The organism is Faecalicatena contorta, from assembly GCF_001404335.1.
In the GTDB taxonomy this organism is placed as follows: domain Bacteria; phylum Bacillota; class Clostridia; order Lachnospirales; family Lachnospiraceae; genus Faecalicatena; species Faecalicatena contortus_B.
Genome location: NZ_CYZU01000016.1, coordinates 1 through 101,965, shown reverse-complemented (window position 1 = coordinate 101,965; position 101,965 = coordinate 1). Strand labels below are relative to the sequence as shown.

Sequence of the window (101,965 nt, the reverse complement as noted above, 5' to 3'; positions counted from 1 at the left end):
CCGCCTATCCGGCAGCGGCTGTTCTAGAAACACTTAGCAGCACGGGTGCATATCGCAACGGCATATACAGCCCCAGCACTTCCCCGGCCTCCCTGTCATGAAGCGTCCCCGTCCGTCGACAAGTCTAAAGCTAGCCGACTAAATCCCGAATTAGATGTTGGCTGTGGTATGAACAGTATTCATAAATCAAAATGAATTCCATCTTACGACAGTTACATCTGTGAATGCGCCGATTCATACCTTTGTCACTTTCTTGTCACTTTTCTTTTTTAATATGGTATCATCAAACATGAAAGGGGTTATTAACTTATGGAAATTTTACGCTGCAGCCATCTTACAAAAACATATGGCAGTGGTTCCAATACGGTAACAGCACTGGACGATGTCTCGCTATCTCTTGAACGGGGCAGCTTTACGGCTATTGTCGGTGCATCCGGTTCCGGTAAGTCCACTCTGCTGCATATGCTGGGAGGCGTAGACCGACCTACCAGCGGCAGCATTTTTATCGAGGACACAGACATTTCAACACTCAGCATGGAGCAGCTTGCGGTATTCCGGCGCAGAAAGGTAGGTCTGGTCTATCAGTTTTATAATCTGATCCCAACATTGAACGTAAGGAAAAACATTCTCCTGCCTGTTCTTTTGGATAATCAGAAACCGGATGAGGAGCGGTTTCGCCATCTGGTATCCACGCTGGGGCTTACAGACCGTCTCACACACCTTCCCAGTGAATTATCAGGAGGCCAGCAGCAGCGCACCGCTATCGCAAGAAGCCTCATCTACCAACCGGCGATCCTTCTTGCCGATGAACCAACGGGCAACCTGGACCGTAAAAATTCAGAAGAGACCATCGAACTTCTGAAGCTCTCCAACCGGCAGTACGGACAGTCTGTCCTCCTGATTACACACGATGAAAAGACCGCTCTGAAGGCAGACCGCGTGATTACCCTGGAAGACGGGAAAATTCTGCATGACGAGGTGGTGTCCTGATGAAAATTTTAAGGGAATATGTTTGGGACACGATACGAAGAAATAAACGAACCAGCATTGCCATCATGACCGCTTTATTTCTTATGACCACGATGATGTCCTGTTTCTGCGGTTTTGTTTACACAATGTGGACGGATGCCATTGTCCTCACAAAACTTGAGGACGGCGACTGGCACGGAGAATTGTTCGATACAACGTACGGAAAGGATCTGGAACACATTGAGAACTACGCCTCTGTCTCTGCCGTTCTGGTCAAAGGCCCGTGGGAAGCCGCAAAGCTGGAAGATGAGGGACGCAGGACATACCTCATTACCCGCGGCGCCAACCAGGAATACTGGGATTCTATGCCGGAAAAGGATACCCTGACCGAAGGGAGGCTCCCGCAAGCCGACAATGAGCTGGTACTTTCAAAACAGTATTTTGATGACCACCCCGGTGCAAAAGTGGGCGATACCCTCACGCTTCCGATCGGGCAGCGCATGTATCAGGGGAAGGTATGCATGGAAACAGACGGGTTCCACGAGGAAGAAACCTTCCGTCAAACAGGCACAAAGACATACAAAATTGTAGGAATTCTGGATGTCACCACGTCCTCCTCCGTACCGGCCTATACCGGAATGAGTTATCTGGATACAAAGACTGTGAACCCGGACGATGAGCTAACGGTCTATCTTCGTTTTGACCCCATGAGGAGTACTTATAAGGAGCTCCCGGAACTGGCACGCTCCTTAGGCTATCAGGCCGATGAATACGGATACTATACGCTCAGATATAATGCAGGCCTCCTCTCCAAATACGGGATACTCCCGCCGGATCAGATCGGAAACATCAGCAGCCTCACTGTTCTTGCCGTACCTGCCATGTTTCTGGTCATTGCGCTTCTGATGATCGCCGTATTTGTACTGGTCATCCACAATGCCTTTGCCTTGTCTGCCAGCGAAAAGCTGGTGCAGCTCGGAACCCTGGCCGGCATCGGCGCATCCCCGAAGCAGATCAAGGCGGCGGTGTCATCCGAGGCAATGATCCTGCTGATTGTGCCTCTTCCTGTCGGAATATTATGCGGCTGGCTGTTGGATACAGAGTTGTTCCGTCTGATTAATGCTGCAAATAATATCGGCAGGACCGCGCCGGATATTGTACTTACATTCGGAATTCCTGCCATACTGCCTGCAATTCTCCTGTCCGCTGCCACAGCTTGGCTCTCGGCGAGAATACCGGCCCGCAGAGTTGCAAAACTGATGCCTGTAGAGGCCCTGAGGCAGGTGGAGGTGCTGAAAGGGAGAAAGATCCGGCAGGGACGCATATCCAGCCATTTTGGAATCAGCGGTGAACTGGCTTCCAACGCCCTCACCGCCCGTAAGAAATCCTACCGGGCCGCGACAATTTCCCTTTGTCTATCTTTCCTTCTGCTCACAGGATTTTTATATATTATTACTGCTCAAAATGCATCGAAAGAGGTTTACAGGGCGCAAAATGAATCCCAGGGCCATGTCTTTTTCAGCATCAGCGATGGCCGCCGGCCCGAGCAGAAGGCGTTAGCTGAGGTTTTAAAAGTGCCCGGCGTCTCCAGGGGAGTAATCATGAATAAAATGCCCTGTGCCACCTGGATTACAGAAGATCAGACTTCAGATGATATCGAGACAAATCTGGGTGGATTCGATGAGATAGTATCCAAGAAAAAGTACTCGCCTATTGAAAGGGATGGAAAATACAGGATTTATTCTGTACTTATTGGCCTGGAGGAGGACAGTTTCAGAGAATACTGCAAAGAGATGGGGACAGATCCTGATTCCTACTATAAAGATCCTGCAAAGGCACTGATCTATAACCGGACCGAAGACCCCAATGTCAGTACTAAGAAACAGAAGGTCTACAGAGATATCCTAAAGCTTCAAAAAGGGCAGGCCCTCTCTTTTACGGAAAAGGCTTACGATGAGGACACGGGCGACTTCGAATTTAGGCTGACCATAGGGGATCTGGTGCAGGCACTTCCCGCCGATGGCATTGGCCTGCCATACTTTAGCGTAGTCTCAATCATGCCGATGGAACATGTGCTTGAAATCGCTGCATCCTGCAGTGAGAAACGGCGGTATACTGCATCCTCCGTCAACGGAATCCTTCTGACAGACGACGACGGCGGCATCTCTTATCCGCTGATTCAAAAAGTTTCCGGCCAGATCTCTACGATCCTTGGTAAATATTACGGCAGCGGTGACTACATGGTATCTGACCTGGCAGAAAAAGAAGAGAGCCAAAGACAATCCACCGGCGTTATGAGTATCATTGTGGCGTTCTTAACCGGGCTGCTGGCACTGATCGGCATCTCCAATGTATGGGCAAGTATTTCCGGCAACCTGCGCCAGAGAAGCCGGGAATTCGCCATGCTTAAGTCGGTCGGCCTCTCCCCCGCACAGCTCTGGCGCATGCTGTTCCTGGAGGGATTGGATCTGGGGCTGAAACCGCTGCTTTACAGCCTGCCGTTCCAGGCCGCGGTACTTGCGTGCTTCCTGTACCTCAATGAGGTAACCTTGATCGAATATCTGCCTTTTGCTCCATATGCAGCTGTCCTTGGCTACACCATACTTGTTCTCGCTTCCATTATCGGAGCTTACTATATGGGCGGACGCAGAATTGTACGCCAGAACATCATATCCGCAATTAAGGATGATACCATCTGATACAGAAACGGGCATGTCCCTGTGCAGAATTCTCTGCCCGGACCTGTCCGTTCTGCTTTTCTATAATGCCTTTTGCAAGCGCCAGCCCGATTCCGGCGCTGTCTTTAGCCGCATCCTCCCCTCTGTAAAACCGTTCGAACAGATGCGGAAGATCCTTATTAGAAAAGCCTTTTCCACCGTCCTCAATCAGCATTTCCGTATAAAGCGGATTTTCTTCACAGATTACACGAATCTTACTGTTTTCGGGCGTATGTTCCAGACAATTCTTCAAAATATTCAACAGAGCCTCCGCTGTCCACTGCATGTCCGCAGAGAGCCAGACTTCCGATTCCCCCTGCCCTTTTGTTACAATTTCCAGTTCGACATGCTTCTGCCCCAGCATTGCTCTGAGTGGTTCTGCTGCAAGTTCCGTCAGTTCCTTTGCTTCTACATCCTGCCTGTGAAATTCAAGCGTATGCGAATCCAGCTTTGTCAGGGTCAAAAGCCCGTCAACCAGGCCCTTCAGACGCTCCACCTGGCCCTCCAGACGGTACAGATACTCTTGGTCTTCTGCCTCCAGGGAAGGGCTTAAAAGCTCTGTCATCAGCGACATGGAAGTCAATGGCGTCTTCAGTTGATGCGCGATATCGGCTGTTCTCTCTGCCAAGATCTCGTGGTCCCTGATCGCCTCTTCTCTGGTACAGGCAAGCTTGGCAACGGTCTTGTAAATCTCATCCTCCAGATAGGAAAACATATCTTCCCGCCGGTTAAGTGCAGCTGCCTCGCCCCTCCCCGCCGCCTTCAGATATTCTGTCAGATCTTCAATCCTGCTCCTGAAGCGCATTTCCTTTCTCTCTGTAAAAAAGAACATGATTCCACCGGCTATTTCAAACAGGATAATTCCTGCTGCCAGGGCATATGGCAAATGATCCGGGAAACGAGTCAGCCTTCCATGTCCATATTTGCGCAGATAGGCCTCCGCATCTGCTGCATCCTGATCCGGTTTTTCCGCCCCGCCGCCAGATTCCGGCATGGCGCTCTCCCCCCGGCTGCTTCCCTGATCCGGACTATTTCCTCTATCTGCAGCAAATTTCAAACCCGCGGGAATAGATCTGCCTTCAAGCGCGGCTTCGGTCAGCCGAACCGTATAATCGTACTCACGGAAGCTAAAACAGACAGCAGTCACTACGCCAGCCAGTATCCCGGGAATCAGCCAGAATACGCAGGATAAAAGAAATGCCTTCACTCCACGCCCTTTCATATCTTTTCCTCCATCCGATAGCCAATCCCACGGATCGTCACGATATACTCCGTATCCATCAGTTTTTTCCGCAGACGCTTTACAGTCACTGTCAATGTATTATCATTGACAAAATTCCCCTCTGCGTCCCAGAGCTTATCCAGAATCAGGTTCCGGGGCAGAGTCCTCCCTTTATTCTCCATGAGAACCTCAAGCAGGCGGTATTCCAGTGCCGTTGCATCCACAGACTGCCCATCCAGCATCACCTGCATTTTCTCCCTGTCAAGCTGTATATTACCGCAGGAGAGAACATTCCCTCCATCGTCAGACGTACGGCGGAGTACCGCCGCAATTCTGGACTCCAGTACCGCTATATGAAATGGCTTGGTCACATAATCGTCTGCCCCCATATCCAGCCCCCTGGTAATGTCCTTCACATCGTCACAAACCGTCAGGAAGATAACCGGGGTATCCGCCCGTTCCTTCACCCATTTGCAGAAATCATAGCCACTGCCGTCCGGCAGATTCAAATCCAGGAGAATCAGCTGGAGTCCCTCCGAAAACAGATCCTTCGCCTGCCCTACAGAAGCACAGCTTGTACACATATACCCTTTTCTCTTTAATGCCGACTCGATCCCAAATGCAATTGTCTCGTCATCTTCCACCAGCAGTATCTTTGTCATATATCCTCCATCCGGTCAAATTGGCAATAATATTCACGCGCCGCTTCAGGGCTCAGGGAAAAACGTCTGATCAGTTTTTCTATGATTTGTTCCGCAGTCTTGTTCTCCTCCAGATTATCCAATATCATGGCCTTTGAAGTGTACCCTCTGTCAAGGACAAATTTAAGAAGAAGGGATAATATGTTCTGTATAGACATCGCTATATTTCTTCTTCCTTTTTGGGTTCTTGTATTATCCCTTTCAAAGGATAATTCCCAGTTGTTATATATTGATAATACTCATTCGGAGACAGCTTTGCTAACTGCCATTGGTATCGCTCGTTATTATAGTAATCCAGCCAATCATCAATCCTTGGTTTCACTTCATTAAAGAACTTACACTGGCTTATATCTATTTCATCCTTCATATGCCCGAAAAAGCTTTCCTGAGGTGCGTTATCCCAACAATTCCCCCGCCTGGACATGGACTGCCTTAAACCTTTATCCTTCACCAGCTGAATAAAACTGCAGCTTGTATAATGGCATCCCTGATCCGAGTGAATCATTGTATCAGTCTGCAAGGAAACCCCATGCTTTTCAACCATTTGATTTACCGTTAATAGTACAAAATCCACCTCTAACGATTCACTTAGTACATACGATAATATTTCCTTTGTAAATGCATCTAGAATCGTTGATAGGTAACAGAACATCCCATTATAAGGAATATATGTAATATCTGTTAATAAGACCATTCTAGGGCCATATGATGTGAATTCCCTTTTCAAAAGATTATCCGCAACATTATTTGTCTTTATTGCTCTTGCCATTTGCCTATAGGGATTTGCAGCCCTAATCTTACATACTAACCCATACTTTTTCATCAGGCGGCGGATCTTTTTAACATTCATTATCACAGGTGGATTTTGGTGAACCAGAGCCATATAAATGCCTTTTGCGCCTTTATCATATCCACGTTTTGTATACGCACTGAGGATCATTTCAAAATCTGCCTGGTCTTGTAATTCTTGCTTTTCTCTTTCACCTGCTGCTCCGACCCAGCGATAGTATCCTGATCTTGATACGCCTGCAATATCACAAAGCATTGTAACCGATAAGACATTATCTTTTTTGCTTATTAAATCATAGATAATCTCCAATTTGCAATCTGATCCACCCATAATCAGTCTTTCCGTTTCGTGTTGTCTGCTTTTATAATTTTTTTTAAGAACTCTACTTCCTGACGAAGATATAGGAGTTCATGCTGCATCTGTTCTATATTAGGCGATTCTGTTAAATCCGTTTTAACTTCCTTCATTGGAACTCTTTTTGTCCTGTTCGGGCCTTCGGAAAACCCATGACCAGAAAGTGCTGCTTTTTTTATATGCTGGACTAGGCTGTCGATTCTCTTTTGACCAAACATTTCTGGATTATATCCCATATCAGCAATAATTTTTTTGGGGGTATTTCCAGCCTGATAGCTAATCCAAAAATCCTCCTTAAATTTTGCAGTATGGCTCAGCTTAAACTTCGTTACTTTCAGTGTATATGGATTTTTTATTAATTCTTTCATTTCTTTTGGGGTGTATTCTCGCATATCATTCTCCTTTAGATGTGTTTATTATATATCAACATCTATCAGAGATAAAGAACCCCTTCTTTACACTGTCCACTTTTAAGGTTTTATGCCTTCTTTTTAGTGTCCATTTTTAGGGAACCCTTCTTCTTAATGTGTCCACATCTATGGGTACATTATAGTTCTAGCCCTTGTTCTAGCCCTTGTTCTAAGCCCTGCGCTATTCCCTCGTTTCTGGCTTCTTCCCGTTCATAATATCTTTCTTCCCAAGCCTGCACATATCTCACCCCCGCTTCCTCACTCGTTTTCACCTTACGTACCCGCTGATGTATGCGCTGAATCCGCTCGCTGTCCATATTTGCCGCCGTCTCATCGTTTGTATGTTCCAGATAATAAAGAAATTGTGCCAATTCCTCGGAAACTTCCTCTTTGTTCGTGCCGTGTGTATTTAAAAAAACCCTTACTGCTCCGTCTTCCAGGCAGCACTCCGGTACTTCCTCGCATCTGGATCTGAACGTATACATATATTTATCATAGCCAAATAAATCAAATGTCATAATCATGATGATGTATGCCATATTCAGATGGTTATAATCGGGAACCCCCGGTTCCAAAAGAGAGGTGTCTATTATAGCCTGGTAGTACCTGCTTCTTTTTGCCAGGTCTCCTCTCTTTTTCTGCTGCATTTCCGTATTGTAAATGATAGCGTCTTCATCCATAGAAAATACGTCCATCCGAATTGCGCGCAAAAGCGGCGATACCCGAAGTTCCTTTTCCGTCTCATTTTTATCCAGCAGCGGTACATTCCGCCCAAAGATAATACTTAATACGTCCTGATGCGCTCTTGGGTCTTCCATTACTTCATCAAACAAAAAGCGGTTTGTAAGGTTTAACTCTTTTAACGGTATAATTTTTCGCTTTGTGTCCATATAGTTCTCCTCTATTTTACCACATATTTTCTTCTGTTAAAAGTGAATGGCACACGAAAAAACAATCATAGGCATTCCTCCTTGCAATTATTAAATTCTTCAAACATTGAATCACCGGACGAAACTGCCCTTAGGATTGAAATTAGATATTTCAAGAATAATGAGTATAAAGAATGTTTGAAATGAATCCAGATTCATGGATTGGACTCATTCACATTAACATATAAAACCAAGGATTGTCAATGTATCTGTGCATCTATAACAGGATAACCGTATATAAGTTTATCCTGCCAAGATATTTGTTGAACTTCCTGTTACGAATCATGTATAATAGGTTCAGGCATTTATCCGAGGAGCATAACGACACTGCTCCTGCTGACCGGCATTTTACTTATTTAAATACCCTATTCAAAACTACAAAGGAGATTGGTTATATGAGAAGAAAGCCTGACCTTCACATTCGATTTTTTAATGATTTTACAGTATCCAGCCCCTATTATGAGTACGCTCCGAGCGCACACAACAGTACACAGCTGACATTGCTGATATCCTACCTGGTAGCCAATCAGGATACCAAAGTGCCAAAAGATGTACTGATGGCCATGCTGTGGCCCGATGAAAAGGATAAGTGTCCGGTCGGCGCCCTGCGCAATCTGGTATACAGAGCACGAAAAGAACTTGAACATCTTTATCCCGATAAGGATGTGGATTACATCAAGTTTACCCAGGATGCCTACTACTGGAATCCCGATCTTTACTGTAAGATCGACATCCATGACTTTGAGAATTACAACAACCTGGCCCGGCAGGAACCTGATCCGGAAAGGCAGTTCCGTTATTACTACCGGATGCACCGCCTGTATACAGGTGAATTCCTTTCCAACCACACCTCCATCGAATGGGTTCAGTACCGCATAACCTATTATAAAAATATGTATATTAACTGTACCATGAATATCTCTATACCAGGCACCGTTATGACGAGTTGATTGCTCTATGTGACCAATCTATTATTTTCTATCCCGACGAAGACCGTTTTTACCGTTATAAACTGCTTGCTTATCTGGGTATGAATACCATTAAGACAGCGCTGGAATACTACCACACTACCCTGGATTTCTTTTCTTCCAAATACGGTACTGATATCAGCGGATCTCTGAGGGATGTCCATCAGGAGATTCTCCTGCGCATGCCCAGCAAAGAACTTGATATCAACGAACTGGAAACAACACTTGGAAAAGATGATAAGAGCGGACAGACTTTTTACTGTAACTTTGATATCTTTAAGAACATCTATCATCTGCATTCCCGCTCCTCCCTGCGTATGCCGGGCCGGCATTATCTGATGCTGCTTACCCTGCATTCAAAAAAGGAAAAGATGCCGGATGCCGCAAAGGTGAAAGAAGTCATGGAAACCCTGTACTATATGCTTTCCACACATTTGCGTAAAAATGACGTTTTCACCAGAACATCGCTGACTCAGTACTCTGTGCTACTGAGCGTTACAGAAAAAATAGGCGTGGATACGGTAGCTGCCCGAATAAGCGAGGCGTTCCATGAGATGAATTCAAATTCGGAATTGTATCTGGAAGTCTCAAGCAAGGAAATCTAAAAACCGGAACCAAGCGGGCAAGCCCCGGAGAAATTTCCGATATCATATACCAGCACCGCAGCAGAAGAGGCAGACTGTACCGGGGATGCATACTTAATGCACGATCCCCGGTACAGCCCGCCTCTCCTACTGCGGTGCTGTTTTAATCTCTTTATTCTTATTGTATATTTCCAGAACTGTCACATTATGATAGCATACTGTGACTTTATTGAACCTGCTTTTATTGAAAGTACCTATTTACGTGAATCCGCCACGGCCCGGTACATAGCCAGTATGTTAACTCCCGGTACGTCGGGCATGATATTGTGTTCCTGATTAAAGACAAATCCGCCGCCCGGAGCAAAGATATCAATCATTCTTCTTGTATACTCATACACTTCTTCCGGTGTGGACCGGTTCAGGATGCTTCTCGTATTGCATCCCCCGCCCCAAAATGTGATATCCTTTCCGAACTCGCGTTTCAGTACCGCAGGATCCATCTGATAGGCCGTTGTCTGAACCGGGTTGATTACATCGTATCCTGCATCAATCAGATCCCCTATGATCGGATATATAGAACCGCAGGAGTGCAGAAATGTTTTCATGCTGCTGTGTTTGTGTACATATTCGTTTAACTGTCTGTGGTATGGTTTGAATAATTCCTGATATTTTTCCCTGGACATAAACATTCCCGTGTCCATTCCCAGATCATCACCAAAACGCAGGATATCTACGATATCCCCCACTGATTCACATACCTTTTCCAGTGTGGCAAGATGGCGGATCATCAGTTGTTCTACCAGTGATTCCACATTTTCAGGGTCTGCATATGTGTCCATCAGAAAATTGTCGATTCTCCTCAGGAAAGTCCCCCACTCAAACAGGTTACATCCGCAGGTGATCATCAGCGCTCGGTCTGTCTTTTCCCTGAGCGCCAGCGTGCGCTCTCTTAACTTCTGGTAAAAGTTCTCTTCACCTGCATGATCCCATGGACTGTGCACCAAAGCGCTCCAGAGTACTTTTCCCATCTGGTGGTCCAAGTCAGACCAATCATCCGGATAATCATCCATATATGGAAAATATGTCTGGTCAAAAAAAGTGGCTCCGACCGGCATTCTTGCGATTAATGTGCCCTCCTCATCATGGACTACATAGTCTCCGTTTTCCAGCTTTTTGGGCCGGAACCATTTTGGATACTGGCCCGTGGAGCCATCCGCAAGTGTCACATCATACCAGTCATCGTCATTCTCATTGAATACTCTTCCTATATCAATTACATCTACGCCGAATTGATCCATAAGCTCAATCTCCGGCTGTACAACCTGTTGTACTACATCATATATTCTTGTATGCCCGCCGGAGATTCCCATCTCCTTTTTCAGATTGTTATAAGCAATTGCAGATATACCTGAACTCGGCGTCCCGCCCAGATCCAGCGGCACATAATCAGGTTCTTCGTGGTTGATAGATGCTAAGACTCTTTCCCTTGACGTCATGCTGTTTATTCCTCCATTTCTAAACGGTTAGATTTTTCTATATGCGGTAAATGATTTGTTATTTTTGATTATAAACTAAAATACTGTAAATTCAATACCATTTTTTAAATTCTAATCTAAACGTTTAGATATTTTGATTTACTTAACCTGATGTGTTATGATGAAACAATAAAAACACGCTGTAATTTTTATTCATACTGGAGGTGATTATCATTGGCAACCTTAAAAGATGTTGCAAAAGACGCCGGAGTCTCGATTGCAACGGTTTCCTGCTGTCTGAGCGGCGCAAAAAATGTAAAACCGGAGACCCGTGCCAGGATCATGGATTCCATAGAAAAGCTAAAATATATTCCCAATGCGTCGGCGCGCAGCCTCAAAACTGCAGATTCAAAAAAGATCGGGATTGTTCTCACTGATATCGATGATTATTACCACGCCGAAATATTCAAAGGCATCTCATCTTATCTTCAGAATAAGGGGTTCAGCATGAATGTTGCTTTTTCCAACAACTCCCCTGATATCGAATGTGATAAAATAGATGATTTTGTAAGCGGCAATGTGTCCGGTCTGTTAATCATCACGTCTCAGCCCGGGAATACGGATTTTTTTACAACCAGGATCAAAAATTATAATATCCCCACCGTCTTTATCGAACGCAGGCCGGACAATATGAATGCTAGTTTTGTCGGTTTTGATAATGTGAAAACCGCCTACTATCTCACGGAAAACCTGCTCAGGAAAGGCTATCAGAACATTGCCCTGATTACCGGTTCGCAGCAGTTCTCTTCCGAGGCCGAGTCCATAGAAGGGTACCGGACTGCTCTGCAGGATTATGGTCGGCCCGTGAACCCCGATCTGATCCGTTCTGCCAATATGACCAAAGAAGATGGATTTAAGGCATTTCTCACCCTTCCCCTCCTGAACCAGGTAGACGCCGTGATCACTACATCGGAAAATGCAGCCCAGGGCGTGGCAGAAGCCTGCAAAATACACGGGAGCAACCCATCGGAAGATATACAGATCCTGACTTTTGGGGAAGAGTCCTGGAGCCGTGCCAGCCTGTCCGGAATCACCCATACCTCCCGTACCGCATTTACACTGGGCCAAAAAGCCGCCGGGCTGCTGATGAAAAATATAGAATCCCCTGTTCTGTTTGAGGAAAAGACCCTGCTTTTTACAGATGAAATTATACACACCAGGCTTTTCATTCCCGAAGCAAAAAAAAACAGTCCTACGGTCAAAAAGACAAACACTGCACAGGAACCGCTTCGTATCCTGATGGCTGACCTTGCAACCTCCCATGCCGCCAGACTGCTTTCCGAAAATTTCACCAGACAGACCGGTATTCCGGCAGAGATTGATTTCGCTGCACAAAACGAACTTCTGGATAAAATTGTGGAGGATATGGGCTGTTCACAATCCCGCTATGATATTTATATGTACGACATTCCCTGGCTGCAGTATCTGGTACAGAACGGAATGATTGCAGATATAACAGACTATATCCAAAGCGATCGCTTTCATCCGGAGGCCTTTTTTCCGGAGAATCTGGAAAACTGTATGTTTGATAAACATTATTATGGCATTCCCATCGTAGGAGGATCGCAAATTTTGTTTTACAGAAGGGATCTCTTTGAGAACCGGAACGTACAAAAAGAATTTAAGAAGATGTTCCAGATCCCGCTCTCACCGCCCCGTACATGGACAGAATTCAACGGAATCGCTTCCTTTTTTACAAGAGAATACAATCCAAACTCCCCAACCCTTTACGGAACTTCCATGGCTGGAATCGTGGACGAGGAACTGGCCCCCGAAATCCTGATCCGCCTCTGGTCCTACGGGGGAAAAATATGGGATAAATACAACCGGGTCTGTCTGAATACTCCGGAAAATAACCAGGCCTTCGGCAGTATCCTAAAAACCCTTGATTATATCGGGAGGCCTCCGTTTGACACTGCAATTGAACAGACTGTCGAGGATTTTTGTTCCGGAAAAACAGCGATGCTGATCACCTACTCAGAATATGCGGGCCAGATCTGCCAAAGCATCCACAACCATATCATAGGCCGTGTCGGATACGAACCCATCCCCGGAAAAACTCCTGCCAGCGTGGGATGGAACCTGGGGATGAATCCATGCACTGCCAGATCAGAAGAAGCATGTATGTATTTCCAGTGGCTCTCTCATAAAGATATCAGCATCTACATGACCATTCTGGACGGCCAGTCCCCTGCACGGGCGCCTTACTCCAGCCACGAACTGCTGAAGCTTTATCCCTGGATGGAACTGACCGAAGAAAGCTTCGAATACTGCCGGAAAAGAACCGGGCCTTACAGTAAAAATTCCCTGATCATCCCGCAGAGCCGGATTGAGGCTGCACTTTGCAGTGTGATGAAGAATATTGTAAACAATGGGATGTCCATCACAGAGGCTTTGAATAACGGGCAGGAAGAAATGCAGGCACTGTTTAAATCCTATGGGTATCCGAAACCGCTGCATTTGTTGGGGTAGGGGGGGACGCCTGCAGGTAGTTTCCCCCGCACATCTCCCTACAGGCTGCGTGCATCCAATCGGTAGAATAGATGCATCGGGAGAGCACTGATATTGGTGAAAGCGGATTGAGTCAGTTAATAAAAATATTTTTTTAGAAATAGAATTTAATTTTTATAAGTCTGGTATTACTTATAGTAACGGTTATATGTTACTCCTTGCGGTTGCGGTTTTTTCTGTGCAGCATTACTGATCCTGCGATGATCAGTATGAGAAGCACAGCTGCGGAACCTATTCCAACATACAATTTAAGCCTGGGCTGTTCGGCTTTTTCATCTTTTGCAGGCTCTGTCGGCGCTGGTTGAGTTTCCTGTTTATTTTCTATTTTACGGCTGTCGCTTGCTGCAGTATCTCCCATCAGTTTTTGATAGCCTTCCTCTGTCAGAGTAACCTCTGCGCTGCCCACTGCCTGGCCTTTATAGGTATAGATAATTTTTCCGTCCCGGATTCCATTTTCGGTTAATACGATGTTTTTCTCCAGACTGGAAAAGTTTACGCTCTGGGGTAGTACGACATAGGGGTTTTCTGTGTTAAAATTACTGATGTCTTCTGAGGTTTCCAGTGTCTCAACTGGAACTTTTTTGAAGTTCGAAAATACATAGTCCATCATGGCTCTTGTATCGGTATAGGCATCTACGCCGTAATCATAGAGTACTACGGCGGCCAGGTGCATGTCTCCGTTATCTGCCATTGTCACCAGGGTTGTCTTGGCCTGGTCCGTATAACCGGTTTTACCGCCGGTACAGTATTCGTAATAATAGTAATTTTCCGGCCACAGCATCTTGTGGTTCTGTTGAAATACGCGTTCTTCCTGTGTCAGGTTTGTGGGTCCGATTTTATATTCCAGTGTCCCCATGATGGTTCTGAATTCTGGCTGCTGGTACACGGCAGACGCGATAAGCGCCATGTCATGGGCCGTTGTGTAATGCTCATCATCGTGAAGCCCATTCGGATTCACCCAATGCGAATTGGTACATCCAAGCTCTTTTGCCCTGTCATTCATTTTCTGTATAAATGTATCATAGTTTCCACCCAGGCGCTGCTCTCCCACGCTTTCGGCAACCGCATGTGAAACTTCATTTGCAGAAGCCAGAAGCACTGCATGGAGCGAATCATCCAGGCTTAATTCCTCTCCCGCTTTCATCCCAATCTGTGCATCATCATACTGCAGAAAGGAGATACTGTCCTCTGTAAACTTTACCTTATCGGCCAGATCTGCATTCTCCAGTGCAACAAGCGTGGTCAGGAGTTTTGTGATACTCGCCGGGAAATGCTTTGCATCCATATTCTTTCCATACAGGATCGCACCGCTCTCCATATCCATTACAACTGCCGAATCGGCGTACACCTTCGGACCTTCTGGCCATGCCTCCAGGCCGTTTGTATCGATCTTTGCCTCATAGGATGACGCTTTTTCCTGCGCTTCCGCTTCGGCTGCAAGCTCCTCCTCCGTCTTCTCCTGTGTATCGCCATCTTCCGCCAGTACAACGGACGGGGAAAGTATCAAAATTGCTGCTAATAAAAAACAAAATAAAAACCGTTTTAACTTCATAATTCCCTCCAGATTTTTATTATCATATGCCGATCTTTCTAAACTCATTCTTATATAAAAAAATTATTACATGCATAATATGTGGAATTTTTTTTATCATAATTTTGCTGTTCTGGCTAATTATCCCATACTTTATTCTGCAGCTTTGCTGCAGACTCGCCCGCAGGGCATGAATTACGGGGTACCCTTTGAGTATACCTTATTCCGCAGTTTACTGCGGATCCGCCCGCAAGGCATGAGTTATGGTGTGCTTTTTGGTATATATTACATACTACTCCAAATAATAAGAGCTTGCAAGTAGTGAGCTTATGAAGACTGGAAATCAGATGTAAACGGATAGATCTCTTAATATTTTTTCATTATATCCAATTGATAATACAACACTGCGGTGCTGTATAGTGCAATCAGCACCAAAGAAAGTAAAATCCCCGCCACAATATCAGTAAACCAATGGACACCGGATATAAGCCGCCCGATTACAGTTACTATCATAATGAGAACCGATACAATATCCGATATCCAAAGCCAAGCCTTCCTTTCCTGCAGATAATAATGAAACTGCAGCATGGCTGTAGCCATAATACAGTTTACAAACATAACATGTGAGGAAGGAAACGATGCTTCTAAGCTTTCTGTAAGAATGATGGGCCTATAATTGACAACCACTACTTCAAAAAACACATAAACAGCAATAACCATCGCGTAAAATACACCCAACAATAATATTCTGTAATCGACTTTCTTAATGCTTTTCCGCTTTATAAGCTGGAACAGTCCCAGAACCGCAAACCCCAAAGCAATTACTATCGCGAAAACTCCAAGCCAGTCAGTAATATCGTACCATAATAGGTTTACACCGAAAAATTTAAACACACACTGGTTGACGGACGCGAGGCCAACTTTTGAGTGATCCGGACCGACGGGCTGAACATCCACGGTTTTGACCATAACAGTAAAAAGTATAAAGATGAAAAACAATCCCCCTGTTATGATAAGACACTTCTTTAATTTTTTTTGCATAATCAATCTTCCTTTCTTTTGCGGAAATAATCTATTTGCAAGCTGCATTTGGATTATCTGCCAGCAGTACCAAAAGGACAAGAAACCTGTCGTCACAATAGAAAAAGGCCCCGACACTCTTCGTGTCAAAGGGCCTTTTCTCAAGGATTTAATGCTGATCTGCCTGCATCTGCTTCCATAGTAAAAATACTTTCACTCCAAAAAATAAAAATAATAGAATAGTTGCATATGGCTCTCTTGCAGCTGCAAATAAACAGATAGCTGCCGCACCGGCTGCAATCGAAATTTTAGTAAAAAAACGGTACAATAACTCCTTCTCAATATAGGTGAATATAAGTCTGGCAATGCCAAGTCCGATCAAAAATGTAAAGACAGACCAATAAATAGTACGGTCTATATTGGGGGTATGGGTATTCGCCAGAAGATTCACGGAGTAAACATGGTTCCCTTCCGGCTTTCCATAAATCGGAAGTAATATAAATGCAACAGACAAAACATCAACGATCCCGCTGATAACCATGTAGATCTTTTTAAGATTGGAACGGTTCTCAGTTTCCGCCAGGGTAATCAATTCATCACTTGATAATAATTCATCAATAGTAACTGAAAAAAGTTTTGATATGCATTTTAAAGATTCGATGTTTGGATAGCCCCTGCCGCTTTCCCACTTTGATATAGCTGTCCGTGATACATACAGCTGCTCTGCAAGCTGTTCCTGCGTAAGATTGTGATTCTTTCTGAGCTGCTGCAGCTTTTCATTAAATTCCATTTGTATCCCCTGTTCGTTATTTGTCTTAGACTTCTATAGCAACAGATTCTTGGATAAACTCTCCACTGCTCTTTCATTTTTCTGAGGTTTCGATGTATACCTCCTGCAATTTATTGTATACATATTATAAAGTTTTATCAACACTCAAATCCAATGTACCGAAAATAGATAAGTCCATTATATTATAATAGCTCATATATTTAATCTCTATATCTGGCTGTCATACTGAATCAGGACAGAGGCATAAAAAACCTCTTTTCTCTGCTCAAACCGGACAGTCCCATTATAACGCGCTGCGATATCCTGTACAGACGCTGCTCCTATCCCCATACCGGGGCGCTTCGATGACAAGGGGAGGCCATCCATGAAGCGGACGGATGTCTTACAGGTGTTGTCGATTAGAATCAGCAGCTCCGAGTTACCATGGCGTTTGATGCGTACCTTGATAAACGGCTGTTCATCCTTCTGCTGCAGGCAGGCTTCCACCGCATTTTCCAGCAGATTCCCCAGTAACACGGTCATATCGGTCTCGGTAATGGAGGAGAGTTCGGGATAATCTGTTTTTACATCAAATTGTATTCCGTTGTCCCGTGACACCCCCGCATAATAACTGATGACAGCGTTCACCACGTCATTGCGGCAGTACAAATCAAGCACCTCATGGGGCAGTTCATTTTTATACAGTTCAATGTAATTATGCAATCCCTCTTTGTCATCTTTCTCTATGTAGGACTGTACGACAGCCAGGTGCTGTCGCAGATCGTGTCTTGCTTTCCTCATCTCATCCATATGCTGTGCCAGACTGTCAAACTGCTTTTTCTGAGCATTCATACTCTGATTGGCATAGTGCAATGCTTCCTCTAATTGTGTACGGGTTCTTGAAATCTCCAGTACTTTGAATGCCACAAAGGACACATAGCACGTACCAAACAGCATCAAATAGCGGGAAACCAAAAATTCCCATGTGGCATAGGCGTAGACATCATCGACAGCACAATACAGCATCCCGAATAAGGTTGAGAACAGCGGGATCTTCCACAGATACCGCCATAATGCATCATCCTGGATCTTCAGCGCTTCCGTAACAGTGTGCTGAAGATAGTGGAACAGAAACGGGCAGGTGATGAGGTATATTATAATACGGGCAATGTTGTAGACCAGATAGGGATGTTGGTCGGAAAAATTCCAGAAGAACCTGCTCTCAATGTAGTTCGCATTTCCAAAGACAAAGAAAGACCACGAAAGCAGAAGCAGATAGGTGAACATCAGTTTTGGGAAGCACTCCTTTATCAGAGAAAAAGACAATATGAGATTGATCAGCATGAACCCATAGCGCATGACTGTTGTCCACAGCATCGCCGTCTCATACCCACTGGAATTAATCAGGTAAAAAACCAGACTGTTGAGAGTCGCGACACCGGTAATCAGTACCATGATATAGCGAAACGGAATTCGCAGCCTGTCACGGAACATGTAATAGCGCGGCACGGCAAAGGGAATAAAATCCAGATATGGAAATAAGATCACCATCAGGGTATCTATCACAGCAGATCCTCCTCTCTTGCTTTTTGAAACAGATAGGTATGGTAGTTCATTTCGATTTTCTTTCTGTCCCGCTTGGAAAAGGGCAGCCTTTTGCCTGTCCTCAACAGGAAGTCCAGCTTATCCAGACGCTCCACATGATCAAGGTTTACGATGCATCCCTTATAACAGGTTTGAAACTGGGGATAGCAAAGCAGCATAGTTGTTAAGTTACTAAATGGAATCCGGTATCGCCTGATCCCCCGCTGCTCGGTATGTACCTGCACATAATGTCCGTCAACATCACACCAGAGAATCTCACGCAGAAGGATGCGATCTTCCTCCAAACAGATGAATCGTGCATTTCTTATCTTTGCAATTGAAAGCATTGACAACGTATGCTCAAAAGCAGCATAGCTGAACGGTTTCAGCAGATAACCGCCTGCCTTTACCAGATAACTGTCTATTGCATGGTCACGGCTGGTGGTGACGAATACAAGAGAGACAAGTCCATCGCTCTGCCTGATTTTCCATGCCGTATCAATGCCAGATAGCCCGTCCATATACTGGTCAATAAAAATAAGGTCGTAAGTGTCTTTTCTGAACGTAGAAAGAAATGCTTCCCCGCTGCTAAAATCCTCAATCGTAAGAATCTCATCCGCATAATGTTCCGCAAAAAAACGATGCAGGCTGTCTTGTATTTCATTCCTACATTCCGAAAGATCATCTATGACAGCGACTTTCATATCGAATCCTCGCTTCCTGTATTATCCACACGAAATAAATGTTTTATCTACTCTATTTTACATGATAAAGAACCTCCAAACAATGTAATTTCCTGCCAAAAAATGCAAATTTCAGCCATACCATTGTTTTTAAAATTTTTTTTGCTAAATTGGAGTAGAGAGGGTGTACATAGAAAGGAGTATGAGAGATGATAAAACAATTATGGAAGAAAACCTGTACCTGCCTGCTGATCTTAGGGCTGGTACTGACAATGGCACCAGTAAAGACATTAAAAGCGGAGGACCCGGTTATTACTGACCCAACTGAGGCAGAGCGCGTACTCAGAGAAACTCTCGCTGATGTAGTTGTGGACAATAGTGACACCGATGAAGGTTGGAGACAAAACATAGAAGAAATTCTAAGAAAAAAATTTGTAGTTACTGGTCAAATGAAGCTAACTAATGTGAATTTTCTTACCAGGAAAAAAGCAACAACTGATGCCCAGGGTTCTATGGATTTTACGGTTTACTTCAAGCTTTCTGATCCGTCATCACCCACGGGTATTTCTGGTGAGTATTCTTTTCCTTATACAATAGTGATACCTAAGCTGCTCAATGAAGGTGATGTCATAATTAATAATACTAATTTCCCAGATCCGAAGTTTCGGGAATATCTGGGGGGCTACACGATAGATACAAATGATGATGACATATTATCAGCTGCTGAAATTGATGCAATTGAAGAGGTGAATGTTGCTCGTCAAGAGATATCCGACTTGACAGGAATAGGCTACTTAAAGAACTTAAAGAAATTAGGCTGCTGGGGCACAAAGATAAAAGTTCTGGATGTCAGCGGCAACCCCAATCTGGCGGAGATACAGTGTCACGACAACAGTGATCTCGCCTCATTAATCGTGAAGGGGGCCGGAGCTTTAACATTTTTGAAATGCAATGATACCAATATCGCCAGCATCGATGTCAGCGAGAATCCAAATTTAGAAACATTGGTCTGCCAGAACAATAGCAGTCTGGGATCCTTGATTGTAAAGGGTGCTTCTTCATTAAAACAAATAGACTGCTCGAAAACAGGAATCAGCAGTTTAGATGTCAGCGAAAATCACAATCTGACTGAATTAAAGTGTATGGAGAGTGCAAATCTGGCCTCACTGACCGTAAACGGTGCAAGCGCTCTAAGCTATCTGGATTGCGGAGACACAAAAATTGGACGCCTGGATGTCAGCGGGAATAACAATCTGGTGAGTTTATATTGTGATAACGCTAATTTATCAGAATTGATCTTAGGTGATGCAAAAAATTCTTTAAGTGTCATCTATTGCGATAACAACAAAGATTTAACAGATCTGGATGTCAATGGCTCAACATATTTAAATACACTGGAATGCAGCAATACGGGATTCGCGGTCTTGATGTCAGCAACGTCGCAAATATGGACCTTTTGCGTTTCAGCCGATGCAATCTTGCATGGTTAAATATCGGCGAAAATAGAGCCTTCGACTCATATTCTACAAAGCCTGGCAATACGAATCTATCCCTGGATGTTACGGGTCCAAGCTTTGATATTACTAACGCATTTCCCGGAATTGATCCCGGCAAAGTTCATATAACAGACGGAGGCACCCTGAACGGAAGTGATGTCACAGGTTATAAAGACGGTGAACCATTAATCTATGAATATAACTGTGGTTCTTACTCTGATGGGACGGATGCGAAATTAAATGTAACCCTGACTCTTAATGTTCTTAAATCTGACAGTTATATTTATATTGATAATGATCTTAATAGGGACTATACCGGCAATCCTGTGAACCCAGAGATCCGTGTTGAAGGAAGCAAGGGGAAAGTGACTGCTTCTTATTTCAAATGGAATGGAGCTGACTGGGAACCCTGCTCCGACATACCAAAAGATGTTGGGAGATATGCAATTACGGTAACCGTAGAAGAAGACGATTATTTTAATCAGGCAGGTCTGGAGGCATCAGAATTTGTAATAACAAAGGCAGCTAATGAGTGGACAACACCGCTCTCCCTTGGTGACCGGACCTATAATGAAACAGCAGGTATCCCGGCCGCAGCAGCAAAGTTCGGAGATGTAACCTTTACTTACAGCAATGTACAGGATGGAGTATATACCAGCACAGCGCCTGTAAATGCAGGAACCTGGTATGTAAAAGCTATTGTAAAGGAAACAGAAAATTATACAGGTTTAGAAGATGTAAAAGAATTTCATATTTCACAGGCAGCTAATGAATGGCTGGAAGCCCCTGCCCTGATTGGCTGGACCGATGGAGAACCAGCAAATACGCCTTCTGCAAAAGCTAAGTATGGAAATACAGTCTTTTCCTACAGTAATGCTAAAGATGGTCTGTTCACTGATACAATGCCGGAAAATGCAGGTACCTGGTATATGAAAGCCAAGGTTGAAGCAACTGCAAATTACACCGGCCTGGACACCGTAGTGAAATTTACTATCGCCAAGAAGGAAGAGCAGAAGCCAGGAGACAAACCGACTGATAACCCAAATGACAAACCGACTGATAACCCAAATGACAAACCAAATGATAAACCAAATAACAAGCCAACTGATAAACCAAATGACAAACCAACAAATAAACCCGCCGACAAGACAAAAGCGAAATCCAGCACCCCTGTAACTGGCGACACATCAAATCCAGCACTCTTAATCAGCCTGCTGGCACTGTCCGGCGGTACCTTATGTGTATATGCCTTCAGGAAAAGAAAATCAAGTAACTAAGCACAAAAAATTACATTGTAAATAATTTGCAACAAAGGGCGGCAGATTGTACCTGTTAAGCTGTTAACAGACAATACTGTATAATCTGCCGCCCTTTCTTCCCTCCTCCAGTCATCGTTAGCCTGAGAACATCATTATCCAGTTCATAGCCCTGTTTCTGTTTTTTCTGAATTCTTCATAAATCCGGTCTTAAAATCATGTTATAATATCCTTAAAAATCTCAAGAGGTGAATATGAAAAATATATTAGTAGTTATAGGCAGCGGCAGAGCAAACGGAAATACTATGCATAATTTTCCCGTCCGGCCATTCTCCCGCGCCGCCGCCCTCCCCTCCGGGTGCACCCAGCCTGTCAGGGGCGGGACTTCTGCCGCGGGCGGGGAAACTTTCCTGTCCCTTTCTGCAGGCATAGAGTGCGCCGTAGTTTCACTAGATAAAAAACACATCGGATTGGAAGGCTAAAATCTGCTTCCGAAGCAGATTTTAAGCCGGCCTGAGCCGCGCAATTCATCAGAATTGCACGGTGAATGCCGGCGATGACTTCCAATCCGATGTGTTTTTTATCTAGTGAAACTTGGCAAACGGACCGCCCGCAGAAAGGGACAGGAAAGTTTCCCCGCCCGCGGCAGAAGTCCCGCCCCTGACAGGCGCCCCCCTACCTGCTATCCGCCACAGCCTTATACATAGCAAGCAGATTCTCCGCCGGTACATCCGGCATGATATTATGTTCCTGATTGAACACAAATCCGCCGCCCGGTCCGAAGATATCGATCATTTTTCTTGTATAGTCATATACTTCCTGTGGTGTAGACCTGTTTAATACGGATCTTGTATTGCATCCGCCGCCCCAGAAAGTAATATCATTTCCGAATTCTTTTTTCAAAGTCGCAGGGTCCATCTGGTACGCTGTTGTCTGTACCGGATTGAGTACATCATATCCCGCATCAATCAGGTCTCCAATGATTGGATATATGGAACCGCAGGAGTGTAAAAATGTCTTCATGTTACTGTTCTTGTGGACATAATCATTAAGCTGTGTGTGATAAGGCTTGAACAGCGTTCTGTATTTCTCCTGGGACATAAACATCCCTGTGTCCATTCCCAGATCGTCTCCAAATCTGAGTATATCCACAATGTCACCCACAGCGTCGCATACACAGCTTAAGGTCGCCAGGTGCCGTTCCATCAGCTGATCCACAAGTTCTTTTACATTTTCCGGGTCTGCATAGATATCCATCAGGAAATTATCCATTCTGCGCAGGAAAGTTCCCCACTCGAACAGATTGCAGCCGCAGGTAATCATCAGTGCCTTGTCCGTGCTGGCTCTCAACTCCAGGGTGCGCCTTCTCAGTTCACTGTAGAAGCCTCTCTCCCCTGCGTGATCCCACGGACTGTGCACGAGAGCGCTCCACAGGACTTTGCCCATCTGGTGGTCCAGGTCAGAATAATCCTCCGGGTAGTCGTCCACATACGGGAAATATGTCTGATCGAAGAAGGTTGCTCCAACAGGCATTCTTGCAATCTGGGTTCCTTCTTTGTCCACAACAATGTAGTTTCCATTCTCCTGGCGAATGGGCTGAAACCATACCGGATACTGACCGGTGGAGCCGTCTGCCAGAGTCACATCATACCAGTCGCTGTCTTTCTCATTGAATACTCTTCCAATGTCGATCACATCCACTCCGAATTCATCAATGATATTCTGCTCCGGTATGACTACCTGCTGTACTACGTCAAAGATGCGGGTATGCCCGTCTGTAATGCCCATGTGCTTCTTCAGGTTGTTATAAGCAATCGCCGAGATTCCTGAACTTGGCGTTGCCCCCAGATCCAGCGGCACATAATCCGGTTCTTTATGGTTAATTGCCGCCATCACACGCTCTCTTGAATTCATACCAAGACCTCCGTCCTTAATCTAAATGATAGACCTCTTCCATCTCAGCCCACCATTCGCCTTCTTTTCTTTCCTCAAGCGGCTGCTGGAAAGGCATAACCAGATCCCACCACTCCTGTGTCTTTGGGTCTGCCGCCATTTTGTCCATATCTGCTTTATAGTCATCTCCTGTATATTCATAATATGAGAACAGTAATTCCCCAAAATTGTAAATGGAATAATTAGAAATATTGCATTCCTTGATCATTGCATTAATTTCAGGCCATATATGTGCATGATGATATTTGTAATCATCCAGTTTTTCCTTTTTTACTCCTATGATAGATCCATATCTCTGCATTGCTGCACCTCCAATTGATAAACATAATACTGCGTCCTGCCCCACCCATAAGGGCTTATATTACGGGATACTTTCTAAGTATATTAGTTAATCTCTTAATAAACCTTCTGTGCTTCTTCAAACAGCGCATGAATATTTTCCGGCGGTACATCCGGCATAATTGCCTCGTGGCTTGGGGAAATAATCAATCCTGTCGGGAAAATTTCGCGCAGTTCTTTTACTTTATTACGTACATCTTCCGGGCTGCCATGTACGAGCAGATCCTGAGTATCCACGCCTCCGCAGAAAGCTACCTGATCGCCAAATTTTTCTTTCAGCCCTCTTGGCTCCATTCCTGCTGCCAGCGCCTGGATTGGATGAACAATATCCACGCCCGCCCCAATCAGATCCGGAATTACATCCACGATAGAACCGCAGGAATGATAGATTACCTTTACACCGTAGCTGTGTGCCTGCTCTACAAGACGTTTGCATCCCGGGATAATAAACTGGCGTACCATGTCCGGTGATAACATGAGGCCTCTCTGGCTGCCCATATCGTTTCCAATCAGGACTGCATCCAGTTTACCCTTTGTTGCTTCAAAAAAGATCTTATTTGCCTTCAGATAGAATTCCATGACCTTTTCATTGACTGCTTCATAAATTTCAGGATTTGCAATCATATTCATAAGTGCAGTCTCCATGCCAAAAGCGGCACAGGTATCCTGGAAATGAGCCGACCAGAGGATTCCCAGTCTCACTTTTCCTTCCGGAGCTGCCTCGACACGGCGTAAACACTCTTCGGGATCAATGTATTTTTCGGGATCCGGCCATTCAAAGAAGTCCAGATCTTCCAGCTCCTCGGCATCCTTAAAACATCCGTCTGCCGTCAGGGTCCGGTCCTCCGCATCTACATCGCCATCCATATACCAGTCAAATGCGGCATAGATCGCGCTTGCGGTCGGTGATTTGTACGGAACTTCCACTGCATAGAAATCATCTCCAACCGCCAGTTTTAACTCATGCATGTCTTTAACGCCATAATACTCAAATAATGCCGGCTGTGAAAATATATCCGGCATGCCAAGCCATGCAGCCGGGCGGTCTACCGGTTTTCTCTCAACTGTTGCCAAAAAACGTTCTTTACTGTTCATCTGCCTCTCCTCTTTCACAGGTCAGGCGGAGGTTGATATACCATCCTCCGCCCGACCGTTATCTGCTATTTCATATCTACTAACTCTTGCTTACCACTGGCATGGAAGGAAATCTTCTACATTGTCAGCACTGATGATATCTGTTCCGATGTAAGCAACTCTCGGAATTTCTTCGCCGTTGAAGTACTCGGACATTGTTCTTACTACAAGACCTGCATCTGCCTGGCAGGACTGGTAGCTTGCATACTTCAGCTGTCCGCTCTGGATCAGCTCTGCGCCCTGTTTGGAGATACCAGCTGCTACAATGATGATATCTTCACGTCCTGCTGCCTTACAAGCCTCTGTTGCACCGATTGCCTGGTCAGAATCGTCTGCAAGCACGATTGCGTTCAGGTCGTCGCCATATTTTGTAATCCAGTCAGATACTACCTGTTTTACAGCGGAAGCCTCAAATCCTGGTGACTGTACGTCAAGAGATTTGATGTCAGGATATTCTTCTGCTAATGTGGACATAGGTCCGAATGTACGTGCATAGTATGGTGATGTTCCTACATTGTGTGTGATGTAGCAAACTCCGCCTTTTCCGCCAAGCTCTTCACCAAGCTTGCTTGCCAGGTTTCTCATCTGATACCAGTCGTTCGGGCCTGTGTAAGCCAGAATATTGTTCATGGCATCTGCCTCTGGAAGTGTGTTGCTGCAGAATGCAGGGATGCCTGCTTTTGTAATCTTCTTGAACTGCTGTCCGGCGTGGTCAGCACTTACCGGGATTACTACGATTGCATCCGGGCTCTCATTGATTGCCTGGTCAACATATCCGTCCTGTGTAGACTGATCCCAGTTAGGATCGTATACATCACATGTCATGCCGACTGCTTCACAAGCTTCCTCAAAAGCTTCCTGATAGCAGGTTGTCCATGCATGAGCTCCGTGTACGATTACGATGACGTGTTTACCCTTCTGTCCGTCAGCCGGAGATTCCGGGAATTTTGCATCATTTGAATCATCCCAGTCAAGGTACTCATAGTAGTGCCATTTGTTTATGTCGCTGTCATCAAGTTTTTCCAGTTCTTCTGCATCGCCCTTTGCTTCCGGAACATCGAATGTGGTTCCCTCTTCCAGCAGTGGATGATTGTCTGTTGTTTTGAGCTCCTCAATTGCTTTTGCTAAAAGGTCTTTGGATTCTGCCAGGTTATCCCCGCCGCCGCTGGAATCCTCTGTTTTCGTGTCTGCTTTTGAATCAGATTCTTTGGAGTCACTTCCGCAACCTGTGAGGCTTACTGCACTTACCAGCATAAGCCCGCTGAGCAATACTGCTACATACTTTTTGAACATTTTTCTTCCTCCTTTTATTTTCCTTGGGTTTCTTATTAAAAACATGTCCCGCATGCTTCTAATCTGAGTTAAGCTGAACCTGCGATTATTCTGATAGAAAGATCTTGCCTATGAAGCCTTGCCCAGCTCCTTCATGGCCTCTTTATGCAGGTTCGGCCTTGTACCTACTGTCTTGTTTCTGTTATACAGTGCGATAGTCTCATATACAATACATCCGATCAGGATCGCTGCAATGACAAGCACCTGTATCTCTGTTTTCTTGAAAATAGCTTTCAGAAGTGCAATGGCTACCAGGGATACCCAGGTCCACACAACGCTTCCTTTTCCTCCGTTGATAGCAGTACCGCCGATAATGGTTGCCGTCAGCGCGATCATCAGGGGGCTGATTCCCTTCTCACCCATTGTAATACCTGCTGTTCCTGAGTAGATACCATTTAACGCTCCACCCAGTGCACAAGCTGCAGAAGAAATTACAAATGCAAGTGTTGTTACACGGTCACTCTTAATACCTGCCAGCCATGCTGTCTCCAGGTTACCGCCGATCATATATACATTCCGCCCGAATCTTGTGTAGCGCAGAACAATCATAACAATAAAGACAACGATTGTTGTGATCAGAAAATATGTTGAAAACGGCAGGAACGGAACCAGGTTTTCATTCAGGACATCGCTGAATGCATAATCTTTTCCGATACTCAGTTCTTCACCGCCTGTGTAAATGTACATGGATCCCTTCAATACAAACTGCATACCCAGTGTTGCGATAAAGGAGTGGATCTTCAGCTTCGTAACAAGGAAACCGTTAATGCATCCCACTAAGACTCCGACCAGTGTTGCAATCAGGATGCAGACAACCCACGGAAGACCAGGTTTGTCGTGCAGTCCCAGACAAAGCAGCGCTGCAAATGTGGACATATACATGATCGTCAGATCCATATGTCCTGCAATCATACATGTTGTAAATCCTAAGCCCAGCCAGATAACAAGGCTTCCGTTTCCTGTAGCGGCACTAATGTTGTACATGGTATAGAAGTTATCTACAAAAAGACCAATAATCAATATCAGAGCCAGGAAAAGATAAGATCTGTTTGCATTAATAAAATTTGCATTAAGTTTAAATTTCTTATTTTTCATTATGCTCTACCCAACTTTCTGTTAGAATAAGTATTCAGCCATACGATAAACAGGAATACAAGACCCTGTACCAGATATTTCTCATAGGTTCCAAGACCGATCCATGAAAGGATGTTGTTAAGGATACCGTAGGCGATTACACCTCCAAATGTTCCAACTACTGAACCTTTACCTCCGTTTAAGAGGCATCCGCCCAACAGTACGGCTGTCAGACAGGAGAAGTCATATCCTGTACCGTTTTCGTAGGATGCTGTCTTACGCAGTGCTGCGAAGAAGATACCTCCGATGGATGCACAGACACCGTTGATGATATAAGCGGTAATCAGTGTTTTTGCACAATTGATACCTGAGAATTTTGCTACTTCATAGTTCGTACCGATGATTTTCAGTTTCTGGCCAAATTTTGTCTTGGCGTGAATAAACCATGCGATGATCATGATTACGATCATAACGATCGCCATCAGGGAAATGTACTTTCCGATATAAGTTCTGGCAATAGAGAAGAATGTATTTGCAGCGTTCTGTGCAAATTCCGTATCCTTTGCCACTTTATCTGCATAGAGCTGTTTTCCTTCCCATACAACACGTACGATACCGGACAACAGAAGGTTGAAGCCCCATGTCCAGATGATTGGGTTGGCTCTGAGCTTACCGATCATGAAACCATTGATAAAACCGATGATCACACCGGATAATATACCGATCAGCATCGCAACCGGGAAACCGAAGTTAATGGTCTGCACCGTCATCATACCGCCCACAGCCATGGTAAGCGGAATGGACATATCGGTCATATTGCCGGAATATGTAATGAAAATAAGTCCCGCACTGACCATACCGATCAGCGCAACCGCCTCCAGAATGGACTGGATATTGCTGGCGGCGAAGAATGTACCCTTTGATACAATCATACCTATAATAATCAACGCAACTACAACAACGTAAATACCTAGCTTATTGAATATAAGACTGAACTTGTTGATTTCTTCTTTTCGTGTATCTACTTTTGGCGCGCTTGGATTTGGATTTTTATTTATTTGTTCTGACATGATACGTACTCACCCTCCCCATTAGCTGCAATCAACAGTGAATTCTCATTGATACCTTCTTTTGGAATCTCGCCGATAATATGGCCTTCTCTCAGGATTACCGCGCGGTCGCAAAGTCCTACAACCTCCGGCAAGTCACTGGAAAGCAGGATACAGGCATTGCCCTGTGAAACAAATCGCTTAACCGCATCATGGATAACCTGTTTTGCATTGACATCAACGCCTCGGGTAGGTTCATCCAGGATCAGGATGTCAACATCTGCCGCCAGCCATTTTGCCATCAGGACTTTCTGCTGGTTACCGCCGGAGAAGCTGTTTACCTGTCTGTCTCTGTCTGCCGGATAAACGCTCATCTCGTTAATCTTTTCGTCTATAAGGCCGTACTGTTTCTTGCCGTCATAGATAATGCCGGGGCCGCATCTGTCAATAATACATGACGTAACATTGTCTGCAACCGTCTGAGGAAGTGCAAGGCCTACGACCTTTCTGTCCTCTGTCAGGTAACCGATTCCACCCTTAATGGCTTCTCCAAGATCTTTGAAATGAACCTCTTTTCCATGGATGTATTCTTTTCCGCAGTCAACCTTGTCAACGCCTGTCAGTCCTCTTGCAATCTCGGTACGTCCTGAACCTGCAAGTCCGCAAATAGCAAGAACCTCCCCTTTGTGGAGATCGAAGTTCACATGATGGTAAAATCCCCATCTTGTAAAATCTTCGACTTTCAGTACCACTTCATCGGTAACCATGCTCTTATGGTCCGCATAGAAGCTCTTTACAGGCTCACCGACCATGCACTCTACCAGCTGTTCCGTATTGGTCTCGGAGATCGGGAAAGAATCAACCAGCTTACCATCTCTCATAACCGTAACCATGTCTGCAATCTCAAAGATTTCACTTAAGTGATGAGAAATATATACGATTGCCAGTCCCTGTTTCTGAAGATTTCTTACAATCTCAAACAGCTTATTTACTTCTTCGCTTGACAGCGCGGAAGTCGGCTCGTCCATAACCAGGATCTTCGGTTCGGAACCGAGCACCTTTGCAATCTCAACCAGCTGTGCATCACACTGGCTGATCTCGGATACATCCAGCGTCGGATCCAGATCATCCAGACCTACCCGGCTTAGCAGTTTCTTCGCTTCCTCGATTGCTTTCTTCTTGTCAATGAACAGTGCGTTCTTTTTGGGAAGGCGCCCAACAAGAAGGTTCTCATAAATAGAAATCCTCCGTGCCAGTGATAACTCCTGGTACACCATTCCTATCCCGTACTCTTTTGCAAGATTCGGTGTGTGGAGATTTCGCTTCTCCCCATTGATGTAGATCTCTCCGGTATAATCATTGAAAAGACCCGCAAGCATTTTCATCAAAGTGGATTTACCCGCTCCGTTTTCCCCCATGAGGGCATGAACTTCCCCCGCTCTCACCCGGAAATCGACCTTATCAACAGCCAATGTACCGGGAAATCTCTTGGATACGCTGCGCATATCCAGTGCATACGCTTCATTTTTTGATGCGTTACCCATGCTGATTAACTCCTTTCGTGTTGCTATTTATTGATTTCACCGCCGGCAAACCCTAAAACGTAGCTGTGACGCTTTACTTTGGCAGTATCCAGCAGATTCTGATACCATTCTTCATAAGCATCTGTGCGCATATCTTCCTCCGCTTTTACCTGCCACGCCTCAGCACCCGAGCCGGCGTAATAAACCACATGAAAACCGCCTTCCGTGTATATGACACTGCAGTCTCCAGGCTTACGCCCATCGTCAAACACCCATTTATCAATTGCATCATCCAGATTATCTCTGGTCAGATTTTCAAAATTTCCGTCTGCCTCAGATAAAGATTCATTTTCTGAAGCAAGCGCCCCGAAGCTTTCCTCTGTTTTGTTTCCTTTTTCCCATGTCTCCAGCAGCTCTTCCGCTTTTGCACAGGAATCTTCATATAACTGGTTCACTTTATCATCATAATCTTCTGAACTGCCATCCTCCAATGCTGCATCCACCGGAAAACAGATGTCTATAATATCAGCCGTCGGATAGCTGCTCTCGTTCCTGCTGTGGAACACCATCACATAGTATCCGGAACCATCATCAATCACATTTGCATCGCCGTCTTTTCGTTCTGGTGAAAAAAGCCATTCCCCATAGGAAAAGTTGGGATCATAGTAGGCATCGTCAAAAGCATAATAGGTTCCATAGTCTTCAAACTCACTGCTGGCTTCCTTCAGATCCCCACCCTTTTCTACTTTGTCGAAGATCTTCTGTGCTATGGAAAAAGCATTCTGCTTTTCTTCCTCTGTCGGCTCTGTATCAATATCACTGGCCTTCACATAAAACCTTTCATAATTGACAAAAGTATATTCCGGAAGGTGTTCCTCATAATACGCTTTTATCTCATCTTCGCTGAAACGAAAGTCAGCCTTGATCTGGTCACTGTATTCAGCCGCTAGATGGGAATAGGTAAGATGCTTCCCGTAGAGCTTTTCTGACATTTTGCTGCCGTATATATTTTCCAAATACTTGTCTGTACTGATTCCGGCATCATCAGCTCTGCTTTTTATGTCTTCCAGTGCAGTATCGATCTCTTCCTGCGCCTCACTGCTCAGTTCAAATCCTTCTTTCTCTGCCAGAGCAGCCGTCCTTAGAACGCTGGACATAGACTCCACGGTCTGATCCTCAAAATATTCGAACCAGGACTGATCATCGTCATAGGGCTGGTCTTTCAGAGATGTGCTGTCATCAAACATATACTCTCTGAACTCACTGTGTTCATCCAGATAAGAATTATAATAAGCATAGTAGTAATAGTTGAATTCACTCAGCTTATACCCTTTCCCGTCTATCGTGACCGCAGGAAGGATTCTGACCGGAGCACCGCTCTGAAAAAATAAAGCTGCAAGGATTCCGATAACGATCAGCACTCCCAGTACTACTGCAAAGATTGTGATCTGCCTGTTCTGGCGCTGCTTTTTTGCCTGCTGTTCCTGTTTCTTTGTGCCCCCGCTGTTGTTGATTTTTCTGCTCATAGCCACCTCTTATCAGCACAAAGGCCTCTTTATCTGTTATCCAAGGATCTCTTTTACTTTTTCTGCAAAGGCTTTCCCCAGTTTTTCGTGGTATTCCGCTTCCATATGTACCCCGTCCCTGACGGATGCCTTACCGTATTTGGACGCGTCTATAAAGTGCACTCCGTTTTCTTTTGCAAATGCCTCATATGCTTCTGCAAACTTTTCTGAACGCTCAACTGCGCCGTCTCCGAACATATCGAAGAATAGTGGAACATCCTTGTAAGACGGATCAATCAGGAGCGGAGATGCTAAAAGTACTTCCGGTCTGTTTCCTGCCATCGGCACCGTCTTCACCGCATTCAGATAGCGTCCGAAACCGAATGCTATCGTGTAAGGGTCCGCTCCGAATCTGGCCTTCAGATCGTTCGTCCCAAGCATCAGAATAATCAGGTCAAGAGGAGACTGTGAATCCAGGCAGGTCTCAAAATAAGTGATGCCGGAAAGTCTGTTTTCAACCGGATCATCGTGAACGGTGGTCCTTCCGTTATATCCTTCTTCAATCACCTGATACTCATTTCCCAGTTCAGCCGCCAGAATCCCTGTCCACCTGACATCGTCCGGGTGTCTGGTCCCTTCAGCCGGAACGGCTCCCCAGGTGTTGGAATCCCCGAAACAAAGTATTCTCTTTTTCATACTGCTGTTTCCTCCTTAATTACTTCAAGTATGCCCCGGCGGAGAGCCGCACGTCATGCTCGGCATGCACAATACCTAAGCTCGCCTCTCCCTCCGCCAGAGGCTTATTTACTAGTTAAATAAATTTCTTTCTTGCTTCATATAAAGCTATGATATTTTCCACAGGAACGTCGCCCTCAAAATCCTGGCTCGGCCCCAGAATATATCCTCCATCCACATTCATCGTCCTGATGATGTATTCCGTCTCCGCCCTGACCTCCTCCGGTGACCCGAAAGGCAGCAGGTTCTGTGTGTCCACACCGCCCTGAAAGCAGAGCTTGTGTCCGTATTCCCGCTTTAATGAATCGACTTCCATTCCCTTAACCTTCTGAATTGGCTCCAGTCCGTCAACCCCGCATGCAATCAGGTTCGGAATGATCTTCCTGACCGCCCCGCAGGAATGCTGCAAGTAAAAACAGTTATATTTATGTGCCAGCTGAACCAGCTTTTTCGTATTCTCCGCAAAGTATTCATCCCACATCTTTGGGCTGAACAGCAGACTGATCTGCGTCCCATAATCATCACAGGGCCGGATCAGGTCAATCGCCCCATCCCCTGCTTCCAGCATCCTCTCATACATCTCCATGTAAAACTGGCTGTAACGGTTCAGCATTGCCTTTACCATCCCCGGATCCTCCGCCATCAGCATATAGAAAGATTCCGCGGGATACAGATCCAGAAATACCTGATAAGGCCCAGGCCATCCGATCCGGATTGCTTTATCCTGATGCCGGCCGCAGAAACGCTTCACAGCCTCATAGTCAAAGTGATCGGGATTGGGCCAGTTTCTGAAGGCCATGAGGTCTTCCATTGTCTCAACATGTTCAAGAGGCCTTTTGATGGTATGGCTGTTATACTCCACACCGTTCCATTTTTCCACATACTGCTGTCCAAAAGGATGTGTATGCACTACCTCGCCTTTTGCGTTAACAAAATCCGGTATCTTAGGCCCGATATATGGTGGAAAATCCATTACCCTTGTGTCAATCTCCAGGATATCCATAACCTCATCTGCCGTCTCAACCTGAAAGTAATGCTGCATCTTCTCCCATGCAGTCTCAACAGCCTGCATCGTTGCAGGGACACGGTCCGGAGTCTTGTGCTCAAAAGCTGCCCTCACACGCTCCTTACTATTCAATTGATATCCCTCCCTCAGAGTTCCTCTTCTTGTTAAGCTCATTATAATTCTGAGGGAGTTTAAAATCAATTTAAATTTAATTTTAAATTTAAACGTTTAAATCATTTTGCATAGTCCCCTGCAACACGCATCGCAATCTTCTCCCATTTAAACAGCCGCTGTGGATCATGTCTTACGGTTGAGATATCTTTGAAGATAAGTTCCACATGGCACTGCCCCTCTGTCAGCTCCATAAACTCTCTGATTTCTTTCTCAGCCTGGGCCTCATCAAACATATTGCCCGCAACGATGGCCGGGTTCGGCTTTCTGCTCATGACATAGTCCGTCCCAACCTCACGAATGATCTTTTCACTGTTACACCAGGGTGATACGGATATCTTACGCAGATTGGGTATTTTTCTAAGCATGGAAACCTTCAGGTCCAGCGGTTCACAGCATCCGTAATAGGTAAGGCCAAACCGCCTGAGCCACTTCAAATCATGTTCAACTGCGAATTCCCAGTGCATCTCAGGAGATACGGTTGAGAATATCTGTGCATTGGAACATCCCCACATGTTCTTTGCAAGTATGTGTTCCGGATTAAAATCCTCACCGGGAAGCTCGGTTGTATACCCGTAACCGCCTGAACCTACCCGGGTGTTATTGCAGTCCAGTGATAACAGGTTCTGCTCTTCAAACTGATCCAGCTCCACCATCCATGCCTGTACCATTTTTTCATAGATGTCATGTACCATATCCGGCCTCATGACCAGATCCATAATCGCTTCCTGCACGCCCCACCAACGGATCAGGTAATCCCACGGCGTATACCATATGTGGGTCTGCCCCACCTTTTTGACAGGGATTATTCCCGCAAATACATCCTGCATTGCATCATAGGAATACTGCGTAGCCCTTTCATAATGGGTGATCACCGGCATCTTGATCTTTTCAATGTCTTCCGGCTCCTGGATCTGAATCTTAAAATGCCTGGAATAGATCTCATTTTCCTGATCCGTATACGCGGCATCCACGTCTTCCACAATACCAAAATCCGTGGAGTGGATCGCCAGCGGACATTCGATATAGGGGTTCACCACCATATCTCCGGGGAAATGGTTCCACTGGAAAATTGTCTTTTTCAGCGTGTCCTCCAGATTTCTCGCCCATGGATGTGTGCACTTCAGGGTCAGCTCATCGTTTACATTCATCTCATGCCATGGAATCTCATTGATCCATACCATTGGTTTTACCGATTTTTTGTCATTCAAAAGCGTCCAGTTTCTGGCATTCTCTTCATTTCTTTTATCGCCTGAGATCTCCGCAATCCTCTCTCCCAGTGTTTTTAAGATATCTTTGTCCTTCTGTGTAAGTATAATTTCTTTCTCCTCCGGAATCACCGGTTTGTGTGACGGATCATGCAGCATACTTTTTTTCCTCCTTTACTATATACCTGCAGGCTCCCAAAGAACCGGGACCTGCAGATTCTTCCAGATTTTTACTCTCTTTTTTCCATCCTAACACTCCATGAAAAAAGCCACAACGCTCTGTTGTGGCTTTATGGTTGCTCAATGTGACATTTTTTGTATTCACCGGGAGTGACTTCCATATATTTTTTAAATGCTCTGGAAAATGTCTTGGAATCACTGTATCCGCAGAGGGCAGCAGCCTCACTCACTGTCCTGCCCCCAAGCAGAGCCTGGGCTCCCACACTCATTTTCCTGGTATAGATAAACTGGCTCGGGCACATGCCGAATATCTCTTTAAACCGCCTTGTAAAATAAGACCGTTCCATACCCGCACACTCTGCCAGCTCCTGCACCCCCGGATTCTCAGCAATGTGCTCATCAATATACTTCAGCACACGCTTCATGCGCCGGCTGCTCGTGCGGTAGATTGGCAGCCTCTCATTGATCCGCTTCAAAAAGATATCGAACAGCCTGGACACGTCCTGAAAACAGGCGGGATCACGCTGCAGGAGCCGAATGCTGTGAAGCAGATAATACAATTCTTCATCCGAACGAATTTCAATGCAGGTAAAATTCATAGCCAGGGAGATATCCATCTCCACATGAAACCAGAGTACTTCCAGCGGGTCGTCCAGGTCATGCCGCAGAGAATAGGGCTGCATCACGGGTAGTACATAAAAACACCCCTTTTCCAGCTGCACCTCCTTTTCCCCCTGCCGGAACCAGGCCTTTCCCCCGCAGACATAATACATGCGGTAAAATGCGGCGCATTCATCCGTCATGCCCCAGTCCGGAGGGCACAACGTATACTCATTTTGTATAATCTTAAACTCGAAATGCACGGTGCGCCTCCTTTGTAACAGGTTAGTCCATACCTGCCTGAACCGTTAACTTCATTTTTAAAACGTTTAACTTTATCTTAAATTCCGTTTGACTTTTTTATTTACTTATGACAATATTATTATAAAATTTGGAGAAAAGCAAGGAGGGATTCTTATGGCAACATTAAAAGATGTTGCGGAAAAAGCGGGCGTTTCGATTGCGACCGTCTCAAACTGTATTAATAATACGAAAACCGTAAAACCCGCTACCCGGGCAAAGATCATGCAGATCATTGAAGAATTAAACTATATTCCCAATGCATCCGCTAAGAGCCTCAAATCTGAGGCATCCAGAGAGATCGGAGTTGTATTCCCTGATATTGATGACTCCTGCCATGCCGATATTCTGAAGGGAATCATCTCCAGCGCAGAGAACATGGATTATACGTTAAATATATCCTTTTCTTATCACACGCCAAAACTGGAGCGCAAGATCATAGACCAGCTCATCGGCAGAAATGTAGCCGGTATCATTCTTATTACATGCCAGCCCCAGAATGCAGACTATTTTCAGAACAGCATTGTCAGGCACAACATTCCAACCGTATTTATCGATCATTTTCCCGATAATATAGACGCAAACTTTCTGGCATTTGACAATTACAATTCCTGTTACTATCTTACGAAAAAGCTGATTGAAAACGGATATCACAATATTGACCTCATGATCGGACACAGTGATTACTTTTCTGAACGTGAATGTGTCCGGGGATTTACCGATGCCCACGATGACCTGGAACTGGAATTTGACGCCGATCAGATCATTGAGACGCGCTTTACAAAAGAATCCTCTTTCCGAAAGGCCATGTTTAATATCGTAGAAAAACCGCCTCAGGCGATTATCACTTCGTCGCATCCACTGGCTAAAGGGGTGATTGAGGCCTTTAATCTCTGTTCAATCAAAATACCAAAAGATACCTGTATCATCACTCTTGGAGAAGAATCCTGGAATGAGAGCAACTACCTGCCGAACCTGCTGCACACGTCCCGTACCGCTTACACGCTTGGCATCCGCAGCATTCAGGTTCTCATGAAGAATCTTCAGGAGTCGGCATTTTTTGAAAAGGAGTTCATGCTCTTCAAAGACAATGTGATAGGAAGCCATATCAAGATTCCCAAGGCTCCCATTCCCTACCACATCCCAAAGGCTCCCAAGAGGACACTGCGCATTATTGCCACCTCCATGCCAACTATCCTCTCATTATATGCAGTATCAAAAGAGTTTGAGAGGCAGCATGAGGTTAAGATAGAATTTGATTTTGTAAGCTACAGAGAACTGATCGAAACGATCGTTGCAGACAGTGCCAGGGAAAAAAGCAGATATGATGTATATATGTATGATATCTCATGGCTTACATATCTGGTAAATTTAAATGTACTCACAGACATAACCGAACTGATTACATCCAACGAGGTATTTTCTAGGCATCTTGTTCCAAAGAACCTGTCCAATGCATGCTATAAGGGACGGTATTACGGATTCCCTATCGTGGGCGGATCCCATATCCTGTTTTACAGAAAGGATTTATTTGAACAGCCGTCCATCCAGAACCAGTTTGAAACAAGGTACAATATGCCGCTGCGTCCTCCCAAAACCTGGAAAGAATTCAACGGCATTGCACAGTTTTTTACGAAAGAATTTAACCCCTATTCGCCGACTTTATACGGAACATCCGTCATCGGCAGCGTCAATGAAGAATTTGCCCTGGAGCTGCAGATACGTCTCTGGAGCTTCGGGGGCGGCCTGTATGACAGCGCCGGCCGCCTGAAACTGGATACGCCTCAGAATGTCAAGGCACTGCAGAGTCTTCTGGATACCGCCCGCTTTACGGAACACGGCATTTCGAACACCTCCATCAATTCCAGTTTCCAGGATTTTGGAAGCGGACGTACCGCCATGCTTCTTTCCTTTACAGAATACGGAACGCTGATTAACGACTGCCTGCACGGGGATATTATAACGAAAATCGATTACAGCATGCTCCCCGGTCAGACTCCGGCTAATGTAGGGTGGCATATGGGCATCAGCAAGACGACCCGCCATACAGAACTAATAGCAAACTACTTTAAGTGGATATCTCAGAAGAAAACAAGCTACTATATGACGACCTTAAACGGGCAGTCCACCGTACTTTACCCCTATGAGAACCAGGAGATTTTAAGGCTTTATCCCTGGATGAGACTGAACACAAAGTGCATCGAGAAATCCCGGAACCGGGTCTATCCGTTCCAGGCTCCCGACAGGATCGTTCCTCCGTATGAGATAGAGACGATCCTTCAGGACGTATGTATCCAGGCTTATCAAAAAGAACTTTCCCCGCAGGATGCCCTGCGAAAAGGGGAGAGCAGAATCCGGAAGCTGTTTCAGTAGAAGTGCCTCTTAAGCGTCCGGTACAGGAGCTCCGGTTCGATGGGCTTCGCAATATGGGCGTCCATCCCCGCTTCCTGGGATTTTGCAACATCCTCCTGGAACGCATTCGCAGTCATGGCTATAATCGGAACCTTGCCTGCCTGCGGATGTGTGCTGGACCGGATCGCCCGGGCCGCCTCATATCCGTCCATCAGCGGCATCTGAATGTCCATCAGAACGGCATCGTAATACCCCTCCGTTGATTCAGCAAAAGCCTCCAGAGCCTGGGCTCCGTCTGCGGTTGTCTCCACATGGATGCCCGTCATCTGCAGAATCTCCACGGCAATCTCCTGATTCAGCGCGTTGTCCTCGGCAAGTAGCACCCTGCGTCCACTGAAATCAAAGTCCTGCGCTGGATTATCTGCCGGCGCTTTTTCTTTGCCTTTTCCGGTAATGTCCAGCAATGTGTTGTAAAGAGACGACGCAAACAGCGGCTTCGCAAGAAACTTGTTCACACCTGCTTCCCGTGCTTCCTCCTCTATCTCTCCATAATCATATGCGGTGATAATAATAATCAGTGTATGATAGCCCACAATAGACCTGATTTTTCTGGCAACTTCCACGCCGCTGATCTCCGGCATCCTTAGATCAATAAAACAAATGTCATAATCCTCTCCGGCTTCGTGTGACTGCCGAATTTCCTCCACGATTTCCATGCTGTCCGTCACCCATTTTGCGTCAATTCCGAATTTCTGCAAAAGCAGTGATGCATACTGGCAGACATCCTGATCGTGATCGCCAATGAGCACTTTCAGCGTATCCAGCTCCGGATATTTCTCATAAGAACTGTCTGAATCTGCCAGGTCAAAGGGCAGCTCCACCGTGAATGTGGTTCCCGCATTTACCTTGCTTTTTACCGCAATCGTTCCCCCCAGAATTGTAACCAGGTTCTTTGTAATGGGCATTCCCAGTCCGGTTCCCTGCATATGGGAATATCCCTGCCTGCGTTCCTGTTCGAAAGGCTCGTACAGATGTTGTAGAAATCCTTCACTCATACCGGTTCCCGTATCGGATACGGTAAACCTCAGCCTGATCCGTCCCTTCTGTGAAAACAACTGCCTGACATCCAGCCTGACATGACCTCCCTCAGGCGTAAACTTTAGCGCATTTGATAAAAGATTGAGCAAAATCTGATTTACACGCATAGAATCTCCGATCAGCTCCTCATCCATCACTCCCTGTATGGATTCATCGAATTCAAGGCCCCTGTCGACCGCCTGCGGATGAATGATCGCAGTCACTGACTCCAGGAGACGCCCGAGATCAAACTTTTCATGGGAGACCGAAAGCCTTCCGTCTTCAATTTTAGACATATCCAGTATGTCATTGATCAGGGAAAGCAGATGCTTTGAGGAAAAACTGATTTTAGCAAGGCAGTCTTGTATTCTTTCTCTCTCTTCTATATGCGCCGCTGCAATTGTTGTCATCCCGATAATTGCATTCATCGGAGTCCTGATCTCATGAGACATTCTGGAGAGAAAATCTGATTTTGCCCGGTTTGCGTTTTCAGCAGAGCACAGAGCATCACTGAGCTGCTGAGCCTGGGCTTTCAGTTCTTTCTGCATCTCACGCAGCTCTTTTACGTCCGTGACATCAATGTAAATAAGCAGATATACGGGAAAGCCGCCAATCCAGTCCACACAATCCCCATTAATCTGCATCCAGGCAGTCTGGCCGTCCTTATTCAGCATCTTTGCCAGAAAATGTACATGTTCTCCTTTTTTTATACGGCTCATCTGGGACAAAATTACATCTCTGTTCATATCCAGATTCATCCTAAGAGTCTGTTCTGACATATCCCCGAATTCTCCGATCCCGAAAAATTCCTGGAATTTATCATTCGCCTCTAACAATTTCACATCCCGCTCTGTTTTCACCAAAAACTTTGCAGCAAATCCCGGGATGTTATGATATGTAATAGACTGTGTCTTTTCCATTTCAATCAGATCGTTGATGTCGGTGATGACCGTATAGGCAATCGGAATACCGTCAAGCACTTCCTCTGTAAAGCTGCCGTTCATCCTCACCCACTTATGCCCGCCGCCTTTTACCGGCATACGGGTAATAATACTGTACCCTTCTTTCCCTGCCTCTGCCGCCTCCATTACCGCCCCGCGGATCTTATTCAGTTCATCCTCATAATGATGGCTCGTATAATAGATATCCGGTCTGTTCCGGAACCTTGCCTGATACTCTTCTTTAGAATAACCGATCAGGTCATAATAAAAATCATTGGACCATACCATAGTATAATATTCATCCAGCAGGTGTTTGCTGACACTCACCTGCAGCGAACTCATAAGCATGATGTATTCTGCCTCTGACTTATTCTCTTTCAGGGGATTTTCCATTTCCGGCAGATATTCTTCCTCCCTTTCATTTCCATCTTCCATTTCATTACCTCCCTTCATCTATTCACTCAGAATTCCTTCTTTTTTGCCCGCGCTTATCCTGCTCTGATTTGTAAGGTGTAATATCGTGGCAGGCCAGCAGGCATGCCTCATCACTGCCCCATTTAATCATACAAGCATCCGCTATGGACCAGACATCCAGCACCGGGTTGTACACCTCCATTGTTTTGCTTCTTATACTCTTTATTCCTCTGACAGGGCATAGCTCACAGGGGCTTTCTCTATGAAAAAAAGCTTTATGGCAGCACATACCTGTCCGTGCATCAGGTACCGTATCCCTTGTTTTTGCATTAATGTAAAGAAGGCGGTAACTGTCAGGATCAATGACATAGATCCATGAATTCTGGTTGTCCAGTATCATATCCAAATTCTCGGCTGCCTCCAGAGCACGGTCCTGTGCCCTCTTCTTCAGCAGAAACGTGGATAAAAATTCTGCAATAAATTTAAGCGCATCAATCTGGTTTCTCGTCCACAGCCTCATGGCCAGGCAGTCGTCAAAGCCTACAAAACCTGCAAATCTGCCCTCGTCGCTCACCGCACACTGCAGCATGGACCGTATGTTTCTTTTATATAAAAACGGATGTTTTTTCTTTGAAAAGTCAGAAATATCCTGACAGTAAAAAATTCCATTCTCGTCAAAATTATTCTGATATTCACAGCCAAGATGCTTATATTCAATATTACGCAGCCCGCCGATCTCAGGTTCGATTCCTTCATTGCACCATTCGAAGGTATTCGTGCATCTCGTGCCGTCCACAGAATTTTCAAATATATAAACACGGCTGACATTATAGCGCATCCCGACCATCTCCAGAATCGACCTCACAGCCTCTTCAATATCTCCTGATTCATATAATTTCTGGAATGACTCAGGAACAATACTGTCTACACTGACCTCTTCTTCCCCATACGAATCGATCCGGGTGCCTGCCGCCGTACTCTGTTCTGTATTTAGTACGAATGATTTCTGCATCACTGCTGCATCATAAAATGCATAACCGTTCTTGCCGCTCTGCTTAGCATGGTACAGCGCCCTGTCACACTTCTGGAAGAGATTCTGAAAGTCCAGTCCATCCTCTGGAAATAATGCAATACCAATACTGCATGTCAGACTCAGGTCAGAGAGTTTATCATGATAGATACTTTTCAATACCCGGATAATCTTCTCCGCCTTTTTATGCAGGAATTCTCCTTTTGTATTGTATTCCAGAAAAACCAGGAATTCGTCCCCTCCAAAACGGGCAATGATATCTCCTCCCCTGAAAATATCCTTGATCTTAGCGGCTGCTTCTGCGAGAACAGCGTCTCCAAACATATGCCCCATAGAATCATTCACCTGTTTAAAATTATCCAGATCAATAATCATAAGTGCAAACTTCGTTCTTTTTACAGACGATCCCCCTCCTGCAAGACCGCAGTCCGAAGAATTCGTCTGGGTATAACCTGCTTCCTCTGCCCACTCCAGGCGGCGTCTGATCTTCCCAACCGCCGTATCTTTATTGAATACTTTTGTCAGCGAATCCATCTGCACTTTCGCAGACAGCTCTTTTATCTGGCGCTTCTCACCGTCTATATCTATAATGACACCGATCACCCTGACAGGCTTTTTCTCCTCATTAAACTGGGTAGTCACGCGTATCCTGCACCAGAGGTACTTTCCCTGTGCATTGGCAATTCTCACTTCAGTTTCACCATACGGAATTCCAGCAGAAGCGCTTTTCATCAGCTCAAGAAGTGCAGGCAGGTCTTCCGGAAAGATATGGGAAGCTTTCTGGATTTCAGCGAAGATATTTTTTGACAGAGGCTTATAACCGAACTTTTTCTCCCAATTTGAGGAATAACTAATTGTATGCTTTTCGAGATCCCCCTCAAAGGTGATATCATTCGTCTGATTCATAATAATGCGGTAACGCTCCATTGAAAGAGCCATCTGCTCCTGAACTTTTTTAATCCCACTGATATCCGTAAGGATACAATTCACATATTCTATCCCGTCCGCACCCACAATCAGCCGGCATTTTTCCAGAACCCACAGCGCAGCGCCTTCCCTTGTCAAAATCCGATACTCCAGCGTCTGTGCTCTCCCCTCAGACAACTGTTCCCTGTAATGCCTATGTACTGCAGGCTGGTCTTTTGGATGGATCATCTCAATATACCGGTCATGAAACTTCTCTTTAATTTCTTTTCTGGTGTAACCAAATAACGAAATAATCCCGTGATTCAGGTATGTAATCGTAAACCATTGGTCATTCATACACTGCAGAATACCAGCGGGAAGGTTCTCCGTCATAAGATCGTGTCCGGATTGCCCCTCCACCTTTTCATCTATTTCTTCCGGATCTTCCCTTTCCCATATAATCAGTACTTTATGTTGTTTGGGACTCTCGATATTCACTCGCAGGGAAGTTGCTTTATACCAGATATATTCTCCGGATTCACGGTGCAGAACCCGATAGCTGCGGGTTCGTTTGATCAGCCCGTGCTTAAAAAAGTTCTCCATATATTCACCCAGGATTCCTTCAACAAGAGGACGGTCATCCGGGTATATTGCATGATCTATAAAATTACTCAGCGATTCTTCAAAGGTACTGCCGGATCTAAGATCCTGAAAGTCCTCGTTTTGCTGATAAACCAGATGATAGACCCCGCTGTCCATATCAAGTTCAACCACTGTCGAATCCAGGTGTCTGAGCAAGGCAAAATATTTCATCTGCTCCAATTTTGGTGCATTTTCCTGATCTGTATGCAGTACAGGATCCAGGGTGTCCTGGTATTTAAATGCAGTGCCCGGAAGATTACCGTCCGCATATTCACGGGTCAGCCGGAAGAACTTAATCCGCACATTCTTGAGGCATTCCAGCAGCTTTGGAGAGAACATTCCGCACTCCCCATTGAGTATCATATTCAACGCCTGCTCCGGCTGAATGGCTTTTTTATATACCCGGTCTGTAGTCAAAGCATCATAAGCATCGGCGATCACCACTGCCTGCGCATAAACCGGGGTATTGTCGCCGATCAGCCCATCGGGATATCCTTTTCCGTCCCAGCGTTCATGGTGATAGCGGCAGATATTATATGCATACTTCAGATACTCCTCATCCCCCATTCTGCCCAGACTTGAAAGAATCTCACACCCCTTAACCGTATGCTTCTTCATGATTTCAAACTCTTCGTCTGTAAGACGGCCCGGTTTATTCAAAATGGTGTCAGCAATTGCTATTTTACCAATATCATGGAGCGCCGCCGCTTCTGCAATGACCTGAATTGCCCTTTCGTTCAGCTCGTATTCCGGGCAGGAATACATGACATCTTCCAGAAGCACCCCTGTAAACTTGCGGATTCGCAAAACATGCTGCCCAGTCTCCGCGCTTCTGTGCTCAATTATGGAAGAAAGGGTGTCCATGATTACATCCCTCGATGCCCTCACTTTCATTGTCTGTTCTTGCAGCATTTCTTCCAGATGCATCTTATGACGGTTCAGTTCTACTGCATTACGTACCCTTCTTCTGACAACATGGGATTCAAATGGCTTAATAATAATATCAGACGCTCCCATATCAAAGGCACGTACTTCGTTTTCCATAGAATCCTCGGAAGTTATAATAATAACAGGAATATTAGTCATAAGACCATTCTGTCCCATTTCCTGCATAACCTGAAATCCATCTTTTACAGGCATGACCACATCCAGCAGGACAGCAGCCAGAGATTCCCTGTACTGTTTTATCAGCATCAGAGCCTGTTCTCCATTTTCCGCTTCCAGCAGATTATATTCCTGCTCGAACAGTACATGGAGAATCGCACGGTTCACTTCCATATCATCTACTATTAAAATGGTGTCCCGGTTCATTCTCATTCCCCCCTGGCGTCTCCTGCCACATTATTTACCAATGTATCTATGAACTTCCTTCTCTCTTCTTTTTTGTATATATCCACGCCGCTGTATAGCTTAAAAGTACTGGCAGATATAATCGCCACCTGCAGAGGCTGTATAATCTGAAGAGCTATAATGCGGAGTTCCAGCTCATTCTTTCTATTCTGAAACAGCTCTTTTAACATGGGAATCATATACAGTTCCACCTGCATGCTGCCTCGCTGGACTTCCATAGTCAGCATGAATTTCGCCAGTTTTTCATATGCTTCAGACAGTTCGAAGATCGTATCCAGCATATTTTTAATTCTTTCTGCCGGATCCATTGACTGCATTTCTGCTCGGTTCAAAATCTGTGCTACGGCATCATCAACCCTTTTTTCGATAGCGGCTGCAAGAAGATTGTCCTTGCTTCCAAAATAATAGTTTATTAGTCCTGTTCCTACTCCTGCCAGCTTCGCAATGCCACGGACAGTGATTTTGTTTACGTCTGTTTTTTCTTTTATCATTATGCCTGCGGCTTCAATGATTTTATCTTTTGTATCCTGGCTGCAGTTCATAATATTTGTTTACCTCCATAAATCCACTGTATACTTTTGTTTATATATTTTTTTTGATCATTTTACTATAGAATATTGAACTTGATTTGAACACGTTCAATATAGTAAAAAGTATAGTCTTTCACTATCCTTTTGTCAAACTTTTAGCCGGAAAACTTTTGGATAACGTTGAATTAGCGGGCGAAACTGCCCTCAGGATTGAAATTAGATATTTCATAATGATAGCTATAAAGAATATTTGAAATGAATCCAATTCATTTTATTGGATTTATTAACATATATTATATAAAACTGCCGGTTGTCAATGTATTTTGAGCGGCTTACGCGCTTTATCTGCGGGATCGGATAGGAACGCTCCATGAAGGATATCCTAAAATCCCAGGAATAACATATCCCTCATGGAGCTGTTGCCTCCTTTCTGCTGTAACTGCGCGGGCCCCCTCAGGGGAGCAACTATATCTCAATACGGGAGAAATAGTACTGATAAGCCAGATATTCCCCCATTTCCACCGGCAATGGTATCCCCGCTTCCATCAATGCACTTCCGCTGTATACTTTACCTCCCGCCTCTTCTTTATACAGCGCATTTTCATCCAGGCCGCAAAGCTGTACATATTTGACCGTCATATTCCCGTGTTTTTCCAGCATTACAACGTTAAGCAGAGCTTCCTTCCCATCCTCAGAGACAACTTCCCAAGCCCCCGCCTCATCTACGAACGGATTCGTGAGCCGGTAATACCTTCCTTTCTGAATCAATTCAGCATATTTGTGATATTGATTTATCTGCTCTCTGACTTCCTGCTTTTCTTCCTCCGTCAGTTTTCCCAGATTCAACTCATAACCAAAAGTCCCCGTCATAGCCGTAACCGCTCTGGTTTTCATAGATACGTTTCTGCCTGTCTGATGATTTGGCACGGCGGATACATGAGATCCCACTGCCGATACCGGATAACCGAATGATGTCCCATACTGAATCCGTACTCTGTCCACCGCATCGGTGTTATCACTGCACCAGATCTGGGGCGTATAGTATAACATTCCGGCATCAAACCTGCCTCCGCCTCCGCTGCACCCCTCTATTAATATCTCCGGATACCGGATGGCCAGCCTTTCCAGGAAATCGTATAAGCCAAGCACGTAATTATACAGCACCATTCCCTGGTCTTGTGCCGCTGCAGAATAAATATCCGCTAGGCTTCGGTTCATATCCCATTTTATATATTCTATATTCCCCTGGTCCAGCACGCTGCAGATCTGCCCATAGACTGCGTCTACCACCTCTTTGCGTGAAAAATCAAGTACAAGCTGGTTTCTGGAACGGTTCGGCTTCCTTCCCGGAATACAGAATGCCCAGTCCGGATGCTCCCTGTAGAGGCCGCTGTCCTCACTGACCATTTCCGGCTCAATCCATATACCAAACTTCAGCCCCAGCGCGTTTACCTTCTGTATTAGTTCCCCCAGCGTACACCCAAGCTTTTTCTCATTAACCTGCCAGTCTCCCAGGCTGCTGTTGTCGTCATTTCTGTTTCCAAACCAGCCGTCGTCCATCACAAGCAGCTCAATTCCCACATCGGCTGCCTGTGCAGCCAGTTCACAGATCGTATCCCCTGTAAAATCAAAATATGCCGCTTCCCAGCTGTTTAACAACACGGGCCTCACTGCATCTTTGTATGTTCCCCGGCAGACGTGTTCCCGGATGCAGGTGTGCAGATTCTGTGACAAATGGTTCAGACCGGTACTGCTATAGGACATGATCACTTCCGGGGCATAGAATTCCTTTCCCGTTTCCAGCGGGTAAGAGAATTGTTCTTCAGCAAGCCCCAGAAGTACACGGGTCTGATTAAACTGATCCCGCTCTGCTTCTCCCTGGAATCCTCCGCTGTATACAAAAGACATAGCATAACAGCCGCCATGGTGTTCTGTTGTATCTTTTCCCGCCAGTATCATCATCGGATTATACTGATGGCTGGAGCTTCCCCTTCTGCTGCCAATCAACTGGCTTCCATGTACAACCGGGCTCCTCTGCCAGTTTCGCTCCATGGCATACCGTCCGTAAAAGGTAAGGAGATCATAGTCTCCCGATACAAAATCCAGGCAGGCGGTCTGCACTTTTTCCAGGTATATTTTATTCCCCTCATTCTTTATAACTGCGCTTCTGGTGATAATATCCTGCTCCGGCAGTACTCCGTACAGCAATGTTACCTGCACCCCGGCCGCATGATCTTTTAATACAATTTCCAGAGTCTGGGCCTCATCCTCACCGGCATAAACCGCAGGAAGCCCTCTCAGCTTATATTTTCCCTTCAAAATCCGGTGCTCTTCATAGCGGAGATCGCAGCTGTATGTCCCGTTTCCATTTTTGACAACCAGTGCAGGAGCCCGGAAATCCCCATTTCCCAGGCACGGAAATTCCTGGGGCAGCACATCCAGGGAATAGGTCCTGTCACTGCCTGCATCGTACGGGTTTCCGGAAAATCCCCTGTCGTAATGGGTCAAAAGGTAATCCATACATCCACAAACCCGTTTTCCATAGTAGAGATGAAGAAGGAAACCGAACCTGTCAACCTGCATCTGATAGGTGGTCTTACTCGTATTCAATGTAAAAGTCTTTGTGTCATTCTCAAAAATAATTCCCATATCATTTCTCCTATTTGTAACAGTTCAGACAAGTCTGAACTGTTATCTTTATTTTACAGCCCCATTCACAACTCCATTCAGGATCTGCTTTTGACAGATGATGTAGAATATCAGAATCGGTAGCAGTGCCAGCAGATAAGAAGCAAAAGCCAGATTATAATTAGTTCCGAACTGTGTCTGAAAATTCAGTTGTGCCAGCGGCAGTGTATTTTGATTTGTCCCTGACATAATCACAAGCGGTGTCATAACATCATTCCATGTTCCCAGAGCTGTAAGTACCGCAACGGTAGCATGCATCGGCTTCATAATCGGAAAAATAATACGCCAATAGGTTCTCCAGGTGCTCGCACCGTCAACACATGCCGCCTCTTCCAGCGCTACCGGTATATTTTTAAGATATCCGGTATACAGCAGCAGATTCATCGGCATATAGAATACAACATAGAGTACAATCACCCCAAAACGGTTGGCAATCCCCAACTGCGCAGTCTGTTTTACCAGAGGCATCATTAGAATGGCAAACGGCACAAACATACCGCTTATAATATATAAATAGGCAAATTTATAGAATTTACTGTGTGCCTTATTGCGCCCGATTGCATAACCAAGCAGGGAATGGATCACAATGGACAGTACAACTGTGACAAGCGTTATCATAATACTGTTCCCCAAAGAATGCCAGAAATCTGTGACACGCATTGCCTCGGCAAAGTTCTGCAGGCTCCAGGATTTCGGAAGCGAAAGAATCCCTGCCACGCTGTTGGTCATTTCTGAGGGCTGCTTAAATGCAATAACAATCGTAAGATACAACGGAAAGGCGACTGTTATAAGTCCTATCATCAGAAGAAGGGTAATCGGCCAGTTTGTTCTCTCTTTTATTTTTACCTTCGCATTCGCCTGCATCATAACTGTTCCTCCTTCTTACCTAAAAAGTTCATCTGGATTACCGAAATTGCTACGATCACAATAAAGAATACAAATGCATTAGCGCTCTGGAACCCGAACTGTCCGCCATCCATACCATTATTGTAAATCAGATAGGAAATAGACTCCGTGCTCTGTGCCGGCCCACCCTTTGTCAAAGCCATGATCTGGTCAAATACCATGAGAAAATCCTTCATACAGAGCACCATGTTAATGGTAAAAAACGGAAGGATCAGCGGGAATGTAAGGCTCTTAAACTTATGGAAGCCCGTCGCACCATCAATTGCCCCCGCCTCGTATACATCTTCCGGAACGGTCTGCAGTCCGGAAATATAAATGATTGTATTCATTGCGACCGCCTGCCATGCACAGACAATCACGATCGCGGCCCATGCCCATTTTGTGCTCGAAAGCATACTGGAACCACTTCCTCCCACAGCCTTTGTAATCACCGGCAGAATATAAGTAAAAAAATAATTAAAAATGTACCCCACAACCAGTGCTCCCAGAATCTTTGGTATAAAATACATCCCGCGCAGTACGCTTTTCCCTTTAATCTTGCTGTTCAGCCCCAATGCCAGAAGAAGGCTGATTATATTAACCACGATTGTTGTTACAATTGCCAGCTTAAAGGTAAAGAGGTAAGACCCACCAACCCTGCTGTCCTGAAACAAATCAATATAATTCCGAAGGCCGACCCAGTCAAACGAACCATACCCCCTGTAATTCGTAAAGCTGTAGAAAATCCCTATGATCAGGGGCAGTGTGTTAAAACAGAAAAACAATGCCATAATCGGTACCGTGATCAACAGAAATGCCTGCTTTTTACTATTTATTTTCTTCATTTTCCCTCTCCTTGCTGATTGGAGGCACCATTTGCCGCCTCATACTCCTCTACCTTACGTATTATGTCTCTGTTATAACGCATCCAGTCCTTATCGAACTTTTTCAGGAAAGCATCCACATCCTGATGAATAAGAAGAGTCTGTATCTGCGCATCGACCGACATCTCACTTGGATAATAATGATCCTGGAAATCTGCCATTCTCTCCTCACCGATAAACTGCTTCATCCCATCCAGCATCGGAGCCAGTTCGAAATCACCGGTTTTACAAGGAACCGCATTCTGGCTCTCCAGATACAGCTCTACATTCTCATCTTCCAGCAGGAAGCTCAGCACCTCATACGCAGCCTCTTTATTCTCGCAGGTTTCCATGACGCAGAACTGAAGGTCCACCCCGGAGTTCAGCATATTCTCATCAGCATTACTGCTGCCCGGCATAACAAAGGAGTCAATATCCAGATCCGGATTCACTGACTGGATCTGGGGGACTGCATAGCTTCCGATCGTATACATTGCAGATTCGCCGTTTGCAAATGCCGTACATGCATCATTGTATCCGTATGCAAAGGGGTCTTCAGGCCCATACTTCAGAAGTTCCAGCATCTTCTCCGACACTTCCCTGTACTCATTCTCAAATGTTGTCTCGCCCCGGTTTACTTTACGGCAGACATCGGCAGGGGCCAGATCTACTGCCAGCGCATTCCAGGGCGCCAGGCAGGTCCATGTATCTTTAAAGCCGAAGTATAAGGGCTGGATACCCGCCGCCTCGATCTCCTCACATAGCGCGGTAAATTCCTCCCATGTCTCTGGTATCTCCCAGCCATGCTCCCGGAACATTTCCCGGTTATACAGTACTCCAGCCGCATTTGCCATATACGGAACTCCATAGTTACCGTCTTGTGGTATAAACTCCAGAGACTTTAAGATGTTCAGATAAGCAGGCTTAATATCCTCGATACCCGGAAAATCGGAAACATCCGCCAGCATATCCGCGTCCAGAAAGTTAGAATAATTGATGTCCCCGCCAATCCCAATGATGTCCGGATTGTCCTCCCTGACAAATCTGGTTTTTAGTATAGTCATTGCTTCATTTGGCGATTCAATCTTCAGTTTTATATCATCATGCGTCTCATTGAACCGCTTCTCCAGTTCATCGAAAACATCCAGTCCTTCTTTCTTGTACTGAACCAGTTCTATGATTGTTTTCCCATCGTCATTTTCTTTTGCCTGGCACCCCCAAAGCCCTGGAACCGCCAGGACTGCGCATATTATAAGCAAGCCGGATATCTTTTTGTTTTTTCCTTTCATCCTCACAACCACTCCTTTCCCATAACCTTTTCCCTGTTTCTAACTATATTATAACATTGCATATTGCGTCTATAAATAGCTGCGTTTTTTCGGTTTTATACCTTTATGCTATATTTCTACGGATTATTTGAAGTCACCCGGCATTTTGGTATATAATAAGATTCATAAAAGAATCCAGCCGGTGTATAAAACAGAGAGGAGAATTGATTGATGAGCGATATGTTATTTTCCGTATTTCCCAACGAAAATTTTGTAGACCTTAGCCTTTATCAGTTCGGCTGGGACCAGTGTGAACCGGCCCATTCTTATGGTCCCGCTGCCCGCAACCATTTTCTGTTCCACTATGTCATATCCGGAACCGGTGTCCTGATGGCCGACGACGCAAAGGGCTGGACAAGGACTTATCAGATAAAGAGCGGACAGGGCTTCATGATCTTTCCCCAGCAGATCAATACCTATATCTCTGATCAGGAACATCCTTGGGAATATGTATGGGTTGAATTTGACGGGCTTCGTGTAAAAGAAGCCATTGAGATCGCGGGCCTCAGCCGGGATCACCCGGTCTACCACGCCCACTCCAAAGACCTGCGTATGGAAATGATGAATGAGATGCTGTATATTGCACAGCACGGTGATATGACGCCGTTTCATCTGATCGGGCATCTCTACCTGTTTCTGGATTACCTGACCCGTTCTGCGGCATCCATGCACATGCAGAAGGGCGGACGGCTGCGTGACTTTTATATCAGGGAGGCATTTGCTTTCATCGAACAGAATTTCCAGAATGATATATCTGTGGAAGATATTTCCGCTACCTGCGGGCTGAACAGAAGTTATTTTGGAAAAATATTTAAGGACACGGTGGGAAAATCCCCCCAGGAGTTTCTGCTGAATTACCGCATGACAAAGGCTGCTGAGCTTTTGAAGCTTACTGCATTATCCATCGGCGATATCAGTAATGCGGTAGGATATGCAAACCAGCTTCACTTTTCCAGGGCTTTTAAGAATGTTTATGGGATATCTCCCCGGGAATGGAGAAACCAAAATCGGATCATGAAATGATCATCATCCATCTAAAGATGTCAGTGCCTGAAAAAAGCCACCGAAAACAACGTATGACGCATGTTTTCAGTGGCTTTTTAACTGATGTCTGCTCCTTTTGCCCTATTAGCGTGTATATTGCCCGTTACTCTACAATCACATTGTATGGCACTTCCTTGTCTCCGAGTGTGAACAAGATACGATAGGTGCCTGCCGCAGACGAATCTGCAACGGTTACGTCAATCGTCTTAGTTCCTGTCCCTGCAGTCACTGTATTTCCGGTCACGCCCCATTCGGCAGCAGCATCGATATAAGCTTCCCCAGACTTTTTTTGTACCCCTACTTTAATCGCTGACTCATTCATACCATTCAGATAATCCGCTTTGAATTGCAGTTTATCTCCGGCTTTTACCACTCTTGTTCCATCGCCTAGAAGTGCAATGGAAAGTGCCGTTTCAGGGTTAGCTGTTACAGTAATCGGAGTCAGACTTCCCCCAACACTCTCCCATGACGCGCCTGCACTGACACCTCCAGGCATGATTGCAGCCTTTAACCCTATTTGTCCGGGCTTCAGCCCTGTTGTATCCATTGTACTCATGGTAAATACTCTGCTGCCTGATTCTGGCATAGGAAGATACGTCTTTCCTCCTCTGGGATATAATGAAAACATTTCACCGCCTTCTTCATACTGTATCACAGTTCCCATCGGAAATTCTGTTCCGCCCTCCGGCGCAAGCACAGCCCACACGCTGCCATTAAACCTGGTATCTCCGCTTGCTGATGCAGATAAAGTGAATTGATATTCCCCTCTGGATAAACCGGATGTTGGTGCATTTGCTATCGTCACCACAGGTATGCTGTTATTTACGGTAAAATAATCATCCTGGGAATCGGCGCTTTTATCTTCTCTTAAGCGCAGGCCATAATTTCCCGGGGACAGCCCTGATGTACCAGTACTGAAATCAACAATAATGTCCCATACCGCACCAGCGGCAGTAGTGCCTGTAAATGCTGTGTCATCCCACATACTTTTAAAGTCGGACAAACGAATTCGACCCTGCGCTTCACTTCCCGATACCGTATAAATGTAAAACTCTGCACTTGTTATAAGCGTTAGGCTGGTGCCGGGCGGAAATATTTTCGTATCTCCGTTTTCTATATTTCTGAGTTCCAGCCAAAGATCATTTATTTGTACCTGAGTTCCCAATGTAAACTGGGTTGTCACTGCGCTTTTAGAAGAAATAGATGGGGAATTTTCTTCCTTCACGATCTGATTATAATGCCGACCTGCCGATAATTGAACTTTTGATACAACAGACGGTTTCCAATAAATATGGAGAGTAATCTTGGTTACCTGCCCTGCTTGATCCGCAAATTCTAATAATACGGTATCCGGGCTTTCCTGATCTGTAAATCCTGGTGCATTTTTCAAATTAAACTCTATTATAGCTTCATAGCGGCTATCGGTAGTTCCAATATTCACCTGGCCTGACGTAAATGATTTTAAATCATACGGCTTAGTAACCGCCGCCTCTGTCCATCCTGACGACTGTACCTGCTGCATGCTTATGCCAAACTGTTGCCCGGTTATCGTTGGGGCGTCATAACTTATAAATCTCTCTGAATTTCCGCTGGTAACCTTTTGTAAATGCAAAGTCCGGCTTACCCCTGACGGAATTGTCAGCTTTCCGGTATAACTGCCGCTCTGCGTTGCATACAGATCTATAGTCTGGTCAGATAGGGCTGCTGCCTTTGTAATGATTTCTACCTTCATGTTTATCGTTGTTATTTTTCCACTGCTATCTTTCCCTTGTATCTGAATCACTACTGCCCCCAGCTTTTTACTGACGGTTATTCCCTTGTTGCTATAAGTCAGATAAAACTTAATCTGAGGCATAATATTTTCTTGTGTTTCTGCTGTGCTCGTCTTTATGATTGTATTCTTATCATCCGCTATAATTGATTTTGCAGAAACCACTTTTCCTTTTTTACCGGTATCCGAAGAAAATCCCTCCCCAGCTTTCATAAAAAGACCAAAATGCGACAGGGGATTATTTTCAATAAGATTCCTCTCTTGTTCCTGCGTAATACTTTCTCCTGACTCCTGATTGGTCTGCGACGTGAACCATTCATCGTCTTTCCCCATACCGCTCTTAGCTGCTTCAACCAGTGTCATACCACTGGCATCCACCAGGCTTACCTGCTCAATCGTATAGACAGTCGGTTCGGATGCATGAGGAAGCTCAATCGTTCCCTCTGCCACAGAATATGTTCCGTCAATATAACCGCTATCCCCCGCTTTGAGTTCCTGTGCCGTCAGGACGGTCTCTCGTTCCGACACAGCTCCCGCATCTTTTTTCATTTGCCAATAGCGATATGTTGATCCTACATTGTAATAAGGGATTTCTTCATCCGTCTTCCGGGGATCTACAAATCCTCCATCATTTTTATTTTTTTCTTCTGTCTTAGTACGGGCGTATGCAAAAACCTCTGCCGTCTCTCCTGCCTCCATATAAGCATAGCCAGAAACCTCTCCATATTCTAAACTTTTATCTGTGTTTTCAACAGCCACACGGAATACCGTCCCACTGTCAAAACACACTTTATTCGATGTCATACCATCTTTATTTCCAACTTTATCCAGCCCAACTATGCCGTCCTCTTTATCACGGCTGCTGAATCTTCCAAGTCCGATTGCTTCTGAGTCTAAGATTACTGTACTGCCACCCTTGAGCACCAGGCCTTTTCCAAGAGTTCCTACATCCGGATTCGAATGATCCCCAATACGGTTCAGAGAATATAATGCCGTCGTGTTGTTGTTTGCTATATCGGACTTGCCTTTCAAACGTACATGGGACTCAATTAACAGGACTCTGTCCGCACGCTGTATGGCTTCTAAGGTACGTGTGGTATTAGTTTTATCCGCACTTTCATCCAATACACCATAATGATCCAGGGTAACAAGGCGGGTAGAACCCGCATCACAGGATGCCCCGCTTCCAAATACGCCGCCTGAAATCGTCAGATCTGGCTCCTCTGTACTTCCTGTCCCTGTATTATACCCAGTTCCGTCTATATACACATGGGATGTTCCTGTTATAGTGATCGCATTATAATCCGCCCCGCCTCCAAAATCGCCGCCTGCATAGACAGATCCTTCCACCAGCAGTTTAGACGAGGTTAACTGCGGTTTCTCAACGGCATGGTTATTATAATATGTACATTTATCCGGGGCATGTATGCCGATATGTACATGGGTAGACCCATAAACCGTTCCTAGATACCCTCCCCCAAACACATTTTTTGTAACAGTCCCTCCTGTTAAATTGACAAAGATCATATCCTTAGTTGAACCAGATTCTACTACACCGTCATCACTTTTTTCGCTTCCGCCATAAAGGTTTTTTTTCACCCAGCCGCCTGTCATATTAACGGTGGCTCCTCCAAGTACAAGGCTGCTGCCCGGACTGCCAAGTGAACCTCCATAAACAGAGTTTTCTATTGTACCATTTGTTATGGTTACATTCGTCTTTCCTTCCACAACCGCATTCTTACTACCGCCGTAGACATTGCCGCTGACTATTCCGCCGCTTATTGTAACATCTGTATTTCCGTTTACTTTTCCATTCTCTCCGCCGCCAAAAACAGAACCTTTCACTTCACCGCCGGCAATCGCGATTTTTACTGTTGAACCAGTATCTACGCGTGCACACTCTTCATATCCGGACTGGGCAATTCCTTTCCCTCCACCATATATGCTGCCATTAATCGTTCCTCCATTGACAGTTATTTCTGCCGTGCCCTTCAAATAGGCATTGCTTTTTAACCCGTCTCCATCATACCCCGTAATTGTTCCACTGTCACCCGAACCGCTGGCATAAATATTTTCCTCTACTATAGCGCTGCCCCCGACGGTTATACTTGCCGATCCTGTTAAACTGCCAAATTTTTCGGGAGTAGTCTCTTCAGCAAAGGTATAGTTTGTACTTTCATCTTTATACAGAGATACACCATTTTCATTTCCTTTACCGGCTGCATAGATATTTCCGATAGTGCCTCCCTGTGCGGAAATCCTTACGGAGGACATTGTGTCCCCTTCACTCTTAACAAAAGCAGCCGACCCTGCGCCATAGATATTTGTTACTTTTCCTCCTGTCACCTTTATGTCCAGGTTTCCCAAATACGTAGGAATACTTGCATTCCTCCCCGTTCCTGCACCATAGATATCCCCTACAGTTCCTCCGGAAACTTCTATCTTAGTAGTTCCGCTATATGGAGATTTTACCGCAGTGAATCCTTGGTTTCCACCAATAACTGTAGTCACCATTCCACCTTCAATATTAATATTTACATTGGCATTCTCAATGCCTCCTGATGCACTGCCTGCAACAATGGTGGATACAATGGCATTACCGCCTACGGTTATATTAGCTTCCTGGTTATTAACATTCAAAACATTAGTGTTAAAAGACCTGATATACCCTACAATTCTGGCAATTCCACCGCTCTCAACTTCAATTTTCCCAACCTTAACATTTTGGGTAGATATAGGTGTTCTATAAGACCCGTAAAGATATGTCCCCTTGGAAGTTACATCTTTACCAAAAATGATATCATGTCCGGATCCATATATATGCTGCAGGGTTGCAAGTGTGAGGGATTCCAGCTTGAGATTTCCAGATAAATCTATAGCTTTTTCTATATTATCCTTATCTTCGCCACTACCTTTTAGTCTTATTTGCTGAGTACTCCCGCAAATAGTAACATTCACTGGAGTTCCACCTAGTATCCCACCGCTTTTTTCAGTTGAATCATCAGCTTGATCCATATCGTAATCTGCCTGAAGTATAATTTTATTTGTCTCAACTGTCCCGTTTAGGTTCTTCTCCATCAGGTATTTTGCTGCTTTGGTCAATGATTTAAATGGCAGGCTTTCCGTACCATCCTTGTTATCATCTCCACTTTCCTGATTCACATATACACAATATACCTCTTCTGCTGCAACAGCTGCTTTGGAATACAACGCCGCCGGCTCTGGCGTTTCTGTAAGAAGGGATTCCTTCTCCTCCGGGTCTTTCTGTTCCTCATTTTCAGCTGTATCTGAAACCCTATATCCAGCTGCCCGTGCACTCTCTGCAAATGTCGTGTTTTCATTCCTGCATATTACATATCCATCCTGCCCCGTTACGAAAAGGGTTTCCGGATGATCAATCTCCTGCTGCATTATAACTTTGGTTCGGATATTATCCGCAGGCTGTCCGCTCAGTACGGCATCCTTTTGCCGGAGAACCGGCTCCTGAGAGACAGCTTCCTGGGAGGCGGATTCCTGAGAGGCTGTTTCCTGAGTAACTTCTTCTCCTGCATCCTCCTTCGGTAATGACTGTTCGTCTGAAATTGTATAATTTGCTGTTTCGCCGGATAATTTTTCTCCCTCTGAGTCCTCTGGTGAAGATTCCTTGTATTCCTCTGCATTATCTTCCGGCAATATCAAATCTCCAGCAGATCCGTCGTCCACATCTTCCGGCGGCACCACCTCTTCGGAAGGTACCGTTACTTCCGTCTCGCTGTTGTTTCCCTCCAAGGCAGTGTCACTTCCATTTTCAGGAAGATCCGGTTCAAGTTCTCCATCAGACTGAACGGGGTCTTCTATTTCTGCGCTTTCGAATTCATTCTTTATTCCTGTAAATTTAGGGGCGGACTCTAACTGCTCTCCGGCAAATGCATAATCTCCAAAGCCTGTAATACTGCCGGGCAATGTCAGTTCGCCGCCAAGTTCCCCCAGTCCATAGAATAGATACGCTCCAATATATGTTACACCATTCTCAATAACTAAAGTATGTACCTCACCTGCATAAGGCAAAAATGGCGCAGTTTCAGTGCTATAGTCATCTGTCCTTCCTTCTCCTGAAAGGGTAAGGACTCCCTCTTGAAGTACAGCGGATACCCCGCCCCCCACGTCGATTGGAGACGGACTGTCTTGTGCTGCATAGACCGGTATGAAGTTAAGGCCCGTGGAGTTTAGCAGCAGGCATAGAATAAGCACAATGGTCAAAAATGAATGCCTGTGTCCTCCCGGATTAATTTGTTTTCTATGATTCTTCATCCTCATGACACTCCCTCCATCAAGCAGGCCAAAATCCCCCTCTTTGTTTATTGTGCTTCCCCCGCTGTTAAATCAATTTTGTCAGCCTCTTCAAAGTCTTTTTCTGGTCTGGATAGATTCTTTTCCACCTCTTTTTTCAGTAATACCAATGTATATACCCCCGATTCTTTTGGGCTGAACTTGAAACTTCCATCTTGCTCCTTGGTGATCATCGTATTCGCAGCGTCTGGTATCACACCTGACGGTACAATAAGAGTAATCCCATCCGATGGCGTTTCCACACATGTAATCGTTAGAACAGCTGCCCGGTTATTTTCCGCATCCTCAATAGAATATTGATTGCCAGGTTCCAACACAAATTCAGCCTTTAGAGTCTTCTTATATGGTGTACTGGAAGATGCAGTTACCGTCACTTTAGATGAGCCCGGATCAGGGGTGATCGTGACCTTTTCCTCGTCCTTACTACTTCCGTTCAGTATCAGGTTTTCTGCACTAGTTAGTGTTCCCCCTTCAACATTGATATCAAAAGTAATAGCTTTCTGTGTGATCCGCTTCGAATCAGCAGAATTAGAGAATGTAATATCAAAGCTGCCGGCCTTAGGATCTATATGATAAACCTTATTTTCTGATACTTCTTTCAGGAAATCACTGGTAAAGTAAAACGCTTCAGCCTCCGCAGCCCCGCTGTGGTTTTCCTGAAGCACATACCGTGCAAATGTAATCCCAGCGGTAATGACAAGTATGAAAGCTGTCACGATAAAAAGCGCCGGAAATCGGTAATTTTTATCATTAAGATCTATATTCATCTTTTTCATTCCTGCGCCTCCTTATTCTGAAATCTATTTATTTTGTGTCTGTTTTGAATCAACTGTCAGAGTCACCTTATCGATCTCATCGGCATAACTGGCATCGGTTGAATTTGTTGGCCACTTAACAGTTAATGTATATTCATGTACTGTATTTTCGCTATGGGGCATCTGTCCACCGCTCCAGGCTCTTGAGTTTCCGTCACTTTTTGGAATGGTACTGGTTGTTACATACGTCCCCGCTCCAGTGGAATTCTTTTGGGCCAGCTCATATACAAGCGGCAAATTTCCCGTTGTATTAATGATGATGGAATAATCCTGCGTAACTTCACTGGTTCTGCCATCCTTTACATTAGAAACAGATATGTCTATATTACGGCTGTCTCCTGGCGTCATCCTTTGTAATATGCTGCTCAGATCGGCCTTACTGTCCAGTGCAACCCTGGCGACGCTTGCTGTCCCTGTACCCGTTACAGAAGATCGGTAACGGGCATAAGTGATTCCAAGTACAAGCGTACAAGCCATCGTAAAACAGAGCAGATAACTGGCTGCCCGGCGTTTATTCTGATTACGATCCATCTGCTCCTCCTCTCTATGCGGGTATCAATCCTCGGTATTGTATAAACTGTATTATTCATCTTTCTTATTCCTCAGATGAGGCACCCATATGATTACAAGTATGCCTGCTGTCATAAGCAGCATTCCGGGGGGCGTTTTCAAAAACAGCACCACATTCCCCAGGTGCGGGAGAACCAGGATTAACTTTCCCAAAACATTCTCATATGGCACCATTTCCTGATCCGCAGTATTATTTGCATCTCCGCGGGTTTGGAATTGTCCATCCTTTTTCTCTATAATCCGATGAGTAATCAGGCTCCCATCCTGCTGGAATAATACGATATCTCCAACCTGATATGAGGGAGCTTTCCGGTAAATGTTCAGATCACCGGAGGAAAATACCGGCTCCATGCTGCCCGAACCTGCTGCTGCCAGCCGGAATCCAAGTATTTGCGGCGTCTGTTCTCCTGATACATGCTGTATAGCCGCCCAATACATTATTAATACCAATACAAGCCCCCACAGGATCAAAATGATCCCCTTTACCGTTTTTACTGCACGATTCATTGCTGTACTGCCCTAATGTGCAGGTTCACTGTGTAGGAATGGTTCTTAATCTCTCCGATCATGGTATCTGCCGCATCCTGTTCATCGCTTGTATGATAGGGCCACCGCCATTTAATCTGGTAAATCTCCTCTCCCCTCTTTTTCAGGGTTATCTTATCTGTATAGACTTCTTCCTTGCCTGCTGCCGCCTGCCAGGATGTGAGAAGATTCCCCCTGGAATCTGCAATTGCAAATTCCAAAGGCAGATGCAGATCCTTCTCGCTGACAGCAAGGTCAATGGAAACAGAAAAATGATTGTCGTTATTTATACGAAACAGATAGTACCCTTCCGCTCCTGGTGAAAGCAGCGTCACATCATCCTGCCCCGCCGTCCGGTTATAGAATAGATCAATCTCCGTTGCTTGTTCCCACGCAGTCATCAGCTGCTCGCTTGTTCCCCCGGCAAATTTTACTCCATTGTCCGGCTCATCCGGTTTCGGAGTATCTGGCCCCGGGACATCCGGGTCTGGGACATCTGGCCCCGGAACATCTGGATCTGGAATATCCGGGTCCGGGGTGTACGTTCCCGGATCGTCGTTACCCGGCATATTTGGTTCCGGCGTACCGGTTCCCGGTGTATCAGAGCCTGTTGTGCCTGAACCTGCCGTATCATTCGATGGAGGGTTCGCCCCTATGGTACTGCCAACGGAATTATTTCCGCCTTGATTGTTGACATTTGTCCCCTGATTCTCTCGGGATGGCGGCTCCTTATTGGCGCCTATCAGTTTCTCAGTATCTTTCCCTATAGGTACCTGCAATACTTTATTAGCATCGCTTAAAATTTGATATCCGCCCTCCCCCGGCTCCTGTTTGTTTCCATCCGGGGTCATAGAGGTACCTCCTGTATATATCACAGTGTCATTATGAATCACAGTCCCGTCCGGCCGCACCTGTGTTCCGTCCGGAGCCTGGATGGTTCCATCCTCCATATTCGTCAGACTGCCGGATGGTATTATGACCTTATGGTTTGCCTTATCCCCGCTTCCGCAGATAATCGTTCCGTCTGTTGTAATCACATTCCCCACCGGAGTTACTACCACGCCAGATCTGATATCTGCCTTTCCCGTCGGGGATACTACAATTCCATCCTCTGTCAGATAAGTCACTTTATCCGGATTGATATATAGCCTGCCGTCTTCTTTCAGAATCATGACCTGTATCTCGAGATACTTAATATCAACGGCAACCTCCACCTGATATGTGTCATCCTTAAGAAGGCTTATCCTTGCCCCCTCCTCAATCTCCTCCTTACTGATATTGACTTCTCTCTCGGCAAGTACATTCCCTTTACTGTCAATAATACTAAGCGTATGGGAGCCGCCCTCTGTATTCTCAAACACAAACGCACCAAAATCATCCGTTATCGTCTTCCTTGGCTCACTATGAATCTGAACCGTTCCTTTCGCATAGGGAGAACCGTCGCTGTAGAATATCTTGCCCCCCAGATGGATCTTAGCTCCCGGCTGGGTAACATGGATGGTATCAATTGCTTTTCCTGTCATATTATCTGAGAAACGGCTTCCCTTGCCCAAAATGTATCCTGCAAAACCGGTTGTTATAATCATGAAAATGAAAAGTATAAATAAAAGAATCCGCCATTTGCGGCCTTTTTTTTCTTCCGGATCCGGAGTACTGGTATTTAATTGTGTGTATAAATCACTCATGTTCAGACGCTCCTTTCCGGTATAGACGAAATGTTTGCTTTGTAAATTGTAGAAACACTTTCCAGCCTACGGCAAAGGGAACATTAACGGTGTTAAAATTCCCTTTGCCGAGGGCTGGAAGCCCTCGGTTTAAATATCCACTGGCACAGGTGGTAGGGGATATTGTTATGGGGTTGATGGAGATTCAATTTTTTGTTCAGCCTTTAAAGTTATTGTAATAGTTCCTTTATCCGCAGGTTCCGTACTGCCTTTTGCTGTGTCCTGATTATCATTCTCAGTAACCCATTTCCAATATATTGTTTTTGTAAGTTTAGTGGCATCGCCTGTTGCCTCTTTCGTCATCTCTTTACTTTCGCTTAGCTTATTTTCCACCCAGTTAACTTCCGTTGTTAAATTTTCATCAGTATAAAACTTAATTGGCACAGTCCCTATAGCAGACTTGTCAATAGTATAAGATAAAGTTGCTGCGACTTCGCTTCCAGCAGCATCAATTTCAATCGGAATTGAACCTGTCGAACCAGGAGCAATCTTTTTGTCGACAACATTACTCTTGTTTATCCCAGTATCGGTCAAGTCAAACGTAAATGTTTCACTCGTTTGATTTGTACCATTAGCCTTGAGCACAACGGCCCACTTAGCAACTGTAGCAGTTCCTGTACCTACAGTCGAACTAGTATACTTGGCCAATGTTCCGCCTGTAAGACATGTGGTGATTAATGTGAGTGCCAGAGCCAAAGCGCCCAGGCGCCCAAAGTTAAATCTTTTTTTCATCTTGTTTCCTCCTTATCCATAATGATTAGGGAATTCCGCGCAGTCTCCTGCCTCCCCTGACTGACTGCAACGATAATTCCCTTTATCGCCTGCAGCGTTTTGCTGAGACCCTCAGCTATATGTAATCACCTGACAGGACTCCTGTGCCCTGTGTGCTGACCTATATCAAACAGCCAGCATACTAGTCCCCCAGTGAAATACATCTTACTTACTTCTGCGCTTTTCGCAGCTCTTCCAATTCCTTCTCAAGACGCCCTCTTTCTTCTCGTTCCTCTTTGTCTATTTTTCTTCTATATATGATATCCCACAGAATCAAAAGGACTATAGGGCATACAATAAAAAGGATCATTCCTGTAGTCGACTGCATAAACATGACCGCATCGCCTGCCCCTGAGATTTTTCTGCCCTTATAAATGCCCTGTATCTGACTTTGTTCTACCTGCTTCTGGTCGTCTGTATTATTGGCATCCCCTCGTGTAGTATAACGAACAGCTCCGTTTTCTTCGGTCACTGCTTCAATCCGATGAGTCACTGCAGCTCCGTCTTCCATATAGCATATAATATCGCCTTCTTTTAATTGTTCTACATCTCCGTCTTGTATAAATATCAGGTCACCGGACATGAATTCCGGTTCCATCGAACCAGAAAGTACAATTACCGGACGCATTCCAAACACTCCCGGTATATTTTCCGGGTGAATATATGTGTTAACAATTAAAATTATATTGATGATAATAATCGGAATTAAAATAATGCATAATATAATGCCTATAATAGTACCAACCAGTCCTCTTTTTTTCTTTTGCCGTTCCATAATTATGTAAGTCCTCTCTTTATAGATTTACTAAAATAACAAAGTGGGCAAGCCCACTTGAACTCCCCAACCCCTCAATTATCAGATCCTTTTAAGGTAAAAAAACGGTACCCCTATGAAGGATACCGTAAATTAAAACTATTTAAAAATGAATAACGACTCCCTCTTTCATATTATACAATAGGCACCGTTACTCAACCGTTACTCTAAGTTATAGATATTTCATAAAAAACAATTTTTTTTCATCCCGCCAAATTCTTTTCGAATCACACCAGAATTTTTCAGCAAATCTGGCTAATTATATCAGCTTGCATTTACTCAACTACCCGGTTGCTTTCTCTCGTCATAAAAGCATTGGCATCCTCTGCCCATAAATAAGTTCCCATAAAAGTCCCCTGGAATAAATCTCTTTTTCCTTTCAGGTATTCATAATATTCACAGGTAAAATGTAGAGATTTAATCCTGGCCCTGCCGTATCCTGTTTCAAGTATGAATTGTATCCCATATCTCTCAAGCACATTCTTCAACCTGTGCATAAGTGTCCGATAATATTGTTTCCCGCTTTTTTCTGTCTGTTTTTCTAATACAGAAAATACAATCTGGTCTATAGTACACCAGTTTCCCTGTTGGTACACAAGAAATGCTAATAACTCTTTTACTTTCGCATAAGTGAATTCCACAATCTCTCCGTCTACAAAAACATCAAAGGATGGGAAGCATTTCATTACAATCTGTTTTTTGGAGACATTTTTTCTTTCTTCTATCTCTTTAAACAGTTTATAATATCTTGCCCTCCCGACCGTACGCACCAAATCCTCTATTTTGACTGGCTTCAGAATATAGTCCACCGCATTCGTTTTCCATGCGTCATAGGAATAATCACGCCTCCACGTTACAAAAGCAATGGCGGGCGGCGGATTCATTTCTTCTAGCTGACGCGCCACTATAATCCCCTGGTCACTGTACATCGATATTGCTATAAAGACTAAATCCACTCTCTGCTCTTTTATGTAGGCAATCCCATCCAAAACATCCAGAAACCCTCTTTGATACTTTACTCCATCCATCTGCGTTATTAAGTCTCCGATCTGTTTGAGCGATATGGGATCATTATCAATCGCAACAATTCTTAGATCTTCTGCGTAACCCGCCGCATGTTCAGCACCTTTTATAATTCCTGAATGATCAATTTGCACACATATCCCCCCTCACGACTTTATCTGTTTACATACAAGTTACGAAAGGTACACCTTTAGTTACTTATAAAAAAACACACTTTTTAGGCTATCCCAACGGACGGCCTTTTTTTAATTGGGTATTTTTTCCAAATTAATGTTGTAACTAAAGGTGTACCTTTTTTTACAACGCATTTTTTTTAATAAATCATACTATACTTTTTACTAATAAGCAAGGAAGTATCACTATTTGATGCATATGTTATTTATTAATTTATATTTATAGTTAACAACTGTTTTTCGTCCATCTGAGGAATGTTGTGGCAGATACCCCTAAATTTCCCGCAGCCTGACGACAGGTTATCTCCCCATGTATATAACGCTCTTTCAAACTATAAAATTCTTCCGGAATCTTAATCTGCGGCCTTCCCATATGTACGCCCCGGGCTTTAGCCGCTGCAATTCCTTCCCTCTGCCGTTTTCTTATATTTTCCCGCTCTGTCTGTGCCACATAACTCAATAGCTGCAGAACTATATCTGAAATAAGCGTCCCTGTCAGGTCATTTTCGTGCCTGGTATCCAGTAGAGGCATATCCATTACCACGATTCCTACATGCATCTTTTTTGTGATAATCCGCCATTGCTCAAGTATCTCATCATAATTCCTTCCGAGTCTGTCTATGCTCTTGACAACAAGAGTATCTCCCGTCCTAAGTTTACGAATAAGACGTTTATATTGAGGGCGGTTAAAATCCTTGCCCGATTGTTTATCCATATAGATTTTTGAATCCGGGATACCAAACTCATTCATAGCAATTACCTGGCGCTGCTCATTCTGATCTTTAGACGATACCCGGATATATCCATAAGTCTGCGCTGACATATTGTTTCCTCCTGTGAAAATTATACATGATCACATCCCCAGCGCCAAGCATTTCCATCCTTTTCCGGTCAGCTCTGCCATATTCTTGCTACTTTGCACGGCTCAAAGGCCGTGAATCGTAACATATTCTTTTCTCTCGTCTGTCATAAACAATTTTCTTTTTATTTACCCTCAATTTTATTTTTTCGGGTCAGAAACCGCCTCCAATATTTCAAGTTGGCATAAGAAGATACCCGCTTCATGTAGACTACATCATAGGCGCCGCCTACAACTCCCACAATTGGGATTCCCTGCAGAAACTTCATATACAGTAGTTCTTTTGATAATAATCCTGCAGTCTCTTCAATTTCCATTTCCCTGCTGTAATCTTCCGGCAGCTGCTCTTTTTCAATATATGCATTCACCCTGCAGTCCAGTTCGTGCATCATCTCACCATAAGAAACGGCTCCCTGAATCAGCAGCAGTATAAAATATCGTTCCTCTTCAGAGTCATAATCGTAACCGTAACTGATTGCAGTCTCGTAAATGTTCTTTAATATCAGGCCCGTAAAGAGAGGAATGTCAGGCAGGCCGATTCCCAAAGCTCCAAGTCCTATCCCGGAAACCCCGGAGATCACTAAATTCTTCGCCCCCACAAAGTCCGCTTTTCTGGAAAAAGCACGCAGGGAACTGCGGTTCTGCCGTACTTCATCCGCATATTGATTGACTTTGTAGGCCTTTTCTAAATCCTCTTTTTTATATGTCTTTTCAATCGCTGCCGTTCCTTTTTCAAAAATCAGCATAAATGCTTTGGCAAAAGCTATATCCAGAGTGTGCTGCAATTTTTCTGGAACTTTCTCCGCCAGTTTTTGATTCAGAAGAGTATCTTTCTTTTCCTGACGTCCTTTTAAAAAAACTGATTCTTTCCGCTCCAGTTTGTCCCATTCTTTTTCAAAAGGACTTTTTTTCTGAAATATCCCCATAACCGGCTTTCCTCCCTAAAAGATAAATTTCTTAGCCCCCACGTATCTTCTTCTGGAACCGTACCTTATTTACTCTTCCCGTATAAAAGACAGGCTGTCTTCCTCGGTTAACAGCAATAAACAGACAGGATGACTGAATAAGTCTTAATACTCCTTTTATAGTAGCCGCTTGTATTTTTCTTTTTTTCCGTCTACTGCAATCATTTCAACTGGAGTACAAATTGTACCCCAGTTGCTGTTAAGCTCTAGATCACGACTTCTCATTTTTTTGATATATTGTTTCGGGCCAATGCTGTCCGTAAGTATAGCGACCACATCCACCAGAAAGGAGTTGTACCTAAGTCAATATTATTTGATTCATCATCATTCTTCCGTTTCCAGTTCTAACCGCTGCAATATATCTTTGATAATCCCCGCATCTTGAATGAGGTTAATACCAAAACATTTTTTGCCTGCATCCTTTAAGGATGCTCCCACATGGTAAGCGGTTTCCCTGTCAAGAATTAAGAAACGGTCATGGAATACCTTTGTATATTTCACTTCTAAAGTCGGGTACTGTGCATTAAAATTTTTTTTATCCATTTTTGTAAGTTTTGTTCGTTTCTGCGTATAGATTGTTACGGCAACATTTTTATTTTTCTTAGAGAGTAAATTCAATGTGCCTACATCCACATATCCGTCGATCAGCGTAATTTGCTTTTCTGCCTTTTGTATCAGGCTGACAATTAAGCTGAACGCATCATAAATCTGCCCGTCAAAGAATATCTTTTGACTGGCTTCTTCATATTCGGATATGTACTCAAATATCTGCTCTAATTTTTCATCGGTCTGCTTCTGGTATTCCAACTGCTTTAACTCTACATTGCTGATACGCTCAAAGAGCAAGGCATTGTTAGCAATAAAACGACGCATCTCTACAAAAGCCCTCATAATACCGATACTTACATTTACGGCAACTTCACTATGAAGTACACTGGCAAGCATGGATATTCCCTGTTCGTTAAAGACATAAGGTAAAGTTCTTCGTCCACCATATCCACTTTCTCTCATGCTTGAAATACCAGATTGACATTTCAAATTTTCATATTCCTCCACGGTAAGCTGAAATCTAAAATCTTCTGGAAATCTCTTTATATTTCTTTTTACAGCTCTGTTCAACGCTCCTGTTTCAACCTGATAAAGTATGGCTAAATCACTGTCTACCATGACCTGTTTATCACGAATTACATATATCAATTTTTCAATACCAGGCTGCACAATTTCTACCATAGGTACTTCTACCTCATTTTGTGACAAAACTTCTTTTTTCTCTTGTGTTGCCATTATATCCTCCTAAACTTGAAATGCCAAATTGGCATTTCAAGTTCTATGTATAATCTGCTTTAAGGTAACAGCCTGTGACCTTAAACGCTTTTCTCAACAAATCCATTATACCATGCAGCAGACTTTTCACCACACAAATCCATAAAGAAGAGGGGCAATCTTTTCTACTTCTCCTGTACAGACTTCATGTCTCCACCATTTGATTTCAGCTTATAAGTGATACTGGAATGGCGGAAACTGTGAAACACAACAAGCGGTAAATAATTATCAATCAGTTTTTTAGCACCCAATTGATATTCTGCCCTTCTATCGGTCTGCCGCAGGAAGAAGTAAATTCCAGATTGTAGTCTATAGATTTCTCTCCGAACGGCTCCTTGAGGTTTTCGATTTTTCTCAAACAGTTTCTGAAGCATCTCGGCAACCGTTTTGGGAAGGATTGATTAGCAAAAGGCGCTCCTGCTAATCGCACATTATGATAAGTTCAATTTTTCTTATAAAATAAGGAACGCCGAAAACCTTGTTTTTACAGGGCTTTCGGCGGGGTTGTTGGCGTTCCTGAGCGGATTCGAACCGCTGGCCTTCCGCTTAGGAGGCGGACGCTCTATCCTGCTGAGCTACAGAAACATTTCATAATCTATATTTAATTCAAGTTATTGTCCTTTACTAATTAGCAGCATTGTATCATATTTCCCCCAATAGGCATATGGAAATACATATACTACTACTTTGCAATTCTGTTATGAATTTATCCACAATATAAAATAAGTGTCAAAACACAATTTATAATATAACATAAATTTAAAAAATACTCAACTTATTTTCCAAATATTTTTATATTTTTTCTATCCTTCATCCGGGGTAGTATCGGTCGCATACTTAGAAATTGATATATCCCTGTAACCAGATTGTACCCTTAAACCTCCTGCCGATTTCGGGTTCTCCCATAACCTCATTTACGGGTACGCATACATCAAACTGCATCTCATTTACATCCAGCTTCATCTGATACAAAGGTTCTTTAGTCAGCGTGTTCTCTCTCTTTCTAACTGCAAGTATCTCCCCCATAATAGAGTACAAATCACATTCCACACCGTATGGCATAAAGTATGTATCTACTATCGTAAATATATCTTCATTTATCAGCCTGCGGGATACTTTGGAATATGTATCGATATCATCCAGAGTAAGGGTTTCTATTGCCGTCTGGTCGCCGCTTCTAGCTGCATTAAGCAGAAGCTTTCTGTTATCCGATGCCTCTTTTTCATTTTTCAGCTGATCTTCACTCTTTCTTACCGGAAATAGAATCTTTCCTGAAAGTGCCAGCCCTGAAAAAGTAACTGAGACTGCCAGCTCGGTTGCAATGCCAAGCTGGCGCTCCCTCATATACTCGATTCCATTCTGCAGATGGAAGATAAGGCTGATACCGACTTTCGGATCCTCACATATTCCCACATACTCTTCCTTCTCGATTCTTTTTTCTACAATAACATCAGCGTATGTGGTTACACCGCTCCCCTCAAAATATGGAAAATAATAATCTGCATCGAAATTTTCAAATTCATCCAGTTCACCGCACAAAGTTATCCCCACATTTTGTCCGTATTCCTTCTGAAATTCACAGTAATCTGCCCAATTCTGATAAGATACGATTGTCTGATGTGTAAAAGTAGTTTCTACCTGATTCAACAGTTCTTTTATATCTTTCTTTGTCTTCAGGTTGTTAAATCCAATTGCTTTCAGATATTGATGCATAATATTCTCCAAATTATAGTACTATATTATCTTAATACTATTTTCTAATATATATTCATGAATCCGTTAATTTTTCGGAGTTATCACTGCATTCCCTCCCATATATGGGCGGAGCGCCTCCGGTATTTTTACGGAGCCGTCTGCCTGGAGGTTATTTTCCAGAAATGCAATCAGCATTCTTGGCGGAGCTGCTACCGTATTATTCAGTGTATGTGCAAAGTATTTTGTCTTATCACCCTTTACACGTATTCCCAGCCTTCTTGCCTGTGCATCGCCCAAATTAGAGCAGCTTCCTACTTCAAAATATTTTTTCTGCCGCGGGGACCATGCTTCTACATCCACGGATTTCACTTTTAAGTCAGCAAGGTCTCCTGAGCAGCACTCCAGTGTACGCACCGGCACATCCAGAGATCGGAATAAATCTACCGTATTCTTCCATAGCTTATCATACCATTCCATACTGTCTTCCGGTTTGCATACAACAATCATTTCCTGTTTTTCAAATTGATGTATACGATATACACCGCGCTCTTCAATTCCGTGCGCCCCTTTTTCTTTTCTGAAACATGGGGAGTAACTTGTCAGTGTCTGCGGAAGCTCTGCTTCCTGCAGCTGTGTGTCGATGAATTTTCCGATCATGGAGTGCTCGCTTGTCCCAATCAGATAGAGGTCTTCGCCCTCGATCTTGTACATCATGGCATCCATCTCTGCAAAGCTCATAACGCCTGTCACGACATTGCTGCGAATCATAAAAGGAGGCACACAGTAGGTGAATCCCCTGTCGATCATAAAGTCTCTTGCATAGGAAATCACGGAAGAATGAAGACGTGCTATGTCTCCCATCAGATAATAAAATCCATTCCCGGCAACACGCCTTGCGCTGTCCAGGTCTATGCCGTTAAAACGTTCCATAATTTCTGTATGGTAAGGTATTTCGAAGTCCGGCACAAATGGCTCTCCGTATCTCTCAACCTCTACATTCTCACTGTCGTCTTTTCCAATTGGTACGGATGGATCAATTATGTTTGGAATAATCATCATGATCTTCCTGATATTTTCTTCTACTTCTTTTTCTTCTGCAGAGAGTGCTTCCATTCTGTCTGCATTTTCTGCTACTTTCTGTTTAAGGACTGCTGCTTCCTCTTTCTTTCCCTGTGCCATCAGAGCACCGATCTCTTTTGAAATTTTATTCTTTTCGGCTCTTAATGCCTCCACTTCCTGCTTAATATCCCGGTTTTTTTGATCCAGTTCTAAAACTTCATCAACCAAAGGCAATTTTTCATCCTGGAATTTATTCTTAATATTTTGTTTTACAGCTTCAGGGTTACTTCTCACAAATTTAATATCTAACATGGTATCTTCTCCTCTTTTCCTCTCTATCTTTTATTCAAATCATATGCTTCCTGGAATATAGCTCTTTCCAGTGACTCTGATTCTTCCTCTGCCAGCTCAATATAGCTCTGCCCTTTTACAACTTCTTTAATATAAGTATAACAGCCTTCCCTGCTGTGCATTGCATTTAATATCCATCCATTATCATTTTCATCCAGCATAGTCAGCGCAAAACTTAGATTCCCCCCCATTTCATGGAAAGCATCGTATTTTACAATGCCAATTTTCTGATAATGTAGCTTCATTTTTTTATAAATATCCTGTATATCTATTTGATTTTTTTTAGCGATTTCTGCAATTTCATCAAGCTCCGAAAATCTTGTAAGCATACTCTCTTCTAGATTCTTTCCATCTTTTCCCTTCATAAACGAAGAATAACTGGTTTTTAGCCTATTGTACTTCATATTTACACTTATTAACATTACAAATAACAGAACCTGGATTAAAAACAAAAGTATAATCAAATACACAGGATCTAGTCCAATATTACTTAAAATAGTATTTTCCATACCCACTTCCTCCTTATTAAATTATGTATCCCCTTTTACCGCCAAATTTACCAATCTATTGCCATCACTGTTTATTATGCTGACATTTCCCCATATTATGATAAGCGGCACAATAGTGTGTATTTTAATTTATTACAACTTATTCGTTTCTTATAGACATAATTAAATCGAATATACGTTCGAGTTCATCTTCTGAATAATACTCGATCTCAATCTTTCCTTTTCCATTTGCTTTTGGACTCACATTTACCTTTGTACCAATAATATTTTTCATCTTTTCTTCCAGATTATCATAGATAAATGTGTGTTCAACCTTTTCAATTTTTTGCTCTTTTTTTGGATTTTTTAAGGCCTTAACCAGTTTTTCGGTCTCCCGGACACTTAATTTCTCGTCGAATATCTTATTTGCAAGCATATACTGCTGTTCTTCATCGTCTATAGCAAGCAGAGCCCTGGCATGTCCTGTAGTAATCATGTCATCTACAATCATTCTCTGTACTTTTTCACTTAGTTTTAAAAGACGCATAGAGTTTGTTACCGCTGTTCGGCTCTTTGATACCCTTTCTGCAACTTCATCCTGTTTCAGGCTGAATTCTTCCAGCAGACGTTTATAGGCCATGGCCTCCTCAATAGGATTCAGGTTTTCTCTCTGAATATTCTCAATCAAAGATATTTCAACGATTTCCTGGTCAGTATAATTTTTTATAATCACAGGTATTTCCTTTAAGCCCGCAAGTTTTGCTGCCCGCCATCTTCTCTCACCTGCAATAATTTCATAATAATCCTTTTTTTTCTGTACAACCAAAGGCTGTAAAATGCCGAATTGCTTTATAGAGTCCGCAAGTTCAAGAAGAGCATCTTCATCAAAATCTTTTCGAGGCTGCTCCCTGTTTGGTTCTACTTGATTGATTTTCACCAACATTTCGCCAGATTCATTTACTACTCCCTGCTTTTCTGGCTGTGTTACGTTTTCTTGCTTTACAGGCTTTTTTACGGTCTTATCACTTCTATCGGGAATCAGACTGTCCAAACCTTTTCCGAGTCCATTTCTTTTTACTGCCATTCTTATTCCTCTCCTTTATTAATCACTTCTTCTGCTAACATCATATAACTCTCTGCTCCTGCAGACTTTGGATCATATAAATTAATAGGCATCCCGTAGCTGGGTGCTTCTGCCAAACGGATATTCCTCGGTATTATAGTCTTGTATATATTCTGATCTAAGTTATCTTTCACATTCTCGACTACCTGTAAAGAAAGATTAGTTCTGGCATCATACATAGTAAATACAACACCTTCTATTTCCAGTGATGGATTCAGCCTTTCCTGTACCAGTTCAATCGTATGTACCAATTGGCTCAACCCTTCCAGTGCATAATATTCACACTGAATAGGTACAAGTACAGAATCAGCCGTTGTCATAGCATTAATTGTAAGCATGCTCAATGCAGGCGGACAATCAATAATCACAAAATCATAATCATCCTTAACTTTTTCAATTTCATTTTTAATAATATATTCCTTGTTATCAACACCAATCAATTCAATTTCCGCTGCTGACAAGTCTATATTAGATGGAAGAACATCAAGATTATCAAAAACTTCTCTGCAAATACATTCCTCAATTCCGGCGCCACCGATAATCAAATCATATACAGTGTTTTCAACTTCATTTTTATTCACACTAAGCCCACTCGTCATATTCCCTTGAGGATCCATATCCAGAGCCAGAACCTTTTGTCCCAGTCCAGCAAGTGAAGATGATAGATTAATAGCCGTTGTAGTCTTACCCACACCACCCTTTTGGTTTGCAATTGCTATAATTCTTCCCATATTTGTACTCCTTTCATTGAACACTTCACTATTATATCACTTTTTTCTCTGCATATCTATATAATGTTTCACGTGAAACATAGAATTTTTAATAAAAATAAAAATTCTATGTTATCAATGTTAATAAAACAAAAAAAACTGTACCAAATATTTTCCATAACTTATATATTTATAAAAACCTGTCACATAGATAAAAATAATTTACAATTAAAGGGCATTCTATGTTTTTTTCCTAACAGACGTCACTGAAGTAAAATAACAAAATAAAGTTATATTCAAAGAGTCATACCACAATTCATACCTTTTAAGTAAATCTGTGGTATAACAAAAAAACAAGGTATATCATTCCACAAAATTATATCTTAAGTTATGACTCAAAAAGGGTTCTATAAATCAGCTGCAAAACAAGGTATAACCAAGGGGTATCCTGTAGCTTCCATTCCTATGTACGCATTTACAGCCAAGTCCCAATATAAAGTACAACTTAAAGGAATCCCCTAATTCATGTCCTATAAACGAATCCCCATCAAAGCTGTAGTTTAAAACAAAATAGTAGATAACAGCATAAATGTTTCACGTGAAACATCGAACCAGTATAAATGCACAAATTCATAATTTACATTTAAATTGTGTAAACTAATTATCTATTTCAATAAAGTAATAAACATTATCTAATACCCTCACAATTTTTTTATTCTTACAATCCATTTAAAAACTACTCCCCCCTTCATTTCTAAACATTTTTTTCTGAACTGTCTTATATCCATACTATCTAACCTATCACCATCCGACTCCCCCGTAAAACTCACACAACTAAATTTATCTACCGATTTGATGAACCAGCCAGAATGGAACGGTGCGCCAGCTGCATCGCTGGGAACTTACGTGTCCATTTCTGGAAGCATAGAGTGCGCCATAGACTTACTTGATGAAAAGTACATCGGATTGGAAGGATAAAATCTGCTCACCAAAGCAGATTTTAAGGCGGCCTGAGCCGCGCAATTCATCAAAATTGCGTGGTGAATGCCGCCGGTGCCTTCCAATCCGATGTACTTTTCATCTAGTAAGTCTTGGCAAACGGACCGCTCCAGAAATGGACACGTAAGTTCCCAGCGATGCAGCTGGCGCACCGTTCCATTCTGGCGTCCTCCAATATAATTCCATAAATTTAGCCAAATAAATTTACATGCCCCCTCCAGTGTAGTATAATGATAAGTAGAAATTCAGAAAGAGGTGAAACATGGTGAGTTGGAAGAAAAAACTCACAACATGCGCTCTTCTTGGAGGCACCGCTGCCGGGATGATGCATGTTGTCAATAGACTGGTTTATTACATTTCCACAATAGATAACTTATTATACCATAAAGATGAAAAATATTATGATTGGAGATTCGGCCGTATATTCTACACTAAACAAGGAAGCGGTTCTCCAATTTTATTAATTCATGACCTGAACGTTATTAGTTCATCCTATGAATGGAATAAAATTATAGAAACTTTATCTCAGACTAACACAGTCTACACCATTGATCTGCTGGGATGCGGCCGCTCGGACAAGCCAAATCTTACATATACCAATTATTTATACGTACAATTGGTCACAGACTTTATCAAGCACATTATTTGCAATAAGACAGATGTAATAGCAACCGGTGAATCCGGAACCTTTGTTTTAATGGCATGTGCAAATGACAACACAGTCATAGACAAAGTCATGCTGGTCAATCCGCAAAACCTGGTTACACTGGCAAAGATACCAACAAAACGCACGAAATTACTGCGCCACTTAATAAGCGCACCGATCATAGGAACATTTGCTTACAATATGCTCATTAACAAAAGAACCATTGAAGACAGTTTCCGGTCACAATATTACTACGATCAAAATAAAATCGAAGAAAGAAGTATCATGACCTGTTTCGAGTCTTCGCACAAATCCAATACCCGCTCAAAATATTTATACGCAAGCATGAAATCCCGTTTTACAAATGCAAACGTAATGCACTGCCTCAAAGGCCTTACCAACAGCATATTCATCATAGTAGGAAATGCCAACCCTGAAAACGGGCTCACAGCAAATCAATATCAGAACCAACTGCCATCTATAGAGATTATCGGAATAGACAAAACAAAACACTTGCCGCAGATGGAATCTCCAAAAGAATTCATAGACCAAATCCGCATCCTATTTGATATCGAGGGGGATATCTGAGTTGGGTGAAGGGGGACGTTTCTGAGGAGGGGAATAGGGGCTGGTTGGATACGGAATTGTGGGATAACTGGCGCTATATCAAATAAGACTCTGACATGACGGACACCGCGGACACTCACGAGTATGCCGATGCATACTCGCTGCGGGTCCGCTTTTCACCAGGACTTGTGGTCCTGGTGAAAGTCCGCATGTCAGAGTCTTTTTTGATAAAGCGCCAGTAATCCCACAAAAGACGCATCCAACCAGCCCCTATTCCCCTCCTCAGAAACTTGGTTCATCCAATCAGATGGTATCCGTTTGGTTACGAAAGCAGTCATCTTCCGTCTTACTTATAATCTTAAATTTCAAATTAATTATTCCCTTCTCCTCCCAAAATCTTCATACTTATCCACACTCCCACCGATTTTCGCAGCATGTTTTTCCCGGAGGTAGCGCATAGCCCTTTGTGAGCCGGCAGGGGGAGGATCGAGGATGTGGAAGGGGATTGCGGTGTGGGGAAGGATGGACACACTGGAGGGAGGTATACCGGTGTTTTCTGATGCCTCTAAGTGTGCCGTGTTTCCGTTAGGATAAAATAAAAAAACTGATGGACAAACTTTGCTTTACCAAGCAAAGTTTGAAGCGACTAAGGCCTCAAATCATCAGATTTGAGGCTGCATGTCGATGGTTCCATCAGATTTTTCTATTTTATCCTTACGGAAACTAGGCTAAACGGCCGGTATCAGAAAACACCGGTATACCTCCCTCCAGTGCGTCCATCCTTCCCCACACCGCAATCCCCTTCCACATCCTTGATCCTCCCTCTGCCGGCTCACAAAGGGCGTCCCCCTACCATCCCAAAAACCTCCCCGCTACAAAATCGGCTCTTTTGAGGGCAGACCTGCTTTTCGGGGATATTTTTTCTTGGTCGCCTCTATTTTTTTTATCGTTACGAACGATCTACCTATTTCTGTTCCCGGAAGCTGGAATTTTACTGTTTCTTCTGTTTTTCCTCCCAGCATTTTTACTGCTTTTTGAGATGCCTGCAATTCCTCCTCTATATTACCGGATTTATAGGATATAAATATACCCCCCACCCGTATATATGGTATACAGTACTCACTCAATGTTGATAAGTTTGCCACCGCTCTTGATACACACAAATCAAACTTCTCCCTATAATCCGTCTGTCTTGCGTAGTCTTCTGCTCTGCCATGGAGCGTCTCTATATCTTCCAGTTTCAGTTCCTCTATTACTGTGTTAAGAAACTTTACCCTTTTGTTTAAAGAATCCAATAAAACTACATGCAGATGTGGATAAACTATTTTTAAAGGAAGACCTGGAAAACCTGCTCCGGTTCCTATATCTATCACTGTTTTAATGTTATCTATATCAATAGCTTTTACTATAGAGAGGCTGTCAACAAAATGTTTCTCATTAACTTCGTCATATTCGGTAATCCCTGTCAAATTCATGACTTTGTTCCACTCAGTCAGTAATTCATAATATCTCTGGAACTGCTGTTTTTGTTTTTCACTTAACTCGATATTCAAGTCTAACAGCTGACTTTCAAATTTATTTTCCATACATTTTCTCCCGGTAAATGACTATACTACTTTGTAAACCATCGCTTACTTTCAAATTTATACCTGAGAATGAAATATCTTTATATTATCATTCATTCTCAGATGTTACTGTGCCCCCCTACGGGCGTGCACAGTAACTCTCAGATACTTCTTATCTGCTTTCAAGATAGACTAAAAGCACAGAAATATCTGCAGGTGATACTCCTGATATTCTGGAGGCCTGCCCTATGGATGACGGACGCATTTCAGTTAGTTTCTGTTTTGCTTCGATCCGCAGACTCTTGACTTCATTGTAATCCAGATCATCCGGGATGATTTTGCTTTCCAGCTTTTTGAATTGTTCCACCTGCCTCTGCTGGCGGCGGATATACCCGTCATATTTAATATTAATATTTACCTGTTCAACTACATCAAATGGAAGTTCTTTTCTCTGTCTGTCTATGGAAGCCAATGATTCGTACGACAGCTCCGGGCGGCGGATCAGCTCTGCCAGTGTTGTTCCTGATGTGAGCGGTGTGCTCCCGTAAGACTTCAGAAGACTTTGTACATCATCCGATGTTCCTATATTCGTATGTTCAACCCTTTTGATTTCCTCTTCTATCATTTTTTCTTTTTTCACAAGGCTTTGATACCGCTCCTCGCCTACCAGGCCGACTTCGTAACCAATCTTTGTCAGGCGCAGATCGGCATTGTCCTGCCTCAGCAGCAGACGGTATTCCGCTCTTGATGTCATCATACGATAAGGCTCGCGGCTCTCTTTTGTCACGAGATCATCTATGAGAACCCCTATATATCCCTGTGAACGGTCGATGACGATTCCCTCTTTTCCCTGCAGTTTTCTTGCCGCATTGATTCCGGCTACCAGTCCCTGGGCCGCCGCTTCTTCATAACCTGAACTTCCGTTAAACTGTCCTCCGCTGAAAAGGCCCTCCACATTTTTAAACTCCAGCGTGCTTTTCAGCTGTCTTGCATCAATACAATCATATTCAATTGCATAAGCATTTCTGACAATCTTAACATGTTCCAATCCGGGCACGCTGCGGTACATGGCATATTGAACATCTTCCGGCAGGGAACTGGACATGCCACCGACATACATTTCATTTGTCTCGATCCCCTCGGGTTCTATGAACACCTGATGCCTGTTTTTATCCGCAAATTTTACAACTTTATCCTCAATGGACGGGCAATATCTGGGCCCTGTTCCCTCAATCATACCGGAGTACAACGGCGAACGGTCCAGGTTTGCCCTGATAATTTCATGTGTCTTTTCATTTGTGTAGGTAAGCCAGCAGGACGCCTGTTCAATCTGTACCTTCTCAGGATCCGTGGTAAACGAAAAAGGTACGACTCTCTCATCCCCCTTCTGCTCTTCCATCTTACTGAAATCTACAGAATTTTTATCAATTCTGGCAGGTGTTCCTGTCTTAAATCTATACATCTTAATTCCCAGGTCTTTCAGGCTGTCAGTCAGATGATTTGCGGCCTGCAGCCCGTTTGGCCCTGTATACGTACTTATATCTCCGTAAATACATCTTGCCTTCAGGTAAGTTCCCGTACAAAGTACAACTGCTTTGCAGCGGTATATCGCCCCTGAGTAAGTCTGGACTCCGGTCACTCTGCCTTCTTCCGCCAGAATGTCTGTAACTTCCATCTGGCGTATATCCAGATTCTTCTGACTTTGAATCACCTGGCGCATGGTCCTGCTATAATTAGCCTTATCCGCCTGAGCACGCAGGGAATGAACAGCCGGCCCTTTTGACTTGTTAAGCATCTTGGACTGGATAAATGTCTGGTCAATCACCTTCCCCATCTCACCGCCAAGTGCATCCACTTCCCTTACAAGATGCCCTTTGGAACTGCCTCCTATATTCGGATTGCACGGCATCAGTGCAATACTGTCCACACTTACCGTAAATATAACTGTCTTAAATCCCAGCCTTGCCGCAGCCAGCGCCGCTTCGCATCCCGCATGCCCCGCTCCGACAACTGCGATATCATATTCGTCTTTATTTTCCCATACAGAATTTGCTGAATATTTCATTTACTAAATCTTCTCCTATCGTTTCTCCGGTTATGCTGCCCAGTGATTCATATGCATCCATCAGATCTATAGAGAAAAAGTCCTCCGGCATCTGGTTCTCAATACTCTCTATTACTTTATTCAAACTTTCACAGGCAGCCTGCAGGGCAGCCTTCTGCCTTATGTTCGTTATAAATACCTGGTCATTAAAGGATACTTCTCCCTTCAGGAACATCGTTTTTAGTATTTCTTCAAATTCCTGGATGCCTTGTTCTTCCTTTGCTGAAATGTCAATCATAGGAATGTTTTTTGAATAATTTCCTGCATTTTTTATTTTTTTAAACACTGTTTCTATTGTATTTTGCAGGATTTCCTTCGTTATAACTGTCTCCAGATCCGATTTATTTAATAATATGATGCATCTTTTTCCTGCAGTCAACTGAATAATGTCTTCGTCATTCTTATCCAGTGGTCTTGATGCGTCAGCCACATAGATAATTAAATCCGCATTTTCCACATAATCTCTGGCCTTATCCACACCCATTTTTTCTATGATGTCATCCGTCTCCCTGATTCCGGCTGTGTCTACCATATTCAGGGTCAGCCCGCCCATCTGAATTTGCTCTTCCAGGGCATCCCTGGTAGTTCCCTCAATATCTGTTACAATGGCTCTTTCCCGGCCGGACAGGACGTTCAGAAGGGAGGATTTGCCCGCATTGGGCTTGCCTGCAATAACGGTCTGTATTCCCTCTTTCATGATGCGGCCGCTGTCTGAAGAATCAATCAGTTTTCTGATGTCCACTAAAATATCATCAATGACATATTTTAATTTCTCACCATAACCATCAATATCTATGTGCTCCGGATCATCCAGAGCGGTTTCTATAAACGCCGTTTGGTATATTATTTTATTTCTTATGTCCTCTATTTTATTTTTAACGCTTCCTTTTAATTGACTTATAGAACTTTTCAGAGCATATTCATTTTTAGATGTAATTACATCTATGACAGCCTCTGCCTGAGACAAATCCATCTTGCCGTTTAAAAATGCTCGCTTTGTAAACTCCCCTGGTTCCGCCGGCCTGGCTCCATTCCTAACGACCGTTTCCAATACTCTTTTTACCACATAATTTCCGCCGTGGCAATTGATTTCTACTGTATCCTCACCGGTAAATGTACGAGGGGCACGCATCAGCATGACCAGTACTTCATCTACCGTCTCTTGTTTATCTTTTACATATCCATAGTGGATGGTATGGCTTTCCGCTTCCAAAAGCCTGTCCTTCCCTTTATATATCCTGTCTATGACCTCAAATGCTTCCGGACCGCTGATACGTACAATCCCAATGCCTGAATTCGTCATTCCCGTAGAAATCGCGGCAATCGTATCTTTTTTCATTCTAAGCCTCCCCATGACATTTGAGAGATTTTCCGGCAAATGGATAACCGGAAAGTCCCTCATATTATCCTAAAACTTTTAAAATATAATAACCCCATCCTATAAAATTAAATTTCTAAAAAAGACGTCTCACGACTTCACGAAAGCATCCGTGAAGCGGAAACGTCCTCTTTCGCTTCAATTTCATTTATCTTTTTAAGGTAACAACTACTTTTCTGTACGGCTCTTCCCCTTCACTATGTGTTGTTACATAAGGGTCAGACTGAAGCGCCGCGTGTATGATCCTTCTCTCGTAAGGATTCATCGGCTCCAGAGAAACTGGTCTCTTAGAACGTTTTACCTTATAGGCAATATTCTTTGCAAGATTCTTCAGTGTCTCTTCTCTTCTTGCACGGTAATTCTCTGTATCAAGCTTCACACGCACATAACCGTCCTGATGCTTATTGGCAACCCGGTTAGCAAGATACTGCAGGGCATCCAGTGTCTGTCCGCGCTTTCCAATAAGGAGTCCCATATTCTCCCCCTTCATCTCTACGCCCAGCGCACCATCGGCATCCACATCAGAGATCAGCTCTACGGTCATTCCCATTGCATTTAATGTATCACGCAGGAAGGCTTCAACTGCATTTTTGGTTTCCTCTTTTACTTCTGCAAGCTCTGCTTCATGTCTGATTGCAGGCTGTGCTTCTGTCTTAGCAGTATCTTTTTTTACTTCATTCTTAACTTCACTTTTGAATTCACGCTTAAACTCATTCTTAGCTTCTTGCTTTACTTCTTTTTTATAGTGTTCTTTTTTCTTGAACTCTCTTGCCGGCTCTTTCTTTACCTCAGGTTTCTCTTCTTTTACTTCTGCCTTTGGTTCTTCCACTACAGGCTCCGGTTTTCTTCTTGCCTCGATTACAGCCTGTTTCATACCTATTCCAAGAAATCCGGCGCTTCCTTTTTCAATCACCTCATATTCAAGCCTGTCGCTGGTAACACCTAACTGGATCAATGCTTCTGTAATCGCATCATCTAATGTTTTTGCTGATACTCTGATACTACCGTTCATGCTGTATCCCTACCTTTCTACACCGACTCTCCTACTTACCTTCATCCTTTTTATCTGTTATGCTGTGACCACTGTTATACTTGCTTACCATATTGGCCTTAGAAGCAAGACTGCCCGGCTTCGCACTTTTTGTATACTGTGCTGCATTTTTCAGGCGTTCTTCGCGCTCAGCTTCAGATATCTTTGATTTTTTCTTATCTTCTACATTTCTGGTGCTCGTTGTTGCCATTCTGTTGATTTCTTTTGCAGATGTTCCCTTTTTCTCACGTTTCTTTGCAGCCTTTTTCTGATTCTCCGCAATCAGTTCATCCGTTGACTTTTTGCCAAGATATTTGTTGATTGCCAGCTGCTGTACACATCTTACAACTGCACTGATTGCCCAGTAAAGACCAAGACCTGCGGGAAGTGTGAATCCCATGAATACGGAAAACAGCGGCATTGTGTATGTCATTGTCTTCATGGAGTTTGCCATGGTATTGCCTGGTTCAACCTGTGGCTGCGGCTGCAGTTTTACACTGATAAACTGTGTAAGACCGGCCATAATCGGGATAATAACTGCTAATATAATACCCAAAATCGAAAAATCTTTGATTGCCGCCATTAACATTGTAAAAGGCGCTTCGCCGATGTTAATGCCGATAAAACTGTTCAGATGTCCTACTGTCTGTGTGGTGGATTCTACAATATCCTTCAGAGAAGGAATCTTGTCCACCAGAGTATTCCATGTGCTGTCCTGGAATTTATACAGCGCATTCACAAGTGTATCTGCCTGTGAATAATCGTAAGATTTGGCGCTCATAAGTACAGGTTTTGCTTCCCCGATCTTTTCCATGATCTTCTGGAAACCATCCGTTGCCATGATCTGGTTTACAACCGGCATATAAACATCTTTAACACCCTTAACATAATTCGGTATATTCTGAATAACCGGATACAGAGCAAAGAGAACCGGCATCTGGATCAGCATCGGAAGACATCCGCCTGTAGGTGAAGTACCGTACTTCTCATATATAGTCTGCATCTCTTCCTGCTGCTTAAGCATGGAAGCCTGGTCTTTTTTGTTTGCATACTTTTTCTGAACCTTCTGAATTTCAGGATTCATAACCGAAGACATTTTAGACCATTTCTGCTGTTTGATCGTAAGCGGAATCATCAATGTATATATAACGATTGTAAAAAGGATGATACAGATACCGATATTCTGTATCCCAAATACACCATCTAACACATTGTAGATTCCATTCATCAATTTTCCAAGCAGCCAGGAAATCTGATGAATAATTGGCCAGTCTGCATAACCTGCAGCTAAAGTTCCATACATCTCTTATCCTCCTTAAGGTACCGGATCATATCCGCCTTTTGCAAATGGATTGCAGCGCAGAATTCTCCAGATTGTGAGGGCCCCTCCCTTTACAGCACCGTATTTTTGAATTGCTTCAATGCCGTACTGTGAACAGGTCGGCGTGTATATACAGTGATACTGCGTCTTCAATCCGGACAGATACTTCTGATAAAATCTGATAAGCCATATAAAAATATGCTTCATCTGCGTCACTTCCCTTTATATATTTCATGAAGCTTTCCCAAGTGGATAAGTGCACTCTCAATCTCATGGTAACACTTATCTTTTGCACTTACTCTGGCTATTACGACTATATCAAGTCCACTTTGGAAATGTTCTTCTAAAAGCCGATAACTTTCTCGGATCAACCTTGTCAGATGATGCCTGACAACACTGTTCCCCACTTTTTTACTAACGGAAATACCGAGCCTGTTTTTATCCAGCCCATTTTCCTTCACATACATCACAAGATACTTATTAGCATAAGATCTTCCGCTTTTATAAACAATTTGAAAGTCCTTATTTTTTTTCAAAGATTCGGAAAATTTCATTGAATTCCCTTTGCCTTTTTCTTTTATAAATAGAAGAAAAGGCCACATAGATGCGGCCTAAGCTGATAACTGTTTTCTTCCTTTTGCTCTTCTGGCAGCTAAAACTTTTCTTCCGCCTGGTGTGCTCATTCTTGCTCTAAAGCCATGAACTTTTGCTCTCTGTCTTTTCTTTGGCTGAAATGTCATTTTCATTGCAGATACACCTCCCTTTGATTGATATACTTATTATAAAGTATTACAATTATTATCACTTTCGCCTGCCGTCTTTGTGAAAAAATATATACCTATATAATACACAAAAAAGACACTGCTCTTAATTATATTCAAAAAAGGGGGGGAAGTCAAGCTATTATGGGGAATTTTATGCGAAATCTGGGGGATTTGGGTGAGGGGGCGCTAAGGAAGAGGTGTGGCTTGCTCCTGGGGGAGTGTGTATGCTGATTCAAATCCCGGCCGTTCACGAAGAAGATGTAAACGAAAAAACAGGTAAAATTGAGGGCAAAATTTGTTTTGGTAAAACAAATTTTGCCCTCAATTTTACCTGTTTTTTCGCTAACATCTTCTAACGCTTACTTTGAGGGATTCTGAATCAGCATACACACTCCCCCAGGAGCAAGCCACACCTCTTCCTTAGCTGGGTTCATCCAATCGGCAGGATTGCGGTAGGGTGGCGGATGAATAGCTTATGGTTACTTCATACGGGAGCAGTGGATCTGCCCTGACGACGCGGAGCTGAGATCTGTATTTTATACAAAGCTTCCTATAACTCGTGTTTTAACCTGTGGTGCTGTTGCATGGCTACTGAATAAATTATCCCCCCATATAACCTAATCCTTACAGACGACTCCCAAGTACAACTTAAAATTTTTTTAAACACACATTAACAATCCGCACAACCAGTTACCATCCGCTGCCCCGTCCGAACCCTACCCACTAAGAATCATACCTTCCCTCTTGATGCACCTAGCTCTATGAAAGGATGTGAGGGGTGCTGCAGCCGGGGCTGGTTTCCTCCGGGAGTGTGTATGGCTTTTGAAAGTCCTTATAACGCGATTAGAAACAGTTACAGAGAAAATGTGGGAAATAGAGGGCAGAATTTGTTTTACCAAAACAAATTCTGTTGCCGCCGGCGGCCTAAAATCATCAAGATTTTAGGCCAACTGCGGCATGTCCCTCTATTTCCCACATTTTGTCTGTTACTGTTTCTTATCAAGTGGTGCGGACTTTCAAAAGCCATACACACTCCCGGAGGAAACCAGCCCCGGCTGCAGCACCCCTCACATCCTTTTATAGAGCGTCCCCCCATCCGTTCACTCACAAGTTCGTTCTCTAATTCTTATGTGGATAAACTGTGGATAAGTGTTGGATAAGGTGTTGATTAAATTTTATTTTTGATTTTAACCCATGCAAATATACGCGTTTAAATTGTTCATAAAGTTATACACATCATTTCTCATTGCTTCTCATACCGTTTTGATGTAAAATGTAATAGAGAGATTTTGCGTTCATATCTCTCTATTATATTGATTAGGAGTACTGTCGATGAACATTGTAGTTGAAAATTGGGAGCAGATTTTAAACAAAATGAAGGACGAATATTGCTCATCTAATATTTCATACAATACGTGGATTGCGCCGCTTACTGTATATGAAGTTACCGATGACACTGTCTATATTCTTGTAAAACTCAAAGCCAGCCTGGAACATATAGAAGAGAAATATCTCCTTCCTTTTAAAGTGTGTATTGCAGAAGTTACAGGCACTGAGTTTGAAATCTCTTTTGTTACTGAAGATAATGTCATCATCCAGGAAAAGAAAGAAAATGTCATAAAGAATAAAAAGTCAAATGCTATCTTTGAGAATGCGAATCTCAATGCTAAATATACATTTGATACTTTTGTTGTGGGCAGTAATAATAATTTCGCACATGCTGCGTCTCTTGCGGTTGCAGAATCGCCCGGAGAGATTTACAACCCTCTTTTTATATATGGAGGTGTCGGACTGGGGAAGACTCATCTGATGCATTCGGTTGCACACTTTATACTTGAAAATGACCCTTCCAAGAAGGTCCTGTATGTGACAAGTGAGACATTTACAAATGAATTGATCGATGCCTTAAAAATAGGTAAAAACGGCAATGAACTTGCCATGACTACTTTCCGTGAAAAATACCGAAATAACGATGTGCTTCTGATTGATGATATCCAGTTTATAATAGGTAAGGAAAGTACACAGGAAGAATTTTTCCATACGTTTAACCATCTCCATGTATCAGGGAAGCAGATTATTATCTCCAGTGATAAGCCTCCGAAGGATATCGAGACACTGGAAGCACGGCTCCGCACCCGTTTTGAATGGGGACTGATTGCGGATATTTCCTCACCTGATTATGAGACCAGGATGGCCATTCTCAGGAAGAAAGAGGAACTGGACGGACTGGAACGTTATCACATTCCGGATGAAGTCCTTCAATATATTGCGAATAATATTAAATCCAATATCAGGGAACTGGAAGGCTCCCTGAACAAGCTGATCGCCTTATCCAACCTGGAGAAGAAACCGATCGACATTCCTCTGGCCGCAGAAGCGCTGAAGGACATGATTTCGCCCGATGCTAACCGGACGATTACTCCGGAACTGATTATCGATGTTGTATCCGAACATTTTAATGTACCCATTGCTGAATTGAAGGGGAAAAAAAGAAATGCTGAGATCGTACTTCCCCGTCAGATTGTAATGTACCTCTGCCGTGCGATGACGGATACCCCCCTTAAGACTGTAGGGATTATCCTGGGAGGCAAGGATCACGCTTCTGTCAGCCATGGAGTTAAGAAGATCGCACATGACCTTACAGTTGACGAGGCTCTGAACAACACTGTTAACATTATTAAGAAGAAGATAAATCCTATCTAATATGGATAAATTGTGGATAACCATGTTAAAATGATGTGAATTATGAGGTTAATAAAAAAATTAAGGAGTTTGAGGAGTTTTTTATCCCCATCTTGTCCCAACACTTTCCAGTGGATGTCTACACAGTTTTCAGTATGGACAACCCCTTAATTTTAAAGGCTTTGAAGCACTTATGAACTTATTCACAGCCCCTATTACGAAGAAGACGGAATTGATTTATATATTTATCTATAAAAAACGCGGTGGAAAGTTTTTTCACCACACCCATCGAAAGGAGTTACCGACATATGAAAATCGTTTGTTCAAAATCTAACCTGGTTAAAGGTGTCAGCATTGTATCCAAAGCTGTACCATCCAAAACTACAATGCCTATTCTGGAATGTATTCTGATCGATGCATCTACAGATGTCATTAAACTGACTGCGAATGATATGGAACTTGGAATTGAGACAAGCATCGAAGGTGATATTGTAGAGAGAGGAATCATAGCCCTGAATGCAAGAATATTTTCAGAGATCGTCAGGAAGCTTCCTGACAATGATGTAACCATTGAGACCGATACGGATAATCAGACAATGATTACCTGTGAAAAAGCGAAGTTCAATATTGCCGCACAGTCGGGAGAAGATTTTTCATACCTGCCCGTGATTGAAAAAGAGGACTACATTACCGTCTCTGAGTTTACGCTGAAAGAAGTCATACGTCAGACGATCTTTTCCATCGCAGACAACGATACAAACAAGATGATGACAGGCGAACTGTTCGAGATCGAAGAGAATATCCTGAAGGTGGTCTCTCTGGACGGCCACAGAATCTCGATCCGTAAGATTGAGTTAAAGGAAAACTATGCGCCGAAAAAGGTGATCGTACCGGGAAAGACACTGCAGGAGATCAGCAAGATCATAGGCGGTGAGGCAGAAGCGGATGTAGACATTTCGTTTACAAAGAACCACATTGTGTTTGAGTTTGATAAGACAGTGGTAGTATCCAGGCTGATCGAAGGAGATTATTTTAAGATTGACCAGATGCTCTCCAGCGATTATGAGACAAAAGTAAGAATGAACAAGAAAGAGCTTCTGGACTGTATTGACAGAGCCACCCTTCTGATCAAGGAGGGAGACAAGAAGCCGATTATCATTGATATCCGGGACGAGTCCATGGAACTTAAGATCAAGTCTCAGATCGGATCCATGGATGAGGAGATCTTTATCACAAAAGAGGGGAAGGATCTGATGATCGGGTTTAATCCTAAGTTCCTGATCGATGCCCTGAGAGTCATTGATGATGAGGAGGTTGACCTGTATTACATGAATGCAAAGGCGCCATGTTTTATCAAGGATGAAAAACAAAGTTATATTTATTTGATTCTTCCGGTTAATTTTAACGCGGTGTAACAGGTCAGACAGGCTTTCACTGTTACAGCACGGTTGCATAATAAATGGGGACGTGGCCCTTTTATCCAGATATAAGGCGCGGCAGTTTTAGGCCGGGATAAAAGGGCGGCGTCCCCAATGGGGTTATCGAAAGGACAGAAAGGATTCGGAATGGAGATTATAAAGTTACGTGAAAGCGATGAATTTATCAAGCTGGGACAGGCACTGAAAGCGGCCGGGCTTGTGGATTCCGGAGTGGAGGCAAAAGAGGCTGTCCAGGACGGATTGGTAAAGGTGAACGGAGAGACGGACACCAGAAGAGGGCGCAAATTATACGATGGAGACAGGGTGGAATTTGACGGCCAGGAAATAAAAATTGAAAAATAGTCTGAAAAAGTGTAAAATAATCGTGTCAGTTCAGATAGGTCTGCGCATTTACTGCGCTGACCGTACGAAAACATGGTGGTTGCAGGCATACAGCGCTTCGCCGCAGGCGAATTTCAATGTGCTGGATGCGTAACAGTTCAGGCCTGCCTGAACTGTTACAAATAATTACATGCTGATGGAGAAATTATGGTAATCAAATCTTTAAAACTAAAGAATTACAGGAATTACGAATTGTTGGATTTGACCTTTGATCCCAAGACAAATATTCTCTACGGCGACAATGCACAAGGCAAGACGAATGTACTGGAAGCCCTGTATTTGTCCGGGACTACCAAATCTCACAGAGGTACAAAAGACAGGGATTTGATTCAGTTTGGACGTGATGAAGCACATCTGGAGACCATTGTTGAGAAAAGGGGAATAGAATATCAGATCGATATGCATCTGAAAAAGAACAGCCCCAAAGGGATTGCCATCAATAAGATTCCGATCCGCAAAGCAAGTGAATTGTTTGGAATTATTCATTTTGTATTTTTTTCTCCGGAAGACTTGAACATTATCAAGGACGGGCCTTCCGGAAGAAGAAGATTTATCGATCTGGAATTGTCGCAGCTTGATAAAGTATATCTCAGCAATCTTTCTAACTATAATCGAATTATTAATCAGAGAAATTCCTTACTCAAAGACATTTACAAACAGGAGAATCTTGTGGAAACGTTGGATATCTGGGATATGCAATTGGTTGAGTACGGAACAAAAGTAATGGAGAGCCGGAAGCGGTTCATAGAAGAAGTGAATGAAATCATCTCTGATATCCACTATAAATTAACTGGCGGAAAGGAGCATATCACTCTTTCCTACGAATGCAGCGTCGGAAACCTTAGCCTGGAACAGGCTCTGAAGAAAAACAGGGACAGGGATATGAGGCTGAAAAGCACCTCTGTGGGCCCGCACAGGGATGATCTTTGTTTTATGGCGGGCAGCCTGGATATCCGCAGGTTTGGGTCACAGGGGCAGCAGCGGACGGCAGCTTTGTCGCTGAAGCTCTCCGAGATAGAACTGGTCAGGTCACTGATCAGGGATACGCCTGTATTATTATTGGACGATGTATTGTCTGAACTGGATAAACACAGGCAAAACTATTTACTGGATAGTATTCATGATATACAAACGGTAATCACATGTACTGGATTAGATGAGTTTGTGAATCATCGATTTTCTATTAATAAAATTTTCCATGTAAAAAATGGACAGGTAGCAAAAGAAAATTAGGAGGTTTTTAAATGGGTGCAACAGGTACAGAATTTGATACTGAATATGGAGCAGATCAGATCCAGATATTAGAGGGATTGGAAGCGGTAAGAAAAAGGCCGGGGATGTACATCGGAAGCACTTCGTCAAGAGGACTTCACCATCTGGTATATGAGATTGTAGACAACGCTGTGGATGAGGCGCTGGCAGGATATTGTGATACAATCTTTGTAAGTATAAATGAGGGCAACTCCATCACGGTTATTGATAACGGGCGTGGTATTCCTGTGGGGATCAATCATAAGGCCGGGCTTCCTGCGGTAGAGGTTGTATTTACAATTCTGCATGCGGGGGGAAAGTTTGGCGGCGGGGGTTACAAGGTATCGGGAGGCCTGCACGGTGTGGGAGCTTCGGTTGTAAACGCATTGTCGCAGTGGCTGGAAGTAGAGATCTACAATGAGGGTAAGATCTACAGGCAGAGATACGAGCGTGGAAAAGTTGTGGAAAAGCTGCGGGTAGTCGGAGAATGTGAGGCCGATAAGAGCGGAACTAAAGTAACATTTCTGCCGGATGATGAGATTTTTGAGGAAACGATTTTTGATTATGATACATTAAAGCAGCGTTTTCGCGAGATGGCTTTCCTGACTAGAGGACTGCGGATTGTACTTAGGGATGAGCGCGGGGAAGAGCTTGTGGAGAAGAATTTCCACTACGAGGGCGGGATCAAGGAGTTCGTCACTTATTTGAACCGCAGTAAAACAGCTCTTTACGACCAGATTATATACTGTGAGGGAATGAAGGATAATGTAGCCGTTGAGGTTGCCATGCAGCACAATGATTCCTACAGTGACAATACTTATGGCTTTGTAAATAATATTACGACGCCGGAGGGCGGTACCCATATAGTGGGATTCCGTAATGCTTTGACGAAAACTTTTAATGATTATGCGAGAAAAAATAAGCTGCTCAAAGACAGTGAGCCGAATCTATCCGGTGAGGATATCAGGGAAGGTCTGACTGCGATCATCAGTGTAAAGATTGAGGATCCTCAGTTTGAGGGACAGACCAAGCAGAAGCTGGGCAATAGTGAGGCGCGCGGCGCTGTGGACAGTATTGTGAGTACCCAGCTGGAGATTTTCCTGGAGCAGAACCCAAATGTTGCGAAAATGACTGTCGAAAAGTCAGTGATGGCGCAGCGTGCAAGGGAGGCAGCCAGAAAAGCAAGGGATCTTACCAGAAGAAAATCTGCCCTGGAGGGAATGTCCCTGCCGGGTAAACTTGCCGACTGCTCGGACAAGGACCCGAAAAACTGCGAGATTTACATCGTAGAGGGTGATTCTGCCGGCGGTTCCGCGAAAACCGCCAGAGACAGATCCACTCAGGCTATCCTGCCGCTGAGGGGAAAGATTCTGAATGTGGAGAAGGCAAGGCTGGACAAGATTTATGGAAATGCGGAGATCAAAGCGATGATCACTGCATTTGGCACGGGAATACATGAGGATTTTGATATTACGAAGCTTCGGTACCATAAGATTATCATTATGACTGATGCCGACGTGGATGGGGCGCATATCAGCACTTTGTTATTGACATTTTTATATCGTTTTATGCCGGATCTGATCAAAGACGGTTATGTGTATCTGGCGCAGCCGCCGCTGTACAAGCTGGAAAAGAACAAAAAGGTATGGTATGCATACAGTGATGAGGAACTGAGCCAGATTCTTTCAGAAGTGGGACGTGACGGAAACAACAAGATACAGCGCTATAAAGGTCTTGGAGAGATGGATGCGGAACAGCTGTGGGAGACCACCATGGATCCGGAACACAGAATACTGCTGAGGGTGACGATGGACGAGGAGACGTCTTCAGAGCTTGACCTGACTTTCACTACGCTGATGGGAGACAAAGTAGAGCCAAGGCGGGAATTTATCGAAGAGAATGCGAAGTATGTGCAGAATCTGGATATCTAATCTTAGATTGCAGGGAAAGTACTGATTACAGATCAGCATCGAATAATTAAGGGTCCGGCAGAACGGACTATTTGTCTGCCGGAAAACCTCCAAAGGAAAGGATATAAAAATGGAAGATAATATTTTTGATAAAGTCCATGAAGTTGATTTGAAAAAGACCATGGAAAATTCTTATATCGACTATGCCATGAGTGTAATAGCTGCCCGTGCCCTGCCCGATGTAAGAGACGGGCTGAAGCCTGTACAGAGAAGAATTCTGTACTCTATGATCGAATTGAATAACGGACCAGACAAGCCGCATCGTAAATGTGCGCGTATTGTCGGTGATACGATGGGTAAGTATCACCCCCACGGCGACAGTTCCATCTACGGGGCGCTGGTAAATCTGGCCCAGGAATGGTCTACCAGATATCCGCTTGTTGACGGCCACGGTAACTTTGGTTCTGTGGACGGCGACGGCGCCGCTGCCATGCGTTATACGGAGGCCCGTCTCAGTAAGATTTCCATGGAGATGACGGCGGATATCAACAAGGATACCGTTGATTTTACACCGAACTTTGATGAGACGGAAAAAGAGCCGACCGTGCTGCCGGCCAGATTTCCGAATCTTCTTGTCAATGGAACGTCAGGTATCGCAGTAGGAATGGCGACAAATATCCCACCCCACAACTTGAGGGAGGTTATCAGCGCGGTTGTAAGAATCATTGACGACCAGATTGAAGAGAACGGCGATACAGCCATAGAAGACATTTTAAAGATCGTTAAGGGACCGGATTTTCCGACAGGTGCGGAGATTCTGGGAACAAGAGGTATTGAGGAAGCATATAGAACCGGACGCGGCAAGATCCGTGTGCGTGCAATTACGAACATTGAGCCTATGGCAAACGGGAAGAACCGGATTATTGTCACAGAGCTGCCTTATATGGTCAATAAAGCCAGATTAATTGAAAAGATGGCTGAGCTTGTGCGGGATAAGAAAATCGATGGAATCACAGACCTTAGTGACCAGTCAAACCGTGAAGGAATGAGAATCTGTATTGAACTGCGCCGGGATGTGAATCCGAATGTTATTCTGAATCAGCTGTACAAACATACACATCTGCAGGATACATTTGGCGTTATTATGCTTGCGCTTGTAAATAATGAGCCAAGGGTTATGAATATTCTGGATATGCTGCGGCTTTATCTGAAGCATCAGGAGGAAGTTGTAACCAGAAGAACAAAGTATGAACTGAATAAGGCAGAAGAGCGTGCGCATATTTTAAAGGGGTTACTTATTGCGCTGGATCATATCGATGAAGTTATTAAGATCATCAGGGGATCTAAGAACGTTCAGATCGCAAAAGAAGAATTGATTGCCAGATTTGATTTAACGGAAGTGCAGGCACAGGCCATTGTGGATATGCGGCTCCGTGCGCTGACAGGTCTGGAAAGAGAGAAGCTGGAAAGTGAATATGAAGAGCTGATGAAGAAAATCGGCGAATTAAAGGCAATTCTGGCCGACAGAAAGCTGCTTCTCGGTGTGATCCGGGAAGAGATTCTGCTTATTTCTGAAAAGTACGGGGATGAGAGAAGAACCTCCATCGGCTTTGATGAATTTGACATATCCATGGAAGATCTGATACCAAGGGAAAATATTGTCATTACTATGACCAGGCTCGGATATATCAAGCGTATGACCATGGATACCTTCAAGAGCCAGAACAGGGGCGGCAAGGGAATTAAGGGAATGCAGACGCTGGAGGAGGATTATATCAAGGAATTATTTATTACCTCCACCCATCACTATATCATGTTCTTTACCAATACAGGACGTGTATACAGGATCAAGGGATACGAGATTCCGGAGGCCAGCAGGACTGCGAGAGGAACCGCTATTATTAATATCCTGCAGCTGATGCCGGATGAGAAGATCACGGCTATGATTCCGATCCAGGAGTATGAGGATGGGAAGTTCTTGTTTATGGCAACAGAGAAGGGACTTGTGAAAAAGACTCCGATTACCGATTATGCAAATGTTAGAAAGACAGGGCTTGCAGCGATCACGCTGCGCGAGGACGACAGGCTGATTGAGGTAAAGATTACGGATAATGAGGAAGATATTGTACTGGTAACTAAATATGGCCAGTGTATTAGATTTAATGAAAAGGATGTCCGGGCGACAGGAAGAACTTCCATGGGTGTCCGCGGCATGAACTTAAGCGACAGGGATGAAGTCATTGCAATGCAGATGAGCACCCAGGGCAGCGATCTCCTCATTGTATCGGAAAAGGGGATGGGCAAGCGCACCAGCTTGGAAGAATTTACAACACAGAACCGCGGCGGTAAGGGAGTGAAGTGCTACAAGATAACCGAGAAGACAGGCAATGTAGTGGGAATGAAGGCCGTGAATGAGGATAACGAGGTTATGATTATCAACACGGAAGGCATTATTATCCGTATGCAGTGTGCGGATATATCGGCTCTTGGACGAGTGACATCAGGAGTAAAACTGATTAACCTTGCCGAGGGGGATACTGTGGCGAGTGTAGCTAAGGTAAGAAAAGCATCCGCGGAGATTGACGGAGAAAAGGTAGAAATCTCTGAGGATGATGAGGAGGAGATTCAAGAATAAACTTCCGGGAGGTCGGCTGAAGGGACGCTTTCCGGAGTCGTGAAAGGGATATCCCGGATGCTTCATTCGAAGATAACTGCCGCTAATCAAAAGAAAAGCCAGCATGATGAACATCGCCGACAAACACGGGAATGCAGGATGCATTCCCGTATAAGTCGGCTTACAAGCAGGACTTGTGGTCCTGCTTGTAGTTCATATGCTGGCTTTTCTTTTGATGAAGCGGCAGTTATCTTCGAATGAAGCATCCGGGATATCCCTTTCACGACTCCGGAAAGCTGGTGCATCAGGACGGGAAAGTTGAATTCTTTGGATGGTTCTCTGCGCTGGCAGGGGCGGGAGAGGCGGATTGTTGATGGATTTTCGGATCGATTCGTTATTGGGAATAATGTTTATTGAGTGAGATTATATTCAGTTATATATTTTTGGTGTGGGGTTTGGTATACTTAAGAAGATTGGAATAGTATTTGTGGATGTTTTTAGCATTATATTCTGAGATTACTCATTCAGGGAAAGGAGGAAACGTCATGCGTTTAAGCCTAATAAAGCGAGGGGTGTTTAGCGGGAAGATTCTTTTTGTAAAGGTGATTATGTTTTTTCTGTATCGTGGAATGAAGACTTTATATAAGTATGATAGCAGAGTCTGCAAAGAAATTGAGGGCTGGCCTATAGGAAGGACGATTGTTCTTACTGTATCAAAAAGGGGACCAAAGCTTTGTTTAAAAAAAATATCCAGTGGTATACTGCGTTCCGAAAATATCGAGGATCCGGATATTCTTATCTCATTTAAAAGTATTGACGGTGCATTTCTGGTATTTTCCGGACAGATTGGGATTACAGAGGCTTATGCTCAGCATCGTTTTATGGTGAAGGGGGATATTGCCGAGATTATGTCTATTGTAAGGTGTATTGAATTGGCCGAAGTATATTTGTTTCCTAAAATAATTACAAAAAGAATACTGCGTAGAGTACCTGGTAAACAACTGGGAAGTTTTCGGGTATATTGCCATTCATTATTGGGATTTTAGAATAAAGACTCAAGTAGACTCTTTGAGTATTCATAGCGGGTTGTCGTTATGCTCCGAATGACCGATTTCTTTGGTGCACCGATGCGGTCTGCGGGGATAAATATGTTATTGTGAAATAAAAGTTATCAACATTTATATTGCTAAAAAACGGAGTAATTCACATATAGTATGTGGAAAACCCTGGAAAATTGTGGAAAAGTCGATTTTATTTTAAATTTTGATGAGATTTAGGAGGAAAACTCGTGCTGCCAACGTATTATGAATTTCAGAATTCAACAAAAATTTTATCCGGAAAGTATGCGCTTGAAAACATTACCTATGAACTAAAGGGACTGGGGGCATCCAGACCTATTTTGTTATCCGGCAGGATTCTCGAGAAAGTAGGATCTCTAAAGAAGGTAACCAACGCAATTGCTTCTACAGGAATGGAGCCGGGGGCTGTTTTTACGGATATCCCTGCAGATTCTTCGGTTGAAGTTGTGAATAAAATCGGGAAAAAATATAAAGAAGCGGCCTGTGACAGCATCATAGCCGTAGGCGGAGGTTCTATTATAGATACTGCAAAGGGCGTAGAAATGCTGATATCCCAGGAGGCAGAGGATTTGCTGGAACTGCAGGGCTGCGAGTCCCTGATTCGAGGAAAACATATCCCTTTTATCGCAGTGCCGACTACATCGGGAACCGGTTCAGAGACAACACTCGTAGCTGTGATTAAAAATATAGAAAAGTCCGTAAAAATGGAGTTTATATCAAACTATCTGTTACCGGATGCAGCGGTACTGGATCCCCGAATGACGGAAACGCTTCCGCCGAAAACGGCAGCTTCGACAGGTTTTGATGCATTATGCCATGCAATAGAAGCATTCAGCTGTACTCAAAAAAATCCACTGAGCGATGCCTATGCTGCCGCTGCAATAAAACTGATTTCAGAAAATCTGGTGACCACCATAAAAGACGGAAAAAATATTGAGGCAAGACTTGCAATGGCAAACGCATCCACTATGGCCGGTGCAGCATTCTCCAATTCCATGGTAGGAGCGGTTCATGCAATCGGACATGCACTGGGCGGAGTCTGTAAAGTACCCCATGGAAATGCCATGGCCATTTTGCTGCCATATTGTATGTTATATAATTATAAACAATTGGGAGATATATACGGAGAATTGCTTCTATACCTGGAGGGGCCGGAAGTGTATGCCAGAACTTCTGCAGAAAAGAGAAGTGAAGAGGCTATAAAATCCGTTAGAAAACTCGAACGCAGACTTCATAAGCTATGTGGACTGCCCATGACACTAAAAGAAGTAAAAGTAGAGAAAAAAGATTTTGATGCAGTGGCAAAAACAGCATTGAATGACGGGGCTATGCTTTTAAATCCGGCTGCAGTGGATTATGAGGACGTCATCATGATATTAAACCAAGCTTATGAGTAAAGGGGTCTGACCCCTTTGCATACTATTTTCAGAATATTCTCAAAATTTATTTGCTTTTTTAAATATGAAATAGAGATGCAATTAAAAAGCGGGTACAGAATGCCTTATTTAGATAAGGCAGGAAGTACTCGTTTTTCATTTTAAATTTACGATTAATTTACTACCATTACGAATAATTAACTGTGTATTTATAAATAAACAGTAAGTAAATAGTATTTTCCGGGATTTAGCTTTCCGGTATTTATGGCCGTATTAGTCAATAACTTAGCTATATTTACTTTATAATAATAAAAATATATTGTTATTCGATAAAAATATATTGAAATACAGTTTTAATAATGATATAATCCATAAAAAGAACTATTGGAAAATTACACAGAATTTGGAAAGGATTGAATTTTATGAAGCAGGAAAAGCTGATCAGATTTACAAGTGGATTTTTAGGTTTTATGTTTTATGCAGGAATTATTGTACTGGCGGGTCTCCCATTTATATTAAAACTGGCAGGCAGGTATTATTATGCAGAAATAGAAGTACAATTTTGGCCCATGTTAATTACTGTTGCTCTTGCAGGTGTCTGTGGCCTTATCATTGTGCATCAGCTGAGAAGGATGATAAAGACAGTGATCAAAAAAGACTGTTTTGTGGATAACAATGTAAAAAGTCTGAGTATGATGGGAAAAGTAAGTTTTATTATTTCTGTGCTATTTGTAATAAAGTTATTTTTTCTACCCACTCCTGCAACGTATGTCGTTATTCTGACCTTTTTTATAGCCGGACTGTTCAGCCATGTTCTGGCCTGTGTTTTTAAAGAAGCTGTACGTTTTAAAAACGAAAATGATCTGACCATTTAAGCGGAATATATTACAGGAGGAAAAGGATGTCAATTATAGTAAATTTGGATGTTATGATGGCTAAAAGAAAAATAAGCGTGACCGAGCTGGCACAGGAGATCGATATTACAATGGCCAATCTTTCGATATTAAAAAATAATAAAGCAAAGGCCGTCAGATTTACCACTTTGGACGCTATATGCAAAGCTTTAAAATGTCAGCCCGGAGATATTCTGGAATATGTAGAGGATGAAGAATAGCCGAGCGGGCCCCGATGTTGACGAAAACTTTCGGTAAATAAGGAAAGGAGCACTCATTATGGAAACATTATCAGTCAGTAAACTCGAGGAGAATTATCTCTATACAGGATGTATGTGTGGGATCTACGGTTTTATCTTTACATTCTGTCTGTATAAGAATCTGTCAGGAGTTACATTCCCTGTCATTGTTGCCGTAACAATTGCCACAGCGTTTATGTTTTTAAAAAGAATGGGAATAACAGTGAAGAAAAATTTTTATATTTACGCAGCTGGGATGATGCTGCTGGGAATTTCTACCCCGCTGACAATGAATAAATTTTTTCACTTTTTTAACTGGATCGGAATTATACTGCTTTTTATGTCTGGCATGATTCAACAGGTAAACGAGCAGGGAAACTGGAGCTTTCAGAAGTATATGGTATCTATTTTGATGCTGGCGGGAAAGACGATTGCTTCGGTATGTGATCCCTTTATTCATGGAATCAGATATAGAAAAAATAGGGTAAAAAAAGAAAGCAGATATTTCAAACCGATTATTCTTGGGTGTGCGTGTGCAGCCGGGCTGTTAGTAATTGTCCTTCCGCTTCTTGTATACTCAGATAAAATTTTTGCGGTGTTTTTCGGCCGTTTTACGGGATGGTTCAGATTTGGGGCTGAGCTGGGAGTAATTTTGACATTTCTGGCAGGCTATATTCTGATGTATGCATTTCTTTCAGGAATATCAGCACTAAATATAAAAGAGAAAGAAAATGTAAAACAGCTTTCTTTAAATTCTGTTACAGGGATTACATTTTCAGGGATACTTGCCGTTATATATGTATTTTACTCTGCGATTCAGATATTATTTTTGTTTTTACGGTTTGAAAGTGGTCTGCCAGAAAGCGTCACATATTCACAGTATGCGCATGCGGGATTCTGGCAGCTGCTGGCGGTCAGCATTATTAACTTCATCACTGTGTTAATCTGTGTTAGTATTTTTGAAGAAAATAGAATTTTGAAAATTATTCTTATGATAATTTCTGTATGCACATGTATTATGACTCTTTCCGCAGCTTACAGGATGATTCTTTATGTAAGAGCTTACCATCTTACGTTTTTAAGAGTTCTGGTTCTTTGGTTCCTTGGGGTGCTTCTGCTGATTATGCTGGGGGTTATGCTGAGTATTATACGAAAGAAGTTTCAATTATTCAAATATATCATGGTCGTGGTAGCAGTTTGCTATATTGCGCTGTCATTTACAAAAGTGGATAAACTGACGGCACAATATAATGTCAGACACTGGGAGCAGATTTCGGAGGTAGATATGATGCACCTTATGTTTGCCAGCTCCCTGGATACCGCACCAGTTGTGGTTCAGGCTGCTGAAAAGGCAGTGGGTAATCCGGAATACTGGGATGGGAGACTGGAACAGTATTTTCAGTGGATTCAGAAGCAGGATATGTCCCTGAGAACCTGGAATTTTTCAAAAGCCAGCGCTAAGGAAGCTGCAGCAGAATATCTGCGTTGACACTGCACTGTCTTTAAAATACCTTATTTTGCAGCTTAACTGAAGATCTGCTCTCCTTCCCGACAGCCCCTTCTCTTCTCAAATTTAAGATAAGTTTCCTCCACCACTATTTTCTTTTTTATAAAATTATATTATAATAAGAAAAGTTGTGAATTAAAAAAAATGAAATGATTAAATAGTGCAGGAGGAATCATGGTACGGTCAATTAATGTTGAGGAAATCACTAAAAATATAAAAGAAATGTGTATTGAAGCAAATCACTATCTGTCACCTGATATGGATGCGGCGATGAAGCATGCAGAGCAGACAGAAAAATCCCCTCTTGGAAAACAAATACTGGGACAGCTACAGGAGAATCTGGAGATTGCTGCGCAGGATATGATTCCAATCTGCCAGGATACAGGCATGGCAGTGATATTTCTGGAGATTGGCCAGGACGTGCATCTGGAGGGAGGACTTCTGGAAGATGCAGTCAACGAAGGTGTGCGCCAGGGATACACAGAAGGTTTTCTGAGAAAGTCCGTGGTAAATGATCCCTTAATCCGTGAAAATACAAAAGATAATACACCTGCTATTATCCATACAAAAATAACAGCAGGAGACAAAGTAAAAATAAAAGTAGCACCGAAAGGATTCGGAAGTGAAAACATGAGCCGAGTCTTTATGTTGAAACCTGCTGAAGGAATAGAAGGTGTTAAGAAAGCCGTATTAACAGCGGTAAAAGATGCAGGTCCTAATGCCTGCCCTCCAATGGTAGTCGGCGTAGGCATCGGCGGAACATTTGAAAAATGCGCATTGATGGCAAAAGAAGCCCTCACCCGGGAAGTAGGAACACATTCCGATATCCCATATGTAAAAGAATTGGAAGAAGAATTATTAAAAAAGATAAACAGGCTGGGAATCGGGCCGGGCGGCCTAGGTGGAACCACCACAGCACTTGGGGTTCATATCAATACCTATGCAACGCATATTGCCGGGCTGCCGGTTGGAATTAATATCTGCTGTCATGTGAACAGGCATGTAGTCCGGGAGTTGTAAAAGGGTCTGACCCCTTTGCTTACCTTTTTCAGAATATTCTTAAAATTCACCAGGGAGGGATATATATTATGGATAAACATATCACAGCACCCATTAAGAAGGAAGTATCAAAATCGCTGCATGCAGGCGACTATGTATACATAACGGGCACAATCTATACGGCCCGCGATGCAGCTCATAAAAGAATGTATGAGATACTGGGAGAGGGAAAGTCTCTTCCTATAGATATTGAGAATCAGGTGATTTACTATATGGGGCCTTCACCTGCAAGGGAAGGGCGCCCTATCGGTTCGGCAGGTCCTACAACTGCAAGCCGGATGGATAAATACGCACCTCAGCTTCTGGATCTGGGGCTCGGTGCTATGATTGGAAAAGGAAAAAGGAGCCAGGAGGTGATTGAAGCGGTTATAAGAAATGATTCCGTTTACTTTGCAGCAGTAGGAGGGGCAGGAGCCCTTCTTTCAAAATGTATTACCAGCTCAGAAGTGGTTGCCTATGATGATCTGGGGACTGAGGCAATCCGCAGGCTGACTGTAGAAAATTTTCCTGTTATCGTTGTAATTGACAGTGAAGGCAGTAATTTGTATGAAACTGCCATCAAAGAATATTGTATAGAAGACTAATTATTGTGTTTAAATTAGAAAAATCATGGAAAAACTAAGAGCTGAGAGGAAAATGTAATGAAACGTATATTGCTGATGGTGTTCCGAAATATCATCCTGGTTCCATATATGTGGTGCCGCCTGTGTTATCACGCGTCACATACTGAAAAGTACACGGAGGAGGAACAGTACAGCCTGCTGAAGTTTATTGTGCTGCGTGCAAATAAAGGGGGAAATGTACGGATAGAACCTTATGGCACAGAAAATATTCCTAAAGAAAGTGGATTCATGTTTTTTCCAAACCATCAGGGCCTGTACGATGTGCTTGCTGTTCTGGAGGCCTGTCCAATGCCCTTTTCAGTGGTCGCAAAGAAGGAAATTCAGAATATCCAGTTTCTAAAACAGGTTTTTGCATGTATGAAAGCATATATGCTGGACAGGGATAATGTACGTCAGGCTATGCAGGTTATTATCGATGTATCAAATGAAGTGAAAAATGGGAGAAATTATCTGATCTTTGCAGAGGGTACCCGTTCAAAGAACGGAAACCGCATCGGGGAATTTAAGGGTGGCAGCTTCAAAGCTGCAACAAAGGCAAAATGTCCGATTGTCCCCATAGCGCTGATTGATTCATTTCGTCCATTCGATACAAATACAATCAGTAAGGTTACCGTACAGGTTCATTTCCTGAAACCATTGTACTATGATGATTATAAAAATATGAAAACAACGGAAATTGCATCCATTGTCCATGACAGAATACAGGATACAATTGACAAAAATGAGAAAAAATGAAAAAGTTGCGATTTTTCCGTTGACATAAAACAATCTGTTTAGTATAATAACTTTTGCACTGTTGGGTGCATAATTGTATATTGCCCTGCTGATATATAGAAAGCAGGTATTATTCAGAATCAGGAGAAATACTCAAGAGGCTGAAGAGGCGCCCCTGCTAAGGGTGTAGGTCGGGTGACCGGCGCGAGGGTTCAAATCCCTCTTTCTCCGTTTTGATGTTTTCCAGAACTACTGGGCCAAGCCAGTAGTTTTTGCATGTAAGTTCTACAAGAAAGTATTGTAGGAAAGCATCACTAAAAACACTAAATCTAGTATGTAAAATATGTGTTTGAAAAAAGTTGAAAAAAAGTTAAATAAACTCTTGACAGATGCATATGATTAATGATACTATGTTTAGGCTGACCCGTGAGGGACAGCAAACGACAAAAAGTACCTTGATAATTAAACAATAGACAACAAACCCTTGAAAATTTCTTATAGAGAAAATTTTTAAGAACAGCATCATAATGATGCACCCATCACTGAGA

79 protein-coding genes, 2 tRNA genes and 1 pseudogene are annotated in these 101,965 nt (G+C 43.6%); 25 read left to right on the top strand and 57 right to left on the bottom strand.

Going from position 1 to position 101,965, the window contains the following annotated elements; all coding sequences use genetic code 11:
• Positions 1 to 309 precede the first annotated feature (309 nt).
• Together ARB69_RS10210 and ARB69_RS10205 are read left to right on the top strand one after the other, a co-directional pair.
• Positions 310 to 990 (top strand): ABC transporter ATP-binding protein, encoded by a 681-nt coding sequence (locus ARB69_RS10210; protein ID WP_050638692.1) that lies wholly within the window; start codon positions 310 to 312, stop codon positions 988 to 990.
• Positions 990 to 3,668 (top strand): ABC transporter permease, encoded by a 2,679-nt coding sequence (locus tag ARB69_RS10205; protein ID WP_055152920.1) that lies wholly within the window; start codon positions 990 to 992, stop codon positions 3,666 to 3,668. The genes ARB69_RS10210 and ARB69_RS10205 overlap by 1 nt, the downstream gene beginning before the upstream one ends.
• Here the strand turns inward: ARB69_RS10205 and ARB69_RS10200 are convergent.
• From ARB69_RS10200 to ARB69_RS10175, 6 genes are all read right to left on the bottom strand, one after another.
• On the bottom strand, positions 3,649 to 4,908 hold the full coding sequence (locus ARB69_RS10200; RefSeq protein WP_055152918.1) for a sensor histidine kinase: 1,260 nt from the start codon (positions 4,906 to 4,908) through the stop codon (positions 3,649 to 3,651). The genes ARB69_RS10205 and ARB69_RS10200 overlap by 20 nt on opposite strands.
• Complete coding sequence (locus ARB69_RS10195; RefSeq protein WP_055152916.1) at positions 4,905 to 5,570, bottom strand: response regulator transcription factor; 666 nt, start codon at positions 5,568 to 5,570, stop codon at positions 4,905 to 4,907. The genes ARB69_RS10200 and ARB69_RS10195 overlap by 4 nt, the downstream gene beginning before the upstream one ends.
• Complete coding sequence (locus ARB69_RS10190) at positions 5,567 to 5,767, bottom strand: hypothetical protein (RefSeq protein ID WP_055152914.1); 201 nt, start codon at positions 5,765 to 5,767, stop codon at positions 5,567 to 5,569. The genes ARB69_RS10195 and ARB69_RS10190 overlap by 4 nt, the downstream gene beginning before the upstream one ends.
• 2 nt (positions 5,768 to 5,769) lie before the next feature.
• Positions 5,770 to 6,729, bottom strand: coding sequence for an IS3 family transposase (locus tag ARB69_RS10185; protein ID WP_055152912.1), 960 nt, complete (start codon positions 6,727 to 6,729; stop codon positions 5,770 to 5,772).
• A 2-nt stretch (positions 6,730 to 6,731) separates the two neighbouring features.
• Entirely contained in the window at positions 6,732 to 7,145 is a 414-nt protein-coding gene (locus tag ARB69_RS10180) for an HTH domain-containing protein (protein WP_055152911.1), read from the bottom strand.
• Between the two features lie 155 nt (positions 7,146 to 7,300).
• Complete coding sequence (locus ARB69_RS10175; protein ID WP_083487066.1) at positions 7,301 to 8,053, bottom strand: Rpn family recombination-promoting nuclease/putative transposase; 753 nt, start codon at positions 8,051 to 8,053, stop codon at positions 7,301 to 7,303.
• A 434-nt stretch (positions 8,054 to 8,487) separates the two neighbouring features.
• Between ARB69_RS10175 and ARB69_RS10170 the strand changes: the two genes are divergently transcribed.
• The gene (locus tag ARB69_RS10170) at positions 8,488 to 9,042 is read left to right on the top strand and encodes an AfsR/SARP family transcriptional regulator (RefSeq protein ID WP_055152909.1); all 555 of its coding nucleotides are present in this window, start codon (positions 8,488 to 8,490) and stop codon (positions 9,040 to 9,042) included.
• The gene (locus tag ARB69_RS10165; protein WP_055152907.1) at positions 9,039 to 9,665 is read left to right on the top strand and encodes a BTAD domain-containing putative transcriptional regulator; all 627 of its coding nucleotides are present in this window, start codon (positions 9,039 to 9,041) and stop codon (positions 9,663 to 9,665) included. Before ARB69_RS10170 ends, ARB69_RS10165 begins: the two co-directional genes overlap by 4 nt.
• A 233-nt stretch (positions 9,666 to 9,898) precedes the next feature.
• Here the strand turns inward: ARB69_RS10165 and ARB69_RS10160 are convergent, their stop codons facing one another.
• The gene (locus ARB69_RS10160; RefSeq protein WP_050639153.1) at positions 9,899 to 11,140 is read right to left on the bottom strand and encodes a uroporphyrinogen decarboxylase family protein; all 1,242 of its coding nucleotides are present in this window, start codon (positions 11,138 to 11,140) and stop codon (positions 9,899 to 9,901) included.
• A gap of 213 nt (positions 11,141 to 11,353) precedes the next feature.
• On the opposite strand from ARB69_RS10160, the gene ARB69_RS10155 reads away from it, so the two are divergent.
• Positions 11,354 to 13,651 (top strand): extracellular solute-binding protein, encoded by a 2,298-nt coding sequence (locus ARB69_RS10155; RefSeq protein ID WP_055152905.1) that lies wholly within the window; start codon positions 11,354 to 11,356, stop codon positions 13,649 to 13,651.
• A gap of 190 nt (positions 13,652 to 13,841) precedes the next feature.
• Here the strand turns inward: ARB69_RS10155 and ARB69_RS10150 are convergent, their stop codons facing one another.
• From ARB69_RS10150 to ARB69_RS10130, 5 genes are all read right to left on the bottom strand, one after another.
• Positions 13,842 to 15,242 carry a D-alanyl-D-alanine carboxypeptidase family protein gene (locus tag ARB69_RS10150; RefSeq protein ID WP_055152903.1) on the bottom strand — a complete coding sequence of 467 codons (1,401 nt, stop codon included), beginning with the start codon at positions 15,240 to 15,242 and terminating at the stop codon, positions 13,842 to 13,844.
• 345 nt (positions 15,243 to 15,587) lie between these two features.
• On the bottom strand, positions 15,588 to 16,262 hold the full coding sequence (locus tag ARB69_RS10145) for a phosphatase PAP2 family protein (RefSeq protein WP_055152901.1): 675 nt from the start codon (positions 16,260 to 16,262) through the stop codon (positions 15,588 to 15,590).
• A gap of 148 nt (positions 16,263 to 16,410) precedes the next feature.
• Positions 16,411 to 17,031, bottom strand: coding sequence for a helix-turn-helix domain-containing protein (locus ARB69_RS10140; protein WP_055152899.1), 621 nt, complete (start codon positions 17,029 to 17,031; stop codon positions 16,411 to 16,413).
• A 207-nt stretch (positions 17,032 to 17,238) separates the two neighbouring features.
• Positions 17,239 to 18,576, bottom strand: coding sequence for a sensor histidine kinase (locus ARB69_RS10135; RefSeq protein ID WP_055152897.1), 1,338 nt, complete (start codon positions 18,574 to 18,576; stop codon positions 17,239 to 17,241).
• Positions 18,573 to 19,298, bottom strand: a complete 726-nt coding sequence (locus ARB69_RS10130) for a LytR/AlgR family response regulator transcription factor (RefSeq protein WP_055152895.1) — start codon at positions 19,296 to 19,298, stop codon at positions 18,573 to 18,575. The genes ARB69_RS10135 and ARB69_RS10130 overlap by 4 nt, the downstream gene beginning before the upstream one ends.
• Positions 19,299 to 19,486: 188 nt before the next feature.
• On the opposite strand from ARB69_RS10130, the gene ARB69_RS10125 reads away from it, so the two are divergent.
• Both ARB69_RS10125 and ARB69_RS26680 read left to right on the top strand, forming a co-directional pair.
• A complete protein-coding gene (locus ARB69_RS10125; RefSeq protein ID WP_055152894.1) occupies positions 19,487 to 20,767 on the top strand; it encodes a leucine-rich repeat domain-containing protein in 1,281 nt (426 codons plus the stop codon).
• Entirely contained in the window at positions 20,677 to 22,050 is a 1,374-nt protein-coding gene (locus ARB69_RS26680) for a PT domain-containing protein (protein WP_157355624.1), read from the top strand. The genes ARB69_RS10125 and ARB69_RS26680 overlap by 91 nt, the downstream gene beginning before the upstream one ends.
• A gap of 654 nt (positions 22,051 to 22,704) precedes the next feature.
• On the opposite strand, the gene ARB69_RS10110 is transcribed toward ARB69_RS26680, so the two are convergent.
• From ARB69_RS10110 to ARB69_RS10055, 12 genes are all read right to left on the bottom strand, one after another.
• Complete coding sequence (locus tag ARB69_RS10110; protein WP_055152889.1) at positions 22,705 to 23,943, bottom strand: uroporphyrinogen decarboxylase family protein; 1,239 nt, start codon at positions 23,941 to 23,943, stop codon at positions 22,705 to 22,707.
• A 16-nt stretch (positions 23,944 to 23,959) separates the two neighbouring features.
• Positions 23,960 to 24,283, bottom strand: coding sequence for an L-rhamnose mutarotase (locus ARB69_RS10105; protein WP_025653827.1), 324 nt, complete (start codon positions 24,281 to 24,283; stop codon positions 23,960 to 23,962).
• Between the two features lie 95 nt (positions 24,284 to 24,378).
• Positions 24,379 to 25,416 (bottom strand): uroporphyrinogen decarboxylase family protein, encoded by a 1,038-nt coding sequence (locus tag ARB69_RS10100; RefSeq protein ID WP_055152887.1) that lies wholly within the window; start codon positions 25,414 to 25,416, stop codon positions 24,379 to 24,381.
• A 90-nt stretch (positions 25,417 to 25,506) separates the two neighbouring features.
• Positions 25,507 to 26,748, bottom strand: a complete 1,242-nt coding sequence (locus tag ARB69_RS10095) for a sugar ABC transporter substrate-binding protein (protein WP_242857574.1) — start codon at positions 26,746 to 26,748, stop codon at positions 25,507 to 25,509.
• Between the two features lie 108 nt (positions 26,749 to 26,856).
• The gene (locus ARB69_RS10090) at positions 26,857 to 27,882 is read right to left on the bottom strand and encodes an ABC transporter permease (protein WP_050639179.1); all 1,026 of its coding nucleotides are present in this window, start codon (positions 27,880 to 27,882) and stop codon (positions 26,857 to 26,859) included.
• Complete coding sequence (locus tag ARB69_RS10085; RefSeq protein ID WP_050639180.1) at positions 27,882 to 28,931, bottom strand: ABC transporter permease; 1,050 nt, start codon at positions 28,929 to 28,931, stop codon at positions 27,882 to 27,884. The genes ARB69_RS10090 and ARB69_RS10085 overlap by 1 nt, the downstream gene beginning before the upstream one ends.
• Positions 28,916 to 30,454 carry a sugar ABC transporter ATP-binding protein gene (locus ARB69_RS10080; RefSeq protein WP_070102397.1) on the bottom strand — a complete coding sequence of 513 codons (1,539 nt, stop codon included), beginning with the start codon at positions 30,452 to 30,454 and terminating at the stop codon, positions 28,916 to 28,918. Before ARB69_RS10080 ends, ARB69_RS10085 begins: the two co-directional genes overlap by 16 nt.
• 23 nt (positions 30,455 to 30,477) lie before the next feature.
• The gene (locus ARB69_RS10075) at positions 30,478 to 31,959 is read right to left on the bottom strand and encodes a peptidylprolyl isomerase (RefSeq protein ID WP_055152883.1); all 1,482 of its coding nucleotides are present in this window, start codon (positions 31,957 to 31,959) and stop codon (positions 30,478 to 30,480) included.
• Positions 31,960 to 31,995: 36 nt separating this feature from the next.
• On the bottom strand, positions 31,996 to 32,634 hold the full coding sequence (locus tag ARB69_RS10070; protein ID WP_050639182.1) for an SGNH/GDSL hydrolase family protein: 639 nt from the start codon (positions 32,632 to 32,634) through the stop codon (positions 31,996 to 31,998).
• 115 nt (positions 32,635 to 32,749) lie between these two features.
• On the bottom strand, positions 32,750 to 33,811 hold the full coding sequence (locus tag ARB69_RS10065) for a uroporphyrinogen decarboxylase family protein (protein ID WP_050639183.1): 1,062 nt from the start codon (positions 33,809 to 33,811) through the stop codon (positions 32,750 to 32,752).
• Between the two features lie 101 nt (positions 33,812 to 33,912).
• Positions 33,913 to 35,217: a hypothetical protein gene (locus ARB69_RS10060; RefSeq protein ID WP_050639184.1), complete on the bottom strand. Its 1,305-nt coding sequence runs from the start codon at positions 35,215 to 35,217 to the stop codon at positions 33,913 to 33,915.
• A 131-nt stretch (positions 35,218 to 35,348) separates the two neighbouring features.
• Positions 35,349 to 36,101, bottom strand: a complete 753-nt coding sequence (locus ARB69_RS10055) for an AraC family transcriptional regulator (protein ID WP_050639185.1) — start codon at positions 36,099 to 36,101, stop codon at positions 35,349 to 35,351.
• A gap of 154 nt (positions 36,102 to 36,255) precedes the next feature.
• Between ARB69_RS10055 and ARB69_RS10050 the strand changes: the two genes are divergently transcribed.
• Positions 36,256 to 38,511, top strand: coding sequence for an extracellular solute-binding protein (locus tag ARB69_RS10050; RefSeq protein ID WP_050639186.1), 2,256 nt, complete (start codon positions 36,256 to 36,258; stop codon positions 38,509 to 38,511).
• On the opposite strand, the gene ARB69_RS10045 is transcribed toward ARB69_RS10050, so the two are convergent.
• The 7 genes from ARB69_RS10045 to ARB69_RS10015 form a co-directional block, all read right to left on the bottom strand.
• Entirely contained in the window at positions 38,505 to 40,943 is a 2,439-nt protein-coding gene (locus ARB69_RS10045) for a response regulator (protein ID WP_055152882.1), read from the bottom strand. The genes ARB69_RS10050 and ARB69_RS10045 overlap by 7 nt on opposite strands.
• 22 nt (positions 40,944 to 40,965) lie before the next feature.
• Positions 40,966 to 44,817 (bottom strand): diguanylate cyclase, encoded by a 3,852-nt coding sequence (locus ARB69_RS10040; RefSeq protein ID WP_242857573.1) that lies wholly within the window; start codon positions 44,815 to 44,817, stop codon positions 40,966 to 40,968.
• Positions 44,814 to 45,392, bottom strand: coding sequence for a TetR/AcrR family transcriptional regulator (locus ARB69_RS10035; RefSeq protein WP_050639189.1), 579 nt, complete (start codon positions 45,390 to 45,392; stop codon positions 44,814 to 44,816). Before ARB69_RS10035 ends, ARB69_RS10040 begins: the two co-directional genes overlap by 4 nt.
• Before the next feature lie 453 nt (positions 45,393 to 45,845).
• The gene (locus ARB69_RS10030) at positions 45,846 to 48,029 is read right to left on the bottom strand and encodes an alpha-galactosidase (RefSeq protein ID WP_055152878.1); all 2,184 of its coding nucleotides are present in this window, start codon (positions 48,027 to 48,029) and stop codon (positions 45,846 to 45,848) included.
• A gap of 48 nt (positions 48,030 to 48,077) precedes the next feature.
• Positions 48,078 to 48,932 (bottom strand): carbohydrate ABC transporter permease, encoded by an 855-nt coding sequence (locus ARB69_RS10025; protein ID WP_087148811.1) that lies wholly within the window; start codon positions 48,930 to 48,932, stop codon positions 48,078 to 48,080.
• Positions 48,932 to 49,798, bottom strand: coding sequence for a carbohydrate ABC transporter permease (locus ARB69_RS10020; protein ID WP_055152874.1), 867 nt, complete (start codon positions 49,796 to 49,798; stop codon positions 48,932 to 48,934). Before ARB69_RS10020 ends, ARB69_RS10025 begins: the two co-directional genes overlap by 1 nt.
• On the bottom strand, positions 49,795 to 51,105 hold the full coding sequence (locus tag ARB69_RS10015) for an ABC transporter substrate-binding protein (RefSeq protein WP_083487063.1): 1,311 nt from the start codon (positions 51,103 to 51,105) through the stop codon (positions 49,795 to 49,797). The genes ARB69_RS10020 and ARB69_RS10015 overlap by 4 nt, the downstream gene beginning before the upstream one ends.
• A gap of 210 nt (positions 51,106 to 51,315) precedes the next feature.
• On the opposite strand from ARB69_RS10015, the gene ARB69_RS10010 reads away from it, so the two are divergent.
• Positions 51,316 to 52,167 (top strand): AraC family transcriptional regulator, encoded by an 852-nt coding sequence (locus tag ARB69_RS10010; protein WP_055152872.1) that lies wholly within the window; start codon positions 51,316 to 51,318, stop codon positions 52,165 to 52,167.
• Positions 52,168 to 52,291: 124 nt separating this feature from the next.
• Here the strand turns inward: ARB69_RS10010 and ARB69_RS10005 are convergent, their stop codons facing one another.
• The 18 genes and pseudogenes from ARB69_RS10005 to ARB69_RS09920 form a co-directional block, all read right to left on the bottom strand.
• A complete protein-coding gene (locus ARB69_RS10005) occupies positions 52,292 to 58,255 on the bottom strand; it encodes a hypothetical protein (protein ID WP_055152870.1) in 5,964 nt (1,987 codons plus the stop codon).
• Positions 58,256 to 58,296: 41 nt separating this feature from the next.
• Positions 58,297 to 59,064, bottom strand: coding sequence for a hypothetical protein (locus ARB69_RS10000; RefSeq protein WP_050639191.1), 768 nt, complete (start codon positions 59,062 to 59,064; stop codon positions 58,297 to 58,299).
• A gap of 24 nt (positions 59,065 to 59,088) precedes the next feature.
• Positions 59,089 to 59,634, bottom strand: a complete 546-nt coding sequence (locus ARB69_RS09995) for a hypothetical protein (RefSeq protein ID WP_050639192.1) — start codon at positions 59,632 to 59,634, stop codon at positions 59,089 to 59,091.
• Between the two features lie 51 nt (positions 59,635 to 59,685).
• Positions 59,686 to 60,180 (bottom strand): signal peptidase I, encoded by a 495-nt coding sequence (locus tag ARB69_RS09990; RefSeq protein ID WP_055152868.1) that lies wholly within the window; start codon positions 60,178 to 60,180, stop codon positions 59,686 to 59,688.
• Positions 60,177 to 61,883 (bottom strand): hypothetical protein, encoded by a 1,707-nt coding sequence (locus ARB69_RS09985; protein ID WP_055152866.1) that lies wholly within the window; start codon positions 61,881 to 61,883, stop codon positions 60,177 to 60,179. Before ARB69_RS09985 ends, ARB69_RS09990 begins: the two co-directional genes overlap by 4 nt.
• Before the next feature lie 165 nt (positions 61,884 to 62,048).
• Positions 62,049 to 62,654 carry a hypothetical protein gene (locus tag ARB69_RS09980; protein ID WP_055152864.1) on the bottom strand — a complete coding sequence of 202 codons (606 nt, stop codon included), beginning with the start codon at positions 62,652 to 62,654 and terminating at the stop codon, positions 62,049 to 62,051.
• Positions 62,655 to 62,862: 208 nt separating this feature from the next.
• On the bottom strand, positions 62,863 to 63,468 hold the full coding sequence (locus ARB69_RS09975) for a signal peptidase I (RefSeq protein ID WP_055152862.1): 606 nt from the start codon (positions 63,466 to 63,468) through the stop codon (positions 62,863 to 62,865).
• A 314-nt stretch (positions 63,469 to 63,782) separates the two neighbouring features.
• On the bottom strand, positions 63,783 to 64,664 hold the full coding sequence (locus ARB69_RS09970; RefSeq protein WP_055152860.1) for a response regulator: 882 nt from the start codon (positions 64,662 to 64,664) through the stop codon (positions 63,783 to 63,785).
• 265 nt (positions 64,665 to 64,929) lie between these two features.
• On the bottom strand, positions 64,930 to 65,526 hold the full coding sequence (locus ARB69_RS09965) for a recombinase family protein (protein WP_055152858.1): 597 nt from the start codon (positions 65,524 to 65,526) through the stop codon (positions 64,930 to 64,932).
• A gap of 161 nt (positions 65,527 to 65,687) precedes the next feature.
• The gene (locus tag ARB69_RS09960) at positions 65,688 to 66,488 is read right to left on the bottom strand and encodes an EcsC family protein (RefSeq protein WP_050639199.1); all 801 of its coding nucleotides are present in this window, start codon (positions 66,486 to 66,488) and stop codon (positions 65,688 to 65,690) included.
• Between the two features lie 363 nt (positions 66,489 to 66,851).
• Positions 66,852 to 67,811 (bottom strand): ORF6N domain-containing protein, encoded by a 960-nt coding sequence (locus tag ARB69_RS09955; RefSeq protein WP_055152856.1) that lies wholly within the window; start codon positions 67,809 to 67,811, stop codon positions 66,852 to 66,854.
• Positions 67,812 to 67,984: 173 nt separating this feature from the next.
• A pseudogene (locus ARB69_RS27660) lies at positions 67,985 to 68,245 on the bottom strand (site-specific integrase); the annotation flags it as partial.
• 113 nt (positions 68,246 to 68,358) lie between these two features.
• Positions 68,359 to 68,435 (bottom strand) — tRNA-Arg (locus ARB69_RS09945).
• Positions 68,436 to 68,687: 252 nt separating this feature from the next.
• Positions 68,688 to 69,563 carry a DUF3881 family protein gene (locus ARB69_RS09940; RefSeq protein WP_055152852.1) on the bottom strand — a complete coding sequence of 292 codons (876 nt, stop codon included), beginning with the start codon at positions 69,561 to 69,563 and terminating at the stop codon, positions 68,688 to 68,690.
• A gap of 66 nt (positions 69,564 to 69,629) precedes the next feature.
• Positions 69,630 to 70,916: a serine--tRNA ligase gene (serS, locus tag ARB69_RS09935; protein WP_055152850.1), complete on the bottom strand. Its 1,287-nt coding sequence runs from the start codon at positions 70,914 to 70,916 to the stop codon at positions 69,630 to 69,632.
• A gap of 23 nt (positions 70,917 to 70,939) precedes the next feature.
• On the bottom strand, positions 70,940 to 71,464 hold the full coding sequence (locus ARB69_RS09930) for a DUF4446 family protein (RefSeq protein WP_055152848.1): 525 nt from the start codon (positions 71,462 to 71,464) through the stop codon (positions 70,940 to 70,942).
• A gap of 139 nt (positions 71,465 to 71,603) precedes the next feature.
• Positions 71,604 to 72,527 carry a ParB/RepB/Spo0J family partition protein gene (locus ARB69_RS09925; protein ID WP_055152846.1) on the bottom strand — a complete coding sequence of 308 codons (924 nt, stop codon included), beginning with the start codon at positions 72,525 to 72,527 and terminating at the stop codon, positions 71,604 to 71,606.
• A gap of 2 nt (positions 72,528 to 72,529) precedes the next feature.
• Positions 72,530 to 73,297, bottom strand: a complete 768-nt coding sequence (locus tag ARB69_RS09920) for a ParA family protein (RefSeq protein WP_050639207.1) — start codon at positions 73,295 to 73,297, stop codon at positions 72,530 to 72,532.
• A 1,243-nt stretch (positions 73,298 to 74,540) separates the two neighbouring features.
• Between ARB69_RS09920 and ARB69_RS09915 the strand changes: the two genes are divergently transcribed.
• Positions 74,541 to 75,509 (top strand): alpha/beta fold hydrolase, encoded by a 969-nt coding sequence (locus ARB69_RS09915; protein ID WP_055152926.1) that lies wholly within the window; start codon positions 74,541 to 74,543, stop codon positions 75,507 to 75,509.
• 851 nt (positions 75,510 to 76,360) lie between these two features.
• Here ARB69_RS09915 and rsmG read toward each other — a convergent pair.
• The 8 genes from rsmG to rpmH form a co-directional block, all read right to left on the bottom strand.
• Positions 76,361 to 77,074 carry a 16S rRNA (guanine(527)-N(7))-methyltransferase RsmG gene (gene rsmG, locus ARB69_RS09910; RefSeq protein ID WP_055152844.1) on the bottom strand — a complete coding sequence of 238 codons (714 nt, stop codon included), beginning with the start codon at positions 77,072 to 77,074 and terminating at the stop codon, positions 76,361 to 76,363.
• Between the two features lie 151 nt (positions 77,075 to 77,225).
• Positions 77,226 to 79,118 carry a tRNA uridine-5-carboxymethylaminomethyl(34) synthesis enzyme MnmG gene (gene mnmG / locus ARB69_RS09905; RefSeq protein WP_055152842.1) on the bottom strand — a complete coding sequence of 631 codons (1,893 nt, stop codon included), beginning with the start codon at positions 79,116 to 79,118 and terminating at the stop codon, positions 77,226 to 77,228.
• Positions 79,084 to 80,496 carry a tRNA uridine-5-carboxymethylaminomethyl(34) synthesis GTPase MnmE gene (gene mnmE / locus ARB69_RS09900; RefSeq protein WP_055152841.1) on the bottom strand — a complete coding sequence of 471 codons (1,413 nt, stop codon included), beginning with the start codon at positions 80,494 to 80,496 and terminating at the stop codon, positions 79,084 to 79,086. Before mnmE ends, mnmG begins: the two co-directional genes overlap by 35 nt.
• A gap of 187 nt (positions 80,497 to 80,683) precedes the next feature.
• Entirely contained in the window at positions 80,684 to 81,547 is an 864-nt protein-coding gene (gene jag, locus ARB69_RS09895; RefSeq protein WP_055152839.1) for an RNA-binding cell elongation regulator Jag/EloR, read from the bottom strand.
• 31 nt (positions 81,548 to 81,578) lie between these two features.
• Positions 81,579 to 82,868, bottom strand: coding sequence for a YidC/Oxa1 family membrane protein insertase (locus ARB69_RS09890; RefSeq protein ID WP_050639213.1), 1,290 nt, complete (start codon positions 82,866 to 82,868; stop codon positions 81,579 to 81,581).
• A gap of 12 nt (positions 82,869 to 82,880) precedes the next feature.
• Positions 82,881 to 83,093, bottom strand: coding sequence for a membrane protein insertion efficiency factor YidD (yidD, locus tag ARB69_RS09885; RefSeq protein WP_050639214.1), 213 nt, complete (start codon positions 83,091 to 83,093; stop codon positions 82,881 to 82,883).
• A 5-nt stretch (positions 83,094 to 83,098) separates the two neighbouring features.
• A complete protein-coding gene (gene rnpA / locus ARB69_RS09880; RefSeq protein ID WP_055152924.1) occupies positions 83,099 to 83,440 on the bottom strand; it encodes a ribonuclease P protein component in 342 nt (113 codons plus the stop codon).
• A gap of 57 nt (positions 83,441 to 83,497) precedes the next feature.
• On the bottom strand, positions 83,498 to 83,632 hold the full coding sequence (gene rpmH / locus ARB69_RS09875; RefSeq protein WP_025653883.1) for a 50S ribosomal protein L34: 135 nt from the start codon (positions 83,630 to 83,632) through the stop codon (positions 83,498 to 83,500).
• Between the two features lie 1,350 nt (positions 83,633 to 84,982).
• Between rpmH and dnaA the strand changes: the two genes are divergently transcribed.
• The 15 genes from dnaA to ARB69_RS09800 all read left to right on the top strand — a co-directional run bounded on the left by dnaA (position 84,983) and on the right by ARB69_RS09800 (position 101,648).
• Positions 84,983 to 86,353 (top strand): chromosomal replication initiator protein DnaA, encoded by a 1,371-nt coding sequence (dnaA, locus tag ARB69_RS09870; protein ID WP_050639215.1) that lies wholly within the window; start codon positions 84,983 to 84,985, stop codon positions 86,351 to 86,353.
• Between the two features lie 287 nt (positions 86,354 to 86,640).
• A complete protein-coding gene (gene dnaN, locus ARB69_RS09865) occupies positions 86,641 to 87,747 on the top strand; it encodes a DNA polymerase III subunit beta (protein WP_050639216.1) in 1,107 nt (368 codons plus the stop codon).
• A gap of 150 nt (positions 87,748 to 87,897) precedes the next feature.
• Positions 87,898 to 88,113, top strand: coding sequence for an RNA-binding S4 domain-containing protein (locus ARB69_RS09860; RefSeq protein WP_055152922.1), 216 nt, complete (start codon positions 87,898 to 87,900; stop codon positions 88,111 to 88,113).
• 186 nt (positions 88,114 to 88,299) lie between these two features.
• Positions 88,300 to 89,385, top strand: a complete 1,086-nt coding sequence (gene recF / locus ARB69_RS09855; RefSeq protein WP_050639217.1) for a DNA replication/repair protein RecF — start codon at positions 88,300 to 88,302, stop codon at positions 89,383 to 89,385.
• 11 nt (positions 89,386 to 89,396) lie between these two features.
• The gene (gyrB, locus tag ARB69_RS09850) at positions 89,397 to 91,334 is read left to right on the top strand and encodes a DNA topoisomerase (ATP-hydrolyzing) subunit B (RefSeq protein WP_055152837.1); all 1,938 of its coding nucleotides are present in this window, start codon (positions 89,397 to 89,399) and stop codon (positions 91,332 to 91,334) included.
• Positions 91,335 to 91,443: 109 nt separating this feature from the next.
• A complete protein-coding gene (gyrA, locus tag ARB69_RS09845) occupies positions 91,444 to 93,948 on the top strand; it encodes a DNA gyrase subunit A (protein WP_055152835.1) in 2,505 nt (834 codons plus the stop codon).
• Positions 93,949 to 94,472: 524 nt separating this feature from the next.
• Positions 94,473 to 94,973: a hypothetical protein gene (locus ARB69_RS09840; RefSeq protein ID WP_055152833.1), complete on the top strand. Its 501-nt coding sequence runs from the start codon at positions 94,473 to 94,475 to the stop codon at positions 94,971 to 94,973.
• Between the two features lie 242 nt (positions 94,974 to 95,215).
• Positions 95,216 to 96,403 carry an iron-containing alcohol dehydrogenase gene (locus ARB69_RS09835; RefSeq protein ID WP_050639221.1) on the top strand — a complete coding sequence of 396 codons (1,188 nt, stop codon included), beginning with the start codon at positions 95,216 to 95,218 and terminating at the stop codon, positions 96,401 to 96,403.
• Between the two features lie 401 nt (positions 96,404 to 96,804).
• Positions 96,805 to 97,257 carry a DUF2975 domain-containing protein gene (locus ARB69_RS09830; RefSeq protein WP_050639222.1) on the top strand — a complete coding sequence of 151 codons (453 nt, stop codon included), beginning with the start codon at positions 96,805 to 96,807 and terminating at the stop codon, positions 97,255 to 97,257.
• Between the two features lie 26 nt (positions 97,258 to 97,283).
• Entirely contained in the window at positions 97,284 to 97,496 is a 213-nt protein-coding gene (locus ARB69_RS09825; RefSeq protein ID WP_050639223.1) for a helix-turn-helix domain-containing protein, read from the top strand.
• 58 nt (positions 97,497 to 97,554) lie between these two features.
• Complete coding sequence (locus ARB69_RS09820; RefSeq protein WP_055152831.1) at positions 97,555 to 99,003, top strand: DUF4153 domain-containing protein; 1,449 nt, start codon at positions 97,555 to 97,557, stop codon at positions 99,001 to 99,003.
• 192 nt (positions 99,004 to 99,195) lie between these two features.
• Positions 99,196 to 100,041 (top strand): fumarate hydratase, encoded by an 846-nt coding sequence (locus ARB69_RS09815; RefSeq protein ID WP_055152829.1) that lies wholly within the window; start codon positions 99,196 to 99,198, stop codon positions 100,039 to 100,041.
• A gap of 68 nt (positions 100,042 to 100,109) precedes the next feature.
• Positions 100,110 to 100,664, top strand: a complete 555-nt coding sequence (locus ARB69_RS09810) for a Fe-S-containing hydro-lyase (protein WP_050639226.1) — start codon at positions 100,110 to 100,112, stop codon at positions 100,662 to 100,664.
• Positions 100,665 to 100,721: 57 nt separating this feature from the next.
• On the top strand, positions 100,722 to 101,438 hold the full coding sequence (locus ARB69_RS09805) for a lysophospholipid acyltransferase family protein (RefSeq protein WP_025653898.1): 717 nt from the start codon (positions 100,722 to 100,724) through the stop codon (positions 101,436 to 101,438).
• A 122-nt stretch (positions 101,439 to 101,560) separates the two neighbouring features.
• Positions 101,561 to 101,648 (top strand) — tRNA-Ser (locus ARB69_RS09800).
• Positions 101,649 to 101,965 lie beyond the last annotated feature (317 nt).

Coding starts and splice junctions, on each gene's coding strand:
- ARB69_RS10210 (WP_050638692.1), top strand. CDS start 310: ATGGAAATTTTACGCTGCAGCCATCTTACAAAAACATATGGCAGTGGT.
- ARB69_RS10205 (WP_055152920.1), top strand. CDS start 990: ATGAAAATTTTAAGGGAATATGTTTGGGACACGATACGAAGAAATAAA.
- ARB69_RS10200 (WP_055152918.1), bottom strand. CDS start 4,908: ATGAAAGGGCGTGGAGTGAAGGCATTTCTTTTATCCTGCGTATTCTGG.
- ARB69_RS10195 (WP_055152916.1), bottom strand. CDS start 5,570: ATGACAAAGATACTGCTGGTGGAAGATGACGAGACAATTGCATTTGGG.
- ARB69_RS10190 (WP_055152914.1), bottom strand. CDS start 5,767: ATGTCTATACAGAACATATTATCCCTTCTTCTTAAATTTGTCCTTGAC.
- ARB69_RS10185 (WP_055152912.1), bottom strand. CDS start 6,729: ATGGGTGGATCAGATTGCAAATTGGAGATTATCTATGATTTAATAAGC.
- ARB69_RS10180 (WP_055152911.1), bottom strand. CDS start 7,145: ATGCGAGAATACACCCCAAAAGAAATGAAAGAATTAATAAAAAATCCA.
- ARB69_RS10175 (WP_083487066.1), bottom strand. CDS start 8,053: ATGGACACAAAGCGAAAAATTATACCGTTAAAAGAGTTAAACCTTACA.
- ARB69_RS10170 (WP_055152909.1), top strand. CDS start 8,488: ATGAGAAGAAAGCCTGACCTTCACATTCGATTTTTTAATGATTTTACA.
- ARB69_RS10160 (WP_050639153.1), bottom strand. CDS start 11,140: ATGACGTCAAGGGAAAGAGTCTTAGCATCTATCAACCACGAAGAACCT.
- ARB69_RS10150 (WP_055152903.1), bottom strand. CDS start 15,242: ATGAAGTTAAAACGGTTTTTATTTTGTTTTTTATTAGCAGCAATTTTG.
- ARB69_RS10145 (WP_055152901.1), bottom strand. CDS start 16,262: ATGCAAAAAAAATTAAAGAAGTGTCTTATCATAACAGGGGGATTGTTT.
- ARB69_RS10140 (WP_055152899.1), bottom strand. CDS start 17,031: ATGGAATTTAATGAAAAGCTGCAGCAGCTCAGAAAGAATCACAATCTT.
- ARB69_RS10130 (WP_055152895.1), bottom strand. CDS start 19,298: ATGAAAGTCGCTGTCATAGATGATCTTTCGGAATGTAGGAATGAAATA.
- ARB69_RS10125 (WP_055152894.1), top strand. CDS start 19,487: ATGATAAAACAATTATGGAAGAAAACCTGTACCTGCCTGCTGATCTTA.
- ARB69_RS26680 (WP_157355624.1), top strand. CDS start 20,677: ATGCAGCAATACGGGATTCGCGGTCTTGATGTCAGCAACGTCGCAAAT.
- ARB69_RS10110 (WP_055152889.1), bottom strand. CDS start 23,943: ATGAATTCAAGAGAGCGTGTGATGGCGGCAATTAACCATAAAGAACCG.
- ARB69_RS10105 (WP_025653827.1), bottom strand. CDS start 24,283: ATGCAGAGATATGGATCTATCATAGGAGTAAAAAAGGAAAAACTGGAT.
- ARB69_RS10100 (WP_055152887.1), bottom strand. CDS start 25,416: ATGAACAGTAAAGAACGTTTTTTGGCAACAGTTGAGAGAAAACCGGTA.
- ARB69_RS10095 (WP_242857574.1), bottom strand. CDS start 26,748: ATGTTCAAAAAGTATGTAGCAGTATTGCTCAGCGGGCTTATGCTGGTA.
- ARB69_RS10090 (WP_050639179.1), bottom strand. CDS start 27,882: ATGAAAAATAAGAAATTTAAACTTAATGCAAATTTTATTAATGCAAAC.
- ARB69_RS10085 (WP_050639180.1), bottom strand. CDS start 28,931: ATGTCAGAACAAATAAATAAAAATCCAAATCCAAGCGCGCCAAAAGTA.
- ARB69_RS10080 (WP_070102397.1), bottom strand. CDS start 30,454: ATGGGTAACGCATCAAAAAATGAAGCGTATGCACTGGATATGCGCAGC.
- ARB69_RS10075 (WP_055152883.1), bottom strand. CDS start 31,959: ATGAGCAGAAAAATCAACAACAGCGGGGGCACAAAGAAACAGGAACAG.
- ARB69_RS10070 (WP_050639182.1), bottom strand. CDS start 32,634: ATGAAAAAGAGAATACTTTGTTTCGGGGATTCCAACACCTGGGGAGCC.
- ARB69_RS10060 (WP_050639184.1), bottom strand. CDS start 35,217: ATGCTGCATGATCCGTCACACAAACCGGTGATTCCGGAGGAGAAAGAA.
- ARB69_RS10050 (WP_050639186.1), top strand. CDS start 36,256: ATGGCAACATTAAAAGATGTTGCGGAAAAAGCGGGCGTTTCGATTGCG.
- ARB69_RS10045 (WP_055152882.1), bottom strand. CDS start 40,943: ATGGAAGATGGAAATGAAAGGGAGGAAGAATATCTGCCGGAAATGGAA.
- ARB69_RS10040 (WP_242857573.1), bottom strand. CDS start 44,817: ATGAGAATGAACCGGGACACCATTTTAATAGTAGATGATATGGAAGTG.
- ARB69_RS10035 (WP_050639189.1), bottom strand. CDS start 45,392: ATGAACTGCAGCCAGGATACAAAAGATAAAATCATTGAAGCCGCAGGC.
- ARB69_RS10030 (WP_055152878.1), bottom strand. CDS start 48,029: ATGGGAATTATTTTTGAGAATGACACAAAGACTTTTACATTGAATACG.
- ARB69_RS10025 (WP_087148811.1), bottom strand. CDS start 48,932: ATGCAGGCGAATGCGAAGGTAAAAATAAAAGAGAGAACAAACTGGCCG.
- ARB69_RS10020 (WP_055152874.1), bottom strand. CDS start 49,798: ATGAAGAAAATAAATAGTAAAAAGCAGGCATTTCTGTTGATCACGGTA.
- ARB69_RS10015 (WP_083487063.1), bottom strand. CDS start 51,105: ATGAAAGGAAAAAACAAAAAGATATCCGGCTTGCTTATAATATGCGCA.
- ARB69_RS10010 (WP_055152872.1), top strand. CDS start 51,316: ATGAGCGATATGTTATTTTCCGTATTTCCCAACGAAAATTTTGTAGAC.
- ARB69_RS10005 (WP_055152870.1), bottom strand. CDS start 58,255: ATGAGGATGAAGAATCATAGAAAACAAATTAATCCGGGAGGACACAGG.
- ARB69_RS10000 (WP_050639191.1), bottom strand. CDS start 59,064: ATGAAAAAGATGAATATAGATCTTAATGATAAAAATTACCGATTTCCG.
- ARB69_RS09995 (WP_050639192.1), bottom strand. CDS start 59,634: ATGGATCGTAATCAGAATAAACGCCGGGCAGCCAGTTATCTGCTCTGT.
- ARB69_RS09990 (WP_055152868.1), bottom strand. CDS start 60,180: ATGAATCGTGCAGTAAAAACGGTAAAGGGGATCATTTTGATCCTGTGG.
- ARB69_RS09985 (WP_055152866.1), bottom strand. CDS start 61,883: ATGAGTGATTTATACACACAATTAAATACCAGTACTCCGGATCCGGAA.
- ARB69_RS09980 (WP_055152864.1), bottom strand. CDS start 62,654: ATGAAAAAAAGATTTAACTTTGGGCGCCTGGGCGCTTTGGCTCTGGCA.
- ARB69_RS09975 (WP_055152862.1), bottom strand. CDS start 63,468: ATGGAACGGCAAAAGAAAAAAAGAGGACTGGTTGGTACTATTATAGGC.
- ARB69_RS09965 (WP_055152858.1), bottom strand. CDS start 65,526: ATGTCAGCGCAGACTTATGGATATATCCGGGTATCGTCTAAAGATCAG.
- ARB69_RS09960 (WP_050639199.1), bottom strand. CDS start 66,488: ATGGGGATATTTCAGAAAAAAAGTCCTTTTGAAAAAGAATGGGACAAA.
- ARB69_RS09955 (WP_055152856.1), bottom strand. CDS start 67,811: ATGGCAACACAAGAGAAAAAAGAAGTTTTGTCACAAAATGAGGTAGAA.
- ARB69_RS09940 (WP_055152852.1), bottom strand. CDS start 69,563: ATGCATCAATATCTGAAAGCAATTGGATTTAACAACCTGAAGACAAAG.
- serS (WP_055152850.1), bottom strand. CDS start 70,916: ATGTTAGATATTAAATTTGTGAGAAGTAACCCTGAAGCTGTAAAACAA.
- ARB69_RS09930 (WP_055152848.1), bottom strand. CDS start 71,464: ATGGAAAATACTATTTTAAGTAATATTGGACTAGATCCTGTGTATTTG.
- ARB69_RS09925 (WP_055152846.1), bottom strand. CDS start 72,527: ATGGCAGTAAAAAGAAATGGACTCGGAAAAGGTTTGGACAGTCTGATT.
- ARB69_RS09920 (WP_050639207.1), bottom strand. CDS start 73,297: ATGGGAAGAATTATAGCAATTGCAAACCAAAAGGGTGGTGTGGGTAAG.
- rsmG (WP_055152844.1), bottom strand. CDS start 77,074: ATGGAAAATAAATTTGAAAGTCAGCTGTTAGACTTGAATATCGAGTTA.
- mnmG (WP_055152842.1), bottom strand. CDS start 79,118: ATGAAATATTCAGCAAATTCTGTATGGGAAAATAAAGACGAATATGAT.
- mnmE (WP_055152841.1), bottom strand. CDS start 80,496: ATGAAAAAAGATACGATTGCCGCGATTTCTACGGGAATGACGAATTCA.
- jag (WP_055152839.1), bottom strand. CDS start 81,547: ATGAACGGTAGTATCAGAGTATCAGCAAAAACATTAGATGATGCGATT.
- ARB69_RS09890 (WP_050639213.1), bottom strand. CDS start 82,868: ATGTATGGAACTTTAGCTGCAGGTTATGCAGACTGGCCAATTATTCAT.
- yidD (WP_050639214.1), bottom strand. CDS start 83,093: ATGAAGCATATTTTTATATGGCTTATCAGATTTTATCAGAAGTATCTG.
- rnpA (WP_055152924.1), bottom strand. CDS start 83,440: ATGAAATTTTCCGAATCTTTGAAAAAAAATAAGGACTTTCAAATTGTT.
- rpmH (WP_025653883.1), bottom strand. CDS start 83,632: ATGAAAATGACATTTCAGCCAAAGAAAAGACAGAGAGCAAAAGTTCAT.
- dnaA (WP_050639215.1), top strand. CDS start 84,983: ATGAACATTGTAGTTGAAAATTGGGAGCAGATTTTAAACAAAATGAAG.
- dnaN (WP_050639216.1), top strand. CDS start 86,641: ATGAAAATCGTTTGTTCAAAATCTAACCTGGTTAAAGGTGTCAGCATT.
- ARB69_RS09860 (WP_055152922.1), top strand. CDS start 87,898: ATGGAGATTATAAAGTTACGTGAAAGCGATGAATTTATCAAGCTGGGA.
- recF (WP_050639217.1), top strand. CDS start 88,300: ATGGTAATCAAATCTTTAAAACTAAAGAATTACAGGAATTACGAATTG.
- gyrB (WP_055152837.1), top strand. CDS start 89,397: ATGGGTGCAACAGGTACAGAATTTGATACTGAATATGGAGCAGATCAG.
- gyrA (WP_055152835.1), top strand. CDS start 91,444: ATGGAAGATAATATTTTTGATAAAGTCCATGAAGTTGATTTGAAAAAG.
- ARB69_RS09840 (WP_055152833.1), top strand. CDS start 94,473: ATGCGTTTAAGCCTAATAAAGCGAGGGGTGTTTAGCGGGAAGATTCTT.
- ARB69_RS09830 (WP_050639222.1), top strand. CDS start 96,805: ATGAAGCAGGAAAAGCTGATCAGATTTACAAGTGGATTTTTAGGTTTT.
- ARB69_RS09825 (WP_050639223.1), top strand. CDS start 97,284: ATGTCAATTATAGTAAATTTGGATGTTATGATGGCTAAAAGAAAAATA.
- ARB69_RS09820 (WP_055152831.1), top strand. CDS start 97,555: ATGGAAACATTATCAGTCAGTAAACTCGAGGAGAATTATCTCTATACA.
- ARB69_RS09815 (WP_055152829.1), top strand. CDS start 99,196: ATGGTACGGTCAATTAATGTTGAGGAAATCACTAAAAATATAAAAGAA.
- ARB69_RS09810 (WP_050639226.1), top strand. CDS start 100,110: ATGGATAAACATATCACAGCACCCATTAAGAAGGAAGTATCAAAATCG.
- ARB69_RS09805 (WP_025653898.1), top strand. CDS start 100,722: ATGAAACGTATATTGCTGATGGTGTTCCGAAATATCATCCTGGTTCCA.